The organism is Salmonella sp. NW38 (assembly GCF_051807745.1).
Classification (GTDB): domain Bacteria; phylum Pseudomonadota; class Gammaproteobacteria; order Enterobacterales; family Enterobacteriaceae; genus Salmonella; species Salmonella enterica.
On sequence record NZ_JAMMTO010000011.1, the window covers coordinates 56,815 to 172,157 of the forward strand.

The 115,343-nt window shown below is 54.3% G+C and carries 84 protein-coding genes and 3 pseudogenes (2 of these 87 only partly in view); 34 read left to right on the forward strand and 53 right to left on the reverse strand.

The window, feature by feature from the left end:
• A protein-coding gene (gene aegA / locus NA624_RS18480; protein ID WP_001078934.1) for a formate-dependent uric acid utilization protein AegA crosses the window boundary here: on the reverse strand, nt 1–964 show its start. The gene continues 998 nt to the left of window position 1, outside the view; the window shows 964 of its 1,962 coding nt (coding positions 1–964); the start codon lies at nt 962–964; its stop codon lies beyond the left edge, outside the window.
• A gap of 185 nt (nt 965–1,149) precedes the next feature.
• On the opposite strand from aegA, the gene narQ reads away from it, so the two are divergent.
• Together narQ and acrD are read left to right on the forward strand one after the other, a co-directional pair.
• On the forward strand, nt 1,150–2,850 hold the full coding sequence (gene narQ / locus NA624_RS18485) for a nitrate/nitrite two-component system sensor histidine kinase NarQ (protein WP_000216814.1): 1,701 nt from the start codon (nt 1,150–1,152) through the stop codon (nt 2,848–2,850).
• 184 nt (nt 2,851–3,034) lie between these two features.
• A complete protein-coding gene (gene acrD / locus NA624_RS18490; RefSeq protein ID WP_001263074.1) occupies nt 3,035–6,148 on the forward strand; it encodes a multidrug efflux RND transporter permease AcrD in 3,114 nt (1,037 codons plus the stop codon).
• Between the two features lie 101 nt (nt 6,149–6,249).
• Here the strand turns inward: acrD and ypfM are convergent, their stop codons facing one another.
• Nucleotides 6,250–6,309 (reverse strand): protein YpfM, encoded by a 60-nt coding sequence (gene ypfM, locus NA624_RS18495; protein ID WP_001386977.1) that lies wholly within the window; start codon nt 6,307–6,309, stop codon nt 6,250–6,252.
• Between the two features lie 412 nt (nt 6,310–6,721).
• Between ypfM and NA624_RS18500 the strand changes: the two genes are divergently transcribed.
• From NA624_RS18500 to NA624_RS18510, 3 genes are read left to right on the forward strand one after another with little or no spacing between them, the layout of a single operon-like run.
• Complete coding sequence (locus NA624_RS18500) at nt 6,722–7,078, forward strand: ArsC family reductase (protein WP_000631923.1); 357 nt, start codon at nt 6,722–6,724, stop codon at nt 7,076–7,078.
• 3 nt (nt 7,079–7,081) lie between these two features.
• Nucleotides 7,082–8,209, forward strand: coding sequence for a succinyl-diaminopimelate desuccinylase (dapE, locus tag NA624_RS18505; RefSeq protein ID WP_001277825.1), 1,128 nt, complete (start codon nt 7,082–7,084; stop codon nt 8,207–8,209).
• A gap of 27 nt (nt 8,210–8,236) precedes the next feature.
• Nucleotides 8,237–8,437, forward strand: coding sequence for a YpfN family protein (locus NA624_RS18510; protein ID WP_000383842.1), 201 nt, complete (start codon nt 8,237–8,239; stop codon nt 8,435–8,437).
• A gap of 26 nt (nt 8,438–8,463) precedes the next feature.
• Here the strand turns inward: NA624_RS18510 and tmcA are convergent, their stop codons facing one another.
• The 5 genes from tmcA to dapA all read right to left on the reverse strand — a co-directional run bounded on the left by tmcA (nt 8,464) and on the right by dapA (nt 14,309).
• Nucleotides 8,464–10,482 carry a tRNA cytosine(34) acetyltransferase TmcA gene (gene tmcA / locus NA624_RS18515; RefSeq protein WP_001279820.1) on the reverse strand — a complete coding sequence of 673 codons (2,019 nt, stop codon included), beginning with the start codon at nt 10,480–10,482 and terminating at the stop codon, nt 8,464–8,466.
• 15 nt (nt 10,483–10,497) lie between these two features.
• The gene (ypfJ, locus tag NA624_RS18520; RefSeq protein ID WP_001267519.1) at nt 10,498–11,361 is read right to left on the reverse strand and encodes a KPN_02809 family neutral zinc metallopeptidase; all 864 of its coding nucleotides are present in this window, start codon (nt 11,359–11,361) and stop codon (nt 10,498–10,500) included.
• 130 nt (nt 11,362–11,491) lie between these two features.
• The gene (purC, locus tag NA624_RS18525; protein ID WP_001171630.1) at nt 11,492–12,205 is read right to left on the reverse strand and encodes a phosphoribosylaminoimidazolesuccinocarboxamide synthase; all 714 of its coding nucleotides are present in this window, start codon (nt 12,203–12,205) and stop codon (nt 11,492–11,494) included.
• 174 nt (nt 12,206–12,379) lie between these two features.
• Complete coding sequence (gene bamC / locus NA624_RS18530; RefSeq protein ID WP_000331870.1) at nt 12,380–13,414, reverse strand: outer membrane protein assembly factor BamC; 1,035 nt, start codon at nt 13,412–13,414, stop codon at nt 12,380–12,382.
• 16 nt (nt 13,415–13,430) lie between these two features.
• Nucleotides 13,431–14,309, reverse strand: a complete 879-nt coding sequence (dapA, locus tag NA624_RS18535) for a 4-hydroxy-tetrahydrodipicolinate synthase (RefSeq protein WP_000494014.1) — start codon at nt 14,307–14,309, stop codon at nt 13,431–13,433.
• A 145-nt stretch (nt 14,310–14,454) separates the two neighbouring features.
• Between dapA and NA624_RS18540 the strand changes: the two genes are divergently transcribed.
• A complete protein-coding gene (locus NA624_RS18540) occupies nt 14,455–15,027 on the forward strand; it encodes a glycine cleavage system transcriptional repressor (protein WP_000189061.1) in 573 nt (190 codons plus the stop codon).
• Entirely contained in the window at nt 15,027–15,497 is a 471-nt protein-coding gene (gene bcp / locus NA624_RS18545; protein ID WP_001068686.1) for a thioredoxin-dependent thiol peroxidase, read from the forward strand. The genes NA624_RS18540 and bcp overlap by 1 nt, the downstream gene beginning before the upstream one ends.
• 49 nt (nt 15,498–15,546) lie before the next feature.
• On the opposite strand, the pseudogene NA624_RS18550 reads toward bcp, so the two are convergent.
• Nucleotides 15,547–15,873 (reverse strand): annotated as a pseudogene (locus NA624_RS18550) (glycerate kinase); the annotation flags it as partial.
• 227 nt (nt 15,874–16,100) lie between these two features.
• On the reverse strand, nt 16,101–17,168 hold the full coding sequence (locus NA624_RS18555) for an AI-2E family transporter (protein WP_000892056.1): 1,068 nt from the start codon (nt 17,166–17,168) through the stop codon (nt 16,101–16,103).
• A gap of 207 nt (nt 17,169–17,375) precedes the next feature.
• Between NA624_RS18555 and bepA the strand changes: the two genes are divergently transcribed.
• Together bepA and arsC are read left to right on the forward strand one after the other, a co-directional pair.
• Nucleotides 17,376–18,839: a beta-barrel assembly-enhancing protease gene (bepA, locus tag NA624_RS18560; protein ID WP_000489631.1), complete on the forward strand. Its 1,464-nt coding sequence runs from the start codon at nt 17,376–17,378 to the stop codon at nt 18,837–18,839.
• Between the two features lie 39 nt (nt 18,840–18,878).
• Nucleotides 18,879–19,238, forward strand: a complete 360-nt coding sequence (gene arsC, locus NA624_RS18565; protein ID WP_000132650.1) for an arsenate reductase (glutaredoxin) — start codon at nt 18,879–18,881, stop codon at nt 19,236–19,238.
• Between the two features lie 26 nt (nt 19,239–19,264).
• Here the strand turns inward: arsC and NA624_RS18570 are convergent, their stop codons facing one another.
• The 3 genes from NA624_RS18570 to upp form a co-directional block, all read right to left on the reverse strand.
• Complete coding sequence (locus tag NA624_RS18570; RefSeq protein WP_061835882.1) at nt 19,265–19,966, reverse strand: DnaA inactivator Hda; 702 nt, start codon at nt 19,964–19,966, stop codon at nt 19,265–19,267.
• 94 nt (nt 19,967–20,060) lie between these two features.
• Nucleotides 20,061–21,350 carry a uracil permease gene (uraA, locus tag NA624_RS18575; RefSeq protein ID WP_000198344.1) on the reverse strand — a complete coding sequence of 430 codons (1,290 nt, stop codon included), beginning with the start codon at nt 21,348–21,350 and terminating at the stop codon, nt 20,061–20,063.
• A gap of 87 nt (nt 21,351–21,437) precedes the next feature.
• Nucleotides 21,438–22,064 carry a uracil phosphoribosyltransferase gene (gene upp, locus NA624_RS18580; RefSeq protein WP_000706208.1) on the reverse strand — a complete coding sequence of 209 codons (627 nt, stop codon included), beginning with the start codon at nt 22,062–22,064 and terminating at the stop codon, nt 21,438–21,440.
• 413 nt (nt 22,065–22,477) lie between these two features.
• Between upp and purM the strand changes: the two genes are divergently transcribed.
• The 4 genes from purM (at nt 22,478) to ppx (ending at nt 27,954) form a co-directional block, all read left to right on the forward strand.
• On the forward strand, nt 22,478–23,515 hold the full coding sequence (purM, locus tag NA624_RS18585; protein WP_001549810.1) for a phosphoribosylformylglycinamidine cyclo-ligase: 1,038 nt from the start codon (nt 22,478–22,480) through the stop codon (nt 23,513–23,515).
• On the forward strand, nt 23,515–24,153 hold the full coding sequence (purN, locus tag NA624_RS18590; protein WP_001028588.1) for a phosphoribosylglycinamide formyltransferase: 639 nt from the start codon (nt 23,515–23,517) through the stop codon (nt 24,151–24,153). Before purM ends, purN begins: the two co-directional genes overlap by 1 nt.
• A gap of 188 nt (nt 24,154–24,341) precedes the next feature.
• The gene (gene ppk1, locus NA624_RS18595; RefSeq protein WP_000529555.1) at nt 24,342–26,408 is read left to right on the forward strand and encodes a polyphosphate kinase 1; all 2,067 of its coding nucleotides are present in this window, start codon (nt 24,342–24,344) and stop codon (nt 26,406–26,408) included.
• 4 nt (nt 26,409–26,412) lie between these two features.
• On the forward strand, nt 26,413–27,954 hold the full coding sequence (gene ppx, locus NA624_RS18600; protein ID WP_001123324.1) for an exopolyphosphatase: 1,542 nt from the start codon (nt 26,413–26,415) through the stop codon (nt 27,952–27,954).
• A gap of 35 nt (nt 27,955–27,989) precedes the next feature.
• On the opposite strand, the gene NA624_RS18605 is transcribed toward ppx, so the two are convergent.
• Both NA624_RS18605 and NA624_RS18610 read right to left on the reverse strand, forming a co-directional pair.
• On the reverse strand, nt 27,990–30,203 hold the full coding sequence (locus NA624_RS18605; protein WP_000773652.1) for a bifunctional diguanylate cyclase/phosphodiesterase: 2,214 nt from the start codon (nt 30,201–30,203) through the stop codon (nt 27,990–27,992).
• Between the two features lie 96 nt (nt 30,204–30,299).
• On the reverse strand, nt 30,300–30,437 hold the full coding sequence (locus tag NA624_RS18610) for a hypothetical protein (protein ID WP_001640907.1): 138 nt from the start codon (nt 30,435–30,437) through the stop codon (nt 30,300–30,302).
• Between the two features lie 178 nt (nt 30,438–30,615).
• Here NA624_RS18610 and NA624_RS18615 point away from each other — a divergent pair, with 178 nt between their 5' ends.
• From NA624_RS18615 to NA624_RS18625, 3 genes are all read left to right on the forward strand, one after another.
• Entirely contained in the window at nt 30,616–30,807 is a 192-nt protein-coding gene (locus NA624_RS18615; RefSeq protein WP_000075924.1) for a YfgG family protein, read from the forward strand.
• Between the two features lie 225 nt (nt 30,808–31,032).
• The gene (locus NA624_RS18620) at nt 31,033–31,551 is read left to right on the forward strand and encodes a glycine zipper 2TM domain-containing protein (protein ID WP_023136450.1); all 519 of its coding nucleotides are present in this window, start codon (nt 31,033–31,035) and stop codon (nt 31,549–31,551) included.
• Between the two features lie 15 nt (nt 31,552–31,566).
• Nucleotides 31,567–32,106: a DUF5384 family protein gene (locus NA624_RS18625; protein WP_000755795.1), complete on the forward strand. Its 540-nt coding sequence runs from the start codon at nt 31,567–31,569 to the stop codon at nt 32,104–32,106.
• A gap of 133 nt (nt 32,107–32,239) precedes the next feature.
• Here the strand turns inward: NA624_RS18625 and NA624_RS18630 are convergent, their stop codons facing one another.
• Nucleotides 32,240–32,509, reverse strand: a complete 270-nt coding sequence (locus NA624_RS18630) for a hypothetical protein (RefSeq protein ID WP_001545423.1) — start codon at nt 32,507–32,509, stop codon at nt 32,240–32,242.
• 367 nt (nt 32,510–32,876) lie between these two features.
• On the opposite strand from NA624_RS18630, the gene NA624_RS18635 reads away from it, so the two are divergent.
• The 4 genes and pseudogenes from NA624_RS18635 to NA624_RS18650 all read left to right on the forward strand — a co-directional run bounded on the left by NA624_RS18635 (nt 32,877) and on the right by NA624_RS18650 (nt 37,112).
• Nucleotides 32,877–34,355, forward strand: a complete 1,479-nt coding sequence (locus NA624_RS18635) for a DUF1254 domain-containing protein (RefSeq protein ID WP_000865512.1) — start codon at nt 32,877–32,879, stop codon at nt 34,353–34,355.
• A 14-nt stretch (nt 34,356–34,369) separates the two neighbouring features.
• Complete coding sequence (locus tag NA624_RS18640; RefSeq protein WP_000782337.1) at nt 34,370–35,833, forward strand: DUF1254 domain-containing protein; 1,464 nt, start codon at nt 34,370–34,372, stop codon at nt 35,831–35,833.
• A 150-nt stretch (nt 35,834–35,983) separates the two neighbouring features.
• A pseudogene (locus NA624_RS18645) lies at nt 35,984–36,532 on the forward strand (tyrosine-type recombinase/integrase).
• A 175-nt stretch (nt 36,533–36,707) separates the two neighbouring features.
• On the forward strand, nt 36,708–37,112 hold the full coding sequence (locus tag NA624_RS18650) for a DUF2251 domain-containing protein (protein WP_000154268.1): 405 nt from the start codon (nt 36,708–36,710) through the stop codon (nt 37,110–37,112).
• A gap of 323 nt (nt 37,113–37,435) precedes the next feature.
• Here NA624_RS18650 and guaA read toward each other — a convergent pair whose 3' ends face one another.
• Nucleotides 37,436–39,013 carry a glutamine-hydrolyzing GMP synthase gene (guaA, locus tag NA624_RS18655; RefSeq protein WP_000138293.1) on the reverse strand — a complete coding sequence of 526 codons (1,578 nt, stop codon included), beginning with the start codon at nt 39,011–39,013 and terminating at the stop codon, nt 37,436–37,438.
• Between the two features lie 69 nt (nt 39,014–39,082).
• Nucleotides 39,083–40,549: an IMP dehydrogenase gene (gene guaB / locus NA624_RS18660; protein WP_000944174.1), complete on the reverse strand. Its 1,467-nt coding sequence runs from the start codon at nt 40,547–40,549 to the stop codon at nt 39,083–39,085.
• 160 nt (nt 40,550–40,709) lie between these two features.
• Between guaB and xseA the strand changes: the two genes are divergently transcribed.
• On the forward strand, nt 40,710–42,059 hold the full coding sequence (gene xseA / locus NA624_RS18665; RefSeq protein ID WP_000953182.1) for an exodeoxyribonuclease VII large subunit: 1,350 nt from the start codon (nt 40,710–40,712) through the stop codon (nt 42,057–42,059).
• Nucleotides 42,060–42,220: 161 nt separating this feature from the next.
• Here xseA and shdA read toward each other — a convergent pair whose 3' ends face one another.
• From shdA to NA624_RS18770, 21 genes and pseudogenes are all read right to left on the reverse strand, one after another.
• A complete protein-coding gene (gene shdA / locus NA624_RS18670; RefSeq protein ID WP_071778382.1) occupies nt 42,221–47,590 on the reverse strand; it encodes a fibronectin-binding autotransporter adhesin ShdA in 5,370 nt (1,789 codons plus the stop codon).
• Between the two features lie 498 nt (nt 47,591–48,088).
• Nucleotides 48,089–48,189: pseudogene (locus NA624_RS18675) on the reverse strand (IS1 family transposase); the annotation flags it as partial.
• Nucleotides 48,190–55,506 (reverse strand): DUF823/DUF824 repeat adhesin RatB, encoded by a 7,317-nt coding sequence (ratB, locus tag NA624_RS18680; RefSeq protein ID WP_000837149.1) that lies wholly within the window; start codon nt 55,504–55,506, stop codon nt 48,190–48,192.
• A 125-nt stretch (nt 55,507–55,631) separates the two neighbouring features.
• Nucleotides 55,632–61,235, reverse strand: coding sequence for a DUF823/DUF824 repeat adhesin RatA (gene ratA / locus NA624_RS18685; protein ID WP_001081438.1), 5,604 nt, complete (start codon nt 61,233–61,235; stop codon nt 55,632–55,634).
• Nucleotides 61,236–61,354: 119 nt separating this feature from the next.
• Nucleotides 61,355–62,323, reverse strand: coding sequence for a SinI family autotransporter-associated protein (locus NA624_RS18690; protein ID WP_001149057.1), 969 nt, complete (start codon nt 62,321–62,323; stop codon nt 61,355–61,357).
• A gap of 57 nt (nt 62,324–62,380) precedes the next feature.
• Complete coding sequence (gene sinH, locus NA624_RS18695; protein ID WP_000252235.1) at nt 62,381–64,573, reverse strand: intimin-like inverse autotransporter SinH; 2,193 nt, start codon at nt 64,571–64,573, stop codon at nt 62,381–62,383.
• 346 nt (nt 64,574–64,919) lie between these two features.
• Nucleotides 64,920–65,141: a zinc ribbon domain-containing protein gene (locus NA624_RS18700; protein ID WP_000406472.1), complete on the reverse strand. Its 222-nt coding sequence runs from the start codon at nt 65,139–65,141 to the stop codon at nt 64,920–64,922.
• Nucleotides 65,142–65,229: 88 nt separating this feature from the next.
• The gene (gene der / locus NA624_RS18705; RefSeq protein WP_000249411.1) at nt 65,230–66,702 is read right to left on the reverse strand and encodes a ribosome biogenesis GTPase Der; all 1,473 of its coding nucleotides are present in this window, start codon (nt 66,700–66,702) and stop codon (nt 65,230–65,232) included.
• A gap of 116 nt (nt 66,703–66,818) precedes the next feature.
• On the reverse strand, nt 66,819–67,997 hold the full coding sequence (bamB, locus tag NA624_RS18710) for an outer membrane protein assembly factor BamB (RefSeq protein ID WP_001177071.1): 1,179 nt from the start codon (nt 67,995–67,997) through the stop codon (nt 66,819–66,821).
• A 10-nt stretch (nt 67,998–68,007) separates the two neighbouring features.
• A complete protein-coding gene (locus tag NA624_RS18715) occupies nt 68,008–68,628 on the reverse strand; it encodes a YfgM family protein (protein ID WP_000409190.1) in 621 nt (206 codons plus the stop codon).
• A gap of 13 nt (nt 68,629–68,641) precedes the next feature.
• Nucleotides 68,642–69,916: a histidine--tRNA ligase gene (hisS, locus tag NA624_RS18720; protein WP_001107141.1), complete on the reverse strand. Its 1,275-nt coding sequence runs from the start codon at nt 69,914–69,916 to the stop codon at nt 68,642–68,644.
• 110 nt (nt 69,917–70,026) lie between these two features.
• Entirely contained in the window at nt 70,027–71,145 is a 1,119-nt protein-coding gene (gene ispG / locus NA624_RS18725; RefSeq protein ID WP_000551832.1) for a flavodoxin-dependent (E)-4-hydroxy-3-methylbut-2-enyl-diphosphate synthase, read from the reverse strand.
• Between the two features lie 26 nt (nt 71,146–71,171).
• Complete coding sequence (gene rodZ, locus NA624_RS18730; protein WP_001090900.1) at nt 71,172–72,176, reverse strand: cytoskeleton protein RodZ; 1,005 nt, start codon at nt 72,174–72,176, stop codon at nt 71,172–71,174.
• A gap of 292 nt (nt 72,177–72,468) precedes the next feature.
• Nucleotides 72,469–73,635 carry a bifunctional tRNA (adenosine(37)-C2)-methyltransferase TrmG/ribosomal RNA large subunit methyltransferase RlmN gene (locus tag NA624_RS18735; protein WP_000003206.1) on the reverse strand — a complete coding sequence of 389 codons (1,167 nt, stop codon included), beginning with the start codon at nt 73,633–73,635 and terminating at the stop codon, nt 72,469–72,471.
• A 206-nt stretch (nt 73,636–73,841) separates the two neighbouring features.
• A complete protein-coding gene (gene ndk, locus NA624_RS18740; protein WP_000963846.1) occupies nt 73,842–74,273 on the reverse strand; it encodes a nucleoside-diphosphate kinase in 432 nt (143 codons plus the stop codon).
• 120 nt (nt 74,274–74,393) lie between these two features.
• Nucleotides 74,394–75,257 (reverse strand): 4Fe-4S binding protein, encoded by an 864-nt coding sequence (locus NA624_RS18745; protein ID WP_000247782.1) that lies wholly within the window; start codon nt 75,255–75,257, stop codon nt 74,394–74,396.
• Nucleotides 75,257–76,066: a dimethyl sulfoxide reductase anchor subunit family protein gene (locus NA624_RS18750; RefSeq protein WP_000544868.1), complete on the reverse strand. Its 810-nt coding sequence runs from the start codon at nt 76,064–76,066 to the stop codon at nt 75,257–75,259. The genes NA624_RS18745 and NA624_RS18750 overlap by 1 nt, the downstream gene beginning before the upstream one ends.
• A complete protein-coding gene (locus tag NA624_RS18755) occupies nt 76,059–76,688 on the reverse strand; it encodes a DMSO/selenate family reductase complex B subunit (RefSeq protein ID WP_000077429.1) in 630 nt (209 codons plus the stop codon). The genes NA624_RS18750 and NA624_RS18755 overlap by 8 nt, the downstream gene beginning before the upstream one ends.
• Complete coding sequence (locus NA624_RS18760) at nt 76,685–79,063, reverse strand: DMSO/selenate family reductase complex A subunit (RefSeq protein ID WP_001543397.1); 2,379 nt, start codon at nt 79,061–79,063, stop codon at nt 76,685–76,687. The genes NA624_RS18755 and NA624_RS18760 overlap by 4 nt, the downstream gene beginning before the upstream one ends.
• Before the next feature lie 154 nt (nt 79,064–79,217).
• Nucleotides 79,218–81,533 (reverse strand): peptidoglycan glycosyltransferase PbpC, encoded by a 2,316-nt coding sequence (gene pbpC, locus NA624_RS18765; protein WP_001014760.1) that lies wholly within the window; start codon nt 81,531–81,533, stop codon nt 79,218–79,220.
• Nucleotides 81,534–86,468 carry an alpha-2-macroglobulin family protein gene (locus tag NA624_RS18770; RefSeq protein WP_000681870.1) on the reverse strand — a complete coding sequence of 1,645 codons (4,935 nt, stop codon included), beginning with the start codon at nt 86,466–86,468 and terminating at the stop codon, nt 81,534–81,536.
• 208 nt (nt 86,469–86,676) lie between these two features.
• Here NA624_RS18770 and sseA point away from each other — a divergent pair, with 208 nt between their 5' ends.
• Together sseA and timP are read left to right on the forward strand one after the other, a co-directional pair.
• On the forward strand, nt 86,677–87,519 hold the full coding sequence (gene sseA / locus NA624_RS18775; protein WP_000205251.1) for a 3-mercaptopyruvate sulfurtransferase: 843 nt from the start codon (nt 86,677–86,679) through the stop codon (nt 87,517–87,519).
• 415 nt (nt 87,520–87,934) lie between these two features.
• Nucleotides 87,935–88,051, forward strand: coding sequence for a small toxic inner membrane protein TimP (gene timP / locus NA624_RS18780; RefSeq protein ID WP_242617172.1), 117 nt, complete (start codon nt 87,935–87,937; stop codon nt 88,049–88,051).
• A gap of 36 nt (nt 88,052–88,087) precedes the next feature.
• On the opposite strand, the gene sseB is transcribed toward timP, so the two are convergent.
• From sseB to trmJ, 11 genes are all read right to left on the reverse strand, one after another.
• On the reverse strand, nt 88,088–88,864 hold the full coding sequence (gene sseB, locus NA624_RS18785; protein ID WP_001543548.1) for an enhanced serine sensitivity protein SseB: 777 nt from the start codon (nt 88,862–88,864) through the stop codon (nt 88,088–88,090).
• Between the two features lie 109 nt (nt 88,865–88,973).
• Nucleotides 88,974–90,257 (reverse strand): aminopeptidase PepB, encoded by a 1,284-nt coding sequence (gene pepB / locus NA624_RS18790; RefSeq protein WP_000133546.1) that lies wholly within the window; start codon nt 90,255–90,257, stop codon nt 88,974–88,976.
• Between the two features lie 53 nt (nt 90,258–90,310).
• Entirely contained in the window at nt 90,311–90,511 is a 201-nt protein-coding gene (gene iscX / locus NA624_RS18795) for a Fe-S cluster assembly protein IscX (RefSeq protein WP_000523623.1), read from the reverse strand.
• Nucleotides 90,512–90,522: 11 nt separating this feature from the next.
• On the reverse strand, nt 90,523–90,858 hold the full coding sequence (gene fdx / locus NA624_RS18800) for an ISC system 2Fe-2S type ferredoxin (RefSeq protein ID WP_001124465.1): 336 nt from the start codon (nt 90,856–90,858) through the stop codon (nt 90,523–90,525).
• Between the two features lies 1 nt (nt 90,859).
• On the reverse strand, nt 90,860–92,710 hold the full coding sequence (gene hscA / locus NA624_RS18805) for a Fe-S protein assembly chaperone HscA (RefSeq protein WP_001196653.1): 1,851 nt from the start codon (nt 92,708–92,710) through the stop codon (nt 90,860–90,862).
• A 12-nt stretch (nt 92,711–92,722) separates the two neighbouring features.
• Complete coding sequence (gene hscB / locus NA624_RS18810) at nt 92,723–93,238, reverse strand: co-chaperone HscB (RefSeq protein ID WP_000384398.1); 516 nt, start codon at nt 93,236–93,238, stop codon at nt 92,723–92,725.
• Nucleotides 93,239–93,433: 195 nt separating this feature from the next.
• On the reverse strand, nt 93,434–93,757 hold the full coding sequence (gene iscA / locus NA624_RS18815) for an iron-sulfur cluster assembly protein IscA (RefSeq protein ID WP_000028952.1): 324 nt from the start codon (nt 93,755–93,757) through the stop codon (nt 93,434–93,436).
• Nucleotides 93,758–93,785: 28 nt separating this feature from the next.
• Entirely contained in the window at nt 93,786–94,172 is a 387-nt protein-coding gene (iscU, locus tag NA624_RS18820; protein WP_000331704.1) for a Fe-S cluster assembly scaffold IscU, read from the reverse strand.
• A gap of 27 nt (nt 94,173–94,199) precedes the next feature.
• Nucleotides 94,200–95,414, reverse strand: a complete 1,215-nt coding sequence (gene iscS, locus NA624_RS18825) for a cysteine desulfurase (RefSeq protein WP_000775263.1) — start codon at nt 95,412–95,414, stop codon at nt 94,200–94,202.
• A gap of 180 nt (nt 95,415–95,594) precedes the next feature.
• Nucleotides 95,595–96,089, reverse strand: coding sequence for a Fe-S cluster assembly transcriptional regulator IscR (gene iscR / locus NA624_RS18830; RefSeq protein WP_001241346.1), 495 nt, complete (start codon nt 96,087–96,089; stop codon nt 95,595–95,597).
• 171 nt (nt 96,090–96,260) lie between these two features.
• On the reverse strand, nt 96,261–96,992 hold the full coding sequence (gene trmJ / locus NA624_RS18835) for a tRNA (cytosine(32)/uridine(32)-2'-O)-methyltransferase TrmJ (protein WP_000940032.1): 732 nt from the start codon (nt 96,990–96,992) through the stop codon (nt 96,261–96,263).
• A gap of 118 nt (nt 96,993–97,110) precedes the next feature.
• Between trmJ and suhB the strand changes: the two genes are divergently transcribed.
• From suhB to asrC, 5 genes are all read left to right on the forward strand, one after another.
• A complete protein-coding gene (suhB, locus tag NA624_RS18840; RefSeq protein ID WP_000553473.1) occupies nt 97,111–97,914 on the forward strand; it encodes an inositol-1-monophosphatase in 804 nt (267 codons plus the stop codon).
• A 144-nt stretch (nt 97,915–98,058) separates the two neighbouring features.
• Nucleotides 98,059–98,937: an alpha/beta hydrolase gene (locus tag NA624_RS18845; RefSeq protein ID WP_000174950.1), complete on the forward strand. Its 879-nt coding sequence runs from the start codon at nt 98,059–98,061 to the stop codon at nt 98,935–98,937.
• Between the two features lie 181 nt (nt 98,938–99,118).
• Nucleotides 99,119–100,162, forward strand: coding sequence for an anaerobic sulfite reductase subunit AsrA (asrA, locus tag NA624_RS18850; RefSeq protein WP_000985209.1), 1,044 nt, complete (start codon nt 99,119–99,121; stop codon nt 100,160–100,162).
• 3 nt (nt 100,163–100,165) lie between these two features.
• Nucleotides 100,166–100,984: an anaerobic sulfite reductase subunit AsrB gene (gene asrB / locus NA624_RS18855; RefSeq protein WP_000017585.1), complete on the forward strand. Its 819-nt coding sequence runs from the start codon at nt 100,166–100,168 to the stop codon at nt 100,982–100,984.
• A 10-nt stretch (nt 100,985–100,994) separates the two neighbouring features.
• Nucleotides 100,995–102,008: a sulfite reductase subunit C gene (asrC, locus tag NA624_RS18860; protein WP_000020685.1), complete on the forward strand. Its 1,014-nt coding sequence runs from the start codon at nt 100,995–100,997 to the stop codon at nt 102,006–102,008.
• Here the strand turns inward: asrC and NA624_RS18865 are convergent, their stop codons facing one another.
• Both NA624_RS18865 and NA624_RS18870 read right to left on the reverse strand, forming a co-directional pair.
• Entirely contained in the window at nt 102,009–102,995 is a 987-nt protein-coding gene (locus tag NA624_RS18865; RefSeq protein ID WP_000111007.1) for a nickel/cobalt transporter, read from the reverse strand. It lies immediately after the preceding gene.
• Nucleotides 102,986–103,624, reverse strand: coding sequence for a DUF1007 family protein (locus tag NA624_RS18870; protein WP_000843761.1), 639 nt, complete (start codon nt 103,622–103,624; stop codon nt 102,986–102,988). The genes NA624_RS18865 and NA624_RS18870 overlap by 10 nt, the downstream gene beginning before the upstream one ends.
• 125 nt (nt 103,625–103,749) lie before the next feature.
• Here NA624_RS18870 and csiE point away from each other — a divergent pair, with 125 nt between their 5' ends.
• A complete protein-coding gene (csiE, locus tag NA624_RS18875; protein WP_000982961.1) occupies nt 103,750–105,027 on the forward strand; it encodes a stationary phase inducible protein CsiE in 1,278 nt (425 codons plus the stop codon).
• Here csiE and NA624_RS18880 read toward each other — a convergent pair.
• Entirely contained in the window at nt 105,022–106,161 is a 1,140-nt protein-coding gene (locus tag NA624_RS18880) for a 3-phenylpropionate MFS transporter (RefSeq protein ID WP_001173727.1), read from the reverse strand. The genes csiE and NA624_RS18880 overlap by 6 nt on opposite strands.
• Nucleotides 106,162–106,356: 195 nt before the next feature.
• The gene (glyA, locus tag NA624_RS18885; RefSeq protein ID WP_000919178.1) at nt 106,357–107,610 is read right to left on the reverse strand and encodes a serine hydroxymethyltransferase; all 1,254 of its coding nucleotides are present in this window, start codon (nt 107,608–107,610) and stop codon (nt 106,357–106,359) included.
• A gap of 324 nt (nt 107,611–107,934) precedes the next feature.
• On the opposite strand from glyA, the gene hmpA reads away from it, so the two are divergent.
• From hmpA to dtpD, 5 genes are all read left to right on the forward strand, one after another.
• Nucleotides 107,935–109,125 carry an NO-inducible flavohemoprotein gene (hmpA, locus tag NA624_RS18890; RefSeq protein ID WP_000883147.1) on the forward strand — a complete coding sequence of 397 codons (1,191 nt, stop codon included), beginning with the start codon at nt 107,935–107,937 and terminating at the stop codon, nt 109,123–109,125.
• Between the two features lie 181 nt (nt 109,126–109,306).
• Complete coding sequence (cadC, locus tag NA624_RS18895) at nt 109,307–110,854, forward strand: lysine decarboxylation/transport transcriptional activator CadC (RefSeq protein ID WP_001187155.1); 1,548 nt, start codon at nt 109,307–109,309, stop codon at nt 110,852–110,854.
• Nucleotides 110,855–111,214: 360 nt separating this feature from the next.
• Nucleotides 111,215–112,546, forward strand: coding sequence for a cadaverine/lysine antiporter (gene cadB / locus NA624_RS18900; protein WP_000100008.1), 1,332 nt, complete (start codon nt 111,215–111,217; stop codon nt 112,544–112,546).
• Between the two features lie 82 nt (nt 112,547–112,628).
• On the forward strand, nt 112,629–114,773 hold the full coding sequence (gene cadA / locus NA624_RS18905) for a lysine decarboxylase CadA (protein WP_001100652.1): 2,145 nt from the start codon (nt 112,629–112,631) through the stop codon (nt 114,771–114,773).
• A gap of 55 nt (nt 114,774–114,828) precedes the next feature.
• Nucleotides 114,829–115,343 carry the 5' portion of a dipeptide permease DtpD gene (dtpD, locus tag NA624_RS18910; protein WP_000856788.1) on the forward strand. It continues 946 nt past the right edge of the window, so 515 of the gene's 1,461 nt are visible here — the first part of the coding sequence; the start codon lies at nt 114,829–114,831; the stop codon falls past the right edge of the window.

Here is a 115,343-nt window from a genome sequence, read left to right on the forward strand (position 1 = left end):
CCGACAGGTCGGGACGCCAGCCTTTGCTCAGAGCGCGATCGGAGATATAGCGCTCAATGTTGCCGATGGTAACCGCGCCATACTCATCGCGGAGTGTACACGCGCCTTCACATAGCCGGTCCTGCGGACAGACGCGCCCGGTAATTTCCGGCAGGCAGTTGGTCTGGTGGGAAAGCTCTACCGCCGCATCAATATCGCCGGCTTTCACCAGTTCGATCCACTGGGGAATATGGTTATGCAGCGGACAGGTCCATTCGCAGATACTGTGTTCCCCGCATGTGAGGCAGCGGGACGCTTCACGCTCCGCCTGCGCGGCGCGAAACGGCAGATAAATTTCCTCAAAGGTGGTTTTACGCGCTTCAATCGCCAGTTTATCCGGTTCGCCGCGCGGCGGCGTCGCCTGCATACGCTCGACTTTGCTGCTTGCTGTCCCACTGTGTTGTGTATCCACGGTATGCCAGGGGCGAATCTCCTGCTGGGCGGTACGCAGCCGTCGCGTTTTAGCCAGACGGGTCAACGAGTCTTCGGTGACCAATTGCAGCGCATCCGCCGGGCAATTTTCCACACAGGCCGGACCCTGTTCACGTCCCTGGCACAGATCGCATTTATGCGCGCTGGCTTTGAACTGGTTTGGCGCGACGGGCGTCAATACCATCTGCATGGTGCCGAATGGGCAGGCGACGACGCAGGATTTACAGCCGATGCACTTCTGCGCATTGACCTGCACGCTGTCGTTAATATGCGCGATCGCGCCGTTCGGACAGCTACGGGCGCAGGGCGCATCTTCGCAATGGTGACATGTGACCGCGCTGCGCTGGTGCTGATGTTTGATGACAGTAATTCGGGGCTGATAGCGCTGTGACGTCAGGACATGGCGCTCATCATTGTGAGCCATTACGCAGGCGACCTCGCAGGCATGGCAGCCCAGACACTGCTGGCTATTGGCCATAATAAAACGATTCATGGCATCCTTCTGTTTTGGTTGTAAAAACCTTATTCTTTATATGAGCATTGTTATTAACTGACGAAGGCGGGGTCGGCAATGTTCATCTGCCCAGGAAGCACAACTATCTGTCCAGAACCTGTGGCAGATCAATTTATTTCAAAGCAAATGCAATTGCGATTCAGCTAAATGCGGGGAGTACCAGCGTGACGGTTAAACGCCCGGTCTCAGCCAGTCTGGCTAAGGCTTTTTTCTATATTGTGCTGTTGTCTATTCTGTCCACCGGCAGCGCATTACTGACGCTGACCAGCAGTTTACGGGATGCCGAAGCGATCAATATCGCCGGTTCGCTACGAATGCAGAGCTATCGGCTGGGTTACGATCTGCAAAGCCGTAGCCCGCAGATTAATGCGCATCGTCAACTTTTCCAGCACGCGCTCAACTCGCCGGTACTGCAAAATCTCAACGCCTGGTATGTGCCGCAGGCGGTGAAAACTCGCTACGCGCGCCTGCACGCCAACTGGCTGGAGATGAATAGCCGCCTACAGGACGGCGACATTGCCTGGTATCAGACCAATATCAACAATTATGTCGATCAAATTGATCTCTTCGTTCTGGCGTTACAGCATTACGCCGAGCGTAAAGTCATGCTGGTCGTCGCCATATCGCTGGCGGGCGGTATCGGCATCTTTACGCTGGTCTTTTTTACCCTACGGCGTATTCGCCAGCAGGTCGTTCGTCCGCTGAATCAACTGGTCACCGCCAGTCAGCGTATTGAACATGGTCAGTTCGCCCCGCTGCCGCTGGATACCAGCTTACCCAATGAGCTGGGATTGTTGGCGAAAACGTTTAGTCAGATGTCGAGCGAGCTGCATAAACTTTACCGTTCGCTGGAAGCCTCGGTGGAAGAAAAAACGCACGATCTGCACGAAGCGCATCGCCGCCTGGAGGTGTTATACCAGTGCTCCCAGGCGCTGAATACCAGCCAAATCGATGTCCACTGTTTTCGCCATATTTTGCAAATTGTCCGTGAACATGACGCCGCCTGGTATCTGGAGTTAACCGTGGGCGATAACTGGCGGATTAGCGAAGGCACGCAAAGCCCCGACCTGCCGATGCAAATGCTGCCAGTGACGATGCAGGACACGGTCTATGGCGAACTCCACTGGCAAAGCCCCAACGTTAATGCCTCTACGCCGCTGCTGAACAGCGTCTCCACGATGCTGGGGCGTGGTTTGTACTTTAATCAGGCGCAAAAACACTTCCAGCAACTTTTGTTAATGGAAGAGCGCGCGACGATTGCCCGTGAGCTACACGATTCGCTGGCGCAGGTACTTTCTTATTTACGTATTCAGTTAACGCTTTTGAAGCGCGCCATTCCAGAAGATAACGCCGGCGCGCAAAGCATCATGGCGGATTTTTCCAGAGCGCTGAACGACGCCTACCGTCAGCTTCGCGAGCTACTCACCACGTTCCGTCTGACGTTACAGCAGGCCGATTTACCCTCCGCATTGCATGAGATGCTGGAAGATTTACAGAGTCAGACCCCGGCCAAACTCACGTTGGATTGCCGTTTACCCACGCTGGCGCTGGATGCGCAAATGCAGGTGCATTTGTTGCAAATTGTGCGTGAAGCGGTCCTGAACGCCATTAAACACGCCAACGCGAGCGAAATCGCCGTGAGCTGCGTCACCGCGCCTGACGGCGATCATACCGTTTATATTCGCGATAATGGCATTGGTATCGGCGAACCGCATGAGCCTGCCGGACACTATGGTCTGAATATAATGCGTGAGCGCGCGGAGCGCCTTGGCGGCACGCTGAATTTTTCGCAACCCTCCGGCGGCGGCACACTGGTCAGTATCAGTTTTCGCTCCTCCAACAAGGAAGAGAGTCAGTTAACGTAAAGAACGGCAAATCGCCGGAAGGCCAGATGTCAGGCTTTCCGGCGTTGGCACAAAAAGTATGCTGTAAAAGCGCATGATAATTTACATTATCTCCTTTATTTCTCCACGTTTGGCTCGTAGCTTGCCGCTACAGTGAAGCAGTTCAAATCTATAACGATATGTAGAAACACGAGGTTCCCCTTTAATGGCGAATTTTTTTATCGATCGCCCCATTTTTGCCTGGGTGCTGGCTATCCTGTTGTGTCTGACAGGGGCGTTAGCCATTTTCTCTTTACCTGTTGAACAATATCCCGATCTGGCGCCGCCCAACGTACGTATTACCGCGAATTATCCGGGAGCGTCGGCGCAAACGCTGGAAAATACCGTAACCCAGGTTATTGAGCAGAATATGACGGGCCTCGATAATCTGATGTACATGTCATCACAAAGCAGCGGAACCGGACAGGCGACCATCACGCTGAGCTTTATTGCGGGAACCGATCCTGATGAGGCGGTTCAGCAGGTGCAAAACCAGTTACAGTCCGCGATGCGTAAACTGCCGCAGGCGGTACAGGATCAAGGCGTCACGGTACGCAAAACGGGCGATACCAATATTTTGACCATCGCTTTCGTCTCTACCGACGGCTCTATGGACAAGCAGGATATTGCCGACTACGTCGCCAGTAATATTCAGGACCCGCTCAGCCGCGTCAACGGCGTGGGCGATATTGACGCTTATGGTTCACAGTACTCTATGCGTATCTGGCTCGATCCGGCCAAATTGAATAGTTTTCAGATGACCACGAAAGACGTGACCGATGCGATTGAGTCGCAGAATGCGCAAATCGCCGTCGGGCAGCTTGGCGGTACGCCTTCGGTCGACAAGCAGGCGCTGAACGCCACCATTAATGCGCAGTCACTGCTGCAAACGCCGCAACAATTTCGCGATATCACCCTGCGCGTTAATCAGGACGGTTCCGAGGTCAAACTGGGCGATGTCGCCACCGTGGAGCTGGGGGCGGAAAAATATGACTACCTCAGCCGTTTTAACGGCAATCCGGCTTCCGGTCTTGGCGTTAAGCTGGCCTCCGGCGCGAACGAAATGGCGACCGCGAAGCTGGTACTGGATCGCCTCAACGAGCTGGCGCAGTACTTCCCTCACGGCCTGGAATACAAGATCGCGTATGAAACCACCTCCTTTGTCAAAGCCTCGATTATCGATGTGGTCAAAACGTTGCTGGAAGCTATCGCGCTGGTTTTCCTGGTGATGTACCTGTTCCTGCAAAACTTTCGCGCCACGCTAATTCCGACGATCGCCGTGCCGGTAGTATTAATGGGCACCTTCTCCGTGCTTTACGCGTTTGGCTACAGTATTAACACATTAACCATGTTCGCGATGGTGCTGGCGATCGGGCTCCTGGTCGACGATGCCATCGTGGTGGTGGAAAACGTCGAACGTATCATGAGCGAAGAAGGGCTCACACCGCGTGAAGCGACGCGCAAATCCATGGGACAAATCCAGGGGGCGCTGGTCGGTATCGCGATGGTGCTGTCTGCGGTATTCGTGCCGATGGCGTTCTTTGGCGGTACCACCGGGGCGATTTATCGTCAGTTTTCTATTACCATTGTCTCGGCAATGGTGCTGTCGGTGCTGGTCGCCATGATTCTGACGCCAGCGCTGTGCGCAACGTTATTAAAACCGCTGCACAAAGGCGAACAGCACGGGCAACGCGGATTTTTCGGCTGGTTTAACCGTACCTTCAATCGTAATGCCGAACGTTATGAGAAAGGCGTAGCGAAAATTTTGCATCGCAGCCTGCGCTGGATTCTGATTTATGTTCTGTTGCTTGGCGGCATGGTGTTCCTGTTTTTGCGTCTCCCCACCTCCTTTCTACCGCAAGAAGATCGGGGCATGTTCACTACGTCTATCCAGCTACCGAGCGGTTCTACGCAACAACAGACCCTGAAAGTCGTTGAAAAAGTTGAAAACTATTACTTCACCCATGAGAAAGACAACATTATGTCGGTCTTCTCGACGGTAGGTTCCGGCCCTGGCGGGAATGGGCAAAACGTCGCGCGCATGTTTGTTCGCTTGAAAGACTGGGACGCGCGCGATCCCACCACCGGCTCCTCGTTCGCCATTATTGAGCGGGCGACAAAAGCGTTTAACCAGATTAAAGAAGCTCGCATCTTCGCCAGCAGCCCGCCGGCAATTAGCGGTCTGGGCAGCTCCGCCGGTTTTGATATGGAATTACAGGATCACGCCGGAGCAGGCCATGACGCGCTGATGGCCGCACGAGATCAACTCATTGAGCTGGCCGGGAAAAACAGTTCCTTGACCCGCGTGCGTCACAACGGCCTGGACGACAGCCCGCAACTGCAAATTGATATTGACCAACGAAAAGCGCAGGCGCTGGGCGTATCAATTGACGATATCAACGACACCCTGCAAACAGCCTGGGGATCGAGCTACGTCAACGACTTTATGGACCGGGGCCGCGTGAAGAAGGTCTATGTTCAGGCCGCGGCGAAATATCGTATGTTGCCGGATGATATTAATCTTTGGTATGTCCGTAACAAAGACGGCGGCATGGTCCCCTTCTCCGCCTTCGCCACTTCGCGCTGGGAAACCGGATCGCCGCGTCTGGAACGCTATAACGGCTATTCGGCGGTAGAAATTGTCGGAGAGGCCGCGCCGGGGGTCAGTACCGGGACGGCGATGGATGTCATGGAGTCGTTGGTGCATCAGTTACCGGGCGGTTTTGGCCTGGAATGGACAGCCATGTCTTACCAGGAACGGCTCTCCGGCGCGCAGGCGCCTGCGCTGTACGCTATTTCGCTATTAGTCGTCTTCCTGTGTCTGGCGGCATTGTATGAAAGCTGGTCGGTGCCCTTTTCGGTGATGCTGGTTGTGCCGCTCGGCGTCATTGGCGCGCTACTCGCTACCTGGATGCGCGGGCTGGAAAACGATGTTTACTTCCAGGTGGGGCTGTTGACCGTTATCGGCCTCTCGGCGAAAAACGCGATCCTGATTGTGGAATTCGCCAACGAAATGAATCAGAAGGGACACGCGCTGTTAGACGCCACGCTATACGCCAGCCGCCAGCGCCTGCGACCGATACTGATGACTTCGCTGGCGTTTATCTTTGGCGTATTGCCGATGGCCACCAGCACCGGGGCAGGCTCGGGTAGCCAACATGCTGTCGGAACCGGCGTGATGGGGGGAATGATCTCAGCAACCATTCTGGCTATCTTCTTTGTACCCCTGTTTTTCGTGCTGATACGTCGCCGCTTCCCGCTGAAGCCGCGCCCGGAATAAGCTCCCGGCCAGCCTGATACAGGGTGTCGGGCACAAAAAAGGCGACTTTCGTTGAGTCGCCTTTTCTTATCCCCTATGGGAGCGCGGTGCCTTCCAGGCATTTATTTACGAAGCATGACTTCGATAAAATCTTTCCAGTTCCCCAGTTCACGTTCAATCATAATAGCCTCTCTTATTATTATGGGTATTCTACGTAGTTAGCGGTATAGAGAGAAGTTCATTTAACCGATTGTTGCGATATCCTCTGGTTACGCTGTCTATGATATTACTATGGCGCTGTAGCCGTAAATTTTATGTGACTTACTGCAATATTTAGCAACATTAATACCTTTTCTACTACTTTATCAAATCGGGTTAAAAAACAATCAATTGCATGTGCACAAAATAGGATTTGTCCCGCGAATTATAAACAAGCCACATTTGGAACGTTTTGGAATCATTATTCACATTCACTCAACAATGTTATATTGATTGCCGATCAGCGCTGGATAAATAACCATTAACAGCCACACTTATTATCCCGCAGACGATACTATTGATTATTTATTCGAATTTCGCGTTAAAGGATTCAATATGATTACCCTCTATGGCATTAAGAATTGCGACACGATCAAAAAAGCGCGCCGTTGGCTGGAGGAGCATGGCATTGATTATCGTTTTCACGATTACCGTGTGGATGGCATAGACCTCCCTCTTCTTAATACCTTTATTGCCGAACTCGGCTGGCAGCCTTTACTGAATACGCGCGGCACAACATGGCGCAAACTGGATGAAGGCGACCGCAGCGGGATTACCGATGCCGACTCCGCCGCTGCTCTCATGGTTGAACAGCCGGCAATCATCAAACGCCCATTGCTCTGCGCGCCCGGGAAGCCTATGCTGCTTGGTTTCAGTGAATCCCGTTATCAGCAGTTTTTTGATGAGGTGTAGTCTATGTCGTGCCCGGTTATTGAGCTGACACAGCAACTTATTCGTCGCCCCTCCCTGAGTCCGGATGACGCAGGCTGTCAGGCATTAATGATTGAACGCCTGCGTAAAATCGGTTTTACCATTGAGCATATGGATTTTGGCGACACGCAAAATTTTTGGGCATGGCGTGGGCGTGGCGAAACGCTGGCGTTCGCCGGGCATACTGACGTCGTACCGGCTGGCGATGTCGATCGCTGGATCAATCCGCCGTTTGAACCTACGATTCGCGACGGAATGTTGTTCGGTCGCGGCGCGGCGGATATGAAAGGTTCACTGGCGGCCATGGTGGTGGCTGCTGAACGTTTTGTTGCGCAGCATCCTCATCACCGGGGCCGTCTCGCATTTTTGATTACCTCTGATGAGGAAGCCAGCGCAAAAAATGGCACCGTAAAGGTGGTTGAAGCGCTGATGGCCCGTAACGAGCGGCTGGATTACTGTCTGGTCGGCGAACCTTCCAGTACTGAAATTGTGGGCGATGTCGTCAAAAACGGGCGTCGCGGTTCCCTCACCTGTAACCTCACTATTCATGGCGTTCAGGGGCACGTCGCCTATCCGCATCTGGCGGATAACCCTGTTCATCGCGCCGCGCCTTTTCTTAATGAACTGGTCGCTATCGAGTGGGATCGGGGCAATGACTTTTTCCCGGCCACCAGTATGCAGGTAGCCAATATCCAGGCAGGCACCGGCAGCAATAATGTCATTCCGGGCGAACTGTTCGTGCAGTTTAACTTCCGTTTCAGCACGGAACTGACCGATGAGATGATCAAAGAGCGGGTACATGCGCTGCTTGAGAAGCATCAGCTGCGTTATACCGTAGACTGGTGGCTTTCCGGCCAGCCGTTCCTGACCGCACGCGGCAAGCTGGTGGACGCGGTGGTAAACGCCATTGAGCACTATAATGAAATTAAACCGCAATTACTGACGACGGGCGGTACGTCCGACGGACGTTTTATCGCCCGTATGGGAGCGCAGGTGGTAGAACTGGGGCCGGTGAACGCCACCATTCATAAAATTAATGAATGTGTGAATGCCGCCGATCTCCAGCTACTGGCTCGTATGTATCAACGTATTATGGAACAGCTCGTCGCCTGATGAGCGTTCCTGTAAGAGGAAATAAGCATGGACTGGCTGGCAAAATATTGGTGGATTCTGGTATTGGTGTTTCTGGTAGGCGTACTGCTGAATGTGATCAAAGATCTCAAACGCATCGACCATAAGAAATTCCTTGCCAATAAACCTGAGCTGCCCCCGCATCGCGATTTTAACGATAAGTGGGACGATGAAGAAGACTGGCCGAAGAAAGATCAGCCGAAAAAGTAACCGGATAACATGCCGGACAGGTATCGCTATCCGGCATGGTCCCCACCGCCGGGCATTACGTCGCGTAAACGCTGCGTTCGTCCGGCATCCAGCACAATCAGCGCCTGCGCCGCCTGCGCACGCTGCAACGCCAGCAGAGCTTTACGGCCTGAAATGCGTAGCCGGGCGCACAGTTCGGCATCGCTGGCTTTTTCCTCCAGCCGTCCTCTCAGCGCCGGTAACGGCAATGCGCTGCATTGCAGTAAACGATGCAGGCAACCTAGCGATGTCAGTAGCGGGCGGTGCGCGAACGCAAAACCGACCAGCTCACGCCAGTCTTCACCATTAAGCGCCTGTTCGCGTAACGCCGCCAGCGGTATCGCCTCGCCGTTCCACTGCGTCAGGATATCCGCATCGCGGCGCAAACGTCGGTGTTCCTGCTGCGCCAGCCGTTTTCCCGCGTCGCTCAGCGGCAATAACGCCATCGCCGTATAGCAACCGCTGCTCGCCTCCCGATGGTTGCCCATCCGTACCAGTACAAAGCCGCAGCGTTGCCAGAAACGCCACAGCTCCGGCGTATAGCCGAAGCTGACGGAAAGATAATCACACTGCGCCGCCTGCATGCACGCGCAGGCAATCAACTGCTGACCGATGCCTTCACGCTGGCGAGCGGGGTGCACTGCGATACGGCTTACGCGACGCCCGACCAGCGTCGCGGCTAAAGGGTCGCTACCGTGCGCCGCCAGTGACTGCGCCACCAGATTTCCACGCGGACGCCGGAAACCGGCCCATACAGCCTGACTGAGTTCTGCGGATAACCCGCCCTCTTCGACCAGCCAGAGGGCACCCGCCACACGGTTATTCGCCGTAGCCTGCAAAAAATGCTGTCCTGGCGCATCCATCATTCGGCGCAGATCCAGCGGCGAAGTACGATAGTGCGCCCCCGACAGTAACTGATACACAGCCCTCGGCAACGCGGGCGTCTCCCCCCAGGCCTGTTGGTAAAACGCCGAGATTGCTATCGCGCCATGTGGCGCCTGCGCAAACGCTTCATCGTCGAATATCAGCGCCTCGCTGACGATATTTTCCAGCGGGCATTCTGGCGCCCAGCGGACAGGCTGACGAAGCGTGAAGCGGTGAAGCTGCGGAAAACGGGCGCAAAACTTAAGTAAAAAACCGCGTCCGGTGCCTTCGTAGCCCTGAACGGTGGTGGTGAGTAGTATGCGGGGAAAGCGCGAAACCAGTTGCAGCAGCAGCGGCGCGGGGATTGCCGCCGCCTCGTCAACCACCAGCCAGTCGGCTCTTGCCCCGCTCGCCAGCAGCGCATCCGGCGCCATAAAGCAGAACCGCTCACCGGCAAACGCTGCCAGGATATCCGTTGCCGTTTTCGCCGGTGCGGTCACGATAGCCGTGCCCGCCATCCGGGAGATGAATTGCCCGGCCAGCGCCGATTTGCCGCGCCCACGGGGGGCAATCACCGTCGCCACGCCGGGCGGCATTTCACGTAAACGCGATAAGATAGCCGCCTGCTCCGGCTGCGGCTCGCCGGTGGCGGGTCGCCAGCGTTCACGGGAAGGATAAGATGGCCAGCAAAACGGCTGGCGCTGTCGCCAAAGCAGCGTTTGCGGATCGCGGGAAAGAGTCCGTTTAAGATGCTGTGCAAACTGCGGTGTGGGGATAGGCTGCGCGCAGTCGCTCCAGCGCAGTGAATCAGTATCAGGCCTGCTTTCCCACGTCTCGTACGGCGGCATCAGCAGAAGCAGCCAGCTTCCGGCCTGCAAGGTCCCGCTCAGGGCGGCAAACGCTGCGGCATCAAAGCCCTGCCAGGCATCAAATATCGCATGACGAAATTCACGGCCCAGCAGCGTTTGTAACGCCTGTGGCGTACAGCGCGGCTGCGCGGGCGCGTCAGGCGCAACCCACAGCCAGTCACCGGGCAGCGCAGCGCGTATCGCCTCGGCCCGCTCCCGGCACCACGCCGCATCGCCGCTGATGACCAGTAAACGGCGAATGCCTTCCTGTGTCATTTGCGACGTTAACGCCTGTAGCGCATCGATATCAGACATCCCTGCCCCGGTTTATCAAAAGTTTTTGCCAAACGTATTACATTGCGCCGGGTCACCGCTGTCAAATCCACGCTTAAACCAGCTGTAGCGCTGTTCTGAGGTGCCGTGGGTAAAACTATCCGGCACGACGCGCCCCTGCCCCTGCTGCTGTAAGCGATCGTCGCCGATAGCCTGTGCGGCATTGAGCGCCTCTTCCAGATCGCCCGCCTCCAGTACGCCTTGCTGCTGCATACTGTGTCCCCACACGCCGGCAAAGCAATCCGCCTGTAGCTCCATGCGCACCGAAAGGCGATTCACCTCCGTTTGCGACGCGTTTTGCTGTAACTGGCGTACTTTCGGCTCAATACCTAACAGTTTTTGTACGTGGTGGCCGACTTCGTGGGCGATGACATAACCCTGGGCAAAATCACCGTCCGCGCCCAGCTTATTTTTCATATCATCGTAAAATGAGAGATCGATATAAACGGTGCCGTCCGCCGGGCAGTAAAACGGCCCCATCACGGACTGACCCGCACCACAGCCGGTGCGCGTCATACCACGGTACATCACCAGTTTTGGCTGCTGATAGCCGCGCCCCATTTTTTGAAAGAGTTGCCCCCAGGTATCTTCGGTCGTCGCCAGAATCACCGAGGTAAATTTTGCCGCTTCATCATCATTGGGGCTTATCGAACGCGTCGACTGCTGCTGCGAAATCGGCTGACCGGTCAACAGACCGGTTAAATCCACCCCATAGTACCCTGCGACCAACACCACCACCAACAGAATGATGCCGCCTTTTCCGCGCGGAAGACGAAAGCCAGGGCCACCCAGCGAGGGGCCGCCTGGCCGATTACGTCTGTCCTCTACATTGTTACTTTCACGACGCCCTTGCCAGCGCATAATCACCTCATTCTCTCTTTGTTATACAGATGATCGTAGGCGGTCAGGCGCAGGATTACCACAGGTAAACGCTATCAGAATGAGGAAAGGATGATACCGGAGAGCGGTTGCCCCCCGGTCAGAAGCGAAATTAATCTAATTTCACGCCCAGGCGATGCGCGACGGCTTCATAGGCTTCAATCAGACCGCCCAGACTCTGGCGGAAGCGGTCTTTGTCCATTTTGTCCAGCGTCTCTTTATCCCACAGGCGGCTACCGTCCGGTGAAAACTCATCGCCCAGTACCACTTCGCCTTTATACAGGCCAAACTCCAGTTTGAAATCCACCAGGATAAGACCCGCGTCATCAAACAGTTTTTTCAGTACGTCGTTGGCTTTGTAGGTTAACTCTTTCATACGCGCCAGATTTTCCTGACTTACCCAACCGAACGTTTCACAGTAGGAACTATTCACCATCGGGTCGTGCAGCGCGTCGTTTTTCAGGAACAGATCGAATATCGGCGGGTTAAGCTCCATGCCTTCTTCCACGCCCAGACGCTTGACCAGCGACCCAGCCGCACGGTTGCGCACCACACATTCAACCGGCACCATCTCCAGCTTCTTCACCAGACACTCGGTATCAGACAGCAAACGTTCCATCTGGGTCGGGATGCCCGCCTCGGCCAGTTTGGTCATAATGAAATGGTTGAATTTGTTATTTACCATGCCCTTGCGATCAAACTGTTCAATGCGCGCGCCATCCCCTGCTGACGTATCATTGCGGAATTCGAGCACCAACAGGTCCGGGTTTTCCGTGCTGTATACGGTTTTCGCTTTACCACGATACAACTCAGCTTGCTTTTGCATCTTTAACACTCCTGGGTGTGAATTAACGATAAGTATTCATTTCCTGCTACGCCTGCCGGAGACGTCGGCCTGTAATTGTGGTGCGAAATAGCGGTTAAATCGCGTTTTTGTACCGACGCACACGTTTGCGTATCTTATCAGAAAAAAGGGCCGGATTACTCCAGCCCTGTTAAATTACTTGTTGAACGCTGCCTGGAAGACGGCAACCAGCGCGTCGTTCTGGCTTTGCGTCAGAGTATGCCCCTTAGGATCGATAAACTGCAAGCTGCTGCGGTTATCTAAATCGCCGACCTGCAATTTATAGTCTCCGGATGCCAGGCCCGGGTCGCTAGCGCCCAGATCCCGCCAGTCGCTGTCAGACAACGGTTTGTACGTTACCGCCATGCTGCCCTGAGAGCGAGTGCTGTCGGTGACTTTCATGCCCACTTTTTCCAGCGCGGCCGGGAGGCGTTGCCACACGAGGTTGAACGGACCGCGAACGACCAGCATAGGTAAACCGGTATCATCAGCGGCGCTCTGCACATCCATCGTTGCGGCGGAACGGTTCTGCGCGGCATTTGCCGCATCCGTAGCGGTCTTATCCAGACCGGCGGAAATGACGTTCATCATTTCAGTGCTATAGCGCTGCAGCGACGCCGCGTCAGCGACCGGCTTGCCAGCCTGTTCCAGATTAACCAGTTTTACCGTTACCGCCTGCTGATAGCCCTGCGGCTTCACCGAGATTTGATAACGTCCGCGATACTGTTCGTCTTCATCCAGGCGGTTCCAGTTCACCCAATCGGTCGTCAGGGTCTGGCTGGCATCGTCACGTTTTTCAATCGGATAATTTTTCGCCTGAATCACGCTGACGACTTGCGGCCACAGCGTGCTGCCCCGGCCATTCTCCACCAATAGCGTAGCGGTATCGCCAGAGAACTGGGTACGCGCGCCGCTCACTAACGCTAACGGCTGCGCTGGCGGACGGATATCCAACGCCTTACCAACCGCGCCGCTCCCCTTCGTGACCGGAATAACGTAGTCGCCGGTCGTTATCGGCAGGATCATTCCTGCCGGGGCGTGAAGTTCAGCAAGCGGCGCGGCATCCAGATAGGATTCATCGCCGCTTACCTGGCGCTTGTAGCGCGAATCGGAACTACAGGCAGCGAGCAGCAAAACAAGCGAAACACCCGCAACCTTCGCCAAGCGCGACTTTTGTACTGAGTAAGCCATCAAATCTCCCTAAACTTTACAGCAGGCCAGCATGCTGAAGCGCTGCTTTGACGATGTCACGACCATGGTCCGTGATAGGCGTCATTGGCAGGCGCAGCGTGTCGGTCGCCACAAGACCCAATGCCTTACATGCCCATTTCACCGGGATAGGATTGGGTTCGACAAATAGTTTGTTGTGTAACGGCATCAGACGCTGGTTGATAGCGCGCGCCTCGGCAAATTGCCCTTCCGCCGCCAGTTTGCACATGTCAGCCATCTCGCGCGCCGCTACGTTAGCCGTAACGGAAATCACGCCATGACCACCCAGTTGCATAAAGTCCAGCGCAGACGCGTCATCGCCGCTAAGCAGAATAAAATCGTCTGAAACCAGCTCTTTGATCTGGTGAACGCGGGTTAAGTTCCCTGTCGCCTCTTTGATAGCGATAATATTTTTTATTTCCGCCAGACGACCCACGGTTTCCGGCAGCATATCGCAACCGGTACGGGACGGCACATTATACAGAATTTGCGGCAAGTCAGTGTGTTCCGCGATGGCTTTGAAATGCTGGAACAAACCTTCCTGCGTGGGGCGATTGTAGTACGGCGTTACCGTCAGGCAGCCAACAATGCCGCTATCGTTAAAACGCTGCGTCAGGCTAATCGCTTCCGCGGTCGCGTTTGCGCCCGTGCCGGCGATAACCGGAATACGTCCGTCAGCCAGTTCCAGCGTCATCATCACGACATCGCCATGTTCATCATGGCTTAGCGTGGCAGACTCGCCGGTGGTGCCAACCGAAACAATCGCCGAGGTACCGTTGGCGACATGATAATCAATGAGTTTTTTCAGGCAAGGCCTACTGACGTTACCTTTCTCATCCATCGGCGTAACAAGCGCGACAATACTTCCCGTGAACATGGGCCATCCTCTGTGCAAACAAGTCCCTCAATGGTACGTTTGGTATGGCAATAAAAGCAAGCGACCAAAGCCGTTCTGATTGTTGTATGCAGGTTTTTTTTATGGTTTCCTTAAGATTACCTCACCGCTCAAAGGAATAACTGGTTTGACACCGTCATCACAACACTATTTGGTTATCACTGCGCTGGGCGCCGACAGGCCCGGTATTGTGAATACCATTACTCGCCATGTCAGCAGTTGCGGCTGTAATATCGAAGACAGCCGACTGGCGATGCTGGGCGATGAATTCACGTTTATTATGTTGTTGTCCGGCACGTGGAACGCGATTACCTTGATTGAATCGACATTGCCGTTAAAAGGCGCGGAGCTGGATCTGCTGATTGTGATGAAACGGACGTCCGACCGCCCCCGCCCGGCAATGCCCGCGACGGTATGGGTTCAGGTTGAGGTCGCCGACTCCCCGCATTTAATTGAGCGATTCACCGCGCTGTTTAATAGTCATGAAATGAATATTGCGGAGCTGGTCTCCCGCACACAGCCGGCTGAAGGTGATAAAGCTGCGCAATTATTTATTCAAATCACCGCACATAGCCCGGCGTCGCAAAATTCCGCAAATATTGAGCAAGCCTTTAAAGCACTATGTACAGAACTCAATGCGCAAGGCAGTATAAACGTCGTCAATTACTCACAACATGATGAACAGGATGGAGTTAAGTAATGAATCCACTGAAAGCCGGTGATATCGCACCGAAATTTAGCTTGCCGGATCAAGACGGGGAACAAGTAAATTTGACCGACTTCCAGGGACAGCGCGTTCTGGTTTATTTCTACCCAAAAGCCATGACACCCGGCTGTACCGTGCAGGCCTGCGGCTTACGCGATAACATGGACGAGCTCAAAAAAGCAGGCGTGGACGTGCTGGGCATCAGCACCGATAAACCTGAAAAACTCTCCCGTTTCGCTGAAAAAGAGCTGCTGAACTTTACCCTTTTGTCCGATGAAAACCATCAGGTGTGTGAACAGTTCGGCGTCTGGGGCGAAAAGTCGTTTATGGGCAAAACGTATGACGGCATTCACCGCATCAGCTTTTTGATTGACGCTGATGGTAAGATTGAACACGTCTTTAATGATTTTAAAACCAGCAATCACCATGATGTGGTGCTGAACTGGCTGAAAGAAAACGCGTAAAAGCCTCAGGCCGCGCTGATGTGCGGCCTGGAAAGGGAATGCGCCGTCAGGCTTGCCGCGCCAGACGCCCTTCTCCGGTAATCACCAGATCGGCATCTTTAACCGCCTGCTCAAGCTGTAGCGTTTCCACGACAATCTCTACGTCGGCGCGTAACTCCGCATTGAGCAATCCTAAAAGCGCGCCGCCCATTTCGCCTGCCGCGCCCGCGCCGGGAGCGTTAATCACCTCACGTCCCGTAGCCTGATAAATATGCCGGCCCCAGTTTTCCAGCGCCTCGTCCAGGATGTTCACCATTTCCGCTGTCGCCCCTTTTTGTGGGCCAAAGATGGCCGATGCGCCCTGGGGACCACACAGCGGATTGTTGACATCGCACGCCTTTAAGCTGATTGGCGGTAGCGGTAGCGGTAGCGGAATCAATTTCTACAATACAGTTTTCCTTCAACAGCGAGAATTTTGTAGGTTCCGACAATAAAAATGCCGCAACACGGCGCGGCATTAAAAAAAGAGCGGCTTTCTAAGCGCTTGTCCCTCATCAGGCGTGCGCAAAATAGCGGCAGGGCACTATGATGTCGTTCACGCTTTACAACTTTTGTACAGACCGCTCAGGATGAGGCATCCGTCACCTGACCATCCGGCCAGGCATGGACAACGGCTTTAATCAGCGTCGCCAATGGAATGGCGAAAAACACTCCCCAGAAACCCCACAGACCGCCGAAAATCACCACTGACAGAATAATCACCAGCGGATGCAAATTCACCGCTTCGGAGAAAAGTACCGGTACCAGCAGATTGCCATCCAGCGCCTGAATAATCAGATAAACGGCAAAACAGCTCCAGAATTCCGTCCCCAGACCAAACTGAAACAGCGCGACGCCCACCACCGGAATTGTCACCACAAAAGCGCCGATATAGGGGATCAGGACCGAAAAGCCCACCAGTACCGCCAGCAGTAGCGAATAATTGAGGCCAAACAGCAAAAAGCCCAGCCAGGTCGCCACGCCCACCACCACCATCTCCAGCACTTTTCCGCGGATATAGTTGGTGATCTGCTGATTCATCTCATTCCACACCTGCCCCGCCAGCCCGCGATTACGCGGCAGCACGCGGCGCACGGCATTTAGCATCTGCTCTTTATCTTTTACCAGGAAAAAGACCATCAGCGGCACCAGCACCAGATATACCGCCAGCGTCAGTAGCCCGACTAACGAAGCCAGCGAATACTTCACCACCGAATCGCCCATGTTAAGCATCCGGGTACGCATGTTTTCCGCCATCGCATCAATAATGCCCGCATCCATCAGCGCCGGATAGCGTCGCGGCAAGGTCGCGGCAAAATCGGACAGTTTATTCAGCATACCGGGCATATCACGAATCAGGTAAATACCCTGCTGCCAGGCAATCGGCATCACCACAAACGCCATTAATAACAGAATGCCGACAAAGAGGATAAGGACAATGGAGGCTGCCCAGCGCCGGGAACAGCCAATCGCCTGCAGGCGCGCCGTCGGCCACTCCAACAGGTAGGCCAGTACGATAGCGACCAGCAGCGGCGCTAACAGGCCGCTAAAGAAAAAGAGGATGCTAAAACCAGCCACCAGAATGACCAGCAAGGCAATCGCCTCCGGGTCGCTGAAGCGACGGCGATACCATTGCATTAACATTTCGAGCATAAAACCCTTCCCAGAACTCAACTGCGGGATTGTGATGCCGAATTGTATCGAAATGTCACAAAAAAGACTTCGCTTTTTATCGTTGATTCAGGAAACTAAAATAGTGAGTCTGTGCTCATCACAGTTACACTTATGAAGTGTCGGAGCGTGGAACGATATTTCACGACGTTGGTCAAAGGGCTATCTCAAAACAACAGGATAGAGGTTATGTTCAGGCAGTTGAAAAAAAACCTGGTGGCAACCCTCATTGCAGCATTGGCTCTCGGTCAGGTCGCGCCCGCATTTGCCGACCCTGCCGACACGCTGCCCGATATGGGAACCTCGGCAGGAAGCACGCTTTCTATCGGACAAGAGATGCAAATGGGCGACTTTTATGTGCGCCAGCTACGCGGCAGCGCGCCGTTAATCAACGATCCGCTGCTGGTGCAATACATTAACGCGCTGGGTATGCGTCTGGTCTCGCACGCCGACTCCGTCAAAACGCCCTTCCATTTTTTCTTGATCAATAATGACGAAATCAACGCGTTCGCGTTCTTTGGCGGCAATGTGGTGCTGCACTCGGCACTTTTTCGCTACGCGGATAACGAAAGCCAGCTAGCTTCAGTCATGGCGCATGAAATCTCCCACGTGACGCAGCGCCATCTGGCGCGCGCGATGGAAGATCAAAAGCGCAGCGCGCCGCTTACCTGGGTGGGCGCGCTGGGTTCCATTTTGCTGGCCATGGCCAGCCCACAGGCCGGTATGGCGGCGCTAACCGGTACTCTGGCGGGAACGCGCCAGGGAATGATAAGTTTCACCCAGCAAAATGAGCAAGAAGCCGACCGTATTGGTATTCAGGTACTGCAACGCGCCGGATTTGACCCACAGGCGATGCCCTCTTTCCTCGAAAAACTGCTCGACCAGGCGCGTTACTCCACGCGTCCGCCTGAAATTTTGCTCACTCACCCCTTACCGGAAAGCCGCCTTGCGGATGCCCGCAACCGTGCCAACCAGATGCGCCCGGTCGTGGTGCAATCTTCCGCCGACTTTTATCTCGCCAAAGCGCGCGCCCTGGGAATGTACAATTCCGGACGTAACCAGCTTACCAGCGACCTGCTGGATCAGTGGTCTAAAGGCAACGTGCGTCAGCAACATGCGGCGCAATATGGCCGGGCGTTGCAGGCGATGGAAGCGAGCAAATACGATGAAGCGCGCAAAACGTTGCAGCCGCTGTTAAGCGCGGAACCGAACAATGCCTGGTATCTTGACCTCGCCACCGATATTGACCTGGGGCAGAAAAGAGCCAACGACGCGATTAATCGCCTGAAAAATGCCCGCGATCTGCGCGTTAATCCTGTGCTGCAGTTAAACCTCGCCAATGCGTACCTCCAGGGAGGCCAGCCCAAAGCGGCGGAAACCATTCTGAATCGCTACACCTTTAGCCATAAAGATGACGGTAACGGCTGGGATCTGCTTGCTCAGGCCGAAGCCGCGCTGAACAACCGCGATCAGGAGCTGGCGGCGCGCGCTGAAAGTTATGCGCTGGCGGGACGACTGGATCAGGCAATTTCACTGCTCAGTAGCGCCAGCGCCCAGGCAAAACTGGGTAGCCAGCAACAGGCGCGTTACGATGCGCGTATCGACCAGTTGCGCCAGTTACAGGAACGCTTCAAGCCATACACGAAAATGTAATCGCCGTTTATTAGCCGGATGGCGTCACAAGGAGAACTCATGACCGACACGATTAAAATCTACCATAACCCGCGCTGTTCGAAGAGCCGCGACACGCTGAACCTGCTGAAATCTAACGGCGTGGAACCGGAAGTGGTGCTTTATCTGGATACGCCCGCTGACGCCGCCACCGTGCGAGAACTGCTGCGTATGTTGGGCATGTCCAGCGCGCGCGAACTGATGCGCCAGAAAGAAGATCTCTATAAAACGCTTCATCTGGCGGATAGCCAGCTGAGTGAAGAGGCGTTAATCCAGGCGCTGGTTGAACACCCTAAACTGATGGAGCGCCCCATTGTGGTGGCAAATGGTCAGGCGCGCATTGGCCGACCGCCTGAGCAGGTGCTGGACATCCTCGGTTAACCGTTGAACGCCGCCGTCGCGGCGTATTACAGTTTCAGGATCTCTTTGACAAACGGGATCGTCAGTTTTCGCTGGGCAGTGATCGACGCATGATCGAGCTGATCCAGCGTCATAAACAGCGTGCGCATTTCGCGATCAAGACGTTTGAGTAAAAACCGCCCGACATCTTCCGGCAGTTCAAACCCCCGTAACCGGGCGCGCAACTGTAGCGCCTGAAGTTTGTCTTCATCGGAAAGAGGCTGGAGTTTATAGATTTGCCCCCAGTCCAGACGGGAAGCGAGATCGGGCAAGCCCAGATTTAACTGTCTTGGCGGACGATCGCCGGTGATCAATAACCGCGTCTTACCGGACTCCAGAATGCGGTTATAGAGATCAAAGATCGCCATCTCCCACAGTTCATCGCCAGCAACACACTCAATGTTATCAATACACACCAGCGAGAGGTGTTCCATACCGTCGAGCACTTCCGGCACGAACCAGGTGCGTTTATCGAGCGGGACGTAGCCTACCGCATCTCCACGCTGCGACAGTTCAGCGCAGGCGGCGTGCAGCAAATGGCTGCGGCCCGCGCCTTCACGCGCCCAAAGGTAGATATATCCACTATGTTCCTGGCGCAACACGTTTTGTAACGCGGCCAGTAGAGAGGCGTTATCCCCCGGCCAGAAACTTGCGAAAGTTTCGTCGTCAGGAAGATAAAGTGGCAAAGAGAGCTGTGCCGGTGTGTTCAGAGATACCTCAACCCAGAATGACATAAAATCGCGCTGAGTTTACCACATAATTCCCTTGAGATAGAACCGGGCAGCATCGCTGCCCGGCAACCCGTTACTGATGCGGAGACTCCGCATCATTTGCCTCCAGTACCACTTCTTCCGGACGCAACAGGCTAATCAGTTTAAAAATCAGGCTCAGGCAAATCCCGACGATGGTCGCCAGCGCCATCCCTTTCAATTCTGCCGCGCCGATATGCACTTTCGCGCCGCTCACGCCGATGATCAAAATCACCGAGGTGAGGATCAGGTTTTGCGCTTTGTTGTAATCGACTTTCGATTCGATCAAGACGCGAATCCCCGACGCGCCGATAACGCCGTACAACAGCAGTGAGACGCCGCCCATCACGGGTAACGGGATAATCTGAATCGCCGCCGCCAGTTTGCCGACGCAGGAAAGCAGAATGGCGAAAATCGCCGCGCCGCCGATAACCCAGGTACTGTAAACGCGGGTGATCGCCATGACGCCAATATTTTCCCCATAGGTGGTATTCGGCGTGGAGCCGAAGAAACCGGAGACGATCGTCGACAGTCCGTTAGCGAACATCGAGCGGTGCAAACCGGGATCGCGCACTAAATCTTTTTTGACGATATTCGCCGTCACCACCAGATGACCGACATGCTCGGCGATCACGACCAACGCCGCGGGCAGAATCGTCAGGATCGCGAACCATTCAAAACGCGGCGTATAGAAAGTCGGTAGCGCAAACCAGTGCGCCTGGGCAATCGGCGTGGTATCGACCACCCCCAACGCGAATGACAGCGCATAGCCCGCCAGCACGCCGATCAAAATCGGAATGATCGCCAGGAAACCGCGAAACAGTACGGAGCCGAACACCGTCACCGCCAGCGTGACCATGGAGATGATAATTGTTTTCGTGTCCGGCGACTGCCCTTGCGCAGGCAGCAATCCGGCCATCCCCGCCGCGACGCCAGCCAGCTCCAGACCGATAACGGCAACGATTGCGCCCATTGCCGCAGGCGGGAACATCACATCCAGCCAGCCGGTGCCCGCTTTTTTAACGATGAAAGAAACCAGACAGAACAACACGCCGCACATAATAAAACCGCCCAGCGCCACTTCATAACCCAGCGGCAACAGCAGTAGTACCGGGGAAATAAAGGCAAAGCTCGATCCGAGGTAGGCCGGAATTTTACCTTTGCAGATAAAGAGATACAGCAGCGTTCCGATACCGTTAAACAACAGCACCGTCGCGGGGTTGATATGAAACAGAACTGGCACCAGCACGGTCGCGCCAAACATGGCGAAAAGGTGCTGTAAACTAAGCGGGATTGTCTGTAAAAGCGGCGGTCTTTCACTCACCCCGATAGCACGGCGCGTCATAGTGTTTTCCTCTAAGTGTGTTTGTTATGAGTTGTTTTATTCAAAAAAAAGCCGACTCTTAAAGTCGGCTTTTAATTATTTATTCACTTACTTGGTACCAAAAATCTTATCGCCGGCATCGCCAAGCCCCGGAATAATGTATCCGTGCTCGTTAAGCCCCTGATCGATAGAGGCGGTGTACAGTTCAACGTCCGGGTGCGCTTTTTCCAGCGCCGCAATGCCTTCCGGCGCGGCGACCAGCACCAGCACCTTAATGCTGCTACAGCCTGCTTTTTTCAGCAGGTCGATGGTCGCGATGACAGAACCGCCGGTCGCCAGCATCGGGTCGACGATCAGCGCCATGCGCTCATCAATGTTCGATACCAGTTTCTGGAAATAAGGTACTGGCTCAAGCGTCTCTTCGTTACGGTACATCCCGACTACGCTGATACGCGCGCTCGGTACATTTTCCAGAACGCCTTCCATCATGCCCAGACCCGCGCGCAGAATCGGCACAACGGTAATTTTTTTACCTTTGATCTGGTCGATTTCCACCGGGCCATTCCAGCCTTCGATGGTGACTTTTTCCGTTTCCAGGTCGGCTGTCGCTTCATACGTCAGCAGGCTGCCTACTTCTGAGGCGAGTTCACGAAAGCGTTTAGTGCTAATGTCGTTTTCACGCATCAGACCCAGCTTGTGTTTGACGAGTGGGTGTTTGACTTCCACGATCTTCATACTCTTCTCCTATCCTCAGATGACTGGCAACCACAAAAAAAATCGCCGGATTATACCGCTTTTCCTCTCTGACGCAACACAATGTATGCTTGACCTGGATCAACCAAAAGCGCTGATAGCGGAAAAGTGAGTATAAATCACTCACGTTGAAACAGGCGATAAAGGCTAACAACCGTTTGAATCTTAGCAATTTTAAGGATGAATGGCCTGTCCAGACCACCTGTCGTAAACCAAGTGCTGGATATCCTTTTCTTTTTTACCAACAGAGAAATTTTCAAGCAGCGACCGAAACCATGCCAAAAAAATCGCCCGGATATCCAGGGCGCAGACCACGCTCGCAAACGTTTGCTTTCCCTGTTAGAATTGCGCCGAATTTAACTTTTACCGCAAGAAAAAACGTGGGGAACCAGGCAGTGACCGATAAGACCTCTCTTAGCTATAAAGATGCCGGCGTCGATATTGATGCGGGTAACGCTCTGGTTGATCGAATCAAAGGCGTAGTGAAGAAAACTCGCCGCCCGGAGGTTATGGGCGGTCTGGGCGGTTTCGGTGCGCTGTGCGCGTTGCCGCAAAAATATCGTGAACCGGTACTGGTTTCCGGCACTGACGGCGTAGGCACCAAACTTCGCCTGGCGATGGACTTAAAGCGTCACGACGCTATCGGTATTGATCTGGTGGCGATGTGCGTAAACGATCTGGTCGTTCAGGGCGCGGAACCGCTGTTTTTCCTCGATTACTATGCCACGGGTAAACTGGATGTCGATACCGCCGCCAGCGTGATCAACGGTATTGCCGAAGGCTGCCTGCAATCCGGCTGCGCGCTGGTTGGCGGCGAGACGGCGGAAATGCCGGGCATGTATCACGGCGAAGATTACGATGTGGCGGGTTTCTGCGTCGGCGTAGTCGAAAAATCAGAAATCATCGACGGCTCCCGGGTTGCCGAAGGCGACGTGCTGATTGCGCTCGGCTCCAGCGGCCCGCACTCGAATGGATATTCGCTGGTGCGGAAAATTATTGACGTTAGCGGCTGCGACCCACAAACCACTCTGCTGGAAGGGAAGCCGCTGGCCGATCATCTGCTTGAACCGACCCGTATCTACGTAAAATCGGTTCTGGAACTGATTGAAAACGTCGATGTGCACGCTATCGCCCACCTCACCGGCGGCGGCTTTTGGGAAAATATTCCGCGCGTTCTGCCGGAGAATACCCAGGCGGTAATTAATGAGTCGTCCTGGCAGTGGCCCGCCATCTTTACCTGGCTGCAAACCGCCGGTAATGTCAGCCGACATGAAATGTACCGTACCTTTAACTGCGGCGTCGGCATGGTGATTGCGCTCTCCACTCCGGAAGCGGACAAAGCGCTTGCTCTGCTAAACGAGAAAGGTGAAAACGCATGGAAAATCGGTATCATCAAAGCCTCTGATTCCGAACAGCGTGTGGTTATTGAATAATGAATATTGTGGTGCTGATTTCCGGCAATGGAAGCAATTTACAGGCGATTATCGATGCCTGCGAAGCGAAGAAAATTAAAGGCACCCTCAGGGCAGTATTCAGCAATAAGGCCGACGCGTTCGGCCTTGAACGCGCCAGAGAAGCCGGCATTCCGGCGCAAGCGCTGACTGCCGATCGGTTTGACAGCCGCGACGCCTTCGATCGCGAGTTGATTCGCAAGATAGACGCGTATGCGCCCGATGTGGTCGTGCTGGCCGGTTTTATGCGTATTCTGAGTCCGATGTTTGTCGCGCATTACTACGGGCGTCTGCTGAACATTCACCCTTCCCTGCTGCCAAAATATCCGGGGTTGCATACCCATCGCCAGGCGCTGGAAAACGGCGATGAGGAGCACGGTACCTCGGTGCATTTCGTGACAGACGAACTCGACGGCGGCCCGGTCATTCTCCAGGCGAAGGTGCCGGTTTTTGCCGACGACAGCGAAGATGATATCACCGCACGCGTACAGACTCAGGAACATGCGATTTATCCGCTGGTGATTGGCTGGTTTGCGCAGGGGCGTCTAAAGATGCGCGATAACGCCGCCTGGCTGGACGGGCGTCGTCTGCCGCCGCAAGGTTATGCGTCTGACGAATAATACGTCATCGGACAGGACTGCGTCTGCTTGCCGGATGGTGGCATAAATGCCTATCCGGCCTACTCTTTTCCCTTCCTTTATGCTATCAGTTTATTGTCATATTTTTCTGGCGCAGTTGGACATTAACGCGTAATGCTCGCCATAATCATCAGGCAGTGTCCCGTGAATAAAACGGAGTATAGGTAGTAATGGGTCAGGAAAAGCTATATATCGAGAAAGAACTGAGCTGGTTAGCATTTAACGAACGCGTGTTACAGGAAGCAGCGGATAAATCCAACCCGTTGATTGAGCGGATGCGGTTCCTGGGAATCTATTCTAATAACCTCGACGAGTTCTACAAAGTGCGTTTCGCTGAATTGAAACGACGCATTATTATCAGCGAAGAACAGGGTTCAAATTCTCATTCACGCCATTTGTTAGGCAAAATTCAGTCCCGCGTGTTGAAAGCAGACCAGGAGTTCGACGGCCTGTACAACGAATTACTGCTGGAAATGGCGCGTAATCAAATCTTTCTGATCAACGAGCGTCAGCTCTCGGTGAACCAACAAAGCTGGTTGCGCCACTATTTTAAGCACTATTTGCGCCAGCATATTACCCCGATTCTCATTAACCGGGAGACGGATCTTGTTCAGTTTTTAAAAGATGATTACACCTATCTGGCGGTGGAGATTATCCGCGGCGACACCATCAACTATGCGCTGCTGGAGATACCGTCCGACAAAGTCCCACGCTTCGTTAATCTGCCGCCGGAGACACCGCGCAGACGCAAGCCGATGATCCTTCTGGATAATATTCTGCGCTACTGCCTGGATGACATTTTTAAAGGGTTCTTCGACTATGACGCGCTTAATGCCTATTCGATGAAAATGACCCGCGATGCCGAATATGACCTGGTGCATGAGATGGAATCCAGTCTGATGGAGCTGATGTCTTCCAGCCTGAAGCAGCGCCTGACCGCTGAACCTGTGCGCTTTGTCTATCAACGCGATATGCCCGCCGCGCTGGTCGACGTGCTGCGGGAAAAACTGACGATCTCCCGGTATGACTCAATCGTACCCGGCGGGCGCTACCACAATTTTAAAGACTTCATTAATTTTCCGAATGTCGGTAAAGCCAACCTGGTCAATAAACCGTTACCGCGGTTACGCCATCTTTGGTTTGATAAAGAGAAGTTTCGTAACGGTTTCGACGCGATTCGCGAACGTGATGTGCTGCTCTATTATCCTTACCACACCTTTGAACATGTGCTGGAACTGCTGCGTCAGGCGTCGTTTGACCCAAGCGTGCTGGCGATCAAAATCAATATTTATCGCGTAGCGAAAGACTCGCGCATTATTGACTCGATGATCCATGCCGCCCATAACGGCAAAAAAGTCACCGTGGTGGTGGAGTTGCAGGCGCGCTTCGATGAAGAGGCGAATATTCACTGGGCCAAGCGGTTAACCGAAGCGGGCGTCCATGTTATTTTCTCTGCGCCTGGGCTGAAAATTCACGCCAAACTCTTCCTCATCTCACGAAAAGAGGGCGATGACGTGGTGCGTTATGCGCATATCGGCACCGGTAACTTCAACGAAAAAACAGCGCGGCTGTATACCGATTATTCGCTGCTGACCGCCGATGCGCGCATTACCAATGAAGTGCGTCGGGTCTTTAATTTTATTGAAAACCCCTATCGCCCGGTCACTTTCGATTATTTGATGGTTTCTCCACAAAACTCACGGCGTCTGCTGTATGAGATGATCGATCGTGAAATCGCCAATGCCCAGCAAGGCTTACCGTCAGGGATTACGTTAAAGCTTAACAACCTGGTCGATAAAGGGTTGGTCGACAGGCTATACGCCGCGTCGGGTTCGGGCGTCCAGGTCAATCTGCTGGTGCGCGGTATGTGTTCTCTTATTCCGCAGCTGGAAGGCATTAGCGATAATATTCGCGCGATTAGCATCGTGGATCGCTATCTGGAACACGATAGGGTTTATATTTTCGAAAACGGCGGTGATAAGCAAGTTTGGCTCTCTTCAGCTGACTGGATGACGCGTAATATTGACTACCGTATCGAAGTCGCTACGCCTATCCTCGACCCGCGGCTTAAACAACGCGTCCTGGATATCATTGACATTCTGTTTAGCGACACGGTAAAAGCGCGTTTTATCGATAAAGAACTCAGCAACCGCTACGTGCCGCGCGGCAATCGCCGTAAAGTCCAGGCGCAGCTGGCAATTTATGACTACATCAAATCACTCGAGCAACCAGACTAACGCTATGCCAATTTACGATAAATCCCCTCGCCCGCAGGAGTTCGCTGCGGTCGATCTCGGCTCAAACAGCTTTCATATGGTCATTGCCCGCGTGGTTGACGGCGCAATGCAGATTATCGGGCGCTTAAAACAGCGCGTCCATCTGGCGGACGGGCTGGGCGCGGATAACAAACTCAGCGAAGAAGCCATGGAACGGGGGCTTAGCTGTCTGTCGCTGTTTGCTGAACGCTTACAAGGTTTCTCCCCTTCCAGCGTCTGTATCGTAGGCACCCATACGTTACGTCAGGCGCAAAATGCCGCTGATTTTCTCAAACGCGCGGAAAAGGTTATTCCCTACCCGATAGAGATTATTTCCGGTAACGAAGAAGCGCGCCTGATTTTTATGGGCGTAGAACATACGCAGCCGGAAAAAGGCCGCAAGCTGGTGATCGATATCGGCGGCGGGTCAACAGAGCTGGTCATTGGCGAAAACTTCGAACCCAAGCTGGTTGAAAGCCGTCGTATGGGCTGCGTGAGCTTCGCGCAGCTCTACTTTCCCGGCGGCGTTATCAATAAAGAAAACTTCCAGCGCGCCCGAATGGCGGCGGCGCAAAAACTGGAAACCTTAACCTGGCAGTATCGTATTCAGGGTTGGAACGTGGCGATGGGCGCTTCCGGTACGATTAAGGCCGCTCATGAAGTTCTCCTGGCGCTGGGTGAGAAAGATGGCTTCATTACGCCGGAGCGCCTCGATAAACTGAAGTCAGAAGTGTTGAAGCACCGCTCCTTTAATGCGCTCAGCCTGCCGGGTCTGTCTGAAGAACGAAAAGCGGTCTTTGTGCCGGGCCTGGCGATTCTGTGCGGCGTTTTTGATGCTCTGGCTATCCGCGAGCTTCGCCTTTCCGACGGCGCGTTGCGCGAAGGCGTGCTGTATGAAATGGAAGGCCGCTTCCGCCATCAGGATGTTCGCAGCCGTACCGCAAAAAGTCTGGCCAATCAATACAACATTGACAGAGAACAGGCCAGACGCGTGCTGGAAACCACCATGCAAATGTACGAGCAGTGGCAAGCCCAGCAGCCAAAACTGGCGCATCCGCAGCTTGAAGCGTTGCTCCGCTGGGCGGCAATGCTGCATGAGGTTGGACTGAATATTAATCACAGCGGTTTACATCGCCATTCGGCTTATATTCTGCAACACAGCGATTTGCCCGGCTTTAATCAGGAGCAGCAAATGATGATGGCGACGCTGGTGCGTTATCATCGTAAAGCCATAAAACTGGATGATATGCCCCGCTTTACGCTGTTTAAGAAAAAACAGTATCTGCCGTTAATTCAGCTACTTCGGCTGGGCGTATTACTGAACAACCAGCGGCAGGCGACCACCACGCCGCCGACGCTGCGGCTAACGACCGATGACAGCCACTGGACGTTATGTTTTCCGCATGACTGGTTCAGCCAGAATGCGCTGGTACTGCTTGATCTGGAAAAAGAACAGCAGTACTGGGAAGCGGTAACTGGCTGGCGTCTCAATATTGAGGAAGAAAGCTCGCCGGAGATCGCCGCGTAAATTGTGGATCAGACGCCGCGCCGCGGCGTCTGCCTTTACTGAATCTCAGATAATAGCTGCGGCTCGCCAATTAAATATCCCTGAAGATAGTCGATCCCCAACGACAGCACGACGCTTCGTATTTCTTCGCTCTCGACATACTCCGCGACGACCTGCATTTTTTTCATTCGCGCTAAATGACAAATAGAAGCCACGATCTGATAATCGAGACTGTTTGACACTATATTGCGAATAAAACTGCCGTCAATTTTAAGAATATCGGCGTTAACGTTTTTCAGCCGCGCATAGCTGGCGTAGCCTGTACCGAAATCATCAATCGCTATCTGACAGCCAAACTGCTGTAGCTGTCCCAGCGTCAACTGCGCCTGCTCAGCATTGGTGAGAGAGTTGCTTTCCGTTACCTCAAAAACCAGTTGCCAGGGTTCAACCTGATATTGCGTAAGCAACTGCTTAACTTCTGCAGGAAAACGGGCGCGGCATACCGATGTTGGCGACAGATTAATGGCAAAACGATGCGCGGGCATATATTCCCGGCTGGCCGCCATAAACCGCAGCGTGTTTTCAATCACCCAGAGATCGATAGCGGAAGACAAACCAAACTCATGCGCCACGGGTAAAAAATTGTCCGGGTTGATAACGTCGCCGTTGTCATCCCTGAGTCGCAGTAAAATTTCATGGTAAACGTCCCCGCGAACACCGAAAATAGGCTGCGCCATCAGGAAAAAATGATCGTGCTCCAACGCCTGTTGCAGGCGATTCATCATCGCAATTCTGCCCTTCAAATCGCGCTGCAGGTGCATTGCGCCGCGCCGCTGTAAATCCTCCGGCGCGTTAGTCGTCAACGAAAGATCGGAACTGGTGCTTAATTCGCCCAACAGCAGATAAAGGTGGCTAACCGGAGAACGCACGCAGCAGTAGCTCACGCCGACAGGCGGCTGTAGCGGCAGTCCATCCCAGATAAACCGAAACTGCTTAATATGTTTATCCAGCGCTTCAATACGCTGCTGATGCGCCTCTGTATTAAGACGCAGCACCAGGTCGTGCCCTGACATCTGGTAGACACACTCATTTGAGGCCAGCATCGGCGTAATCCAGTGAGAGAGCTTTTGCTTATACTGGATGCGTAGCATGACGCCATAATTTTTACCCAATAGCTCCAGGCCCGGCACGTGTAAAAAACAGATCGTAGACCAGGGCGCATTTTGGAGCGCGCGGTTTAACGCACGTAAATTGGGAAGATGTACCACCGGGTCAAGATAGGCCAGCCGCCGTGCGCGACTACTCACTACGCGCTGGCGCGTGGCCAGCACAGACATATAATTAACAATAAAAGAAAAAACCAGATAGCTCGAAGAGGTAATCGCTAATTGCGTATCATAACCTGAATACCAGGGCATATAACGCTGATAATAATGAATTGACGTAATTAGCACGACGGCCCAGATAATTGAAATAAACTTATAGCCATAGCGCATCGCGCCCCACAGCATGACCGGCAATAATAACGAAAGCGTATAGTTGGTACTAAATATTGAACTATTATCAGTCAATGGCATACACAGTATAAACATTAGTGTAGTCAATACGGCCAGCCAAATAACGATCTCTTTTTTAGTGACCTTGCTATCAATCTGTAGCTTTAATTGCTGATAATACCCGCGCAGGTGCAGCGGATTGCGGAGAGTACGAATAATAAAATAGCACAATGGCACGCCGATAAGGTTACCGACCAGTAACGCCTGGTAATTAATCAGCGTGTTGATATTAAAGGGCATTACCCCCATCAGGCTGGCTTTACTTTCGTACATGCCAACAAAAGCGGCAAACTGGTAGATGACCAGAAATAATGTTGCTGAACAAAATACCTGCCAGAACATTCGTTGAAACAACAGGTGGGCGTCGCCGTGGGAAACATTATTTCGCCGGGGGGAAAAGACACGATAACCGCCCCAACTTAGCACGATAGTAATGATAAAGTGCATCGTCACAGAAAGGGTTTCATACAGCCCTGTCTGCGGGTATCTGCGCCAGAAGATAGCAAGCACAATACCCGGCAGTGCTGCCCAGCCGAAAAAGAGCATCAGACTAAGCATAAAAGCTAACGGCAGGTAAAAAAGAACCACATTTCCAGTGCTGGTAAGCGCATAAGTATTTGCGCTACTTAAAACAGGTAGTAAAATCGAAGGGAGAATGAGCGGTAGTCCCCACCATTTATCTCTGATATTTATATAAGTTTTATTTAGTTTCATAGATGCTCAGCAGAACCCCCCAATCCCAAAGGGGCGTTAACAGACAGGCATCCCACCTGACTTTAAATTGATGATGCGATATACATCACACGATAGTCATCGATTGTAATTATTAAACAAAAGTAACATTTGATTTAAGTCAATTATTACCCTTCTCCTGCAACCTTTATTCACCTTTTTATTCTTTGTTATCATTAATTTATTATTAATGTAAATACTAAAATTATCTTCCATAACAATATAAGATAAATCAACTGACGCAATTTTACATTAAGAGGAATTGACCATCGGTTCGCAGTATGCCTTAATGTAGAGTGAACGCAGGCTTGTTACGTTCTTCGCCTTGATAATACCCTTGAAGAACCCAGCCTGATCCCGCCCATATCGCTGGGCCAACGTTAAGGAACCCTTTGTGAGTCAGGCCAACAGTATGCGAAAACGACATCGATTTAACACTCGCATGACCCGTATCGTACTGCTTATCAGTTTTCTCTTCTTCTTTGGACGTTTCGTCTACTCTTCTATCGGCGCCTGGCAGCACCATCAGGATAAAAAAGAAGCGCAACAGTCATCGCTTTCTGTCACCACGCCGGGACAACGTTAAGCTGTTATCCGTTGGCGATATTATCGTCACAGGCTTACTGTGTTATCCAGAACTCTGTTTTCCCTTCCCTGGCTTAGCATGAACCGATAAAAACAAAGCATCGTACTATCTAATGCTTTGTTTTTTAGTCTAAAAAAACAATCAACTACAAGAAACGATAGTTTACTTTTTTTAAGATTAGTCTTAAATACATTCCTTTTTGCGTTATTACCTAAACAAGGAATTGTGATGAATTTTAAAAAAAATGCTTTGCCTCTGGTTTTGTTTGCCTCTTTTTCTCTTGCCGGATGCCAGTCCAATGCGGATGACTATGCCGCAGATGTTTACCAAACCGGGCAGTTAAACGCGAAGCAAGAAACAAAGACCGTCAATATTATCTCTGTTTTGCCAGCGAAAGTTGCCGTAGATAACACCGCCAATAAAAAAACCGCTCAGACCTTCGGCGCAATTCTTGGGGCTGTAGCGGGCGGCGTTACTGGTCATAACGTGGGTTCAGGTAGCGGTTTGGGTACTACTGCCGGCGCGGTTGGCGGCGGAGCCGTTGGCGCAGCGGCGGGTTCATTAGTTAAAGATAAAACGTTAGTTGAAGCTGTATCTTTGACTTACAAAGAAGGAACGAAGGTTTATACCTCCACCCAGGTTGGAAAAACGTGCCAATTTACCACCGGTCTGGCGATGGTGATATCGACCAAAGATAACGAAACGCGAATTCAACCCAATACGAAATGTCCTGAGAAAAGCTAACTATCAGGAGATTTTATGAAGAAAGTTATTTTAGCCACTGTTTTATTCACCCTAAGCGGCTCGGTTTTATCTTCTTCTTTGCAGGATCAGCTTGCGGCGGTAGCCCAGGCTGAACAGCAAGGAAAAAATGAAGAAAACAGACAACGTGATGCTCTGCAAGCCAAACGAGATCAAGAGGCTCAACAGGAAAGACAAAGGCAAGCCAATGCGGCCGCGGTTGCTAAGCAGCGAGCAAAAGCGGCAGAAGCTGAACGGAAAGCACGGCAAGCAAAATTGGCAGCGGAAGCCGCGCAAGATAAAGCGCGCGATCAAAGCTACGAAGATGAGCTTCGTCGTTTAGAAATTCAGAAACAAAAACTGGCGCTGGCCAGGGAAGAGGCCCGGGTAAAAAGAGAAAATGAATTCATCGATCAAGAGCTGAAAAGTAAAGCTGCCCAGACAGATGTTATTCAATCTCATGCTGATGCAAACAGAAATCTATCTGAAGGCGGTCGCGATCTGCTGCAAAGCGAAGGTAAAGCCCGTGAGAAAAAGGCAAGCGGCTGGTTTAACTGATTTCGCTAATCATTTGTGTATTAGCTCAGATTTGACCTGACACAACTATGGCACAGACCTAAACCTAATCTGACAGGCAGGTCTGTGCCAGCAGCAGGACCGGTTTGCCATTCATCACGATAAGCCGTCCCTGCTAGTTATAGCGGGTCACAGGAACGATTTTTAGCGGCTCATTCACATCCGCCTTTGTGAAGTTGCGTAAGGTATTTCGAATACGTAACACCCGTTCTTCCGGCGTAGTGAGGCCAAATTTCGCCTGCAGCATCACAATCGGTTGATGGAAGATATAAACCGTACGGGCTCGCTCTGCGTCGGTGGGTTCCTGACGGGGTTCTGCGGCAAGAGAATAAAACGAGATAATCGATAACATCGTCGAGATAATTGCGAGCACAAGCTTATTCATACCCACCACCGAGTAATGTGAAATTATCATTATTATTCAAGCAACCAGCCGAGCGGCAGATCTTGTATTTTCTGAGCATAGACCAGTAGTTCACATCTGCAATATCTTGCAATCTACGAAACCGTCATTGCTCAAAGCCCGTATTGACGCCATCCAACGCCGCGCCGAAAAAACGCATGATATAACCAAATGATGCATACGCAATAATTTCAGTAACTTATAAATAACCAATTATAAAGATTACATTTTTGCAGATTTGACTATTCTTAAATGGGTTCCCTTTTTGATGTCAGATCACCCCCACAATTACTACTCTGGAAGCCATTTTTACCTCTGATTATTCGTCCTACTCACTCAGGAAAGGTTTATGAAAGTTAAAGTCATCACCAGCGCGGTTTTGCTGGCACTTATGGTGTCTCAGCCCGCAACTGCAGTCGACGCCCCACAATCGCCGCTAATGAAACAACTCAATAATGGCAACTGGCTTCCTCAGGAAGAAGCACAGTCGCTCAGCGATGAACTTTACTATCAGGACGCGATCCAGGCCTATATTCAGACGTTGCCGCTGTTGAACACTATTGGCCTGCGCGATGGTTCAGAGGCGGCATTTGGCAAAGGCTATAATGTCCTGCCTATCTGGAAAGAGCGGATGGACAGCCGCGCCGTGGTGCCAACGCCGAACGGTGACGTTATCTATTCAATGAGCTACCTGGATCTGAAAGAAACCGGTCCGCTGGTCATCAAAGCGCCACCGAACGTGATTGGCATGTTTACCGACTTCTTCCAGAAAACCATTACCGATGTGGGCGCTATTGGTCCGGATCGTGCTCGTGGCGGGCTGTACCTGTTATTGCCCCCGGACTACGACGGGCCGGTGCCTCAGGGGTACTACGCGTTTAAATCCTCGACCTACAATGTGTTCCTGTTCTTCAGAACCATTATGGGCAAAGGTGACGGGAAGCCTGATCCGGTTCCGGCGGTGAAAAGCGCGGAAACAACGCGCGTCTATCCGCTGTGGGATGTTGAAAAAGAAGTCAAACCGATGCAGTTCCCGGACGCCAGCGGTAAGCGTGTCAATATGATGTACCCGACCGACGCCAGCTACTGGCAGAAACTGAAAACCTTCGTGGACTATGAGCCGTTGACGGCAATCCCGGAAGAAACACGCAGCGCGTTACTGAGCATTGGGATGGTGAAAGGCAAACCGTTCAACCCAACGGCGAAGCAGCAAGAGATGCTGAAAAAAGCCGTCGAGACCGCGCCACGCATGATCCTTGCGCGTCGCCAGGTGGGCCGGGACGATCAACGCCAATTGTATTACAAGGACCGCCAGTGGGAAAACTCATGGGCGGGAGCAACAGCGGAGTGGATGCAGTACGGCACGCTTGATGCCAATCAGCGCGCAGCATTTTTCCAGATTGCCTATTCCAGCGCCGCGGCAATGGTGATGCACACCACGGGGGCGGGGTCTAAGTATCCATATGCGGTCAAGGACAATACCGGCAAGTTCCTTGATGGAAGCAACACTTACAAGCTCCATTTGCCGCCAAACCCGCCAGCGGCGCTGTTCTGGGCGGTCACCGCTTATAACATCACCGACGGTACCATGCCGGAAACTGACCAGTTACTGCCGTCGACCAATGGCTATTACAACATACCCAAGAACAAAGATGGTTCTATCGACCTGTGGTTTGGGCCGAATAAACCAGAAGGCGTCGCCGACAGCGCGTTTATTAAAACCGTTTCTGGCCGTAATTTCCTCGTGGCATTACGACTTTATGGTACCGAAGACGGTTTCTATGACCAGACCTGGGTGCCGGACGATCTGGTTCAGACCAATAAATAACAGTGAGACATAAGATGAAAATGAAACACCTGGCGATGTTGACTGCTCTGACGCTCAGCGCCGGAGCCTTTGCCCAGAACGCACCGCTGACGATCCCGCATCCGACCAAGTTTGATGAGCTGAAGCAACCGTCACCGGACGTCACGATGCCGGAGAGCTATGTGAAGGCCATTGCACAGCAGGCCTACCTTTGGGGCTGGCCGATGGTGAACCAGTTCAACCGCCGTGAAACCATCACCAAAGCGCCATACCCGGCGCTTAACGGTGGGATGGTTCCGGTCGCGCCGATGGGCCAGCTCAGCATGCTCACCGACTACATCAAACCGGAAGAGACCTTCGTTACCTGCCCGAACCAGGACGTAGCCTACGGACTTGGCTTCTTTGAGCTGGATAAAGAGCCTGTCGTTATCCAGGTGCCGGATTTTGGCGACCGATTCTGGGTTTATGCCATCTATGATGCCCGTACCGATCAGATTGGTAATGTGGGTAAACCCTATGGAACGAAGCCAGGTTTCTATTTGCTCGTGGGTCCCAACTGGAAAGGTGAAACGCCAAAAGGCTTTAACGGCGTAATTCAGTCTTCGACAGAAATGGCGAACGTCATTCCCCGTATTCAGATGGATGATACGCCGGAAGATCGCAGGGCGATTCAAGCGCCCATCAAAGAAGTGATGACTTATCCGTTGAGTCAATTTGATGGCAAGATGAAATCCTATGAGTACTCCAAAATCCCGGCGATCGGTGATAAACCGGATGCCAGCGCCGGAGAAACGCCTTGGGTCGTTCCGGAAAAATTCTTTGACCAGTTCGCTAACGTGCTGGAAAAAGTACCGCCACTTCCGGGTGAAGAGGCCCTGTATGCGCAGTTCCGCCATCTAGTAGACGCTGGCAAGAAAAACCCGGAAATCCGTAAATGGATGGATGCCGCCGCTGTCGAGACGGACAAAACCGTCATCGCGGATTTCTTTAAATGGAAGAACAACGGTGTGCCTGCAGGCAACGGCTGGAACCGTTCCAAAAATAACGCCGAGTTTGGTGTGGATTACTACAACCGTACCGGTACGTCCAAATCCAATATGTTCGACAACAAGCCGGACGAAACGCAGTATTTCTACACCGACAATGATGCCACAGGGAAGCAGCTTTCAGGTGAGCATGACTACACGGTAACCTTCCCGAAAGGCGGGCTTCCGCCGGTGAAGGGCTTCTGGTCACTTACGCTCTACAACAGCAAGCATCTGTTCAGCCCAAATGAACTGAACCGTTATTCGCTGGGGACGAAAAATAAAAACCTGAAGTATAACGAAGACGGTTCACTGACCCTCTACGTGAGCAAAAAGCGCCCTTCTGAGGATAAAGTGAATAACTGGCTGCCGGCACCTGACGGCAACCTGTCACTCTATATCCGAGCATATTGGGGGGAACAACCAATTCTGGATGGTACCTGGCAGCCGCCAAAAATTGAAACGGTTAAATAAGCCGCCTGTAGCCCTCTGTTTATGACAGGGGGCTTTTTTCCTCCTTCCGTTTAGCGCACATAAGGAACAACCATACTTAAATCTCCCACATTAATCTCCCACATTGCAGGAGAGTTGAGTATGAACACGTCACCGTGAAACAAAGACCGTATCATCGGCCAAAAAAGGTCACTTCAGATATCTCATATCTGGGGGATCCGAATCCGGCTTGAACAGGAAGGTAAAACGCGTGATTTAGCTCTGTTCAATATGGCCCTGGACAGTAAACTACCAGGCTGTGATCTGGTCAAACTCAAAGTATCTGATGTTGCATATGGTGGCTCTGTTTCAAAAACCGGTAGCCCTGTGCAATTTGAAATAACCAAAGGGACAAGAGAAGCTGTTGCTGCTTTGATAAATGCCTGGCAATTTTCATAGCAAAGACTTCTTGTTTCGGTCTCGAGTCGGAACTAATCAGCACATATCAATCCGGCAATACAACCGAATTTTTCATGGATGGGTAGAAAAGCCTGGTCTCGAAGCTTCGCTTTACGGCACACATTCCATGAGAAGAACAAAACCTCACCTGATCTACAAGAAAACCAAGAGTCTCTGGGTGATCCAACTACTGTGGGCCATAAGAAACGGGAAAGCGCTGTCCGATATTTGGGCATTGAAGCCGATGATGCGTTCGAAATCCCTGAATCAATTGAAGTATAGGGTCGTCAGGGCTGCAACAGCAGCTCTGTGCAGAAGCCGACCTTTCTAAAGCAATTATGTGTCAACAAAGTGGTTGAAGATCAGCGAATTAGTTCATCACAGGGATATTATGATAGATTGTTTGTCAGTTAGAAAGCAGCCTAACCAAACAACCAGGGAAAGGAGAGTAATCGGTATGACGATTTTAGTGACGGTGCAGGCTCAGCTCATTACTGGAGAAGCGCAGATAATAAAAAGCCAGGCTCCTGAGGGGATGCTGGCCGCCGTATTTGAAGATGACGGCCAGACCGGGTATTTCTACGCGCTCGATGAATCCGTTGAAGGAAACTCGATTCAGGATGCAGTGCATATCTACAATGTCGAGGATATTTCAGACGGTCACATTCCTTCTGACGTTAAAATCGGCTGGTCAGAAGACAGTCAGAAGTGCGTGCTCCTTATCAACGGATATCCGCATGGAGCATTCGATTTCGTGGGGAAAAATGGGTACTGCAGAAGCGGATTTCCTCCTCCAATAAACAAGGTATGGTCTGTGTCCGGCCATGAGTGGAGCGATTCGGTGGATGACTTTTTCCGGTGAGTTATGGTGGGCTTAACGCCTGCCGTTATTTTCTACCCATATTGATAATGTCACTCTGAAAGGAGCGGACAGTTTCATGGGCTCTCAGGAGATAAACTATGTACTCCGAATGACTATATTTCGCTATTTCGCTCGAAGCCGACTGTCAGATTTGATTGTGTGCTGCCAGTGAAACCCGCTATTGTGTCGATGTAGTGCTTTACCGTCAGGAGCTGTGCGCTACACAGAAAACTCATCTATGCACATAAATAAAAACCCTCTGCAAAAACAGAGGGTTAAATTTCCTTTTACCTGTTCATGAAAACACAGGAAGGGTTATCGGCTTATTCCCACTCAATGGTAGCCGGTGGTTTACCGCTAATGTCATACACCACACGGGAAATCCCGTTGACTTCATTGATAATGCGGTTGGAAACACGACCCAGGAAGTCATACGGCAGATGTGCCCAGTGCGCGGTCATAAAGTCGATGGTTTCGACGGCACGCAGAGAGACCACCCAATCGTACTTACGACCATCGCCCATGACGCCTACGGAACGGACCGGCAGGAAGACGGTGAACGCCTGACTAACTTTGTCGTACAGATCCGCTTTGCGCAGTTCTTCAATGAAGATAGCGTCCGCACGGCGCAGCAGGTCGCAGTACTCTTTCTTCACTTCACCCAGTACGCGCACGCCGAGGCCCGGCCCCGGGAACGGATGGCGATACAGCATATCGTACGGCAGGCCCAGCTCCAGACCAATCTTACGCACTTCGTCTTTGAACAGCTCTTTCAGCGGTTCAACCAGCCCCATCTTCATCTCTTTCGGCAAGCCGCCGACATTGTGGTGAGATTTGATGACGTGCGCTTTACCGGTTGCAGACGCCGCAGATTCGATAACGTCAGGGTAGATAGTCCCCTGCGCCAGCCATTTCACGTCTTCCAGTTTGAGCGCTTCTTCATCGAATACTTCAACGAAAACGCGACCGATGATCTTACGCTTGGCTTCTGGATCGTTTTCGCCAGCCAACGCGGACAGGAAGCGATCTTCTGCCGGTACGTGAACAATGTTCAGACCAAAATGGTCGCCAAACATGTCCATCACCTGCTCGGCTTCGTTGAGGCGTAACAGGCCGTTGTCGACGAATACACAGGTCAGATTTTTACCGATCGCGCGGTGCAGCAGCATGGCGGTTACGGAGGAATCCACGCCGCCGGAGAGACCGAGGATTACTTTGTCGTCGCCCACCTGCTCGCGAATGCGCGCCACGGCGTCGTCGATGATCTTCGCCGGCGTCCACAGGGCTTCACACTGGCAGATATCGCGTACAAAACGCTCCAGCATACGCATACCCTGGCGGGTGTGGGTCACTTCCGGGTGGAACTGTACGCCGTAGAAGCGTTTTTCTTCGTTGGCCATGATGGCGAACGGGCAGCTTTCGGTGCTGGCGACGGTCACGAAGTCGGACGGAATCGCCGTCACTTTATCGCCGTGGCTCATCCACACGTCCAGCAGCGGTTTGCCGTCGGCGGTCAGGGAATCTTCAATACCGCGAACCAGCGCGCTGTCGGTCAATACTTCGACCTGCGCGTAACCAAATTCACGCTCATTAGAACCTTCTACATGACCACCAAGCTGCATCGCCATAGTCTGCATCCCGTAGCAGACGCCAAATACCGGCACGCCTGCTTCAAAGACATACTGCGGCGCGCGCGGGCTGTTTTCTTCGGTGGTGCTTTCCGGGCCGCCGGAAAGAATAATGCCGCTTGGGTTGAAGTCACGAATTTGCGCTTCTGTCACATCCCACGCCCACAGTTCGCAGTAAACGCCCAGCTCACGCACGCGGCGCGCAACCAGTTGAGTGTACTGAGAACCGAAGTCCAGAATGAGGATGCGATGCTTATGAATGTTTTCCGTCATTGACGCTTATTCCGAGGCAAGTGAAACAGATTAAATAAATCGCCCGACGCGAAGGTCGGGCGAAGAAAATCAGGAGCCCAGACGGTAGTTCGGGGACTCTTTGGTGATGGTCACGTCGTGAACGTGGCTTTCCTGAATGCCCGCACCGCTGATACGCACAAACTCCGCTTTAGTACGCAGTTCGTCGATGGTAGCACAACCGGTCAGCCCCATACAGGAGCGCAGGCCGCCCATCTGCTGGTGAATGATCTCTTTCAGGCGACCTTTATAGGCTACGCGGCCTTCGATACCTTCCGGCACCAGTTTGTCGGCGGCGTTGTCGCTCTGGAAGTAACGGTCGGAGGAACCTTTGGACATCGCGCCCAGCGAGCCCATCCCACGGTAAGATTTGTACGAACGGCCCTGGTAGAGTTCGATTTCGCCCGGGGATTCTTCGGTACCCGCCAGCATGGAACCCACCATTACCGCGCTCGCGCCTGCGGCGATGGCTTTGGCGATGTCGCCGGAGAAACGAATACCGCCGTCAGCGATAACCGGAATCCCGGTGCCTTCCAGCGCTTCCACCGCGTCGGAAACAGCGGTGATCTGCGGAACGCCCACACCAGTCACGATACGAGTCGTACAGATGGAACCCGGGCCGATGCCCACTTTCACCGCGCTGCAACCGGCTTCCGCCAGTGCGCGAGCGCCTGCGCCCGTCGCAACGTTGCCGCCGATGATTTGCAGGTCAGGATATTTTGCGCGCGTTTCACGGATACGTTGCAACACGCCTTCAGAGTGACCGTGAGAGGAGTCGATCAGCAGTACGTCAACGCCTGCCGCCACCAGCGCGTCAACGCGCTCTTCGTTGCCCGCGCCTGCGCCGACCGCCGCGCCGACACGTAAACGGCCCTGCTCATCTTTACAGGAGTTTGGTTTACGTTCCGCTTTCTGGAAATCTTTTACGGTAATCATGCCAAGCAGATGGAAGTTATCATCAACGACCAGCGCTTTTTCTACGCGTTTTTCGTGCATTTTTGCCAGCACGACTTCACGGGCTTCACCTTCACGAACGGTCACCAGACGCTCTTTCGGCGTCATGTAGACACTCACCGGCTGGTTCAGGTCAGTCACAAAACGCACGTCACGACCGGTGATGATACCCACCAGCTCGTTATCTTCAGTCACCACCGGATAGCCCGCAAAACCGTTACGCTCGGTCAGGGCTTTCACTTCATGCAACGTGGTGGTTGGCAGGACGGTCTGCGGGTCGGTCACTACGCCGGACTCGTGTTTCTTCACGCGGCGAACTTCTTCCGCCTGGCGCTCGATGGACATGTTTTTGTGGATAAAACCAATGCCGCCTTCCTGAGCCAGGGCAATTGCCAGGCGCGCTTCCGTCACGGTGTCCATCGCCGCAGAAAGCATAGGAATATTCAGACGAATAGTTTTCGTCAACTGCGTGCTGAGATCGGCAGTATTCGGCAAAACGGTGGAGTGAGCGGGAACAAGGAGGACGTCGTCAAACGTCAGGGCTTCTTTAGCGATACGTAGCATGGGCAATATCTCACCTGGGAGGTTAATAAATATTGCCGCGGCATTATACAGAACGTAATCGGTTGCATCTACATTTTTTTGCAAATAGTGCTTGCGATCCCCCGTGAGCAGGTTACTATCGATTGAATAACCTGCTGATTTAGAATTTGATCCCGCTCACATGTTATCCTCTCAAACTTCCTCAATTTTTACCGTAAGCCGCCTTAACCAGACGGTTCGTCTGCTGTTAGAACAGGAGATGGGACAGGTATGGATCAGCGGCGAGCTTTCTAATTTCACGCAGCCTGCGTCGGGCCACTGGTACTTTACGCTCAAAGACGATACCGCTCAGGTGCGCTGTGCGATGTTCCGTAACAGCAATCGCCGGGTGACGTTCCGCCCGCAGCACGGGCAGCAGGTGCTGGTACGCGCCAATATTACGCTGTACGAGCCGCGCGGCGATTATCAAATCATCGCCGAAAGTATGCAGCCGGCGGGCGAAGGCTTGTTGCAGCAGAAATATGAGCAGCTAAAAGCCAAACTCCAGGCCGAAGGGTTGTTCGATCAGCAGCATAAACAACCGTTGCCCTCCCCGGCCCACTGCGTGGGGGTGATCACCTCGAAAACCGGCGCGGCACTGCACGATATTCTCCACGTGCTAAAGCGTCGTGACCCATCCCTGCCCGTTATTATCTATCCAACCGCAGTCCAGGGCGACGATGCGCCGGGACAGATCGTTCGCGCCATTGAACTGGCGAACGCGCGCGGCGAGTGCGACGTGTTAATTGTCGGGCGCGGCGGCGGCTCACTGGAAGATTTGTGGAGTTTTAACGACGAGCGCGTGGCGCGGGCGATTTTTGCCAGCCGCATTCCGGTGGTCAGCGCCGTCGGTCACGAAACGGACGTCACGATAGCTGATTTTGTCGCCGACCTGCGCGCGCCGACGCCATCAGCAGCGGCAGAAATTGTCAGCCGTAACCAGCAGGAGTTGTTGCGCCAGATTCAATCCGCCCAGCAGCGTCTGGGCATGGCGATGGACTACTACCTCGCCAACCGCAGCCGTCGTTTCACGCAGATTTTTCACCGCCTGCAACAGCAACACCCGCAACTGCGTCTGGCCCGCCAGCAAACCGCGCTGGAACGTCTACGCCAACGGATGGGGTTTGCGCTTGAGGCCAGGATTAAGCAGGCCACTCAGCGCCAACAGCGCGTAAGTCAACGCCTGAGCCAGCAAAATCCGCAGCCGCGAATTCACCGCGCGCAGTCGCGCATCCAACAGCTGGAATATCGTCTGACGGAGAATATCCGCTCACGGTTAAGCGAACAGCGCGAACGCTTTGGCAACGCGGTCACGCATCTGGAGGCGGTCAGCCCGTTAGCCACGCTGGCGCGCGGCTATACGGTTTCGACGACAACGGACGGCAAGGTGCTGAAAAAGATCAAACAGGTCAAAGCAGGCGATATCATGACCACGAGACTGGAGGACGGCTGGCTTGAAAGTGAAGTCAAATCCGTCACGCCGGGCACGTAATCCAACATTCCCCCACCCTTTGCAGCGCGATGTTGGGGTTCGACTTCGCCTCAGCCAACCTACGCGCCACATTGGATAAGGTGTAGCCATAATCTGACGATCAATCGGTTTGTCATTCGCCTCAAAACCGGGCAGGGAACGCCCGCCCGGTTTTGTCTAACTTACCAGTTATAGCGCAGATTGAGGCTACCGTTCAGATCGCCAAAATCATTGCTGCCAGTCTGCCCGGCAACCTGAGCGCGAACGCTCCACTGCTTATCGATATCTGCCTGCAGACCTACTTTCAGCTCCGCACGGTTAGCCGGAAGATCCTGTTTCACCGTAGCATCATCAAACGATACCGACACATCATCGCTGGTGTGCAGCCAGTTAGCTTCAGCAAACGGCTGGATAACCGTACGACTGCCCTTGTACAGCTTGCCGTCAACTCGCAGACCCAGGCGCGTTGTCCAACTGTCACTATCCTGACCGTCGATCCGGGTGCCGTAGTTATCCTTCACGCTATCCGCTGAGTAATTCTGCCAGACAACCTGCGCCTGCGGCGTCAGACTGACAGTATTGCCGTTACTCAGCGCAATATCGTAGCGATAACCGGTTTCCAGCGAGACAGCGTTAGCGGTTGAATCGTAAGATTCAGAACCCGCATCACCGCTCTCTACGCTGTTGTTGTAGAAACCATATTGGTACCAGCTGTCGACATACGCGCCGCTATGCGTTTGGGCATCGGCAAACCAGGTGGCATAGACGCCAAGGTTGTAGCCGTCTACGTTGCCGCTACTGGTGAACTGGCTACCGTCTGCGCCACGGTTACCGGTACTGTCGGTATCGGCGTTGATGTAGCTCGCCATGACGCCAACGGTAACGCTCTGCTGGCCGTTGCCCCAGGCCAGAATGTCGCCGCCTAACTGGAACTGGGAGTAGTTGCTGTCCATATCGATATTGCCGCTGACAGCCTCGGATTCCGCTTTACCCGCTTTGAAGCGCGCCCATACGCTGCCATCGGCGTTACGATACTGGCTACCCTCGCGGTCATAGAGGGTCTGCATTTGCAGGTTGCGCGCCATCCACTGGTTGCCCATGTACGCGCCGATATCCGCACGGTACTGCGGTGCGACATCGCCGCCATCGTCCGGAGGCGTGACATTACCGCCATTGTCGCCGTCGTCCGAAGGCGTGACATCACGGTCATCATCTGGAGGCGTGACATCACCGCCGCTGTCGTCATCATCAGACTGTGCTTTTGACGCCAGATACCAGTCGTTGTCACTTTCATTCCAGTACAGACGGTAGGTATACAGACTGGCGTTAACTTCATTTTTTAACACAAACGCATCGCTTGTCGATGTGCCGCCAACATCCACCACTTCGATACCGTTAGTGGTCTGCGCCCCATTGCCGATGCCGTTGATGTACAGATCGGTGGTGCCGGAGGCATCGCCGGTAATGACTAACTTATCGGTCGCCGAATCATCGTCGCCCAGGACGGTATTCAGGTAAAGCGAGCCGCCGTTGCCGGTGTAATCGCCATCGACATAAAGCGTATTGCCAGGCGTGCTGGAGGAGCTGCCGCTGGCGAGCGTCCCCATGTTGATCAGATCGCCATTGAGGGTGAGGATGGCGCCAGTTTCCTCGCTGTCGCCGAAGACCAGCGTCCCTTCGTTGGTCACCTTACCGTTAACGGTCGTACCGTTGCTGCCGCCGAAGGTCGCGTCAGAGGCGACGTTCACCGCCTGCTGGCTGCCCATTTCGCCAATCGTACCGTCCCCGGACAGCCACAGTGTGCCTTCCTGTACGTTGGTATCGCCGCTATAGGTATTCGCGCCGCTCAGCGTCAGTTTACCCGCGCCCAGTTTGGTCAGCGATTTACCGTCCCAGTCGCCGTTGCCGGTTTTATCGCCCAGTACGCTGGTGACTTCAAAACTGTCGCCTGCGCCCAGGGTAAACGTGCCATGTGCTGGCGTCGCTGACGTGGCGGTCGCATTCCAGCTCAGCCCTTCGGTAAGCAGATATTCTGACGCATCTTCAGGATTGATTGTCCCGGTTACGGTCAGATAGTCCGGCTTGTCAGTAAGGTTCATCGTCAGGCTGGTAAAGTCGCCGCTGATATCGCTGTCCATATCCATCAGTTTAAAGGACTGGAACTCCGCGTCGGAGGCGCGCGCTTGCAGGCTGGCGTCGCTGACGACCAGATCGCCGCCAAGCGTGGCGCTGCCGCCGGTAATCAGCGGTTGCACTGAGTCACTATTCAGCTCAACGTTCAGCGTACTGCCATCTTGCTGAATTAACGCGCTGTCGCCGAGATCCAACGAGGTGCCGAGCGCCAGTTGGGTCGTCGCGCCGCTATGAGTGGTGATGCCGCCCACCGCACTGACTTCACCATCTGCGTCCAGCACCAGCGTGGCGTTATTGTCGACCAGGCCGGTGCCCAGCGCCGTCGTACTGGCGGCGACCAGCGTACCTTCATTGATGGTGGTGCCGCCGCTGTAGTCGTTGTCGCCGGAGAGGATCAGCGTGCCTGCGTCTTCTTTGGTCAGCGATTTACCGTCCCATGTGCTATTCGGATCAAGCGTGTCGTCAACGTCTGTCAGATTAGCCGCAACGTTAAAGCTGCCGTCAGGGTCGCTAAGGGTAAAGGTACCGTGAGCGTCGGTAGAAGCGTTGTCTCTGTCCGCATACCAGGAGAGGGAGGCCGTCAGATCATAGTGGGTGTTGTCTGCTTCGTCGACTTTTCCGTCGATAGTCAGGAAGTCAACATCTTCTCTATTCATTCCCGCGACGGTCAGATTGTCGAAATCGCTGGTAATGGCGCTGTCGCTGTCAATCAGCGTGTAGGTGTATGCCTCAGGCGTCCAGCTGTCTGTAACGCTGCCGATGCCGGTGACGTTCAGCGTGCCGCCCAGCGTGACGCTGTCGGCGGTAATGGCGCTTTCACCGTTGGCCTTACTGAGGTCAATATTCAGCGTACTATCGGCTTGCTGAGTCAGCGAGTCGACGTTGAGCGTCGTACCTTTGGCCAGCTCAGTCGTTGCTCCAGACTGGGTTGTGACATTCGCAAGGTTGAATTCGCCCTCCGCGTCCAGCTTCAGCGTACCCGCGTTATCGACATCACCGCCGCCCAGCGCGTTAACGTTGGCGGCAATCAGCACACCGTCGTCAATAGTGGTGCCGCCGGAGTAAGTGTTATCGCCGCTTAACGTCAGCTCGCCCGTACCGGTTTTCACCAGCGAGCCGCTGCCAGAAAGCGTATTTTCCAGCTCGCCTTCGCCGACCTGAAGCACGCCGCTGTTGGCAATAACGCCAGTGCCCAGCGAATCCGCATGGTCAGCCGTCAGCGTACCGCCGGTAATAGTGGTGCCGCCGGAGTAAGTGTTATCGCCGGTCACGATCAGCTCATCGCTACCGCTTTTGACAATTTGGCCCCCGCCGGTCACGTTGTTATCCAGCGTGCCCTGGCTCAGCGCAAGCGTTGCGCTTTCTGCAATCGTCACATCGCCAGTGCCGAGCGAGGCGGCGTCTTTGGCGGTCAGAATGCCGCCGTCAATTTCAGTGTCGCCGTAGTCGTTGCCAGTGTTGCTGAGGATCAGCGTGCCGTCGCCCTGTTTGGTTAGCTTGCTGCCATCCCAGTTGGAGGTCGCCGTGGTTTCATCCAGTTCGCTGGTGACGGTAAAGGTACTGCCTGCATCAACGGTAAAAGTGCCATGCGCAGCGCGCGCAGAATTTGCGCCCGCGTACCAACTCAAGCCCGTAGACAACTCGTAGTTGGTATTATCATTCGCATCAACGCCCGCGTTGATCGTAAGGTAATCCGGCATAGCGGAGGTGTCGGCATCCAGCGTTACGCTGTCAAAATCGGTAGTGATCGCAGTTTGCGAATCAATCAGCGTGAACGATCCTAAGTGTTCGTCGGTTTCGGGCGCGACAAAGGTGGCCGTTGAGCTAAGGCTCAGCGTCCCGTCCAACGTGACGTTGGCGGCTTTGATAATTGGCGAGCTGTTGGCGGTATCCAGCGTCGCGTTTATCTGGCTGCCGTTCTGCAAGGTCAGGGTATTGTCCACCGTCAGCAGCGTACCTGTCGAACCGCTCGCGTTGCCCAGCGTAATGCCGCCGTCGTTGGTCAGGTTGCCGACGGTTGACGGGTCGGTCATGTTCCACTGGCTGGTTTCGTCAAGCGTCAATGAACTGTTCAGGCCGTTGACGCTCCCTTGCAGTGAGGATTTTTCGGCCAGCGACAAGGACGATACTGTGCTCCCCGCGTCAATGTTGCCATTCAGCGTTGTGTTGTTGGCCTCTACGGTTGCCGCATTATCCAGTTTAATAGCCGTTGGGCCAGTCAATGTGCTGTCGGTTAATGTAATGGGCTTTTCTATCACCGTGTTTTTATCAACGTGCAGCGCGGCGGCGTCGTCTGAGGTCACGTCCGCATTGTTGACCGTCAGCCCGGAGTTATTGCTGTAAAAACTGCTGCCCCCCGTGGTCATCAAAATGCCATCGCCTTTGGCGATGATGGTGGCGCCGTCAATGTTGACGGAAGATTTAGCGCTTTTAATGCCGATATCTTCGGACGTAATGACCATCGAGTTTTTATTATCGCCGGAAATGGTTACCGTTGAGGCGTTCACGGCTTCAATAGCGGCGCCTGCGACATTATCGTGCGTGATGGTTGAGTTCTTGATATCAAGAATACCCTGGTTGGAGGCAATAACCGTACTTTTCGTGCCCGTAGAACTCACCGTACTATTGGCCACATACAGAAAGGCGTTGCTTGTCGTGTTACCAGCCACGCTCAATTGACCATTCGTCAGCGTAACTTCGCTTCCGTCCTTTATTTTCAGCGTGCTGCCCTCGCCAACCGATATGTTGCTAGTGGTTTCCGCTGTTGCTGTTACCTTGATATCGCTCAATGTCGCTTGTGACTCGCCGCTGAGCGTCATGATGCCGTAATTGCCTTTGACCTGGAGGGTCCCTCCCGTTAGCGTTATGCTGCTCTGTCCGGTGAGTTCGATACCAGTACTATAGTTTCCTGTCGTTGAGATTTCTGCGTTGGTGAGATTAAGCACCGCGCCGCTGGCGAGCTTAATCGCCGTGGCGATTGCGTAGCTACCGTCCGGGAGGAGATCTCCGCCGCCGTCCGTCTCAATCACAACGCCTGTGCCTGTGCCTGAGGTTGGCTGCCATCCCCCCTTAGCCGTTGCCAAACCTTCCAGATACAGTGCCGTACCCTGGCCGGTACCTGAATAAGAAATTGGCGACGTTTCTGCGTTCAGGTCGTGGTCGACTCCGTCAATGTAGGACACCGGATTATCGGCCATAGCCAGCGGACTGGCGAACCCAAGCGCGGCAACAATTGCGAAGGCCAGCGCATTGTGTTTTGCACTAATTATCCATCCTGACTCAGGCTTTTCAATAGAAAGGGCGACTTCATTATTAGCGTGCGCCTGTATTTTAACTTTGCTGTGGCCTCGCGCCAGTTCTGAAGCCACGACATACATATTTCGCACGGCGCTCCAGACGATACTGTAGGTCCTGTTCAATTTTTAAATTTCCTTTTAATAACGTTCACGAAGCAAACTTGATTTTGATTGGCTGTAAATAGCTTTTAAATGGTGTATATAAATGAGATAAATAATAAATAACAAAAATATAGTTCTATGAATGATTACAATCATCTGTAACAATATATTATCAAAGACAGATTATTAACTAATTTCAAGGTCTATTTCAATGCCAGGTTAACCTTTGATTAATTTATAATTAATATAAATATATCCAACCATTTTATAAATATTCATACTATGGATGATATTTAATGGTTTCATATATTGAGATAAATAGATGCGTGGGGAAAAAGGTGTGATTATCATGCGACTCCTGGTGTTATTGTAAATATACTCGTCATACTTCAAGTTGCATGTGCTGCGGCTGCGTTCCTGCAACTCGAATTATTTAGAGTATATGGGTAGCGCCAGATGCCGGGTTGCAGAAGCGAGACGGCGCTTTTACACACTCGCGGCAAACGGTGGTGACTCCAATTAGCAGAACATATACTTTTCAATGAATGTGTCGATTACTTTTTCATGAAGCTCAATGGAACATGAAAAGCAGATTTTTTTCGTGCCAGACGCTTAATACGTTAATCCACGCACGTCGCATAACCTGCTGAACTTGCCGGCTTAATGGCGCAGTTTTGATTCCTGGTATTCTCATCCACGCCGCAATACATGCCGCCGCTCGAGGTTGATTTAGATAAATAGGGATAGCCCTGCGTCGGCCAGCCTAACGAGCTAATGGAATGATACAGCGTCAACAGGTCGTTATTATCTGGTGCTTTGCTAAGGCTACCGCACTGCTTGGCAATATCCCATTTAGTGTTGTCCACCGTATGCGCCATCGCCCAGTACTCGTTATTTGTATGCACTCCGTTGGTAAATACTGGCGTCACGCCTGACAGCAGCTCAGCCTGAAGCCACGGACGATGCAGCGTTTTTCCGTTAACGGATGTCGTATCCGCCATATTTCCCCAGAACAACGCTTTATCCGTATCCGGACTGGTAAGTACCATAAAAATCACATCCAGTGATGCGTGAAGAGTCGTATTGTCCGTCAGTTTCACCGTGAGTGGCGTTTTCAGTCCCAGGCTTTTATCCTGATTAAGCGTAAACGTTGCCGTACCGTCGCTGCCGGTAGTGCCGGTAAAGACAATCCCGGTGGTGGTCATACTTTGGCTGGCGCTTGCGGGTGTCAGCGCTTTAAGCATGAGATCGTCTGCTCCGGCATCCGCTGCCACGTCGCCATCCGTTACCACCGTACCTGCCCGATTTTTCGAATCGCCACGTGACAACGTAAAACCGACGTTGGCGACCGGGTTACCGCTGCTATCTTTTACCGTCACCGTTAACGGCATCGCGCTTCCCTTCTCCACTACCGCCGCGTTTTTCGCGCCGTCCATCGCCGTTGAGGTCAGCGTAATACTGGCAGGAGTAGAAGTATGCGGCTCGACCAGACACACCTGCGCGCCGGTCACGCTCGTGGAACTGGAACGGCCTTTGGCGCCAGTATCCAGCCGCAGATACTGGTAATACCCGGTGCCTGTTTCCTGGTCTACCGCCAGCCAGGATTTACCCGCCCCAACCGGCCAGCCGAACGCCGTACCGATAGCGCTGTTGGGATTGTCGCCATACAGCGTTTGCAGGTCGTTTAATAACGGCTGGTACTGCGCATCACAGCCGGTCGCGCCCGCTTTTTGGGTGTTCGCGATGGTCACCAGCGGCCAGGTTTCATTATTGTCAAGGTAGGTGCCGCTGTTCGACGTCATCTCAGCCGCCAGTAGCGGGCGGCGGAATTCCACGCCCGCGCTGTTGGTCACGGTTTCCGGCATATGTCCCCAGTATTTGGCTTTCACGCTGTCCGGGCTGGTGATTACGGTGAAAATCGCGTCCATATCGCTGACCGTCGGCGGATTGTCGGGAAGCATCGCTTCCAGCCGTGTTTTCAGGCCGGGGGTGTTATCCTGCGTCAGTTCAAACTGCACTCTGCCGCTCTCATCCGTGGTGCCGTACCAGTACCAGAGTTGCTCGCCGGAATAATGATAGGCAAACGCTTTGGCATCCGCTGGCGGCGCAATCGGCGTTAACAGCATGTCGCTATTGCTGCCGTTTTCATTGCCGCCCGCCCGGTTTTGCGAATAGTTCCCTCGCCCCAGACGAATGGGGACGTTGGGCTGCGGCGTACCAGCGCCGTCAGTGACGGTCACCGTAAGCGGAATTTTTTCCCCCTTTTTCGCCAGCGCCGCGGATTTTTCGGCATTCATGGCGCTGGAAGTCAGCGCTATCGACAGCACCCTGCGCTTCGCCAGGCAGAGTTGCGCCGTTGCAGTATTGGTGCTTGTCGTTGTCGTCTCGCCGGTATTTAGCCTGATGTACTGGAAATTATTCGTCGAGTGCGTATCGTTGACTTTCGAATCCCCCGCCCCCCAGTATTTCCCCCCAGCCACCGGTAGCCCAAAGGCCGCCGTTAGCCCGCCCTGCGGATAGTCGGCATACAGCGTTTTTAACTCATCCATCGTCGGCAACCCCAGGCGATCACACGGGCTGGCGGAATCCTGATACAGGTTTGGATAACGGCTCCAGGTATACCAGTTTTCACCATTTGCCAAATAGCCAGAAGTATCCGTGGTTGAAGAAAGCTCGGCGCGCAGCAGCGGCCGGGCAAACTCTACCCCTTTACTGTTGGTAAAGGTTTCCGGCATATGGCCCCAGTATGTGGCCTTGTCGGTATCCGGGCTGGTGATAACGGTAAAGATAGCGTCTTTACTGTCCGTCAGGTTGCTGCCGTCCATCGTGGCGGCGCTGATAGTGGTCTTTAAACCTGTGGTACTGTCCTGAGCCAGGGTAAATGTCACCTGACCCAGTTCATCAGTTTCCACGTACAGATATTTCGCGGAGGTATCCAGCAGGGATGTCGCAAGGCCGGACGGCATCACATTACGTAGCGTAATATCGTCTGTGGCGCCTGAAGCCGATGTGGCGCTATTGGCGCGATTGTACGACGTTCCCCGGCTGATTTTCACCATCACGTTTTTCATCGGCTGGCCTGCGGCGTCTTTCACCGTGACGGTAGCGGCAATCTGCTCGCCCTTCTTCGCCTTTGCGATTCCGGTGGCTTCATCCTGGCCTGCCAGCGTCAGCGTCAGGCTGGCAGCGGCGCGGCGCGCCGAGACAAGACAGGTCTGCATGTAGTAAGCCGTGGTGCTGGTCGTCGTTTTGACATCATTGCCGTCGTTAAACAGGTTGACCGCCGCGTAGAGCGACTGCGCGCCGTCTGACGATATCACGTAATCCCCCGCCCACCAGTAGCGGCTGACGTTGTTGTTGCCCGAACTGGTCATCGGCCAGCCGTTACGGCTACGCATGGCATTATCAGGCCAGGTATTGTACAGCGTCTGGAGGTTGCTGACGCTGGGCAGATAATCGCGCCCGCAGCCGCCGCTGACGCCGTTCCAGGCTTTATCGACGGTTATCATGCCCCAGGTTTCGCCCTTGTCGTAGTAGCCGTTGGCGATGGTCAGCGTTTTGCCGGGCGTAGCGCTGAACTCGCTCGCCAGCAGCGGACGTTTGTACGCCACGCCGCTGCTGTCGGTTAACGTTTCCGCCATATGGCCCCAGTAGCTGGCCTTCGGGGTGTCCGGGCTGGTAACCACGGTGAAAATAACCGGCAATGGCGCGGTCGTTGCGGCGTTGCTGTGCTCTATCGACGCCATCAGCGGCGTTTTAAAGCCAGCGCCCCCGTCCTGGCTGATATCCAGCGTCAGCGTACCGTCCGCGCCGGTAGCGGTGTAATACTCAACGCCGCTGTTGCGCGCGTCGCTGTGGTTAATCTGTATGGCTGCCGCCTGCGAACCGTTAACCTCCTGATTCGCCCGCCCAATGCTGTCGCCGCGCGTAAAGATAACCGGCGTGTCCGCCACCGGGTTGCCCTGGGCATCCAGCGTGGTGATGGTGACCGGAATCGTCTCGCCGACCTTCGCTTTAGCGAAACCATCGCTGTCGTTATACTGCGGCGAAGTCAGCGTTATCTGCGTCGCCACCGGATGGGCGTTTTGCAGGCAGACAAAATAGAGTTTTTCATCCCACAGCAGCGAACCGATGCCGCCGTCGCGCAGATTAATCGACTTAACGTAGCGGTTTTCCGATGTCCTGCTTAAATCGGCGGTGCTGTCCTGGTAGTTTTTACCGTCCAGCGGCCAGCCCTGCTGGGTATTCATGGCGCCGCCTGGCCAGGTGTCGTACAGCGACTGGAGATCGGCAAGCGAGGGAACAAATCCCGCGCCGCAGGCATCTTTCGCCACCTCAAAATTCACGCTGCCCCAGGTTTCGTTATTTTCCGTATTGCTGCCGTGGGTAATACCGCTGGCGATTTCAGCCGATAACAGCGGGCGCTTAAATACCTCGCCGTTGGCCGCCGCTACCGTTTCCGGCATATGGCCCCACATTTTAGCCTTATCGCTGTCGGGGCTGGTGACCACGGTAAAAATGGTGTCGATACTGGCCGTCGCGCTGGCGTTATCGTACAGCGCCGCCGTAATCGCGACCTTCGTACCGTGGGTATCCGGGCGGGTGACGTTGATAATTTTGCTGCCGTCCTCGCCGGTCAGTTCGCCGATTTTGGTGGCGGTATCGTTGAGCGATTCACCGTCGATGACCACCGCAGAAACGATGCCGTCGCCGCTACCGGCGATATGTTTTTCCCCCTGGCGGGTATAGCCGTCGCCGCGACTGAGCACAAACGGCGCATCCGGGACCGGATTGCCGCTGGCGTCTTTCGCCGTCACCTTGAGCTGAAGGGTGTCGCCTTTTTTCACTTTCACCGCGTGCTCGCCGCCGACGTCATACCACAGCGACGTATCTACCGGTTCGATGGTAATTGAGGCGGCCGTGGGATTGACGCCAACCAGGCAACTCACAAAATCGGAAGCGTCGCCGGAAGCGGTTTTGTCGCCGGAGGCCAGCGATACCGTCTGCCACGAACTGGCGCTGGCGAAGGTGGAAGACCAGTAGTTATACGACGTCGGCCAGCCGGATACGGTGTGAATTTTATTGCCATCGTTCGCGGCATAGAGTGCGCTAAGCTGGTGATCTTGCGGCAGATGATTAACCTCGCAGCCTCCGGCGTTGGGGTTGTTCAGCGCATCGGCATGGGTAACGCGCGCCCAGGTTTCGTTATTCTGATCTTCGGTCCTGGTCGCGGCAGTCGCTTCCGCCGCCAGTTTTGGCCGCTGGAATTCCATATTGTCCACGGTGATAGTATCCGCCATATGTCCCCACATATGCGCTTTTGGCGTGTCGGGGCTGGTGGGTACGGTGAATTTCACGCTGCGGTTGACGGGGGCGGTGATCAGCGAGTGGAGCGGCAGTACGGTCAGCGGCGTCAGCAAGCCGACGCCCTGCGGCTGTTCAATCACCAGCGTGGCGTTCCCCTCGGCATCGGTGATGCCCTGATACGTCATCGACGCCTGGGAGGAGCCAAACGAGGTTCCCCCCATGACCAACGTTCCGTCGCTGGAGTCGGTAAAACCGGTCGTCGCGTTGTCGCGATTTTTGCCATGCGACATGGTCACGGTAAACGCGGCGTTAGGCACAGTCAGTCCGTTCAGCGCGTTGACGGAGTGCACGTTCATCGTTACCTGTTCGCCCACTTTGGCGACCGCATTGCGTAACGACTCGTTGCCATCGAAGTAAACGTTCAGGATGGTCACCAGTTCGTTGCCGGAACAGGAAAGATAGTTCGGTTCAGCGCCGCTGAACATGCTGTCCGCGCCGGTCGCCATGTTGACGTGCGCGGTGGTGGAGCCATCGGTATCCGCCGCGATATAGCTGTGTTTCTGCGTCGGCCAGCCGTAGGTCGTTTCCATCGCGTTGCCGGAATGGGCCGCATACAGCGTATCCAGCAGCAGTTGCCCCGGCACCTGGCCCGCGCCGCACTGGTTTGTCGCCGCCGTTACCGAGTTAAACGTGGCCCAGTATTCGTTATTCTCAAATTCAGAGCCGGTGTCCTGCGCGGCTTCGTCCGCCAGCAGCGGACGTTTGTAGATATTGCCCGCCTCCACCACGCCCTGCATATGGCCCCACATGCGCGCCTGCGCCACGTCCGGGCTGGTGACTACGGTAAAAATGACGTTCTGCGTCGCTTCCGTCCCGTCGAACAGCACCACGCGCACCGGGGTTAACACGCCCGCGCCCCGATCCTGGGTCAGCGCCAGCGAGAACTGGCCGTTGGCGTCGGTGACGCCGTGATAGTGACCGTCGCTGCCTTCCAGATTGGTGATGACGACCGGTTCATCCGACCACTGATGCGCCGCGTCAATATCGGCGTTCTTTTGATTCTGGCGATTCTGCTCGTCGCCCAGATAGACATTAAAGTAGCGATAAGGCAGCGGTTTGTTGGTGGCGCTGTCGGTCACGCTGATCTTCATATTGATCTCATCGCCAACCTCGACTTTCGCGGCATTGACCGTTGAATCAAAACTATCGGCGCTAATCACTAACTTCGGCGTAACCGCAGGCGAGGCTTTATCCACGCAGCTTACCAGCGATTGCGTGGCGTCCGGCATTTGCGTAAGGCTGCGGCTACGCATATCAATGCTGATATGGTCGGCGGCGATCGATCCCTGGGAGGAGGACCAGTACTCTTCATCTCCGGATGTCAGCCCCACCGGCCAGCCGAGGGTGGTGGATAAATCGCCGCGCTCAATTTTTAACCCTTCCAGTTGGCGCGCATCCGGCAGAATATCGCAGTGTTTATCCGCATTAGCCCAGTTGAACTGCGCCCAGCTTTCATTGTTGATACTGACGGCGCGGTCTTCGCCGTCGGTTTCCGCCGCCAGTTTGGGGCGGCTAAAGGTGTAGCTTTCGCCGTCCACCGTGGCGGTGGAATTGTCCGCCATATGGCCGTACATATTGGCGCTGCCGCTGTCCGGGCTGGTGAGGGTGGTAAAAATCACGTCCACGTCGGCTTTCAGCGCAGGCGCGCCTGACGGGTGCGCCACCAGCGGGGTTTTTACCCCCGGACCGTTAGCCTGGGTGACGGTCACCGTCGCCACGCCTTCCGCATTGGTGGTGCCGTGATATTCGGTGGCGGTGGTGGTTAGTTCGGTATTGCCGACGCGTACCGGCGCGGTATTGTTCACCACGCCCTGGCGATTCAGCGCATCGCCGCGGGTAATCACGAACGCGATATTGCCCGCAGGCTCGCCGTTACAGCCTTTGGTATTCACCGTCAGCGTGATGCTTTCACCGGCTTTGACCTTCGCGGCGTTTAGCGACTCGTCCAGATGATCGGCGGCGAGCGTTACCGGGTCGCCCACGGCGGGGGCAATATCCACCGCAATCTTTTGATTGAGTATCTCTACCGCGCTGTCATAAGGCACGCCGGTGCGGGTAAGCAGCCACAGCGGCGGTACGGCGGTTGAGGTATCCAGTTGCGGCCAGACCACCAGGTGGCGGCCCGCCATATTTTGCTCACAGAACGTCAGGTTTGCCGATGGCTGCGGAGACAGCGGCGTATCCGGCGTGGCGGCGTCGGCCCACACCAGCGTGACGGTGGGCGCGCGTTCAGCCTGCCAGGCCAGCGGCGGATCGGCGAAAATATCGCCTTCAGTATCGTGCGGGTTGGTTAAGGTCATCGCGCTGCCTGCATCACTGGTGCTGAACTGGCTGGGTTTCGCGGAGTAATCAACAGGATTCGCCGCATCAGAGCGCAATTGCACGCTGCCCTGATAGACCGGGATCGTCACACTATCGGCCTGAGGGGGAGTACCGTTAATAGCCGCAGTTTGCTCAGTGAGTTCCTGCCATGCGCCGCTGCTTCGCACGGCCTGCGCGAAGAAAGGCTTTAAAATAAAGGCGCATAACAGCAACCAGGATAAAAAACCGACACACTTTTTCGATTTCACTGACGTACCTGAGAAAAGTCCATTTCGTTGCAGCTCATTCCATTAATACAAGGAATTAAAAATGCATCGCGACCGGCACAACGCCAGCCACAAGGGATACACAGGTTGGGCGCGCCTCACCCAACCTACTGCACCCGGCACGAGGCATAAGCAAAACCTTGACTTGAAAGCGTACAGTTTTCCGTATTGGTCGTTTCGTTAAATGAGCAATACTTACCGCCAACCATCGTTTGCGATGCATAGTCATATGTATACGACGACGCCGGCGCAGCCGTAGGCCAGTGCAGGTCGCCAATGATGTTCTTCAGCGCCTTCAGATCGTCCAGCGTCGCGGCGTTTTCCAGCGAGCCGCAAAGATAAGGCAGCGATGTCGTAGCATGAATGGATGTTTCACCATAATCAATATAGTTCGCCGCCCAGGTTTCATTATTAAGCGGCCAGGTGCCTGGCGGCATTTTGGACATCTCTGTTTTCAGGAATGGGCGGCGCAGCGTAACGCCGTTAACCTCAACGGTATCCGGCATATGGCCCCAGTATGACGCATACGGCGTATCCGGGCTGGTTGGTACCGTAAAGATCGCATCGACGCTCGCCGTCTCGCCAGCCAGCTCCGAAAGCGTCGCCGTGATGGATGTTCTCAAACCCAGCGATTTATCCTGGTTTAACGTGAACCGCAACTTACCGTCATCGCCGGTGACGCCATACCATTTCGTGCTGGTTCCCCTCTGGTTATTAAACACCACTGCCGCACCCGCAGGCGATACCGGCGTCAGGGTCATGTCTGATAACGCGCCTTTGGACGCAACCGGCTCGCCAATCACACCGGCCTGAATGTATTTGCTATCCACCGTGCCACGCGAATAAGAGTAATCACGCGTCAGCATAAGCGTCGCCCCCGCCTGCGGCTGCCCGGCGCCGTTAGTCACCGTTACCGTCATCGGTATCGCCTCGCCTGTTTTCGCCACCGCCGCCGATTTATCCGCGTTCCACACGTCCGTAGATAACGCAATCTTCATCTGTCGCGGTTCCGTCAGACAGAGCTGGTAATAGAAATTCCCCGGAGTTTCCAACGTGGTGCCGCCATTACCCGTATTGAGATCGGTAAATTGCCAGTAAATGGATTGATTTTTTACCAGGCTGTCGCCTGCCCACCATTTTTTCTTGATGGGTAATCCAATGTCGGTCGTGATCTTACCTTTGGGGTGATCGCGGTACAGCGACTGGAGATCATCCTGCGTGGCCATCTGATTTATCGGGCACGCGCCATAATTCCCGGTATTAAAATTATTCACCGTAAACCAGGTTTCATTGGTTTCGAAGTAACTCGACGTATGATTCTGCGATGAGAGTTCGCCATACAGCAGCGGGCGCATAAACTCCGCGCCGTTGCTGGCGGTGAAGGTTTCCGGCATATGGCCGTACATATTGGCCTTGTCGCTGTTCGGGCTGGTGATGACGGTAAACACTGCCGGCAGCGACGAGGTTACTGTCGGCGTATCATACAGGCTGGCAGTCACCACGCTTTTCACCCCGACTCCGCCAGGTTCGTCAAGCGAAAGGGCCAACGTACCGTTCGCCCCGGTCGCCCCATAAAGAACCGATGAACTGTAGGCAAACTCTTGCGTCGCGCCACCAGACTGCGTCATCGTCATGGTGTAGCTGTTGGTAAACGGGTAGTCAGCTTTACGCGGCGTCCCGGCGTCGCGCTTAAGCGAAAACGTCGTATAAGGCACCGGATTACCCGCCGCATCGGTGGTGGTGACGAGCAGTGGGATCGACTCACTGTTTTTAGCCTTCACCGCCTGAATAGTGTCATCCGTCGCCAGCGTGGAGGTGAGCGTAATTTGCGTAGCCTGCGTCTTCGGCGTCGTTGCGCAAATTTGGTATTGCCTGTCGTTCACACCGTCATTAACGACGCCCCGGCGCGAATCATCATCCAGATCGACAATGTAATAGGATCGGGGCTTTCCGCCGGTTAACGACCCGGAACTGGAACCGCTCCAGTAAGAACGGTTGATCGGCCAGCCCTGGGCGGTTTTTATCGTGCGGTTTGGGTATTTGCTGTAGAGCGAATCCAGCGCCTCGACGGAAGGGAAATAGCCCGCAGCGCAGTTAACAGCGGGGTCGGTTTTTGAACTGTCTGGCCCATAAAGCCCCGCCCAGATTTCGTTGTCTTCGGTATATTGCGCGGCACTTGCCTGATTGGCTAATTCAGCGTAGAGCTGTGGACGCTGATACTCCGCGCCATCCGCCGCCGTGAGCGACGGCAACATATGCCCCCACATGCGGGCAACGTCGACATCCGGGCTGGTGATGACGGTAAAGATGGTGTCAATGCTGGCGCTCACGGCGGCATTTTCATACAGCGCGGCGATAATGGCCGTTCGGGTGCCGTGTGTGTCCGGGCGGGTAACGCTGATGATGCGGGTGCCGTCAGCGCCGGTCAGCATCCCCATTTTGGTGGTGGTCCAGGCCAGGGATTCGCCATCGATCACCACGGGCGTGACGATGCCTTGCTGATCGTTGCCCTCACTGGCGGTGTACTTCTCGCCCCTGCGATCGTAACCGTCGCCGCGGGTGAGCACAAACGGCGCTTCCGGGATCGGGTTGCCGCTGGCGTCCTTCACCGTCACCTTCAGTTGCATCGTGTCGCCTTTTTTCGCTTTGACCGCGTGAACGCCGCTGCCATCGTACCACTGCGACGCATCCACCGGTTCAATGGTAATCGAGGCCGCCGCCGGGTTATCGCTGGCCAGACAGCTGGCGTAAATGGAGACGTTGGCGTTGGCGAATTCACTGCCGCTAAACAGCGAGATCAGTTTCCACGTGGTAGCGCTCTGGAAGGTCGAAGACCAGTAGTTAAGCAGCGTCGGCCAACCCTGGGTGCTTTTCATCACGCCGTCGCTGTTGGCGTTGTACAACGCCTCAAGCTGATCGATGCGCGGCAGGCGGTTCGCCGCGCAGCCGCCCTTATCCGGGTTGCCCGCCGCGTCAGGGTGCAGAACGCGCGCCCAGGTTTCGTTAGCCTCAGCCTGAGTACGTTCCGGCGTCACTTCATCCGCCAGCTTAGGCCGCTCAAAGGTCAGATCGCCGACGGTGATGGTATCAGCCATATGGCCCCACATTTTGGCTTTTGGCGTATCCGGGCTGGTGGCGACGGTAAACTTCACGCTGCGGGAAACGGGCGTGCTGATTAATGAATCGACGGGCGCAATGCTTAACGGCGTCAGCAGCCCTACTCCCTTCGGCTGGGTGAGGATAATGGTCGCATCGCCGTTGGCGTCGGTGATCCCATGATAAGCCTGCCCGGCAAGGTAGCCCACGTCATCAAACAGCATCTGGCCATTGCTGGTGTCGGTAAAACCGGTCGTCAGCCCGTCGCGCCGTTTGCCGTTCGCCATGGTGACGGTGAAGTCGGTATAGGCGATCGGCATGCCGTTGAGGGCGTTGCGCGAATGAATGTTCAGCTTAATCTGTTCACCCACTTTGGCAACCATATCGCTGTTTTTGGTCGCCGGGTCATCGTTGAAGTAGACGTCCAGCACCGCCACCATTTCGTTGGCCGAGCAGGTCAGGTAGTTCGGTTGATTGGTAAATTTACCGCTATCGCCGTTTTCAAGGTTGACGTGCGCCGTTCCCGAGGCGTCGCTGTCCGCGGCGATGTAATAGTCTTCGGTTGGCCAGCCATGTTCGCTTTCCATCTTGCCGCCAGCATGTTCGCTGTATAAATGTGCCAGCGATGACTGATCCGGCACCTGGCCGATGCCGCACTGCGCGGTGGCTTTTTCCACTGAATTAAACGTCGCCCACTCTTCGTTGTTTTCGCTGAACTGGCCGTCTTTGTGGCTGGTTTCCACCGCCAGCAGCGGGCGTCTATACAGGTTGCCCGCGTCCACCACGCCCTGCATATGGCCCCACATGTTGGCGCCGTCCACATCCGGGCTGGTTATCACGGTGAAAATTACGCTAAAGGGCAACTCGATGCTGCCGCCTTCATCATCCGGCATCACGATGCGGATGGGCGTTTCTACGCCCAGGCCGCTGTCGTGTTTTAACGTCAGGTGTACCTGGCCGTTGGCGTCGGTCACACCGGTATAGTGTTCCGGCGACGAGGCGCGCATATCTTCGGTGTTGATTGTAACCCGTTGGTTATCCCACGCGTCCTGATGCTCTCCTTTGCGGTTTTTCGCAGGGTCAATGAACAGCTCCATATAGCGATAAGGCAGCGGCTTTTGCGTGTCGCGATCCACAACGGTCATCACTAAATCAATCGATTCCCCCACCTGTGCTTTATACGGCCCCTCTGGAGAGAGCGTTATCTGCGGATGCGCCGCAGGCTGGGCCTTATCCACACAACTGACCAGTAGCGTGTCGCTGTTGGCGGCCCTGACGACCGACGCGCTGTTCATATGCACGGCAGCGTGGTAGTCGTTTATCTGATCTTTGGTTGACGACCAGTATTCCGCATCGCCCGTCACCGGCCAGCCGGTGTACGTTGCCAACGCACTATGCTCATGCCTTAGCGCCACCAGTTGTTCGGCATCCGGCAGAATGTCGCAATGGTTATCCGCGCCACTCCAGGTAAACTGCGCCCAGGTTTCGTTGGTGTCCACAACGGTGCCGCCATTTCCGCTGGTTTCCGCCGCCAGTTTCGGGCGGGTGAAAGTGTAGGTCGTACCGTTCAGCGTCGCCGTGGCGTTCTCAAGCATATGACCGTACATGTTGGCCTTATCACTGTCAGGACTGGTGATGGTAGTGAAAATGACGTCGACATTGTCGGTCAGCGTGGGATAGCTTTGCGAAGAGACGATGAGTCGTGTTTTTACCCCCGGACCTTGCTCTTGCGTCACCACCACCGTGGCGTTGCCCTGCCCGTCCGTTACACCGTGATATTCTGTTTGCGTAGTCGTTAACTCGGTATCGCCAACGCGCACCGGGTTAGCGTTATTGACCATGCCCTGGCGATTTATTGCATCCTCGCGACGGATCACGAAGGCAGCATTCGGCGCCACGTCGCCATTACAGGCTTTGGTGGAGACAGTGAGGGTAATGCTCTCCCCCGCTTTGACTTTCGAGGCTGCAAAGTTGGCGTCAATATGATCGCCGCTCACAGAAACAGGATCGCTCACCGCCGGTTTGATATTCAGCGTCACTTTCGGGCTAAGTAGCGGAATGACCGCATTGTTCGGCACCCCGGTACGGGTATAGAGCCACAGCGCGGGAACGTTCGTTTCATCTTCCACCTGCGCCCAGGCCACCAGTTGCCGCCCGGCGAGGTTTTGGGCGCAAAAGGTCTGGTTAAGAATCGGCTGCGGCGAGAGCGGCGTATCCGGCGTGGCGGCATCGGCCCATACCAGACTCATGGTCGGCGGTTCTTGATTTTCCCAGGCGATGGAGGGCGGATCGGTAAAGAGATCGCCTTCCGTATCGGTGGAGTTGACCGCACGCATCGAGGTTGAGGAGGCATCAGCGCTAAAATCGCGCGGCATGGCGGTAAACTCGATATCGTAGGTCTTGGTAGGGTCAAGCAGCATACTTCCCTGATACAGGGGAATAGTGGCACCGTCGGCCAGCGGCGCGGTGCCGTTAACCGCGCCGGTCGTCGAGTTCAGCTCTTGCCAGGTCCCGCCCTTCAATAACGCCTGCGCAGGCGCGATCGACACTGCAAACATGATCAGTAATGTCAGTAAGAAATGTACCACTTTATTCACTTGCCGATTCCTGTTCATGAGCGATAGCCACCCGTATTCATTCTCTGTCGTGATTCAACCCACTTTGCTTAGCGTGCAGCTAAGCAAAGTGCGCGGAAAATACCACTCCCCGCGGGGAGTGGTATGTTGAGGACAACTTATTTGCGTCTGTAGTTGATGGACAAACCAAAGCCCTGGACACCGTCGGAGCCCACGGTAACGCCGCCTTCCGCGCCCTCGAACGCCGTTTTCGCTTCGGCGTTGGTGACAGGGATGACAAGGTCTTTATCGTTCCAGCTTTCGTTGACGATACCGCCAGTACCGGTACCTGCAATTTTACTGGTGCCGACGAATTTCCAGCGGTAGTCGTACTGGCTGGTAACCTCTTCACCGGTATCGTATTTACCTGCCGTACCACCCTCTTTATCTTTCCACAACAGAACCTTATAAGTTGTGTTGGTTTTGAGCGGAGTAGAAGTACCCAGCAGGTTGGTGGTTGAGCCAGACTCGTAGATAACCACATGGACGTTTTCATCCACCACCGGACCTTCCGGAATATCGTCACCATCCGCACCACCGCCCGCATCGGTCGACAGGTCTTTCAACAGCAGTTCAGCTGCCACGGCAGGATCACCGGTGGTGGTGGTTGGCGTGATTTTGATACCGATATAGTGGTCGGCGTCACCCGCCTGAATTTCATAGGTATCGCTACCTTTGGTGCCAATCTCTTCGGGATTGCTACCATTCTGGTCGCTGTATCTCATCCACTGTACCGTCAATTTCGTGGCGGCGTTGTCGGTATCCAGGTCGCCTTCCGTATCGCCAATCGCCCAGTTCACCGTGACCTTATCGCCAACGTGGAACTGCTTATCGCCTTCGGTCACAATTTTACGATCGCCGCGATCGATAGTTACCGTTACGTGATCTTTATCGGTATCCGCAGTTTTATCCGCCGCACGGGTAATCCACGGCACCGTACCCTGAATGGTGCCCGTCTGTTCAGAGACAATCTGCCACTGCCCCGATTTCAGATTACCGTTTGCCGCCACCGCTGGCGCGGCGCAATACCCGGCAACTACTAATGCTAAAGCGACCTTCGTCAGCCGCCGTTTTACTGTTGCTTGCATTCAGACTCTCCTTTTTCTCAAAATTCAGCGGCTGGCTGGTCAGCCACAACGCTGACGCTATTTCTGGCTATACGTAACGCGTATGCCGTAACCCTGAACGCCATCTTCCTCATTGGCGGCAAACTTCTGCGCCGCCTCTTTGTTGGTTACTGGCAGGACAAGATCTTCATTCATGGTGTTGGCCAGCGCGCCGGTATGTCCGTTTGTACTCTGCCCGGTAAACTCCCACTGGTAGTCGTACAGCGCCATCTCTTCTTCCGTGAGCTGCTCGGACATCTGAAAAACATTGTCTTTATTCTTGTCGCGCCACAGCAGGAAACGGTAAGCATTATTGACCGTAGGGTGCTTATCTTCTTTGCCGATAAGGTTGACAGGGTTGGCGGCTTTGACCTGATAAATCACCGCATTCAGCGCGCTCAGGTTGTCGCCGATAAAAGTGACATCAACGTAGTTACTGTCGCCATAGGCGTCTGCTTTCGCCTTCCAGCGGAAAGTGCCCGGCAGGGTGCTGGAAAGCGTCACCGTCCCCGCTTCTTTGTCACGGCTGGCAATAAACACGCAGGGGGTTTCCGTAGTGCAGGGCGTCTGGGCCAGGGTGACTTTTTTATCATTGCTGTCGTACAACACGGGCGTCATGGCATCGTCCACCAGTTCGTTACCATTGCGATCCGTGGCGTCGCCAAAGGAATCGGTGATCAGGAGATCCATCACCACGCCGTCTTCGCCATCGGCCAGCGCGCTGGCTTCATGGCTGTGATCGCTGCGATCGGTATCGGCAATGTTGTCGACGATCAGTTCAATTTTGCGATCCTGCTGGACGGTGATTTCAACCACGCCGGAGTTCTGCTTATTGCCCTTTTCGTCTTCCAGCGTCATGCGTACTTTCCAGGTGTTCAGGGCGGTGCGCTGCTCTTCGGTATCGGCGTTAACCCAGGCAGGAAGCACCAGATTCCAGCGGTTGTTGTTACCTTCGGTTAACGCATTAGCTTTTACTACCGGCATCACCAGCGTACGGGCGGCGTTGTTTTTCGCCTGCCAGGAAGCAGAAATAATTTTGTAATGGTGGTTAATCAGCGCGTTGACAGTCCATTTGCATTTTTCCAGACCCACCGCGGCCTCAGGCGTATCTTCAATCACGCATTCCGGGTGTTCGTTGGTGGCGTCGGCCTTCAGCCACAACGTAACGTCCAGCGGATCTTTCTCGCGATATTCGAGAACGATGAAATTGTTACGATCGACAAAATCGGTGCGGCTGCCCATTAAGGAGTGCTGAATTTTAACGTTTTCTGGATCGAGCTGCGCCGCCAGCGGCGTGCCTATCTGGTAGTTCACAGTCGCGTTAACGCTAAAATCGTTACTATCGCCAGTACCGGCTTTGTAATCCGTACCAACCGTGACCAGCGGTACCGGCGTGTAATTTAGTCCGACGGTAACGGCATGAGGATCTTTTTGCAGGTTATCGGTGCCAAACAGCGCCACTTCATCGCCGTAGTACTGTTCATAAACTAATTTAGCGCCAAGCTGCGGATAAAACGGCAGCCAGCTTTCCATGCGGATATCCCAGCCGCGCGCGGGTCGTTCTTCATAAAAGTCGAAATCTTTGGAATCTTTCCAGTCAGAAAGAGGATGGTAATAGTTGCCGGAGAATTTCAGGTAATCCGTCCAGGCTTCGGTTCCCAGGCCTAATCGACGGTGACCGCGCGTAAAATCGTAGTCATAGAATGCGTTGCCGCCAAGCAGCCAGTTGCCGACGTTCTGGCGAACGCCAAGCCCAACGTTACCAATGGTGCGGTCTTCCTTACGCTGAGCCGAAATCTGGCTAAAGAAAAGCGTGCTCTGGTTATCATACCAGGGAATAAAATAATCCAGCGAACTGCCGTCCAGATCGCCGCCTTCGCCAATAGATAAACTGGTGCGCACTTTACCATAAGGCGAAAGCATACCTTCGAGATAGGATTGCGCAGAAGACGTGACTTGCCCTTGAATATAACCGCGCGCCTGGGATTCCAGCGCTTCCGGAGTGAGATTATCAAAGCCCTGGGTGGCGGAATTAATAAAGTAGTCAGCGCCCTGTTCTTTAAAGGTCTTTCCTTTATTTTCCTGTTCTTCTTTTTTCGCGGATTCGCTGGCTAAATCAGGCAGGGAGGAGTGGCTTTCATCATTTGCAGATACAGAGTTATCTGCGCCGGAAGCCGCAACTGATACTCCAGACACTAATAGCAAAACCAGAATGCGAATCCTTCGCACCATATGATATCCCTGTCGTTAAATAAACACGCCGCTATGAAAAGATATTATATGGATGATTCAGATGGAATCATAACTAACAGACCTAAATATATTCCTAAAAAGAAAAGTTTAATATGAAACAGATTTATAATATTGATATAATAAATAAAAAAGAAAGCTATTATTTATTTCTAATATTAATTTTCGGAAATAATATCCCCTATAAATAGTTGAATAAATAAAAAGAATAAAATAGCTACCGGGCAGGATACGATGCTGATATTACGGGAGTATCGAATAACGCTTTTGTCCTTAGCCGGATAAGACGTCGGCGCCTCTGCTCTGCGGCGCAACGTCGACAGCGGTTTTATTGATCGGAAATGACGAAGTTAACCCGTTTTTTTGAAATTAAACCATGACCATTCTGGCAAAAATAGTCCACTGCGCCGCAGGCTTTCAAAACCTGTAACGGCTGGCGGCAGTCAGGACAAATTGCCTGTAACGAGAAATCGTTAGCGCATGTCTCGCAATGCGCTGTATCGCCATTGCGCTCCAGCGCGTGATGGCAAACGGGACAGGTTATTTCCATAACATTCTCCTCAGGCGCGTGACTCACTTTTACTTGAAAGGCCTGATAGCGCAGCGCTTGTCAGGCCTGGAATATTACTGAAAAAGCATTACTTGCTTTTCTTGATATGTTTCATCAGACGCTTACGTTTGCGCATTTGCGTTGGCGTCAGTGTGTTACGCTTGTTCGCATACGGGTTCTCCCCTTCTTTAAACTGAATGCGAATCGGCGTCCCCATCACTTCCAACGACTTGCGGAAGTAGTTCATCAGATAGCGCTTATAGGAGTCTGGCAGATCTTTTACCTGGTTGCCGTGAATAACCACAATCGGCGGGTTATAGCCGCCAGCGTGGGCATATTTCAGTTTCACACGGCGACCGCGCACCAGCGGCGGCTGATGATCTTCCACCGCCATCGTCATGATACGGGTCAGCATCGCAGTGCTCACCCGGCGAGTGGAACTGTCGTAAGCCTCGCGTACGGACTCAAACAGGTTGCCAACGCCGCTGCCGTGTAGCGCAGAGATAAAATGAACGCGGGCAAAATCAATAAAGCCCAAACGGAAATCCAACGTCTCTTTCACCTGCTCTTTGACTTCCTGGCTCAGGCCATCCCATTTGTTGACTACGATAACGAGTGAGCGCCCACTATTGAGGATAAAGCCCAGCAGAGACAAATCCTGGTCGGAGATCCCCTCGCGCGCATCGATAACCAACAGTACGACGTTAGCGTCTTCAATCGCCTGCAACGTTTTAATCACCGAGAACTTTTCTACCGCATCGGTGATTTTTCCGCGCTTACGCACCCCCGCCGTGTCAATCAGCACGTATTCCCGTTCGTCGCGTTCCATCGGGATATAAATGCTGTCGCGAGTGGTGCCCGGCATATCGTATACCACCACGCGCTCTTCGCCGAGAATACGGTTAGTGAGTGTGGACTTACCTACGTTCGGGCGACCGACAATCGCCAGCTTTATCGGCAGGCTTTGCGGGTCAAAATCATCTTCCGGCGCTTCTTCGCCATTTTGTTCCGCCTCGAACTGCGCCCAGTATTCCGCGTCTTCATCCACCTCTTCCTGCGGCGCGACATCATCCATCCACGGCAGAAGCACATGTTCCAGCAGGCTCAATACGCCGCGACCATGTGAGGCGGCGATAGGGTAAATTTCGCCTAACCCCAGCGAGTAAAAATCGACAACCGCCTGATCGGGATCGAGACCATCCGTTTTATTCGCCACCAGGAAGGTCGGTTTTTCACGGGAACGCAGATGTTTGGCAATCGCTTCATCCGCCGGCATCAGGCCAGCGCGCGCATCTACCATGAATAACACCACATCCGCTTCTTCAATCGCCAGCAGCGACTGTTCCGCCATCCGCGTTTCGACGCCATCTTCGGTGCCGTCAATACCGCCGGTGTCGATACAGATAAACTCGCGGCCTTCAACCTCCGCACGACCGTACTTACGGTCACGAGTCAGACCCGGGAAATCCGCAACCAGCGCATCTCGGGTGCGGGTCAGACGGTTAAATAGCGTGGATTTTCCGACGTTAGGGCGCCCGACAAGCGCGACCACAGGTACCATGTTTAAAGCCTCATTAAAAAAATCATCAGACAACGCGCGCATTTTGCGCCATTGTTAAAAACAGGAAAACGGCCCCTACACCAGGAGCCGTTTTTTAAAACGCACAACCGTGACGATTAACGCGTAATCGCGTAGACCGTACCGTCTTTGGCCTGGATGAGCAGTTTACCATCCGCCACCGTCGGTTCGGTCAGAAAACCGGAACTGTCTACTTTTTGTTGGGCCACAAAACGCCCGTCATCAACATCAATCCAGTGCAGATAACCTTCGCTATCGCCGACGACTAAATCACCATTATACAGTACCGGGGAGGTCAGCAAACGGTGCAGCAGATCACTTTGCGTCCACAGCGTTACGCCGCCGTCAGTGGTCAGCGCCAGCACGCGATCGTTCTGATCGACCAGGTAGATACGGTCGCCGTCGACGATAAAGTCATTGACCGAACCCAGCTCGCGTTTCCACATAATCTGACCACTGCGCAGATCCAGCGCCGTTAAGTTACCATTATACGCCAACGCGTAAACGACGCCGTTTACCACAACCGGCGTGGTATCAACGTCGCTCAGACGGTCAATTTCCGTTGGGCCAGTGGCCTGGGAGATACGCTGTTGCCAAATCATCTGCCCTTGTTGCATCAACACGGCGCTGACGCGGCCATTATCACCACCAACGATAGCCGCGCCGAACGCGGTTGCCGGCGCAGATTCGCCGCGCAGTGATAGCGAAGGCATATCCAGGTTCACCGTCCATTTAATGGCGCCATCCGCCTGATTTAGCGCCTGCAACTGACCGTTGCTGGTATGGATAAGGACGATTCCATCACTGACAACCGGGCGAGACAACGCTTCGCCTGCGACCTTCGTCTGCCATGCTGTGGTACCGTCGCTGGTATTCAGCGCATAAACCTCGGCCTTTTCACTGCCGATGTAGACGTGACCGCCCGCGACCGTGACGCCGCCGGACAACAGCGCGGACGAACGAGAGAACCAGCCGTCTTTCTCGCCCAGATTCACAGACCAGATCTCTTTGCCATCATCCGCATTGAGCGCTTTTACCACGCCCGCGCGATCGGCTGCATAGACCACGTTATCTGCCATTACCGGATGAAGGTTAGAATAAAATTCGCCAATTCCGTTACCGACAGAGGTACTCCAGACAGTGGTCGGGGTAAACTGGTTTTCAACTTGCGGTAATGGAGACATCTTGACGACATCTTCTTCGCCGCTAAACAGTGAACAGCCGCTGAGCAGGGTAACGGAAAGCAACCCTGGCAGAAGTAATTTACGCAATTGCATCGGGTCCCTCTCAGATGGACAAATTATTGATTTTCATCTGCATCATTTCGCTCAACGCCGGAGAAGCATCGCTATTGACGCCCGCTTCCCATGCGCTGCGCGCGCCTTTTTTATCACCCTTACTCAGCAACGCTTCGCCGCGCAAATCCGCGACAATGGCCGTCCATCCTTCGCCTTTAACGGCATCCAGAGTTTTCAGCGCGGCATCAGCTTGCTTAAGCTGCAACTGAACGCGAGCGAGACGCAGATTAATCACCGCTTTGAGATTTTCATCGCTGGTGGCCGCCAACCCCTGCTGCAACTGGGCTTCGGCTTTTTTAAGTTCATTCTTATCCACAAACTGCTGCGCCAGTTCCATAGACGCCAGCGCACCATAGGTATTTTTATTCTCAGCCGCGAATTTTTCAGCGGCCGGAATGCTATCCGGCTTATCGGCGCTTACCGCCGTCACCGCATTTTGATACGCCAGAGAAGCAGCACGCGCGGACTCCGTCTGATGGCTGCTCCAGTAACGCCAGCCAACCAGCGCGCCAACCCCTAAAATCACTCCGACAGCCAGCGCTTTGCCGTTTTCGGCAAAGAAGCGTTTAATCGCATCCACCTGGTCGTGTTCGTTCTCGTAAATTTCCACGCTGTCCTTCTCCTTAGCCCAATAAAGTGCGCAAATGCGCGGCGACGCTGTCCTGCGCCACTGCCGTTTGCTCACCGGAGCGCAAATCCTTCACTACAACAGTTCCATCGGCGACTTCAGATTCGCCAAGAACCAGTGCAATACGGGCGCCCCACTTATCGGCGCGGGCAAACTGTTTCTTAAAGTTGCCGCCGCCGTGGTTTGTCATTAGCTTCACGCCTGGCATTTCATCGCGCAGCCGCTCCGCCAGCGTCATTGCCGCAGACTGCGTTTGTGCGCCGGCAGCTACCAGGTATATATCGACAACAGGAGAGGCAATAAATTCCGGATTAACTGCCTGAACTAACAAAACAAGTCGTTCCAGGCCCATCGCAAAGCCCACTGCCGGGGTAGCGCGACCGCCCAGTTGTTCCACCAGACCGTCATAACGACCACCCGCACAGACGGTGCCTTGTGACCCCAGACTGTTTGTTACCCATTCAAATACGGTGCGGTTGTAGTAATCCAGACCGCGTACCAGACGCTGGTTGACGGTGTAGGCAATCCCCGCCGCGTCCAGCAATTTACACAGGCCGGCAAAGTGCTCGCGTGAATCGTCATCAAGATAGTCGCCGAGAGCGGGCGCGTCGTTGAGCAGCGCCTGCACGTCCGGATTTTTTGAATCCAGCACGCGCAGCGGATTGGTATACATGCGGCGTTTGCAGTCTTCGTCCAGCGTCTCTTGATGCTGTTCGAGGAACGCGACCAGCGCATCGCGATAGTTCGCACGCGCCTCTAACGAACCAATAGAGTTCAGCTCCAGGCTAACGTGTTCAGCGATGCCCAGCGCGCGCCACCAGCGTGCGGTCAGCATAATCAGCTCCGCGTCAATATCCGGGCCTTGTAAGCCGAAGACTTCGGCGCCTAGCTGGTGGAACTGACGGTAGCGGCCTTTTTGCGGACGCTCATGACGGAACATCGGGCCGATATACCACAAACGCTGTTCCTGATTGTACAGGAGACCATGTTCGATGCCGGCGCGTACACAGCCCGCCGTACCTTCAGGGCGCAATGTCAGGCTATCGCCGTTGCGATCCTCAAAGGTGTACATCTCTTTTTCAACCACGTCAGTAACTTCACCGATCGCGCGTTTGAATAACGGGGTCTGCTCTACAATCGGCAAGCGGATTTCACTGTAACCGTAGCTGCCGAGCACGTTTTTGAGTGTGCCTTCAATGCGCTGCCAGATGGCGGTTTCGCCAGGCAGATAATCGTTCATGCCGCGAATGGCTTGAATGTTTTTTGCCACGTTTATTCTCTTTCTGAATATAAAAATGAACCCTCAGCGCTTCCCCGAACGAACCGGGAGCCATGCGGGTTCAATCATACACGGGAAGCGCGCCGCTTCCCATCACGTTCTTATTTTTCAACCTGCAGCACGTCAATCCGACGCGCTTCATCAAGTTGACTTGCTTTCGCGCGAATACGGGATTCAAGCTGCGCGATCATATCGTCGTTATCGAGTCTGTCCTTACGCACGCCGTCTTCATACAGGCCGCTTTTCTTATTGCCGCCCGTCACGCCCAGCGTTGATACCAGCGCTTCGCCCGGCCCGTTCACCACGCAACCGATGATCGAGACGTCCATCGGGGTGATGATATCTTCCAGACGCTGCTCCAGCGCGTTCACCGTGCCGATAACGTCGAACTCCTGGCGAGAACAGGTCGGGCAGGCGATGAAATTGATGCCGCGCGCGCGAATGCGCAGCGACTTCAGGATATCGAAACCGACTTTGATCTCTTCCACCGGGTCGGCCGCCAACGATACGCGCAGCGTGTCGCCGATGCCTTCCGATAACAGCAGACCTAAACCGATCGCCGACTTGACTGCCCCGCTACGCGCGCCGCCCGCTTCGGTGATCCCCAGATGCAGCGGCTGATCGATCTGTTTAGCCAACAAACGATAAGACTCAACGGCAAGGAATACATCGGACGCTTTTACGCTCACTTTGAACTGATCAAAGTTGAGACGATCGAGATGATCGACATGGCGCATGGCTGATTCCAGCAGCGCCTGCGGCGTCGGCTCACCGTATTTTTCCTGCAGATCTTTTTCCAGCGATCCGGCATTTACGCCGATACGAATAGGGATGTTTTTGTCGCGCGCGCAGTCCACCACCATGCGAATGCGTTCTTCGTTACCGATATTGCCGGGGTTGATACGCAAGCAGTCAACACCGTATTCCGCTACTTTCAGCGCAATGCGGTAGTCGAAGTGAATATCGGCAACCAGCGGGACGTTAACCTGCTGTTTGATAAGCTTGAATGCTTCGGCGGCGTCCATGGTCGGTACAGAAACACGAACAATATCTGCGCCAACGCGTTCCAGCGCTTTGATCTGATTAACCGTCGCTTCCACGTCAGTGGTACGCGTGTTAGTCATCGACTGGACGGTGATGGGGGCGCCATCGCCAATCGGCACATTCCCAACGTAAATACGTGTCGATTTTCTACGTTGAATCGGAGCCTGGTTATGCATGAAAAATCTCCCGCGTTACCCGTCTGTTACTGCGCCGGTGTCGGTTCGGCATTAAGGGTCAGACGCGCAACCTGATTAGTTCTGATAAAGCGGCTCAGATCGACAGGTTTTCCTTGATACTGGATCTGCACCGCGGCCGGCGCGCCAATTTTAAGTTTATAAGGCGCCTGACCGGTTAGGTTTAAATTACCATCTTTACGCTGCATACCGCTAAACAGCTTCTTACCCGTGGCGTCAGTGACTTCTAGCCAGCAGTCAGCGGTAAAATTCATCACCAGCGCGTTCGGATCGGCAGCAGGCGCCGCTACGCCAGCCTGACTGGTCGGCAGCGCGGACGGCGTTTCCGTTGCCGCTGGCGCGGCAGATGTCGCAGCCGTATCGACATTCGCCTGCGAAGGCGCGACTACCGTATTTTGCGTTGCCGTTGCCGTTGGCGCTGGCGTTTGCGTCGCCGCCGTCGAATCAACCGGCGTCGCAGGAGCCGGAGCCGTTTGCGCTGGCGTCGTATCCTGGCTTGTCGCGTCACGGGTGTCCAGCGGTACGCTTTGGCCGCTGTCTTTATCTGCGTTCAGTTCAGCCGTGCTTTGATCGGCCATTGTCGTGATCTCTTCCTGCTGCGCCTTATGGTTCTGCCACCACCAGGCGCCGGTCAGCCCTACGACCACAAACAGTACCAGCCAGGTAAAAGACATTAACCAGCCATCGCGTTTTTTGCGACGCTTTCCTAACGAGAAACTCTGCATCGGAGCGACTTTGGCGGCGCGCAGCGGGGCCTGTTTTTCCAGCCCCGGCAGCAGTTCCTCTTCTGGAACATGCACCAGACGCGCATATGAGCGGATATATCCGCGCAGGAAGGTTGAAGCAAGATCGGACGGCGCCTTATCTTCTTCAATATCGCGTACCGTAGAAACCTTCAGGCAAAGTCGCTCAGCGACAGCCTGCTGGCTGAGTCCGAGTTGTTCACGGGCATTGCGCAGACGAACGCCGGTGGTTTGTGCTTCATTTTGGTCGTGCGTGGCTTCAGTATTCATTCGCTACAGCTACAGGTACGTGTAAATTAGGATTCAGGCGCCGACGAGCCGTAATGCCCGCCCACACCGCGAAACATCAGGTTAGTTAACCTTAGTCAGACAGTATAAGCCTGTCAGGCCGCAGATGACAAAACCGCGTAAGACACAAGGCTAAACTCTTGTTGCACCGTTACATACTGCCTTAAAGTCGACAAAAACGCACCGTTATTATTGACCAGACAAGTACAACGCCAGACATTATTCAACTGACATTGCGCCACGGTATAATGAATGCACCGTGGCGCAACTGCTATCAAATAGCCTTGATGTCAATCACCTCTCCCTGCATACGCTTACGCAGGGTACGTTTAGTACGGTCAATCACATCGCCTGCCAACTGTCCGCATGCCGCATCAATGTCATCGCCACGCGTCTTGCGTACGATGGTCGTGAAACCATAACTCATCAAAACTTTAGAAAAGCGATCGATACGGCTGTTAGAGCTGCGGCCATACGGCGCGCCAGGGAACGGGTTCCACGGAATCAGATTAATCTTACAAGGCGTCTCTTTTAGTAGCTCCGCCAGTTGATGCGCGTGTTCAGTGCCGTCGTTGACGTGGTCAAGCATCACGTATTCAATCGTCACGCGCCCCTGATTGGCGTTGGATTTCTCCAGATAGCGGCGAACCGCGCCCAGGAACGTTTCGATATTGTATTTTTTGTTGATCGGGACGATTTCGTCGCGAATAGTGTCATTCGGCGCATGTAAGGAGATAGCCAGCGCGACATCTATCATATCGCCCAGCTTATCCAGCGCAGGCACCACGCCGGACGTTGAGAGCGTGACACGACGTTTGGACAGGCCGAAACCAAAGTCATCGAGCATAATTTCCATCGCCGGTACGACATTGGTCAGGTTAAGCAATGGCTCGCCCATTCCCATCATGACTACGTTGGTGATCGGACGCTGGCCGGTGACTTTGGCCGCGCCGACGATTTTCGCCGCACGCCAGACCTGACCGATAATTTCCGATACGCGCAGGTTGCGGTTAAAGCCCTGCTGCGCAGTTGAACAAAACTTGCACTCCAGCGCGCACCCTACCTGAGAAGAGACACACAGCGTAGCGCGGTCGTCTTCCGGGATATATACCGTTTCAACGCGCTGATCGCCGACAGCAATCGCCCACTTGATGGTGCCGTCTGAGGAACGCTGCTCTTCAACGACCTCCGGCGCGCGGATTTCCGCGACCTCTTTTAATTTGCCGCGCAACACTTTGTTGATGTCGGTCATCTCATCAAAATTATCGCAGCAATAGTGATACATCCATTTCATCACCTGATCGGCGCGGAAAGGCTTTTCACCTAAGTTTTTAAAAAACTCGCGCATCTGCTGACGGTTGAGATCCAGCAGGTTGATTTTTGTTTCGTTGTTAAGAACTACCGGGGTACTGCTTTCAGGTGTGACAATTTGTTCAGACATATGCTATTCCGGCCTCGTTATTACACGTTATGGCCCCTGGAGGGTTGAAAAAAGAAACGCCCCGGTAAGCTTACTGCTCGTCCGGGGGCGTTGCATTGTACAAATTCTGGCGTAAGGATGCCACGTCTGCACGCGGCATTAGCAAAAATAATATTTGAACCGATAATTTATCGCCAACGCATTTACAGCGTGAAAGACGAAGGAGATTAACGGGTGCGCGGGCACACTTCGCCTTCACCGAAGAAAAAGGCGATTTCGCGCTGCGCGGATTCCAGCGAATCCGAACCGTGGGTGCCGTTTTCAGTTAAGCTATCAGCGTAGTCGGCGCGCAGCGTACCCGCCAACGCGTTCGCCGGATTGGTGGCGCCAAGCAGATCGCGGTGACGCTGTACCGCATTTTCACTTTCCAGCACGGATACCACGATAGGGCCAGAGGTCATGAACTCCACCAGACCGTCAAAGAACGGCTTGCCGTCGTGCTCAGCATAGAAGCCGCGCGCCTGCTCAACGGTCAGGTGCAGCATTTTAGTGCCAACAATTTTGAACCCTGCAGCTTCAAAGCGCGCAAAGATGCTGCCAATAACGTTTTTTGCCACCGCGTTGGGTTTAATGATGGAAAAAGTCCGTTCAATAGCCATGTTTACCTCTGAAATATGTTCTGTTGTTATGTCAGGCGCGGATTATAAAGAGCATCCCATCAATTGCCTATGGATGCAGGTAACATTTTTTTAAAATAAAATGAGCATTAGCAACAAAAGTTAAAGGCGCACAGCAAACTCAGGGGACTGACACAGCACGCAGTGCGTGTGTTCAGACGTGAGAGCATGGAAAGTACGTTTGCAGCTTTCGCAGGTGAGCGTATACGCCGCACTATGCCGCGTTGAGGCGGGTTCCACGTCAAACCGTAGCCGCAGCGCCTGATGCGGACATACCGCCGCACAGCCGCCGCATCCCGTACAACGCGCCGCCGCTATCGTCAGGGTATTGTCGTCAAACTGGATAACGTTTTCCGGGCAGCTTCGCCAGCAGGCGCCGCACATCCTGCACTCTTGCGGACTGATTTCGGGTACGCATTCGCTGAACGCGGAAAACGCCTGTCTGAGACGCCGTTTCCCCGGCTCGACGGCGCACGGGGTAATGGCGTCGCGCGGAACATGAAACAGAGTGCGCCGCGAGGCGTTAATCTCCGCGCCGACAACGTGTTTGAAAGACCAGCCCGGCTCGCCATAGCGGCGCAGCGCTAAATTTAGCCCCGCCAGCGCCATCAACCACTGCGCCGATCGTTCCACCGCAATATCAATAAAGCGAATACCGTACTGGCTGTGCCAGAGAAGCAGTTCATCGACCGTTGGTGCCTGTAGCGAAAACGGCCCCACCAACGTATCCCCCTGCACAAAGCGTTTAACCGGTTTGATACCGGTAATGGCGTCAACAGGACAGACAAACAGACAGTCGCCACAGGCTATGCAGCGCGTCGTATCTATGCTGACCTGCCCCTGCGCCAGCGAAAACGCCTGCGCCGGACAAACATCAGCGCAAGCGCGGCAGGAAGAAAAACGAAAGCGACGACGGACGCAGGCCTGCGTCACGTCTACCGCCGGATCGATCGTCAGGTTAACCATCAGCCAATACTAAAGAAGACGTAGCGCAGCATAATCTCGCCGATAAGCAGCAATACGCTGCCCGCCACCAGCGTCCCTCTGGCGTTTCGCAGACCGCCTGCGGCAAAGCAGAGCATTCCCACCGCTGAGACACACCAGCCGAGAAGATAGATGTCGCGCAACTGCGCCAGCGCCTGTAGCGGATGATGCGGGAAAGTGACGACCATCGTATCCACCGCATTAATATCCGCCAGCCATAGCGGCTGCATGATCAGGCGAATCAGCACCATCAGTGCGACCACCACCACAGCGCAGCGCATTGCGGTGCCAGCGTTGCGCAGATAAGCCAGCGCAATGACTACCGAACCGATAATGCCTGACGTGCCAAAAAACAGCGCCAGCGTGTTGCTATGCTGCCAGGTCGCCACCGAGGCATGGATATAAACCTGCGCCATGCAGAATACATCCACCAGCCCGAACGCTGCCGCCAGCGCCAGCAGCGGCTGCCAGCCTGGCTTTCGGAAAAACAGCAGCACAACCCCCAGTCCCAGCACCGCCAGATAAAGGCTGGCAAAGACGATTTCGCGACTCAGCCACGAACTGGCGACATGACGTAACGCATTTAGCGCATTCAGGGGATAGCCCATGTGCAGCGCTGAAGCAAGCAGCCCCACGCAGGCCAGCACAAACGCCCCCGCCATCGCGGGAAGCGCGACGCGTGCAGGCACGCGTCCCTCTACGGCGTACTGGCAGCCCAACGCCAGCCACAGAGTCACCCCCACAGACCCTTGCAAACAGAGCGTAAAAATCAGCAGCGGTAACTCATGCATGGCGTTTACCCTCTTTTTCTGCGCCCTGATGCGCTTTTACAACCAGATTAGGCTTGGTTATGGATGAATCTGGCAGCCCGTTAACGTCGCATACGCTACCGTACTTCGCGCGCAGTTCATCAATCGGGCCAAACTTGATGGCCTCCAGCGGACAGGTCGCGACACAGACGGGCAGTTCACCTTTCGCCAGTAAATCAACGCACATGTCGCACTTGGACATTTGGCCGGTCTGCTCGTTAAGCTGCGGCGCGCCGTAAGGGCAGGACCAGGCGCAATAGCCACAGCCGACGCATTTGTCGGTATCAACGCGCACGATGCCGTCGCCCGGGCGTTTATGCATAGCGGTAGTCGGGCAATTTTTGGTGCAGACAGGGTCCGCACAGTGGTTGCAGGAAATGGAAAGCGTATAAGCAAATACGTTATTGCTGACCCCGCCCTGCCCGATCGGGATGAAACTTCCGCCCTTGACTTCATAGACGCGGCGGAAACGACGGCCTACTTCCAGATTGTTTTTGTCTTTGCAGGCCACCTGGCAGGCTTTACAACCGGAGCAGCGTGAGGAGTCGATAAAAAATCCCAGTTGTTTATCGCTCACCGGCGGGTAATGTGTAAACTGACTCATGCTTTAGCCACCTCCACCAGCATGGTTTGATGTGAATTTCCCTTCGCCAGCGCGGTAATACGGGCCGAGCTGAGGACGTTCGCACAGCCGCCTTTATCAATACCGTTCTCATCCGGCTGCCACCAGGCGCCGGCCTGCATCGCGACAACGCCGGGAATAATACGCGGCGTCACTTCCGCCGGGATTTCGCAAATCCCGCGTGAGTTATGAATGCGCACCATGTCGCCATGCGCAATGCCGCGCTTTTGCGCATCCTGCGGGTTGATCCACAATGTCTGCTGCTGCACTTCAATCAGCCACGGGTTAGCGTATTGCGTTGAGTTGGCGCGGTTTTTTCCTTTCCACGTAATTAACTGGAGCGGAAAATCTTTCGCCAGCGTATCTTCCGGGCCTTCATGCGCGGGAACGTAGTGCGACAACGCCGGGATTTCCGGATGCTGCATGTCGTACAGGCGCTTCGAGAAGATCTCTATTTTCCCTGACGGCGTCGGGAACGGATGATTGTCCGGATCGCGAATATTGTCTTCAAAGGCGACAAATGGCGCGCTTTTGAACAGATGCTGACGGGTCTTTTGCAGCGTGGCGAAATCCGGCAGATTTTCGTCCGGCATCGCCAGGCGCGTCTGTTCCCAGATGTGTTCAATCCACGCTTTCTCATCGCGCCCCTGGCTAAATTCATTCTCAATGCCTAATTTCGCCGCCACCTCACGTAGCCAGTCGTAGTCGGAGCGCCGCTCAAATTCAGGCTCGATCAATTTTTCAGAGAGTATCAGGTAGCTTGCCGTGCCCCAGGTTTCACCGATGTTCCAGCGTTCCATAAAGCTGGTTTCCGGCAGCAGTAGATCAGCGTATTTCGCGCTCGGCGTCATAAACAGATCGCTGGCGACAATAAACTGGATCTTTGATTCATCCTCCAGTACGCGTACCGCCTGGTGCAGATCGGGGTTCTGATTCGCCAGATAGTTCCCGGCCAGCGAGAACAGAATACGGATGTTACTGTCCAGCTTATCGGCATCTTTCAGTCCAATATCCGGCGTCACTTTGCTGGCGTCGTCTGCGGCCTGCACCCAGTTCATCACCGAAATTTTGGCTTTTACCGGGTTATCCGGCATCTCCGGACCCACGGCGAATTTACGGTTAGCGCAGCCGCCATAACCCGCAGCCCAACCGCCTTTGATGCCGACATTACCGGTAATGGTCGCCAGTAGAGTCGAGCCGCGCGCGGTGCGCTCGCCGCAGTTGTGGCGCTGTGGTCCCCACCCCTGAATCAACGCGGCGGGTTTGGTATTCGCGTAATCACGCGCTAACTGGCGAATGGTTTGCGCCGGCACATGGGTGATCTTTTCCGCCCACTCGGGGGACTTAACGACACCGTCTTTGGCGCCGGTCAGATACGCCACCAGCGATTCGTTAGCCGGTACGCCTTCCGGCATTGAGTCTTCGTCAAAACCGATAGCGTAGCGCGCAATAAATGCGCGATCGTGCAGATTCTCGCTGATGATGACGTACATCATCGCGTCCATCAGCGCATTGTCGGTGGTGGGCAGCAGCGGGATCCACTGATCCGCCAGCGACGAAACGGTGTCGGAATAGCGCGGATCGACCACGATAAACCGCGTACCGTTCTGCTTCATCTTCTGCAAGAAATAGTTGGTATGACCAAAAATGGTCTCCGTCGGGTTATGGCCCCACAGAATCACCAGTTTGGTCTCCAAAAGCGTATCCAGCGAACTGCCGCTGGCGGCAATGCCGTAAGTATAAGGCGTCGCGGCCGCCGTGTTGCCCATACTCACAGAATGGTAGCTTTCGAGATAGCCGCCGGTCAGATTCAGCAGGCGACGCGCCATTTTATCGCCAGAAAAGGTGCCGCCGGAAACGGCGGTGCCAACATGAACATAGCGCGAAGCCGGGCCATATTTTTCAGTAATCGATTTTAAATTATCGGCGATTAAGGTTGTCGCTTCATCCCAGGAAATTCGCTCGAATTTTCCTTCACCGCGTTTTCCTACGCGCTTCATGGGATATTTAAGTCTGTCAGGATGATAAACAAATTTACGGTATGCGCGTCCACGAACACAGGCACGCATCACCGGCATTTGCGCATCCAGCGCATTATCCGGTCGCGTTGAAATTCGCGTCACGATACCGTCACTAACATGCGCCCGAATATCGCATTTGCCCCCGCAGTCAAAAGTGCTGCATGTCTGAACGACTTTTTCCGCAGGCCTGTTTTCAGTTGCCGTCACAGCGCGCGCCTGAGCGGTAGCTGGCGAGGAGACAAACGGTAACGCAATAAGCGCGGAGCTGGCCTGGATAAAATGGCGGCGAGAAATAGCGGGCTGTTCGCCATTTCCCTGGCTTTTTATATTTTTCATGATCCGACTCGTCAAATAAAAACCCATTCTCACGTTTTTAAGTGTTAGATCTCTTGATATTTATCAAGCTCCCTCATTAAGGGTAATTCCGGAAAATTAATAATTCTCATTAACTTTAAATTAAATGAAATTCATAATTTATTCTGAAGAGTTGTTAACGTATTAATTCAAAATTAACCGCTGCAACCTGACCGGACTCATCCATTACGACAAGTTGATAACGTCCAACGATATTGAGTAATAAAGAAAGACGATTATTTTCGCCATTAACAGGCTCGCCATTTAAAAACCACCAGCGACGCCCTTTACCGCCGGTAGTCGAGACGGGCAGCGTGACGTTTTCCTGGCCTGGCAATTGCCTGATCACCGCGCCATCCCTCACTCCTGACAGCATTAACGGCGCGGCATCATTGCCCTGCAGCGGCGGACAGTGGTCGGACGCCGCTGGCAAGCGGGCGCTACGTCTTTCCGCAGGCGGCAGCCACGGCTCCAGCGGCCGCGGCCAGACGATAAACGTATGCGCACGCGCCTGCGGACAGTCGGCAGCGACACGCCGCCCCGTATCATCCAGCCAGACCGGGAAACGAATACCGTTGATGTCTTCCTGCTCAGGTAACAGCAGCGTGGGCGGCTGGCTGTCATCGAGCAGCCATGTCGCCAGTCGGCGGCGACAGTTGCTGTCTCCGGCAGGCAGAGTCTGTCCGCCCGGCCAGCAAATGACGCCGCGGCTTACCGTCTGCGGACGCGGATCTTCCGGCAGGCGTCCCGTATGCGCCAGTAACAGATTATTGACCTGGTTAAGCAATGGCACCGCGCTGGCAAAACCAAATTGCCCCACCACAGGCGTGCCGTCGGGTCTGCCTGTCCAGATGCCGATGATATAGCGCGCGTTAACGCCAATAGCCCACGCATCGCGATAGCCGTAACTGGTGCCGGTTTTCCACGCCAACGGCACAATGCGCGGCAGCGCGTTATCCGGCAAGGGTTGCGCTTCATCCGCCATAATCCGTCGAATGATCCACGCCGCTCCCGGCGACATTAATGGTCTTTCCGACAGCGGATCGTCCGGCTGTAACCGTAATTTCGCCGCTTTCCCATGACGAGCGAACGCGCTGTATGCCGCCGCCATCTCGTCAAGCCGCGCGCCCGCGCCGCCCAGAATCAGCGAAAGATTGGGCGCCGCGCCAGCAGGCAAATATAGCGGCAGGCCGACGTTACGCAGTTTTGCCGCAAATCGTTTCGGCCCATAGGCTTCAAGCACCTGAACGGCAGGCAGATTCAGCGAGCGTACCAGCGCGTCGCTCATGCTGACCGGGCCGTGAAATCCGCTGTCGAAGTTTCCCGGGCGGTAATCTCCGGTGCGGCGCGGAACGTCCTGTAATAATGATGCGGGATGGATCAAGCCGTCATCCAGCGCCAGACCGTACACAAAGGGTTTGAGTACCGATCCCGGCGATCGGATCGCCGTTACCATGTCGACATGACCAAAACGGCTGTCGTCATTAAGGTCTACCGATCCTACCCAGCCGCGCACGCTCATATCGGTATGATCGACGACGATCATCGCCAACGAACTGCGTGCCGGCAGCCGCCCTTTCCATGCCCGCGCCAGATCTTCCAGTTGCCGCTGCAATCCGGCGTCCAGCGTGGTCACAATTTTGTCGTTCTGGCTTTTACTCAACATCATTCGGGCAAAAAGCGGCGCCAGTTGCGGCATTTGACGCGGCGCCAGCCAGACCGGTTCTTCACGCGACTCGCGTACCGTTTCGGCAGGCCAGACGCCCTGAGCCGCCATCCGATCCAGCACTTTATTTCGTGCCGCTTCGGCTCTCGCAGGCCAGCGGTCGGGGCGTAACCGGCTCGGCGCCTGCGGCAATACGGCCAGCAGCGCCGCGTCAGCGTAACTCAGGCGCGCGGGCGGCTTGCCGAAGTAGGCCCAGCTTGCAGCGCCAATACCCTGTAGCGTGCCGCCGAACGGCGCGCGGTTCAGGTACAGCGTCAGGATATCGCGCTTGGACAAATGCCATTCAAGCTGGAGGGCGCGCCAAAGCTGGCGGATTTTACCGCCGAACGTGCGCGAATGCGGGTCCAGCAGTCTCGCCACCTGCATAGTCAGCGTACTGCCGCCGGAAATAACGCGCCCGGCGGTAAGATCCTGCCACGCCGCGCGCGCGACGGAGAAAGGGTTAACGCCAGGGTGCCGCCAGAACCAGCGATCTTCGTAATTGATTAAGGCCTCCAGGTAACGGGGAGAGACCTCTTCAATCGTCACCGGATAACGCCAGATCCCCCCGGCGTCGGCAAAGCGCCACAGCGGCGTACCGTCATGGGCTACCACGACCCGCGCAGGATGGACCTCATTGAGCGGCAGCGGCCAGAGTTTATCCGCCGCCCATAACGCCAGGAAAATAAAAAGCGGCGCGCCCGCCAGCCACAGCCAGCGGCCACGTTTACCACGCCAACCGTTCATTTAAGGCGTCACAATCAGCAGCCCCTCGCTCGCGCCGGTTGCCCGCCACTGAGGCACGTACATCGATTCCACCTGCGGTTGCGCAAGCTGGTACGTCCCCGGCGTTACCGCGCGCGCCAGGTAGACCAGCGTCACGGGCTGGCCCTCATTGACAACGACGGCAGCCACAAACCGATCGTCGCGGAATTCCATATACTGAATATCCGCCTGCTGCATCTGATTAAGCAGATTTTGCACTTCGCTACCGCTCTCCGGCAGGCTGGCGCTGCTGTCAGCCAGATTCTGGTTTTCCAGCTCCAGTCCGGCCGGGAGCAGGTCCACCACCAGCGCATCCGGCACATTGCGATCGGCCACTACCGTTAACCAGACCAGCACCAGTTCGCCGCTACGCAACGAGGACAGCGATTTGCGCTGACCATCGGTCCCCAGTATTTGTCGTTCAATCTGCAAAACGTTGCTGGCAGGCTCAGGCGCAGATGAGGGATAACCGCTGCTATCCAGACGCAACCATAGCGGCTGGCTACCGGTGTTCGTCACCTCAAGGGCGGCCAGCTGGTCAGCATCCAGATTACGGGTCAGCGCCTTGTCGCCCGACAGCGGCTGCGCCTCTAACGAGGTCTGCGCCTGCCAGGCGCCCGCGCTGGCCTGTCGCGAATGCGCGGCGAGGAACAAGGCATTGTTCTCCTGGGTAGAGAGCCAGCGCTGACCGAAGGCCTGCTCAGAAAGCGAGCTTAATAGCGCGTTTTGCGCGTCCGGTCTGAGGTTGTTCTCTTCCAGTAGCGACAACATCAGAGCGTTATCGCGCAGAGAACTGCCGTAATCCGCTATCCATTGCCGTTCGTCCTGACGCGGCGTATTCAGCGCCAGCGTAATGGCCTCTTCGCCGCGTCTGGCATCACCCATCGTGTTTAACGCGATGCCCATTTGCATCAGCGGCAGTCCTGAAGCCGCCTGACTACGGCGCTCCCAGATTTCGCGCAGCGCGCCGAGCGGCGCTTTCTGCTGACGCGCCAGTACCAGCGCGGCGTAAGCCTGAGCGGCAAAAGTACTGGCTTGGGTATTATCGCTATAACGAATCAGCATCGTGCCGGGATCCTGCAGATAACGCAGCAGTCGCTCATTGCCCCGGTTAATGGCTTCCGGCGGGACGCTATATCCCTGCTCGCCCGCGCGAATGAGGAAATCCATCGCGTAGGCCGTTAGCCAGGGCTCTTCCGCCCCATCTTCATCCCATAGCGCAAAACCGCCGTTATCACGCTGCATCTGTAGTACCCGTGAGATGCCGATATCCACTGCGGCGCGCCGTTTTTCATCGCTATCGCCGGTAATACCGAGCGACTGCAATTGAGCGGCATTGGTATACAGCGCCGGGAATAACCCGCTGGTGGTTTGTTCCAGGCACCCGTACGGATATGCTTTCAGCTCGCGAATGTAGCGCGCCAGATTGAGCGGCGGTTTTCCGCTTAACAGCAGTTGTCCCTGTAACGTGGCTGGCGAGACGTTTGCCAGATGCTGCTCTGGTACATGCCAGCTCTCTCCCGGCGCCAGCGCAATGCCGCTATTTACCGTTTGGGCAGGCCAGGCCGGACGCACGCCGATTTGCCACTGCTTATGCTGCGCGCCGAGGGTTTCTCCCGGCAGATTCAGACCGCTAATGGTCGCCTGGATTTCGCCTTCGCCAAAACCTTCCAGCGCGCGTACCGGAACGAATAAGGTGGTGCGCACGCCCGGCGCCAGGTTGACCGGTTGCGGCTGCTGGCTAAGCAGTTCCAGTAACCCACTGGCGGCGAGAGCAATATTCAGCGTCTGCGGGCGGTCGGTCAGATTGGTGACGTCCAGCACCAGTCGCGAAACATCCCCTCCCGCCAGAAAACGCGGCATATTCAGCTCGGCAATCACTGGCGCGGCGACAACAACTTTGCTTTCGCCGCGACCAAAATCGTCCGCTGTCCATGCCTGCGCCATAACCCGCAGTTCGCCGTTAAAGTCGCCAATCGGCAGCGTTACGACCCCTTCGCCCTGCTCATTGAGCGTGATCGGCTGCGCCTGCTGCGCGATGATATTGACATGGTTTACCGGCGGTTTTCCGCCGCGCTTAAGGTCGTCGCCATCGCCGCCAAAACGCAACGCCGCCAGCCGCCCCTGCCCTTCAATGACCTGGCCGTAAATATCGTAGATATCCGCACCGTAGCGTTTTTGACCGAAGAACGCCTGCCACGGGTCCGGCGTCGCGTAATCGGTGATATTCAATACGCCGCTATCGACCGCGGAGACCAGCACGTTGATCTGTTTTGGCATTTCGCCGTGTTTAACGCTGGCTTTCACCCTGACGGTGAGCGGCTGATTCGGGCGCATTTTAGCCGGGCTTTCCAGCGCCAGATCGAGGCGGCGGTTTTCATCCCCCAGCGGTAGGTGTAGTAACCCTACGGCGCGTTTTGGCGTCGCGGAACGAGATTTATCGCCGGGACGCACCACCAGCGTACTGAGATAGAGATCGTGGCGATTCCAGGTTTTATCCACCGGAATCGTGAGCTCCAGACCTTGTGCCGGCACATCGATCGCCTGCCACCACAGCGGACCATCGCTGGACTCCACCATCGCATAACCTTTACCGGCGACCGGCGCGGCGATATGCAATTTCATGGTGTCGCCTGGACGATAATTCGCTTTATCCAGTTTGAGGGTGACGCGATCCGGACGCGCCGCGCCGCTACCGTCGCTGTTATCCTGCCAGCTATAGCCGGCCCAGAAACGAACGCTGCTGACCGTCTCATTCGGCGCTTTGACCTCCAGACGGTACGCGCCCCATTCCACCGGGAAGCTGACTTTTCCGGTTTCATCCGCGTTCAGATCCAGCGTCTGCTCGCCCTCCACCAGATCTTTTTGATCAAACTGCGACTGCCAGCCTTCGCTTTCCGACCAGTTCCAGTAATAGTCGCGACGCTCGCGGATGAGCCGCACCTGTAAACCGGACACCGCTTTTTTCTCGCCCTGCGCGTTGGCGTAAACAATATCGAATGCGGCGTTGCTGTCTTCGTCGACAATCGGTTGATTAACGGTGGTATCCGTACGGTAGTCGTATACCGCTTTGGCGGCGAACTGTGGACGAATTCCCGGTAACGTATCGGCAGGCCAAATCGCCTGCTCTACGCGACGAGTGACCGGACGACCGCCAGACTCCAGCAGGCTGGCCTGTAGAATTACCTGCAGCGGCGAATGCGCTTCTTGCCACTGGCTGGCAGCACTCACTTCACCACGTCCGCCTTTATCCAACGTCAGTTGAACTTCGTCCAGGCTGCGCGAAAGATTCTCTTCGGCAATATTGCCGAACTGGAAGCCAGGCAACGCCGCGACAGCGTCGCGCAGCGGACGCAGGAAAAGTTGCCCTTGCAGGGTATTGCCGATAGCAGGCGCGCCATACAAGTAATAGCCGACAACGGAGAATTTCACCTCATCCGCAGGCGCCAGCGGTGTTTTTTGCGCCGTCAGGTTGAGCGCCATCCGCTCCGGCATAAAGTCTTCCACATGGAAATCCCAACTCCGCAGCAAATTATCGCCGGTGTTGGCGCGGACATGCCACAAGCCGGTCGGCGCGTTGATATCCAGCGGATAATTCAAACGGTATAGCCCGTTTTCCGGCTGGCTGACGATGGTACTCATCACCTGTCCGTCTGGTTTTACCACTTCCAGCTTAACGGGTTGATCGGGCAGCGTTTTACCGTCGCTATCGCGCAGTAATCCGTTGAGGATAACCGTTTCGCCCGGGCGGTAGAGATCGCGCGGGCCGAACATAAAAAACTGCTTGCTGTAGCCGGGCGCGCCAGCGACATTAAATTCCGACAGATCCAGAGCCGGAAGCGTGAGATCGAGCAGCGTGGTCTGCTCCTCTTTACGCGCCAGTAATAGCGCCGCCGCTTTATCAGCTTCCAGTTGCACATGTCCCTGCGCGTCGCTCGTCGCCTGCGCCAGCGTCTGCCCTTTATCATTCAGAAGAACAATCTCAATTCCCGACTGCGCCGCGCCGTTTTCCAGGCTTTGCGTAAAGATATCCAGCCGATTATGGTAACGGTGCGCGGACACGCCGATATCGCTAAGGGTAAACAACGTAGCGGCATTACTATAGTTGTAGTGTCCAGCCTGATTCATTACCGCCACATATACGCCCGCCTGTTGCAGCGGCTTAATATCGCTTAATGGCAGCAGCAGTTTCTCACGCGTATTGCGCGCCGGATTAAGATCAAAACGACCGGTATAAACCAAATCCGCCATTTTCAGCAGATTGTCGGACTCCCAGTTAGAGAGAGAACTACGGTACTCCCACTGGCTGACAAATGACGCCAGCGATCCGGGCTTAACGCGGAAAAAGTTCACATCAACGTGGTTGACGTTAAGCGCCATGACCGGCAGTCCTTCCGCGATTTTCCCCGGTAGCAGCGATCCCCGGCTGGCAAAGCCGACGCTGGGCTGGACATCACGCGTGGTAATCGTTTTTTCATAAGACTTGCCGAAGGTGGCGTTATTCAGCGCTTTAACGGCGGGATCAACCGTGACCACCAGCACGCGTTCAGGTTCCAGATGACGTAACCTTAGCTCTTTTAAATTTGGCGCCAGCTCCCATGCGCCGTCAACGCTGCCGCTTTTCTTATCAACCACGTGAACCACACGGGAGAAATCCTGTTCAGGATCTAAAGGAATTGAAAACGTCAGCACCAGCGTCGCCGCGCCGTCGAGCTGCGCTTCGGAGGCGTCTAATAGCGTGAGCGCTTTGCCCTGGCTTTGCTGCGCCAACTTCTGTAGCTGTGCCGGGTCTTGCGCGGGCGAGGGCTGCGCTACGGCTGGCGCTTCGCTTTTAGTCGTCGGGGCGGTTTTATCGTTGTTATCGCACCCCGCCAGCGCCAGCATGATCATGCAGGCCACCACGCGTAAATGTTTCATCTTTCATCCCTGGCCTTAACGGCCTGTCAGCAACGGTTGATGAGATATTATGCGCGAGAAATTTTATTGTGTAAGTCCGTATTACTGTGATGATGCGAAAATTTTACGCAGAAATGTGGTTTCGCCAGCCAAAACAGCCTCTTCTACTTGTCCCTTTTCGGGAAACGTCCGACAATTTGATCATAATCAGGTAACAATGGAGATGCCCATGACCACCGCCTTTTTTGTCGCCGCCGACTGGCTTGCCGAACATATTGATGATCCGGAAATACAGATTCTTGACGCCCGTATGGCGCCGCCAGGACAGGAACATCGTGATATGGCGGGCGAATATCGCGCCGGACATATTCCTGGCGCGCTGTTTTTTGATATTGAAGCGCTTTCCGATCGCGCATCGCCGCTGCCGCATATGATGCCGCGCCCGGAAGCGTTTGCGGTGGCCATGCGTGAACTGGGTGTTCGCCAGGATAAACACCTGGTCATATACGATGAAGGCAATCTGTTCTCCGCTCCGCGGGCATGGTGGATGCTGCGCACGTTCGGTGCCGAGAAAGTGTCCATTCTGGCGGGCGGACTGGCGGGCTGGCAGCGCGACGAATGGCTATTGCGCGAAGGCGAGGAAGCGCATGAAGGAGGCGAGTTTGAGGCCAAATTCACGCCGCAAGCCGTGGTGCGTCTCACCGACGTATTGCTGGCAAGTCATGAAAAAACCGCGCAAATCGTTGATGCGCGTCCGGCGGCGCGTTTTAACGCTCAGGCTGATGAACCGCGTCCCGGACTGAGGCGCGGACACATTCCTGGCGCGCTAAACGTCCCGTGGACGGAACTGGTGTATGAGGGCGAATTAAAGACCACTGACGAACTGAATGAGGTTTTTTTCAGCCACGGCGTGAGTTTCGACAGACCGATTATCGCCAGTTGCGGTTCCGGCGTGACGGCCGCGGTCGTGGTGCTGGCGCTCGCCACGCTGGATGTGCCTGATGTCACGCTTTACGACGGCGCGTGGAGCGAATGGGGCGCGCGTACCGATTTACCGGTTGAACCCGCTTAATATCTGCCATGCCGGATGGCGCTCACGCTTATCCGGCCTACCGTTCTGGCTGATTTAAAACGAATCTACATAAATTCTGTTTAAGCAGGCCACAAAAAAACCGCTCAATTGAGCGGTTTTTTTGTGCTGGTCCGGTTCGCGGCCTTTCCAGCAGGCTTTGTTGCCATAGCAACGCAGGCACACCGTAGGGGATTAATACTCCCTTTTAAGGGAGCAAATGTCAATATAATTTACCGGGAAACTATTCAACATTTAAGGTATTATCTTTCCCGGCCCTTTCCGCCGTCTCGCAAACGGGCGCTGGCTTCAGGAGAGGATAACCCATGGCCGTAAGCGCAGGCACACCGTAGTGCCTGCTATCACGGCATTATCGCCAGCGGTGCTGCCGTGATGCGGTCTTCGCAAGGACCGCAACATGAAGGTACGATGCTTTTGTGTCGTGCTTCTTGTTTCTGGCACGTTGTGTCTTCACGCAGACAGAAGCTACCCAGGTAATTCTGTTCCCGTAACGCTCAACGTCCAGAGCAGGTAAGCCAGGAGGCCGCCCTGTTGGGCGGCTTTCTTTTCTTCAGATGATGCGGTTCTGTTTAAAATCGCGCAGGAACCCGCCCCAGCGGCGCTCGTAGAACGGCGCGATATGCTCGGTGATAAAGTGGCTGATACCCTGCTCGCCCTTCCTCACCTGACAAATATCGATCGGTTCGTCACCCGGTAACGTGTCGGTCGCCACATTGCCCGCCGCATGAATGATCTCTTCAATGTCGCCGTCAGCCTCAATGCCAATCAGCAGATTGGGTTGGGCGCCCTCATGTTCTTTAATCGCGCAGAGAAACGCGCGTTTCACCGGTTTGATGGTTTTAAACAGCGTAGTGAGGGAATCAATCATCTGCGACGGCGGCTCGGCCACTTCGGATAAAATAAGCGACTCGCCGCCTTCCAGCACTTCCTGCGTACTTAATGGACTGCCTTCCTCAGCGAGAAGCAGGCTGATTTCACGCGGCATAAACTCTTTGCCGGTCGGCAATTTAGCGTTGAGGAATAACGTTTCGCCAAGCGTCATTTCAAACAGCGTGCGCGCCGGCATCACCACAAATGCCTGTTCGTCTTCCACGGCCTGCTGCAGCGCCTCCAGAGAAGTAAAGAAGGGAATGACGGTCGTGCCGTCTTCTTTTTCCCAGTGCTGCAAATCCAGAGCGCTGTCTTCCACAATCGCCTCGCCTTCGGCAGCGCTGCCCGGCACCCAGACGGTGGACTCCAGTAAGGTACGGAAAAATGCCGGACGATGCGCGGGCTCAGTCGCCGCTTTCTCCAGCAAGATTTCTAATTCATTTTTAGTTTCGGACATAGGAATCACAAATTATGTATATGGGTTGTAGGCCTGATAAGACGCACGGCGTCGCCATCAGGCAAAATGCCGGGTGGCGCTTCGCTTACCCGGCCTACAAAAACACCGTTCAGGCGGTCAGCAGATTCGCGATGGTGCGCACACCCAGACCGGTTGCCCCGGCAGCCCACTGCTCAACCGGCGCTTTGCGATAAGTGGCGGAACAGTCAATGTGCAGCCAGCCTTCGCGGTAATTTTCAACAAAGTGCGACAGAAAACCCGCAGCGGTGCTTGCCCCAGCGGGATACGCCGCGCTGCCGGTGTTGTTCAGTTCCGCAAAGTTAGACGGCAGCTGGTTACGGTGGAACTCCGCCAGCGGCAGACGCCAGAACGGTTCATTCTCTTGCGCCGCGCTGGTCAGCAAGCGCCCCGCCAGCGTATCGTCAAAACTGAATAGCGCATGGTAGTCGTTACCCAGCGCCGTTTTCGCCGCGCCGGTTAACGTCGCCATATCAATGATTAGCTGCGGGTGTTGTGCGCTGGCGTCAATCAGGCCATCCGCCAGCACCAGTCGCCCTTCCGCATCGGTATTCATGACTTCGACATTCTTACCATTACGGTAGCGAATAATGTCGCCCAGTTTAAACGCATTGCCGCTGATCAGATTATCGGCGCAGCACAGGAACAGTTTTACGCGTTTATTCAGCCCACGGGTAATGGCGAACGCCAGCGCGCCTGTTACTGTCGCCGCGCCGCCCATATCGGATTTCATTGAGTCCATAAAAGCGCTTTGTTTGATACTGTAGCCGCCGGAGTCAAAGGTAATACCTTTACCGACCAGGCAGGCATAAACCGGCGCATCTTTGTCTCCCGTCGGGTTGTAATCCAGCGCCAGCAGCACCGGCGGACGCTCAGAACCACGGCCTACGGTATGCAACCCCATATAGTTCTGCTCGCGCAGATCTTCGCCTTTGGTGATACGGTAAGTGACGCTATCGCACGCGACGCTACACAGCAGATCCACCGAGCGCTGCGCCAGTTGCTCCGGCCCAAGCTCTTCCGCCGGAGCATTAATGGTGTCGCGCACCCAGTCAATAATAGTCAGGCGGTTATCCAGCTCCTGACGTTGGGCATCGTCTAAATCCGGCCACATTACGGTACGGACGCCTTTTGGTCCTTTGTAACCCGCCCAGAATGCCCAACAACGCTCGGTATCCCATCCTTCGCCTGTCAGCGCGACCTGTTTTATTCCCAGGCCGTCGATTTTACGCGCCGCACGCTGGATCAACCCCAGATCGTCTTTACCGTTAAGATGCAAGGTAATACCGTCGTTATTAATACTGTAAGTGGCTTTATCGCCCCAGCGCGCATCGGCAGGCTGCGTGGAAAGCGTAATTTTCATGGCTTCTGTCATTGTTATTTTCCTTATTAGCAAACGGGCCGCCGTAGGGCAGCCCGTTATTTGACTTACTCTGCTTCATCCAACCAGACTAGCAGAATCGCCTCCAGAATTTTTTCATTGGATGCGTTAGGGTCGTCGTCAAAATCGTCCATTTCGCAGATCCACTGATGCAGATCGGTGAAACGAACGGTTTTAGGATCGACATCAGGATATGCGTCGTATAACGCTTCGCCGATCTCGCGGCTATCGGTCCACTTGAGTCCCATACTACCCTCTGTTAATGCTCACGCGCATGGTTGATTGTGTAACGTGGAATTTCGATAACCAGATCGTCGTCGGTAACGTGGGCCTGGCAGCTCAGTCGACTTTCCGGCTCCAGCCCCCACGCTTTATCCAGCATATCGTCTTCTTCTTCCGAACTTTCCGGCAAGGAGTCGAAGCCTTCACGTACAATACAGTGACAGGTGGTGCAGGCGCACGATTTCTCACAGGCGTGTTCAATCTCGATGCCGTTGCGCAGCGCAACGTCAAGAATGGTTTCACCGGTCTCAGCTTCCAGAACTGCGCCATCCGGACAAAGATCCTGATGAGGCAGAATAACAATCTTCGGCATGTTAAACCTCGTCTACGGAATGGCCTTTCAACGCGCGACGAACCGACTGGTCCATGCGGCGAGCGGCAAATTCCTGGGTTTGTTTATCTACGTTTTTAATGGCTTGTTCTATGGCGTCAACATCATCGCCTTGTGCGACCGCGCTTAAATGTGCGGCGGCATCATCAATGCATTGACGTTCTGCGGCGCTTAACAGCGCGGCGTCGGCAGTTAGCGCGCCGGTCAAACTTTCCAGCACGCGCGCGGCTTCGACTTTTTGCTCCGCCAGCATACGCGCTTTCACGTCCTGCTCGGCAAAACTCATGGAATCCTTGATCATCGAGGCGATTTCGCCATCGGTCAGGCCATAGGAAGGTTTGACCTGAATGGAGGCCTCGACGCCGGTGGATTTTTCCATTGCGGTGACGCTCAACAGGCCATCGGCGTCTACCTGGAAGGTCACGCGAATATGCGCCCCGCCCGCCGGCAGCGGCGGAATCCCGCGCAGCGCAAAGCGCGCCAGCGAACGGCAGTCCTGCACCAGTTCGCGTTCGCCCTGCATCACATGGATAGACATCGCAGTCTGACCGTCTTTGAAGGTGGTGAAATCCTGCGCGCGCGCCACCGGGATAGTGGTGTTGCGCGGAATGACTTTTTCCACCAGGCCGCCCATCGTCTCCAACCCAAGAGAGAGTGGAATCACGTCCAGCAGCAGCATTTCGCTGTCCGGCTTGTTGCCGACCAGAATATCGGCCTGAATCGCTGCGCCGATAGCGACCACTTTATCCGGGTCGATAGCGGTTAACGGCGTGCGGCCAAAAAATTCGCCCACCCGCTCACGCACCAGCGGTACACGGGTCGAACCGCCGACCATGACCACTTCCAGAACGTCCTGGGGCTCAACGCCGGCATCTTTCAATGCGCGACGGCAGGCCAATAGCGTGCGCTTAACCAGCGCGGAAATGAGATCGTTAAACTGCTCGCGAGTGATCTCCCCCTGCCAGCCCGCAACGTTAACGCGAACGGTATCGGCATCGCTTAAGGCGATTTTCGCCGCAATCGCGGCATCCAGCAGTTCGCGCTGAACGCGATTGTCGCTACGATCGGCAATTCCCGCCTGCTCGCGAATATAGTCCGCCAGCAGATGGTCAAAGTCGTCGCCGCCGAGCGCAGAATCACCGCCCGTCGCCAGCACTTCAAACACCCCGCGGCTCAGGCGTAAAATAGAGATATCGAAGGTACCGCCGCCGAGATCGTAAACAGCAATAACGCCTTCTTTGCCTGAGTCCAGACCGTAGGCAATCGCCGCCGCCGTCGGTTCGTTGAGCAGGCGCAGTACATGCAGGCCCGCCAGCCGCGCGGCGTCTTTCGTCCCCTGACGTTGGGCATCATCGAAATAGGCGGGAACGGTAATCACCACGCCATCCAGCTCGCCGGAGAGCGATTCGCTAGCCCGCGCGGCCAGCGCTTTGAGAATATCAGCCGATACGCGTACCGGATTGAGCAATCCAGCTGCCGTGTCAATCATCGGCAGCCCATTAACGCTTGCCTTAAACCGGTAAGGCAGATGCGGATAGCGCGCCTGGATATCCGCCAGCGAGCGTCCCATCATGCGTTTCACAGAGCTGATAGTGTTGGCCGTATCCTGCGCGGCATTGTCACGCGCAGCGTAACCGACCGTATGGCCCTGCTGCTGATAGTGAACCACTGAAGGCAACAGGTGGCGCCCTTCGTGGTCAGGCAGAGTTTCCGCCTGGCCGCTGCGAACCGTCGCAACCAGAGAGTTGGTAGTGCCTAAGTCGATGCCCGCCGCCAGACGACGCTGATGCGGCGCGGCGCTCAAACCAGGCTCACTAATTTGTAATAAGGCCATGTTAGATTCCAGTTAAAAATCGAGCAGCTTTTCTTCGAGTTGTTCTGCGCTGCTTCGCAGTTTATCGAGAAACCGCAGTTTGCGCACCGTATCCGCCGCCGCGTCCCACGCGGCGTTGTCCAACTGCTCCACCATTTGCTGAAGACGAGCATCAAACATCTTTTGTACGCGTTTGATGAAGCTTTCCAGCCGCACGTCGTCTTTTGATTGTTCGATATCGTCCAGCTCTTCGCGAAGCGTAAGTTGTTCCATCAGAAACGCGGTGTCGCGTACCGTATGTTGCTCGCTGGCCAGATCGAACCCGTGTAAGGAAAGCAGATACTCCGCGCGCGTCAAAGGGTGACGCAGCGTTTGCCAGGCCTGGTTGATCGTGGCGGATTGCTGGACGGCAGCAAGCTGCTGCGCCTGAGTGCCGTTGGCAAATTTGTCAGGGTGATACTGGCGTTGCAGATCCTGAAAACGAAGGCTCAGCGCCTGGGTGTCAATCTGATAACGGGCTGGTAAGCCAAAGAGGGTGAAGTAATCCATAACATTCTCAGGGATAGCCTGTCAGAACAAACCCCACACGCAGGCGACCACGGTGGGGTTATACCTTCTTACTTCGCGCCGCAGATGCGTTGTCTGCGCGGGTTCCCCCAGACACTGACTCAAATAAGCGCCTGGGGATTCACTCGCTTGCCGCTTTTCTGCAGCACGAATGCTCGGTATAACAGCGGAACACGGTTACACGTGGAAGCTTTCGCCGCAACCACACTCATCTTTCACATTCGGGTTGGAGAATTTAAACCCTTCGTTCAGACCTTCTTTTACGAAGTCCAGCTGTGTACCGTCCAGAAATTGCAGGCTCTTGCCGTCAACCACTACCTTAACGCCTTTGTCTTCAAACACGGTGTCTTCCGCCGTTGGCTCGTCAACAAATTCCAGTACATAAGCCATACCTGAGCAGCCGGAGGTTCTCACGCCCAGACGCAGACCAAACCCTTTACCACGGTTGGCCAGGAAGGTATTAACTCGCGCTGCTGCACTGTCGCTAAGTGTAATCGACATAACAAAACCTCAATGTTAACGTTCTATTTTATTTCGCTTCGCGTTTGCTTTTGTAATCCGCAATAGCGGCTTTAATCGCGTCTTCCGCCAGAATAGAGCAGTGAATTTTCACCGGCGGCAGCTCCAGTTCGTCTGCAATGTCGGTGTTTTTAATCGCCTGCGCTTCGTCCAGGGATTTCCCTTTCACCCACTCCGTTACCAGAGAACTGGAGGCGATAGCGGAACCGCAGCCGTAAGTCTTGAAGCGCGCGTCTTCAATGATACCTTCATCGTTAACTTTAATCTGCAACTTCATGACGTCGCCGCAGGCCGGCGCGCCAACCATGCCGCTTCCCACGTTATCGTCGTTGTTGTCAAACGACCCTACGTTACGCGGGTTCTCATAGTGATCGATTACTTTTTCGCTGTAAGCCATTATAAATTCTCCTGATTCCGATACCGATTAATGATGTGCCCATTCGATGCTGTTCAGATCCACACCCTGCTTGTACATTTCCCACAGTGGAGAAAGGTCACGCAGACGGCCAATGGATTTACGAACCAGATCAATGGTGTAGTCGATCTCTTCTTCAGTGGTAAAACGACCTAAAGAGAAACGGATAGAGCTATGCGCCAGTTCGTCATTCATGCCCAACGCGCGCAGCACGTAGGACGGTTCCAGACTGGCGGATGTACAGGCGGAACCGGAAGAGACCGCCAGGTCTTTCAGCGCCATGATCAGCGACTCGCCTTCAACGTAGTTAAAGCTCACGTTGAGAATGTTTGGCGCGCCCTGCTCAAGGTCGCCGTTCAGGTAAACTTCTTCAATATCTTTGATGCCGTTCCACAGACGGTTACGCAGACCGCGCAGACGGGCCATTTCGGTCTCCATCTCTTCTTTCGCGATACGGTAAGCTTCGCCCATGCCGACGATCTGGTGAACAGGCAGCGTACCAGAGCGCATACCGCGTTCGTGCCCGCCGCCATGCATCTGCGCTTCAATGCGAATACGCGGCTTACGACGCACATACAGCGCGCCAATGCCTTTCGGACCATAAATTTTATGACCGGAGAAGGACATCAGATCCACTTTCAGTTGGCTCAGGTCGATAGGCAGTTTGCCCACGCTCTGGGTGGCGTCAACGTGGTAGATGATACCGCGCGCGCGGCACATTTCGCCGATGGTCGCGATATCCTGCACCACGCCGATTTCGTTGTTCACGTGCATGATGGAAACCAGAATGGTGTCGTCACGCATCGCTGCTTCGAGCTCGTTGAGATCGATGATGCCATTGCGCTGCGGCGCCAGGTAGGTCACTTCAAACCCTTCGCGCTCAAGCTGACGGCAGGTGTCCAGCACCGCTTTGTGCTCGGTCTTGCTGGTGATGATGTGCTTGCCTTTTTTCTGATAAAAGTTGGCAGCGCCTTTAATCGCCAGGTTATCGGACTCCGTCGCCCCTGAGGTAAAGACGATTTCACGCGGGTCGGCGCCGACCAGTTCAGCAATCTGGTTACGGGCGATATCTACCGCCTCTTCAGCCTGCCAGCCAAAACGGTGTGAACGAGACGCCGGGTTCCCAAAGGTTCCGTCCAGGGTCAGAAACTGCATCATTTTCTCGGCAACACGCGGGTCCACCGGCGTGGTTGCGGAGTAGTCGAGATAAATCGGTAATTTCATTGCTCTTAAACTCCGTACATCACTCAATGCAAGGAATCAGGCAACCGGCTGGATGTACGACCGTGTTGACGGGACGTCCGCGTCCCGGCCTGATTCTGAATTCTTTTTTACGCTTCATCCTTCAGACGACCGCGGCATTCACCGCATGAGGCCGCCAGAAGAGATGGCGTAATATTTTAATTAAGCGCGTAATTTAACGTCGATAGCGTCCTGCGCACGACCGCTGGCGCGCGGCGCGTCATGCGTGTGCTGGCGACCAGACACATCCAGAACTTCCTGGTTATTCACCAGCTCGCCTAAGGTAATATTGTTGAGAAAACCGGTCAGGCGATCGCTTAAATCACGCCACAGCGCATGGGTCAGGCATTTATCGCCGCCCTGGCAGCCGCCTTTGCCCTGGCAACGGGTCGCGTCAACGGATTCATCAACCGCGCTGATCACTTCGCCGACCGCGATACTGCCAGCATCTTTACCCAGCAGATAGCCGCCGCCTGGCCCGCGTACGCTGGAAACCAGACCGTTTTTACGTAAACGGGAAAATAGCTGTTCCAGATAAGAAAGGGAAATCCCCTGACGTTCAGAAATATCAGCCAACGGTACCGGGCCCGCTTCGGAGTTGAGCGCAACGTCTAACATTGCGGTCACGGCATAACGCCCTTTAGATGTCAGTCTCATGTCTTACTTAACCTCAAACTCGCCCCTGCCCGGGGTTTTTTATTGTAAAATGGGGGTATTGCATAGCAGGGACAAGTCTGACATTCCCGAGTAATTTGGTCAACTATTTACTTGAGTAAATTAGTCAGGTATTTAGCGTTCCGTGCGGTATTGATGTGCCGGATGGCGCGGTTACTTGCCTTTATTCTGCTGCTCAATAGACGCCAGAATCCCACGCAGAATATTCAACTCCTGGCTTTCCGGGCGGGCGCGGGTAAACAGACGGCGCAATTTATTCATCACCTGCCCCGGATGGTTTTCGCGAATAAAGCCAGTGGAGAGCAACGTTTGCTCCAGATGGCCGTAGAAACGTTCAAGATCGTCCACCAGCGGATACGGCGTCTCTTCATGATCTGCCGCGTCGCCGTTTTCCTGCGTCGCCAGCCAGGCCATACGGACTTCATACGCGATGACCTGTACCGCCATCGCCAGATTCAACGAGCTGTACTCCGGGTTAGCGGCAATCGCGACGTGATAATGGCATTTTTGCAACTCATCGTTAGTCAGCCCGACACGCTCACGACCAAAAACCAGCGCAACCGGCGTATTTGCCGCTTCCGCCACGCTTTTTAAGCCGCACTCGCGCGGATCAAGCATCGGCCACGGCAAAGTGCGGGAACGGGCGCTGGTGCCGACCACCAGGCTACAGCCAGCCAACGCTTCATCCAGCGTATCGACGATCTGCGCATTACCGATCACATCGCTGGCGCCTGCCGCCAGGGCGATGGCCTGGGAGTCCGGTTTCACCAGCGGGTTTACCAGCCACAGGTTAGTTAAGCCCATGGTTTTCATAGCGCGAGCCACAGAGCCCATATTGCCGGTGTGGGAGGTTTCCACCAGCACAATTCGAATGTTTTGCAGCATTGTCTTTCTTCAGCTAAAGATTATTCGGACATCTTACCATAAAACCAAGACAGATTCCGATCTCGCTGCTATACTCTGCGCCGTTTTCCCGTTCTTTAACATCCAGTGAGAGAGACCGATGCATCCGATGCTGACCATCGCCGTGCGCGCAGCGCGCAAGGCGGGTAATGTAATTGCCAAAAACTATGAAACTCCGGACGCTGTAGAAGCGAGCCAAAAAGGCAGTAACGATTTTGTGACCAACGTAGATAAGGCCGCTGAAGCGGTAATTATCGACACCATTCGCAAATCTTACCCGCAACACACTATTATCACCGAAGAAAGCGGTGAGCACGTTGGCACAGATCAGGATGTTCAATGGGTTATCGATCCGCTGGATGGCACCACCAACTTCATCAAACGTCTGCCACACTTCTCTGTTTCCATTGCTGTACGCATTAAAGGCCGTACTGAAGTGGCTGTCGTTTACGATCCGATGCGTAACGAACTGTTCACCGCCACCCGCGGTCAGGGCGCGCAACTGAACGGCTACCGTCTGCGCGGCAGTACCGCTCGCGATCTGGACGGCACTATCCTCGCTACCGGCTTCCCGTTCAAAGCCAAACAATACGCGACCACCTACATTAATATTATCGGCAAGCTGTTCACCGAATGCGCCGATTTCCGCCGCACCGGTTCCGCCGCGCTGGATCTGGCCTATGTGGCTGCAGGTCGTGTCGATGGTTTCTTTGAAATTGGCCTTCGTCCGTGGGATTTCGCTGCGGGCGAACTGCTGGTTCGTGAAGCGGGCGGTATCGTCAGCGATTTCACCGGCGGTCATAACTACATGATGACCGGTAATATCGTGGCGGGGAATCCGCGCGTCGTTAAAGCCATGCTGGCGAATATGCGCGACGAACTGAGCGATGCGCTGAAGCGCTAAGTCTCTTCGGCGGATGGGGCCACTCATCCGCCGTGCCTTTTCAGGCGTTTTTCCTAAACACAGCCTCATCGCTTTACTTGCCTGCATGTTTTTGTACGATCGCTCCCTGCTCCGCTATTGGCATAAAGCGGCAAGGAAGCGAACATGACCCTTCAACATACCCGACGCATCGTCAAATCCCTTTTTATTCTGTTTATCATTGTGGTCTGTATTTACCTGCTACCCCGCGTAGCGATCAATGCCTTTTATTACCCGGACAATAAAGTCTATGGGCCAACCCCTGCCGAAGCTGAATCCATTACCTTTACCGCCAAAGATGGCACGCATCTGCACGGCTGGTTTATTCCCACTGCTTTCGGCAGGCCGGAAAACGCCGTCGCGACGGTGATTCATGTCCATGGCAACGCCGGAAATATGTCGGCGCACTGGCCGTTAGTCAGTTGGCTGCCAGAACGCAACGTAAACCTGTTTATGTTTGATTACCGTGGTTTTGGCGAATCTGAGGGCACCCCATCACAAGAGGGGCTACAGGACGATACGAAAAGCGCGATAGATTATGTGCGGCATCGCGACGACGTTAATCCCGAGCGCCTGGTACTGCTGGGGCAGAGCCTGGGCGGCAATAATGTACTGGCCGCCGTAGGCCACTGCGTAGGCTGCGCAAATATGCGCTACGCCGACCAGGCGGGCATACGTGCGATTATCCTCGACTCAACGTTTTTATCCTATTCCTCCATCGCCAACCAGATGATCCCGGGCAGCGGCTATTTGCTTGATGACCGCTATAGCGCGGATCGCAATATCGCCAGCGTCAGCCCCATTCCGGTATTGATTCTTCATGGCACGGCAGACCATGTTATTCCCTGGCAGGACAGTGAGAAATTGTATGCCCTCGCCCAAGAGCCCAAACAAAAAATCTTCATTCCTGGCGGCGATCACATTGATGCTCTTTCCGGGCGTTATGAAAACCTTTACCGCGATGCAATGATTAATTTTATTCAGACCGCGCTATCCGCTAAATAGCGCGACGCTATATATATGCATATTTTATGACTAAGAATATATTTATTATACCGATAGTAAAAACCATTTTTTCCCGTTAGCGAAGGCGGTGGATTAGCGCTAGCGTAACAGTAATATTCAACTGATTTTTATAACAATTTATTTTCATTTGTTTTTCCTGAATATTACTGTGGAGTATGTGATGGCTATCAAAATTACGCCTGACGAGTTTAGTTTGCTTATCCAGCGATTAAACAAAAAATGGCGCGTGTTTGCCCCGTCCGCAGAGTTTCGCGGCGGACGTTTTTCCGACACTGACAACATTATTTATCAACGGATTAGCGGCTGGCGCGATCTCATCTGGCACGAGAAATCGCACATGTCGCCGAATACCATTATCGCCCCTATCACCGAAACGCTCTTTTATTTCGATAAAGACACCATTCAAATTGCCGAGACAGACACTTCCCCGATAATCATCTTTGCCCGCGCCTGCGACATTAACGCCATGTCGCGGCTGGATTATATGTATTTATCAAATGGGAATAATTCCGATTACAGTTATCAACTGCTACGGGAGCATATTCGTTTCGTCCTTATTGAGTGTGAAGAAAGCTTCGAAAATTGTTTCTGCGTCTCAATGGGTACTAATAAAACTGACTGTTATAGCGCCGCTATGCGTTTTAGCGATGAGGGCGCGCTTGTCAGCATCCGCGATCCCTTTATCGAGGCGGCGATACAAGGGCTGGGGCAGGAGGCTGACTATACCCCCTCTTTCGTCAGCGAAAACCGGGAAACCGTCGTCACGCCGGACAGCGTTTGCCGCGATCCGCAAAAAATTCGCGACATTCTCACCCGCCACCCGCTATGGGACGCCTACGACAGCCGCTGCATCAGTTGTGGCCGCTGCACTACCGGGTGCCCAACCTGTACCTGCTATAGCGTCTTTGACGTCGCCTATGATGAAAATCCGCAGCGCGGCGAACGCCGTCGCCAGTGGGCAAGCTGCATGGTGCCGGGCTTTAGCGACATGGCCGGCGGTCATGGTTTTCGCGAAAAACCCGGCGAGCGTCTGCGCTACCGCGCCCTGCATAAGGTCAATGACTACAAAGCGCGCAACGGCATTGAACATATGTGCGTCGGCTGCGGCCGCTGCGACGATCGCTGCCCGCAATACATCAAATTTTCTTTGATTATCAATAAAATGACCGCTGCCGTTCGGCAGGCGCTGGCAGAGGAGGCATAACGCATGTCACATTGTTCCTGTCATGATAAACCGCAGCACAGTTTGCTGCCTGCGGCGTACCGCATCCTCAGTATTACTCGCCACACGCCGCTGGAGTGGAATTTCCGCGTGGCCGTCGATTTTCCCGCGCACTGGGGGCAATTTGTTGAGGTGTCGCTGCCGCGCGTCGGCGAAGCACCCATCTCCGTTTCCGACTACGGCGACGGCTGGATAGATCTGCTGATCCGTAATGTCGGAAAAGTGACCAGCGCCCTCTTTACGCTGAAAGAAGGCGACAACGTGTGGCTACGCGGCTGCTATGGCAATGGCTATCCGGTCGATACGCTGCGCCATAAACCCTTACTGGTTGTCGCAGGCGGCACGGGCGTCGCGCCGGTGAAAGGCTTAATGCGCTATTTCGTTGAGAATCCCCAGGAAATTGGTCAACTGGATATGATTCTCGGCTATAAAAATCGCGATTGCGTGCTGTACAAAGAAGAAATGGCGACGTGGCACGGCAAACATAATCTGGTGCTCACGCTGGATGAAGGCGAGGCTGATGACCGTTACCAGATTGGCCGGGTGACAGATCGGCTTGCCGACATGACGCTTAGCGATATCGACACTATGCAGGCCATCGTCGTTGGGCCGCCAATAATGATTACCTTTACCGTAAAAATGCTGCTGCAAAAAGGGCTCAAGCCGGAGCAAATCTGGGTGGACTACGAACGCCGGATGGCCTGCTCCGTCGGGAAGTGCGGCCACTGCCGTATGGGCGAAGTGTATGTCTGCACCGACGGTCCGATATTTAACTACGCCGTCGCGCAACGTTTTGCCGATTAAGGAGAACATCATGAGCATTGATATTGATATCATTAAAGCCCGTGCGAAAAACGAATATCGCCTGTCAAAAGTGCGCGGCGAAGCCATGATCAGCGTCCGCATTCCCGGCGGTATTTTGCCCGCGCATTTGCTAACGGTGGCGCGTGACATCGCCGAAACCTGGGGCAACGGACAAATTCACCTCACTACCCGCCAGAAGCTGGCGATGCCGGGTATCCGTTACGAAGATATCGACAACGTGAACGCCGCGCTGGAGCCGTTTCTTCGCGAGATTGAAATAGAACTGTGCGACGTCCAGGTTGAGGATACCAAAGCGGGCTATCTCGCTATTGGCGGGCGAAATATTGTCGCCTGTCAGGGGAACCGCATTTGCCAGAAAGCCAACACTGACACGACCGGTCTGTCCCGTCGTCTTGAAAAACTGGTCTATCCCAGCCCTTATCATCTCAAAACGGTCATCGTCGGCTGCCCGAATGATTGCGCGAAGGCGTCAATGGCCGATCTGGGAATTATTGGCGTGGCGAAAATGCGCTTCACTGCCGATCGCTGTATCGGTTGCGGCGCCTGCGTGAAGGCCTGTAGTCACCACGCGGTAGGCTGCCTGGCGCTGAAGAACGGCAAAGCGGTCAAAGAAGAGTCCGCCTGTATCGGCTGCGGCGAGTGCGTGCTGGCCTGTCCGACGCTGGCCTGGCAACGTAAGCCGGATCAGCTCTGGCAAGTCCGTCTGGGCGGACGCACCAGTAAAAAGACGCCGCGCGTCGGCAAGCTCTTCCTCAACTGGGTGACTGAAGATGTGATAAAGCAGGTGATCGTTAACCTGTATGAATTTGAAAAAGAGATGCTCGGCGGAAAACCGATCTATCTCCATATGGGCCATCTGATCGACAAAGGCGGCTACCTGCGTTTTAAAGAACGGGTACTGCGCGGCGTTCAGCTCAATCCGGAAGCGATGGTCGCCGAACGCATTTACTGGGCCGAAGACGAATCCGTCGCGCGGATGCATCTCAAACCCGCCGGGCACTAATCAACCACGCCATGGCCGCAGCCCGCCCACAGGCTGCGGCACGCTAAACCACATGACCAGCGCCGCAACAAGCAGTATGACCCCTCCGGCCAGCGCCAGCGTTGACCAGCCTACCTGCCGCCATAACGCCGGCGCTTTGTTTCCACTGAGTTTCACCGCCAGAGCACGAAAAGTGTGTACCAGCAGCGCCAGCGAGGTAATCGTTAGCGAGGTTCCCGCCGCCATTGCCAGTACCGACGCCATTCCCCAGCTAAAAACGCCAATCACTTTACTGAATAACAGCACCATTATCGCGCCGGAACAGGGCCGCATCCCCATAGACAGTACGATCATGAGTCGCGCGCGCCAGTCATCGCCGCTATGCAATTGTTCCTGCGTCGGTAAATGCTGATGTCCGCAGCCGCATTTTTCATGGTGAACATGGCGCGGCGTAAAAGCGATAAAGGCAGGTTTACGTAGCAGCGCGCGTAACCTTTTTATGGCCCGCCAGCACAGCAAGATGCCCAGCCCGCCAACTAACGCATAGCTCCCCTTTTCCAGCCAGAAACCGCTCAGATGGAGCTGCCTGGCCGGAAGTTGCAATACGGTCAGCACGCCCACCACCAACCCGATAGCCACGAGCCCCTGTAATAACGCGGCGGCGAGGGTTAGCACGATACTTGATTTCAGCTTCGAAGGATGCGTCGCCAGCCATGTCGCGATCACCACTTTGCCGTGTCCCGGCCCCAGCGCATGAAGCACGCCATACATAAAACTCAGCAGAAGCAACGATCCGCCCGCCCGCTCGGGATGCGTCGCCACCGCGTTAAGCAGCGCGCTCAACTGCTGATTTACGTCCCGCCGCCAAAGAGCGCTTTTCAACATCACCTGCGGCCAGGCCTGCCACATCCACAGACCGCCAACCAGCATCAGTAGCAGGAATAACGCCAATGGCCACAGCGAGAGCCAGCGCCGCCCCGGAGCGCGTTGAGAAAAAATTACTGACATTGCAAGGTCACCGTTTGGGCAAACTGTTTACCTAAATCCATATCCTCCGGCGGCGCGTCCTCTTTATCCAGCGACTGGGCGAAACGTAGCGTCTCTTCGCCGGGCGCAGGAGTATAAACCTGAATCCGACACTTTTCGCGCAGCGGTTCCGGCATCGTGATATCGCTGTCCTGGTCATAATGCATATCGACATAATAAGAGGGATCAAACGTTGAAAAGGTATAAGTCTGACCGCTTAACGGCTGCGGTTCAGCCAGCGGCAGCGTAAAGGTCAATACCGCCTGATGCGCGTCACGCGTCATATCGTATTCTGTCGGCCTGTTTTTAAACTTCACTTTCGCGCCATTGCGCCACACTTCTGTAAAGTAGTGCTGCCCAAGTACGTTAGCCATCACTTCCGCCGCCAACTTTTTCCATATTTCTGACCCCGGCGCCGCGTTTCCGGCGTCATACAGCAGATCTGCGGACGTCAGCGCGTCCATTGTCCAGCGCATTTTTAACGCCACAAATTGCTCATTTTCACTGACCACCTGCGTTTGCAGACGGATGAAGCTGTGCGGATGCGCCGCCGCCACGAAAGATAAAACGGCAAGAAATAGTGTTAAGGCGCTGCGTTTCACTGACTTCATCTGTTCCTCGCGATAAAAATTCTGTGACGCTCCTCAGCATTCCTGGCCTAAAAGCACGCTTATCACATTTTTCACACGCAAACTTTAGCTATCCTTACCAGACAAACTAACGGGAGACCTGACAGATGATGCCGACAATTGCCCCACCATCTGTACTTTCCGCTCCCCAGCGCCGCTGTCAGGTATTGCTGACGCTTTTCCAGCCGGAGCCAATTGCCACGGTGGAAATCTTCAGCGCGCTTAATGGCGTTGATGATGATACTGCCCGTGAAGATATCACTGAGACAAGCCTGGAGATCCAGCGCTATCATCGCCTTGCCATCACAACATGCCAGAACGGTTGCTATCGGATCGAAGGTACAGCACTCGATCAGCGCCTTTGCCTTTTACACTGGCTCAGGCGCGGCCTGCGTTTATGCCCGACCTTCGTCACGCAACAGTTTACCCCGGCCTTAAAAAACGCGCTAAAGCAGCGCGGTATCGCGCGTCCGCTGTATGACGATATTAATCTGCACGCGCTCATCAATCTGTGCGCCCGTCGGTTGCAAAAACCATTTGAACATCGCGACGTGCAGTTCCTGCGTCTCTTTTTACAGTATTGTCTGCTACAACACCATGCCGGCATCACCCCGGAATTCAACCCTGTGCAGCAGATTTGGGCGCAGTCGTGCGCGGAATATCCACTCGCCCAGGAAATTGGTCGTCACTGGCAGCGCCACGTGATGCAGGCCGCACCGCTCAATGAAGCGCTGTTTATGGCGTTACTGTTTTCAATGATTCGCCTCCCCGACCCGATTCGCGACACGCATCAACGGGCACAACAACTGCGACTGGAGGTGGCGCGACTGGTGCTGCGCTTTCGAGAAAAAGGGAACGTACGCTTCAGCGACGAACAAGGGCTTAACGATCAGCTGTATGTCCATCTCGCCCAGGCGCTGAACCGAAGTTTATTCACGATTGGCATCGATAATACGCTTCCGGAAGAGTTCAACCGTCTTTATCCGCGTCTGGTTCGCACCACACGTGAGGCGCTCGCCGGGTTTGAAGCCGAATATGGTATCCACTTTTCCGAGGAAGAGACGGGGCTGGTGGCAGTGATTTTCGGCGCCTGGCTGATGCAGGATAACGATTTGCATGAGAGACAGATCGTATTGTTAGCGGATAAAAATGATGCGCTGGAGACGCATATTGAGCAGCAACTGCGTGAACTGACCCTGTTGCCGCTGAATATCAGACGGATATCGCTCCAGGCGTTTCAAAAAGAGGGATGCCCGCGCGGCGTAGCGCTGATTGTTACCCCTTACGCCACGCCGCTACCGCTCTTCTCACCGCCGTTAATTCATGCGGATCGCGCCCTCACAGAGCACCAACAGCAGCAGATCCGCAAGATCCTGGAATCATGACGCGGCAACCACTTTGGGCCGAAGAAAGATAGCGGGCAATGCCACCAGCGCCATAATCCAGAATACGCCGCCGCCCAGATGTTGATACAGAAAACCGGCAAATACTGTCATAATCGCGATGCTGCCGCCCATCGCCACAGCGGAATAGACGGCCTGCAAACGAATCACCTCGCTTCCCTGACGCGCAGCGATATAACGCATGGCGGCCAGATGGCAAACGGTAAACGTGCCACAGTGCAGGATTTGTATCACAATCAGCCACGGCAACGCCGTACTCCAGCCCATCAGTCCCCAGCGTACCATCCCACACACAGCGGAAAGCAATAGCAAGTCGCGGGCGCTAAACCGACGGAATAGCTTTTTACTCAGGGCGAAAATGATCACTTCCGCCACCACGCCCAACGACCATAAATAGCCGACCGCCGATGCTGAATAGCCAGCCCCCTGCCAGTAGATGGCGCTAAAACCATAGTAGGCGGCGTGCGCCCCTTGCAGCAAACAGACGCAGGCGAGAAAACGCCAACTTTGTGCCACCAGCGTACGCCAGGCGGGCCAGCCTGCGCTCTCCTGCTGACGGCTTTCCCCTTGCGGCGGCACGCTGGGACGTAACAACATACCCAGCAACATCGAGGCGACGCCGAGCGTCAGTAGCGCCAGAATCGCCTGGTAATCGTATAAACTCACCAGCTTACCGGTCAGCGCCGACCCTATCACGAAGGCGATAGACCCCCACAGCCGCACCCGACCATAGTCCAGGGTAATTTGCTTTTGCCAGGTATTGGCCAGCGCATCGGTCAGCGGCACCAGTGGTGAAAAGAAGAGGTTAAACCCAACCATCACCACCATTAGCCACGCGACATGCGTTCCTGCCCAAAATGCCAGCGCAAATACCAGCGTCAGCAATGCCAGTACGCGCAGCGCGGAGATCAACCGCGAAGGATCGCTTACGCGAGGCGCAATGAGCAGACTACCGAGAAAACGCGCGACCAGACCCACGCCCAGCAGAAGACCGATGGTTTCCGGCGTTAGCCCAAGACCTTTGAGCCAGACGCTCCAGAAGGGCAGAAAAATACCGTAACTAAAGAAGTAGGTGAAATAACTGAGCGCCAGCCAGCGCGTGGAATGCAATGCCATGATTCCCTCCCTTTTGGAGGCGATAGTCTGGCGGTAAACGGTTGCGCTGGCAAGGGTAACATAAGATTAACAAGCGGAGGGAGAAGTTCAAACGGCAACGCCGCCGGATAATGACTTCCGGCGGCGTCACGTTATGGCGCATAAGTAATGCCCGACAGACGCAGCGCCATCGGGCCATTTTCACAACATAAGCGCTTACGCGTAAACCGGGAAGCGGGCGCAGATATCCAGTACTTTCGCTTTCACGCGTTCAATGGTGGCTTCATCATTGATGTTGTCCAGCACGTCACACATCCAGCCAGCCAGCTCTTTCACTTCCGCTTCTTTGAAGCCGCGACGAGTAACCGCCGGGGAACCGATACGGATACCGGAGGTCACGAACGGGCTCTTCGGATCGTTCGGCACGCTGTTTTTGTTCACGGTGATGTTAGCACGGCCCAGCGCGGCGTCAGCTTCTTTACCGGTCAGGTTTTTATCCACCAGGTCCAGCAGGAACAGGTGGTTCTCAGTGCCGCCAGACACCACTTTGTAGCCGCGGTTCAGGAACACTTCTACCATCGCTTTGGCGTTTTTCGCCACCTGCTGCTGGTAAACTTTGAACTCCGGCTCCATCGCTTCTTTCAGTGCTACCGCTTTACCCGCGATCACGTGCATCAGCGGGCCGCCCTGCGCGCTTGGGAAGACGGCGGAGTTCAGTTTTTTATACAGCTCTTCATCGCCGCCCTTCGCCAGGATCAGGCCGCCGCGCGGACCCGCCAGGGTTTTGTGGGTGGTGGTGGTGACCACATGCGCATGGGGAACCGGGTTCGGGTAAACGCCTGCGGCAATCAGGCCCGCCACGTGCGCCATGTCGACAAACAGGTATGCGCCGATGCTGTCAGCGATTTCACGCATTTTTGCCCAGTCAACCACGCCGGAGTAGGCAGAGAAGCCACCGATAATCATCTTCGGCTTGTGCTCTTTGGCCAGCTTCGCCATCTCGTCATAGTCAATTTTACCGGACTCATCGATACCGTAAGGTACGATGTTGTACAGTTTACCGGAGAAGTTAACCGGGGAGCCGTGAGTCAGGTGACCACCCTGCGCCAGGTTCATACCCAGAACGGTATCGCCCGGCTGCAGCAGCGCGGTGTAAACAGCGAAGTTAGCCTGAGAACCGGAGTGCGGCTGCACGTTAGCGTAGTCAGCGCCGAACAGTTCTTTCGCGCGGTCGATAGCCAGCTGCTCTACGACATCAACGTATTCGCAACCGCCGTAGTAGCGCTTGCCCGGATAACCTTCAGCGTATTTGTTGGTCAGCTGAGACCCCTGCGCCTGCATCACGCGCGGGCTGGTGTAGTTTTCGGAGGCGATCAGTTCGATGTGCTCTTCCTGACGTACTTTTTCCTGCTCCATAGCCTGCCACAATTCGGCATCATAATCGGCAATGTTCATTTCACGCTTTAACATCCGCATCTCCTGACTCAGCTAACAATAAAATTTGTGCCTGAAAAGGCAGTCCGTGGGACTTCGGCCAACAGTATAACCGAATCATTCTTCGATAACAGGTCTTGACAAAGGTTTTTACGCAAACGATTACCTATGCGTCAGATAAGGGTTTCCTGAACGAGAGCCTGACGAATTTCAACGGATTTCTTTTCAGCTTTGTGATGCAGATTTTTCACGTTGTTACCTCCATAACGTAAAGCAGAGAAGATCCATTTACAATGCAAGGGTATTTTTATAAGATGCATTTGATATACATCATTAGATTTTCACATAAAGGAAGCACGTATGCTTGACGCACAAACCATCGCTACAGTAAAGGCCACCATTCCCCTGCTGGTTGAAACAGGACCGAAACTGACCGCCCACTTCTACGACCGTATGTTTACGCATAATCCGGAGCTCAAAGAAATCTTCAATATGAGCAACCAGCGTAACGGCGATCAGCGCGAAGCCCTGTTTAATGCTATCGCGGCCTACGCCAGCAATATCGAAAATTTACCGGCGTTGCTGCCGGCGGTAGAAAAAATCGCGCAGAAGCACACCAGCTTCCAGATTAAGCCGGAGCAGTACAACATCGTCGGGACGCATCTGCTGGCGACGCTGGACGAAATGTTCAACCCGGGCCAGGAGGTGCTGGACGCGTGGGGAAAAGCCTATGGCGTACTGGCTAACGTCTTTATTCATCGGGAAGCCGAGATTTATCACGAGAACGCCAGCAAAGACGGCGGCTGGGAAGGCACGCGCCCCTTCCGCATCGTTGCAAAAACCCCGCGTAGCGCACTGATCACCAGCTTTGAGTTTGAACCAGTCGACGGCGGTACGGTGGCGGAATACCGCCCCGGGCAGTATCTGGGGGTCTGGCTGAAGCCGGAAGGTTTTGCGCATCAGGAGATCCGCCAATATTCACTGACCCGTAAACCCGATGGCAAAGGGTACCGTATTGCCGTGAAGCGTGAAGACGGCGGCCAGGTATCAAACTGGTTACACCACCACGCCAGCGTGGGCGATGTGGTACATCTGGCTGCGCCGGCAGGTGACTTCTTTATGAATGTCGCCGCTGATACCCCCGTTTCGCTGATTTCCGCTGGCGTCGGCCAGACGCCGATGTTGGCGATGCTCGATACGCTGGCGAAAGAACAGCATACCGCGCAGGTGAACTGGTTCCATGCGGCGGAGAACGGCGACGTTCATGCGTTTGCCGACGAAGTAAGCGAGCTGGGCCGTACACTGCCGCGTTTCACTGCCCATACCTGGTACCGCGAACCGACCGAGGCCGATCGCGCCCAACGCGTCTTTGACAGCGAAGGGCTGATGGATTTAAGCAAACTGGAAGCCGCAATCAGCGATCCGGCAATGCAGTTCTATCTTTGCGGCCCGGTAGGCTTTATGCAGTTTGCCGCAAAACAACTGGTTTCCCTTGGCGTGAATAACGAAAACATTCATTACGAATGCTTCGGCCCGCATAAAGTGCTGTAATTGCAAGAAATCCGCTGAAAAAACGGGCGTTATCGTTAAGGCGAACGCCCGTTTCCCTCCCCGTTCTCCTGCTTATTGCGCTGCTTTTTATGCCTTTCTTTTACAAAAAAGGGGAATAAAAAAAGTCTGTGCAAATCGTGTTATTATTAACGTTTGACTTAGCTCGTTAGGGCATCTTTTTATGCAGCAACCTGTTGTACGCATTGGAGAGTGGCTGGTTACACCTTCTGTTAATCAGATCAGTCGTCAGGGACGCCAGATTACTCTTGAACCACGGCTGATCGATCTTCTGATGTATTTTGCGCATCATCCGGATGAAGTGTTAAGCCGGGATAACATTATTGATCATGTCTGGATGCGCACCATCGTGACCAACCATGTTGTCACCCAAAGCATTTCTGAACTACGCAAATCATTAAGAGATGGCGGAGACAGCAATGCTGAATACATCGTTACCGTACCTAAACGCGGCTATAAGCTGACGGCGCCGGTTATCTGGTGCGAAGAAAATAGCGATGAGATCGATAATTCATCAACGTCGCCGCCGCCGCCGCCGATCGCAGCAACGAATGCAGAACCGGCAGAGGGGGCTACTGCCGCTACGCCTGTGCCGCCCGCCTCTTTGCAAACGCCGACTAAAAAGGCGAAAAAGCCGCGTATCGCCGCTTTCTGGACGTGGGTAATGTTCCTACTCTCGCTGGCGACGCTGGTGGTGTTTATCGTGATGTCGGTGGTAGATCATAATGCCGCGGTAACAAAAACGCGGTTATTACTTAACCCACGAGATATAGATGTTCGTTTTGAAGGCGGCAATTCCTGTAATAACTGGGTCTCGCAGGAGTCCTACGCCATCGGTCTGGGCGGCTTAATCACCGACCTGCTGAACACCTACTCGACCTTTATGGTGCACGATAAAACTAATTACCGGGTCAATGAGCCAAGCAGCTCCGGTAAGACGTTAACCATTCAGTTTGTCAATCAGCGCCACTATCGGGCGCAGCAGTGCTTTATGTCTGTGGTGCTCATTGATAACGCCGATGGTTCAACCATGCTGGATAAGCGTTATTTCGTCACCAATACTAACCAGTTGTCCATCCAGGATGATCTGTTTAATAGCCTGTCTTTCGTTTTAACACAGCCCTGGCCTAATCGTATGCGAGAACAACTGGCCCTGTTCAGAACGCCGCAAAATACCGCGCTGATGCGTTTTTATGAGGCGCGCCAGCTTATTCTGAGCGGCGATGCGCAGGCGCTAGGTAAAGCCAGCGATATTCTGAATGGCATTATTAAGGAAACGCCTGATTTCAACTATGCCTATGAATATAAAGTGCTGGTAGATGTATTACGGCAATCACAGCAGCCGTTTGATAAAGAACAAGTGGCCGCACTGAACGAAGAGTTTAAAAAAATAGATCAAATTCCGGGCGTTGAGAAAACGTCTGTTTATTATAAAATCAAGACCGTCGATCTGTTAGGCAAAGGTGATATCGATGCAGCGTATGAGGAAATCAATAAAAGCATCGAGCTTGAAATGTCGTGGTTTAACTATGTCCTGTTGGGGAAAGTTTACGAAATGAAAGGTGAGAATCGTCTGGCCGCTGATGCCTATCTGACCGCCTTTAATTTACGTCCAGGTGAAAACACGCTGTACTGGATTGAAAATGGCGTATTTCAGACATCCGTTCAGAAAATTGTCCCTTATCTGAATAGTTTTCTGGCAGAAGATTAAATTTAACGCTGAACCATGACAAATAAAAGCGAAAAGATATTAAATTTTTCGCTTTTATTTTGTGAAAAACATGTTACCAAAAATAACTTATGTTAATTTTGGCAACATATTTACTGCAAAGAAATGTAAATATAACTCCTTGTAATTAAACGATGTTTATCCTTTCATGATATTTTTCATGATATTTATATGTTAATTCAAAAAAATCAATCTATCAGTTTTTTCATGTTTGTGTTTATTTCACTTTTTCTTTAGGACTTATCTCAACCCATTCGTTAATCTTGTCGACAGTTGAACGGGCACGCAGCATATATGAAGCATAAGCCCGGTTCTTAAAAATACAGCTCAGGAGAAATGAACATGAGTTCTGTCAAAAAGATCGGGCTATTTGCCTGTACTGGCGTCGTTGCCGGTAATATGATGGGGAGCGGGATTGCATTATTACCCGCCAACCTTGCCAGTATTGGTGGCATTGCCATCTGGGGCTGGGTAATTTCTATTATTGGGGCAATGTCGCTGGCTTATGTTTATGCGAGGCTGGCAACCAAAAACCCTCAACAGGGTGGCCCTATCGCTTATGCTGGGGAAATATCTCCGGCGTTTGGTTTCCAGACCGGCGTTCTTTATTATCACGCAAACTGGATTGGTAACTTAGCCATCGGCATTACCGCTGTTTCTTATCTTTCTACGTTCTTCCCGGCATTAAATAATCCAATACCGGCAGGTATTGCCTGTATTGCTATCGTCTGGCTGTTCACCTTTATTAATATGCTGGGCGGGGCCTGGGTCAGCCGCTTGACAACGATTGGCCTATTTCTGGTGCTGATCCCGGTAGTCTTGACCGCAGTCGCCGGCTGGCATTGGTTCGATATCGCGACCTATCACGCGAACTGGAACACGTCCACGACGACCGACTCTCACGCCATTGTTAAAAGTATTCTGCTCTGCCTGTGGGCGTTCGTTGGCGTTGAGTCTGCCGCCGTCAGCACCGGCATGGTGAAAAATCCGAAACGCACCGTACCGCTGGCAACCATGCTGGGTACCGCGCTGGCAGGCATCATCTATATCGCCGCGACTCAGGTTATCGCCGGGATGTTCCCAGCTTCCGTTATGGCCTCTTCCGGCGCGCCGTTCGCTATCAGTACCTCCACGATTCTGGGTGGCTGGGCTGCGCCGCTGGTTTCCGCCTTTACCGCTTTCGCCTGCCTGACGTCTCTGGGCTCCTGGATGATGCTGGTCGGCCAGGCTGGGGTTCGCGCCGCCAACGACGGCAACTTCCCGAAAATTTACGGTGAAATGGATAAAAACGGTATTCCGAAAAAAGGTCTGCTGTTGGCTGCGGTGAAAATGACGGCGCTGATGATTCTGATCACCATCATGAACTCCAGCGGCGGTAAAGCGTCCGACCTGTTCGGCGAACTGACCGGGATTGCCGTACTGCTTACCATGCTGCCGTACTTCTACTCCTGTGTTGACCTGATTCGCTTCGAAGGGTTCAACATCCGTAACTCGGTAAGCCTGATTTGTTCTGTACTGGGCTGCGCATTTTGCTTCATCGCACTGATGGGCGCCAGCTCGTTCGAACTCTCCGGCACCTTTATCGTCAGTCTGATCATCCTGATGTTCTACGGTCGCAAAATGCACCAGCGCCAGAACAACGACAGCGACAACAATACGGCTGAAGCGCTTTAACCGCTAACTCCTTTTTCTCAAAGCCCCTTTCGTCACCTGCTATAGCGTAGCGGGAGGGGCCCACTTTACCAGGAACAAGACTATGAACGTTATTGCTATCATGAACCACATGGGCGTCTACTTTAAAGAAGAGCCTATTCGTGAACTGCATCGTGCACTGGAAGGTTTAAATTTCCGTATCGTCTATCCAAACGACCGAGAAGACCTGCTGAAGCTGATTGAAAATAACTCCCGCCTTTGCGGCGTCATTTTCGACTGGGATAAATATAACCTCGAGCTTTGCGAAGAGATTAGCAAGCTGAACGAGTATATGCCGCTGTACGCCTTCGCCAACAGCTACTCTACGCTGGACGTCAGCCTCAACGATCTGAGAATGCAGGTTCGCTTCTTTGAATATGCTTTAGGCGCCGCAGCCGATATCGCGGCGAAAATTCGCCAGAATACCGATGAATACATCGACAATATTCTGCCGCCGCTGACAAAAGCACTGTTCAAATATGTGCGCGAAGGGAAATATACTTTCTGTACGCCTGGCCACATGGGCGGGACCGCTTTCCAGAAAAGCCCCGTCGGCAGCATCTTTTATGATTTCTTCGGCCCGAACACGATGAAATCCGATATTTCGATTTCCGTTTCTGAACTGGGTTCGCTGCTGGACCACTCCGGCCCGCATAAAGAAGCGGAAGAGTATATCGCCCGCGTCTTTAACGCCGAACGTAGCTACATGGTGACGAACGGCACCTCTACGGCGAACAAAATCGTCGGTATGTACTCCGCGCCGGCAGGCAGCACGGTACTGATTGACCGTAACTGCCATAAATCGCTGACCCATCTGATGATGATGAGCGACATTACGCCGATTTATTTCCGCCCAACCCGTAACGCCTACGGTATTCTTGGCGGTATTCCGCAAAGCGAGTTCCAGCACGCCACTATCGCTAAACGGGTAAAAGAGACGCCTAACGCAACCTGGCCGGTCCATGCTGTTATTACTAACTCAACCTATGACGGTCTGTTGTATAACACTGACTACATCAAGAAAACTCTGGATGTGAAGTCCATTCATTTTGACTCCGCCTGGGTGCCTTACACCAATTTCTCCCCTATTTATCAGGGTAAATGCGGTATGAGCGGCGACCGTGTAGAAGGCAAAATCATTTATGAAACCCAGTCCACGCATAAACTGCTGGCGGCGTTTTCACAGGCATCCATGATTCATGTTAAAGGCGACATTAACGAAGAAACCTTTAACGAAGCCTACATGATGCATACCACCACTTCTCCGCACTACGGTATCGTAGCGTCTACTGAAACCGCAGCGGCGATGATGAAAGGTAATGCGGGTAAACGCCTGATTAACGGCTCTATTGAACGTGCGATTAAATTCCGTAAAGAAATTAAACGCCTGAAAAGCGAATCCGACGGCTGGTTCTTTGACGTATGGCAGCCGGAACATATCGATGGAGCTGAGTGCTGGCCGCTGCGTTCAGATAGCGCATGGCATGGCTTCAAAAATATCGATAACGAACACATGTACCTCGACCCGATCAAAGTCACTATCCTGACGCCGGGGATGAAGAAAGACGGTACGATGGATGAATTCGGTATTCCGGCAAGTCTGGTCGCCAAATATCTCGATGAACGCGGCATCATCGTAGAAAAAACCGGCCCATACAACCTGCTGTTCCTGTTCAGCATTGGTATCGACAAAACCAAAGCTCTGAGCCTGCTGCGCGCGCTCACTGAATTTAAACGCGCCTTTGACCTGAACCTGCGCGTCAAAAACATTCTGCCGGCACTGTACCGCGAAGCGCCTGAGTTTTATGAAAATATGCGCATCCAGGAACTGGCGCAGAATATTCATAAACTGGTCGAACATCATAATCTGCCGGACTTAATGTACCGTGCGTTTGAAGTGCTGCCGAAAATGGTGATGACGCCGTATACTGCGTTCCAGAAAGAGCTGCATGGCGAAACGGAAGAGGTGTATCTTGAAGAGATGGTTGGTCGCGTCAACGCCAACATGATCCTTCCTTACCCTCCGGGAGTGCCGCTGGTGATGCCTGGTGAAATGATCACCGAGGAAAGCCGTCCGGTACTGGAATTCCTGCAAATGCTGTGCGAAATCGGCGCCCACTATCCGGGCTTCGAAACCGATATCCACGGCGCCTATCGTCAGGCAGACGGACGTTACACCGTTAAAGTGCTGAAAGAAAATACGAAATAAGTACCAAAGGGAAGTGGCTTGCCACTTCCCTTTTTTCACGCAGCAAGGAGACTTTATGAAAACACCCTCACAACCGCGCGCGATTTTTTACATCGTGGCGATTCAAATTTGGGAATACTTCAGCTTTTACGGCATGCGTGCCTTACTCATCCTTTATCTTACCCACCAGCTTGGTTTTAATGACAGCCACGCGATCAACCTCTTCAGCGCCTACGCCTCTTTAGTTTACGTTACCCCTATTCTTGGCGGCTGGCTTGCCGACCGCCTGCTTGGCAACCGCGTGGCGGTTATCACCGGCGCCTTATTGATGACGCTGGGTCATGTGGTATTGGGCTTAGAATCTGATTCAACGCTGAGTTTATATGCGGCGCTGGCCATTATTATCTGCGGCTACGGCTTGTTTAAATCCAATATTAGCTGTCTGCTGGGAGAACTTTACGCCCCTGATGACAACCGCCGCGACGGGGGCTTCTCGCTGCTCTACGCCGCCGGGAATATTGGATCGATAGCCGCGCCGATCGCCTGTGGTCTGGCGGCGCAGTGGTATGGCTGGCATGTCGGCTTTGCGCT

Coding starts and splice junctions, on each gene's coding strand:
- acrD (WP_001263074.1), top strand. CDS start 3,035: ATGGCGAATTTTTTTATCGATCGCCCCATTTTTGCCTGGGTGCTGGCT.
- NA624_RS18500 (WP_000631923.1), top strand. CDS start 6,722: ATGATTACCCTCTATGGCATTAAGAATTGCGACACGATCAAAAAAGCG.
- dapE (WP_001277825.1), top strand. CDS start 7,082: ATGTCGTGCCCGGTTATTGAGCTGACACAGCAACTTATTCGTCGCCCC.
- NA624_RS18510 (WP_000383842.1), top strand. CDS start 8,237: ATGGACTGGCTGGCAAAATATTGGTGGATTCTGGTATTGGTGTTTCTG.
- tmcA (WP_001279820.1), bottom strand. CDS start 10,482: ATGTCTGATATCGATGCGCTACAGGCGTTAACGTCGCAAATGACACAG.
- ypfJ (WP_001267519.1), bottom strand. CDS start 11,361: ATGCGCTGGCAAGGGCGTCGTGAAAGTAACAATGTAGAGGACAGACGT.
- purC (WP_001171630.1), bottom strand. CDS start 12,205: ATGCAAAAGCAAGCTGAGTTGTATCGTGGTAAAGCGAAAACCGTATAC.
- bamC (WP_000331870.1), bottom strand. CDS start 13,414: ATGGCTTACTCAGTACAAAAGTCGCGCTTGGCGAAGGTTGCGGGTGTT.
- dapA (WP_000494014.1), bottom strand. CDS start 14,309: ATGTTCACGGGAAGTATTGTCGCGCTTGTTACGCCGATGGATGAGAAA.
- bcp (WP_001068686.1), top strand. CDS start 15,027: ATGAATCCACTGAAAGCCGGTGATATCGCACCGAAATTTAGCTTGCCG.
- NA624_RS18555 (WP_000892056.1), bottom strand. CDS start 17,168: ATGCTCGAAATGTTAATGCAATGGTATCGCCGTCGCTTCAGCGACCCG.
- bepA (WP_000489631.1), top strand. CDS start 17,376: ATGTTCAGGCAGTTGAAAAAAAACCTGGTGGCAACCCTCATTGCAGCA.
- arsC (WP_000132650.1), top strand. CDS start 18,879: ATGACCGACACGATTAAAATCTACCATAACCCGCGCTGTTCGAAGAGC.
- uraA (WP_000198344.1), bottom strand. CDS start 21,350: ATGACGCGCCGTGCTATCGGGGTGAGTGAAAGACCGCCGCTTTTACAG.
- upp (WP_000706208.1), bottom strand. CDS start 22,064: ATGAAGATCGTGGAAGTCAAACACCCACTCGTCAAACACAAGCTGGGT.
- purN (WP_001028588.1), top strand. CDS start 23,515: ATGAATATTGTGGTGCTGATTTCCGGCAATGGAAGCAATTTACAGGCG.
- ppk1 (WP_000529555.1), top strand. CDS start 24,342: ATGGGTCAGGAAAAGCTATATATCGAGAAAGAACTGAGCTGGTTAGCA.
- ppx (WP_001123324.1), top strand. CDS start 26,413: ATGCCAATTTACGATAAATCCCCTCGCCCGCAGGAGTTCGCTGCGGTC.
- NA624_RS18605 (WP_000773652.1), bottom strand. CDS start 30,203: ATGAAACTAAATAAAACTTATATAAATATCAGAGATAAATGGTGGGGA.
- NA624_RS18610 (WP_001640907.1), bottom strand. CDS start 30,437: ATGGAAGATAATTTTAGTATTTACATTAATAATAAATTAATGATAACA.
- NA624_RS18625 (WP_000755795.1), top strand. CDS start 31,567: ATGAAGAAAGTTATTTTAGCCACTGTTTTATTCACCCTAAGCGGCTCG.
- NA624_RS18630 (WP_001545423.1), bottom strand. CDS start 32,509: ATGAATAAGCTTGTGCTCGCAATTATCTCGACGATGTTATCGATTATC.
- NA624_RS18635 (WP_000865512.1), top strand. CDS start 32,877: ATGAAAGTTAAAGTCATCACCAGCGCGGTTTTGCTGGCACTTATGGTG.
- NA624_RS18640 (WP_000782337.1), top strand. CDS start 34,370: ATGAAAATGAAACACCTGGCGATGTTGACTGCTCTGACGCTCAGCGCC.
- NA624_RS18650 (WP_000154268.1), top strand. CDS start 36,708: ATGACGATTTTAGTGACGGTGCAGGCTCAGCTCATTACTGGAGAAGCG.
- guaA (WP_000138293.1), bottom strand. CDS start 39,013: ATGACGGAAAACATTCATAAGCATCGCATCCTCATTCTGGACTTCGGT.
- guaB (WP_000944174.1), bottom strand. CDS start 40,549: ATGCTACGTATCGCTAAAGAAGCCCTGACGTTTGACGACGTCCTCCTT.
- xseA (WP_000953182.1), top strand. CDS start 40,710: ATGTTATCCTCTCAAACTTCCTCAATTTTTACCGTAAGCCGCCTTAAC.
- ratA (WP_001081438.1), bottom strand. CDS start 61,235: ATGAACAGGAATCGGCAAGTGAATAAAGTGGTACATTTCTTACTGACA.
- NA624_RS18690 (WP_001149057.1), bottom strand. CDS start 62,323: ATGCAAGCAACAGTAAAACGGCGGCTGACGAAGGTCGCTTTAGCATTA.
- sinH (WP_000252235.1), bottom strand. CDS start 64,573: ATGGTGCGAAGGATTCGCATTCTGGTTTTGCTATTAGTGTCTGGAGTA.
- NA624_RS18700 (WP_000406472.1), bottom strand. CDS start 65,141: ATGGAAATAACCTGTCCCGTTTGCCATCACGCGCTGGAGCGCAATGGC.
- der (WP_000249411.1), bottom strand. CDS start 66,702: ATGGTACCTGTGGTCGCGCTTGTCGGGCGCCCTAACGTCGGAAAATCC.
- bamB (WP_001177071.1), bottom strand. CDS start 67,997: ATGCAATTGCGTAAATTACTTCTGCCAGGGTTGCTTTCCGTTACCCTG.
- ispG (WP_000551832.1), bottom strand. CDS start 71,145: ATGCATAACCAGGCTCCGATTCAACGTAGAAAATCGACACGTATTTAC.
- rodZ (WP_001090900.1), bottom strand. CDS start 72,176: ATGAATACTGAAGCCACGCACGACCAAAATGAAGCACAAACCACCGGC.
- NA624_RS18735 (WP_000003206.1), bottom strand. CDS start 73,635: ATGTCTGAACAAATTGTCACACCTGAAAGCAGTACCCCGGTAGTTCTT.
- ndk (WP_000963846.1), bottom strand. CDS start 74,273: ATGGCTATTGAACGGACTTTTTCCATCATTAAACCCAACGCGGTGGCA.
- NA624_RS18745 (WP_000247782.1), bottom strand. CDS start 75,257: ATGGTTAACCTGACGATCGATCCGGCGGTAGACGTGACGCAGGCCTGC.
- NA624_RS18750 (WP_000544868.1), bottom strand. CDS start 76,066: ATGCATGAGTTACCGCTGCTGATTTTTACGCTCTGTTTGCAAGGGTCT.
- NA624_RS18755 (WP_000077429.1), bottom strand. CDS start 76,688: ATGAGTCAGTTTACACATTACCCGCCGGTGAGCGATAAACAACTGGGA.
- NA624_RS18760 (WP_001543397.1), bottom strand. CDS start 79,063: ATGAAAAATATAAAAAGCCAGGGAAATGGCGAACAGCCCGCTATTTCT.
- pbpC (WP_001014760.1), bottom strand. CDS start 81,533: ATGAACGGTTGGCGTGGTAAACGTGGCCGCTGGCTGTGGCTGGCGGGC.
- NA624_RS18770 (WP_000681870.1), bottom strand. CDS start 86,468: ATGAAACATTTACGCGTGGTGGCCTGCATGATCATGCTGGCGCTGGCG.
- sseA (WP_000205251.1), top strand. CDS start 86,677: ATGACCACCGCCTTTTTTGTCGCCGCCGACTGGCTTGCCGAACATATT.
- timP (WP_242617172.1), top strand. CDS start 87,935: ATGAAGGTACGATGCTTTTGTGTCGTGCTTCTTGTTTCTGGCACGTTG.
- sseB (WP_001543548.1), bottom strand. CDS start 88,864: ATGTCCGAAACTAAAAATGAATTAGAAATCTTGCTGGAGAAAGCGGCG.
- pepB (WP_000133546.1), bottom strand. CDS start 90,257: ATGACAGAAGCCATGAAAATTACGCTTTCCACGCAGCCTGCCGATGCG.
- iscX (WP_000523623.1), bottom strand. CDS start 90,511: ATGGGACTCAAGTGGACCGATAGCCGCGAGATCGGCGAAGCGTTATAC.
- fdx (WP_001124465.1), bottom strand. CDS start 90,858: ATGCCGAAGATTGTTATTCTGCCTCATCAGGATCTTTGTCCGGATGGC.
- hscA (WP_001196653.1), bottom strand. CDS start 92,710: ATGGCCTTATTACAAATTAGTGAGCCTGGTTTGAGCGCCGCGCCGCAT.
- hscB (WP_000384398.1), bottom strand. CDS start 93,238: ATGGATTACTTCACCCTCTTTGGCTTACCAGCCCGTTATCAGATTGAC.
- iscA (WP_000028952.1), bottom strand. CDS start 93,757: ATGTCGATTACACTTAGCGACAGTGCAGCAGCGCGAGTTAATACCTTC.
- iscU (WP_000331704.1), bottom strand. CDS start 94,172: ATGGCTTACAGCGAAAAAGTAATCGATCACTATGAGAACCCGCGTAAC.
- iscS (WP_000775263.1), bottom strand. CDS start 95,414: ATGAAATTACCGATTTATCTCGACTACTCCGCAACCACGCCGGTGGAC.
- iscR (WP_001241346.1), bottom strand. CDS start 96,089: ATGAGACTGACATCTAAAGGGCGTTATGCCGTGACCGCAATGTTAGAC.
- trmJ (WP_000940032.1), bottom strand. CDS start 96,992: ATGCTGCAAAACATTCGAATTGTGCTGGTGGAAACCTCCCACACCGGC.
- suhB (WP_000553473.1), top strand. CDS start 97,111: ATGCATCCGATGCTGACCATCGCCGTGCGCGCAGCGCGCAAGGCGGGT.
- NA624_RS18845 (WP_000174950.1), top strand. CDS start 98,059: ATGACCCTTCAACATACCCGACGCATCGTCAAATCCCTTTTTATTCTG.
- asrA (WP_000985209.1), top strand. CDS start 99,119: ATGGCTATCAAAATTACGCCTGACGAGTTTAGTTTGCTTATCCAGCGA.
- asrB (WP_000017585.1), top strand. CDS start 100,166: ATGTCACATTGTTCCTGTCATGATAAACCGCAGCACAGTTTGCTGCCT.
- asrC (WP_000020685.1), top strand. CDS start 100,995: ATGAGCATTGATATTGATATCATTAAAGCCCGTGCGAAAAACGAATAT.
- NA624_RS18865 (WP_000111007.1), bottom strand. CDS start 102,995: ATGTCAGTAATTTTTTCTCAACGCGCTCCGGGGCGGCGCTGGCTCTCG.
- NA624_RS18870 (WP_000843761.1), bottom strand. CDS start 103,624: ATGAAGTCAGTGAAACGCAGCGCCTTAACACTATTTCTTGCCGTTTTA.
- csiE (WP_000982961.1), top strand. CDS start 103,750: ATGATGCCGACAATTGCCCCACCATCTGTACTTTCCGCTCCCCAGCGC.
- NA624_RS18880 (WP_001173727.1), bottom strand. CDS start 106,161: ATGGCATTGCATTCCACGCGCTGGCTGGCGCTCAGTTATTTCACCTAC.
- glyA (WP_000919178.1), bottom strand. CDS start 107,610: ATGTTAAAGCGTGAAATGAACATTGCCGATTATGATGCCGAATTGTGG.
- hmpA (WP_000883147.1), top strand. CDS start 107,935: ATGCTTGACGCACAAACCATCGCTACAGTAAAGGCCACCATTCCCCTG.
- cadC (WP_001187155.1), top strand. CDS start 109,307: ATGCAGCAACCTGTTGTACGCATTGGAGAGTGGCTGGTTACACCTTCT.
- cadB (WP_000100008.1), top strand. CDS start 111,215: ATGAGTTCTGTCAAAAAGATCGGGCTATTTGCCTGTACTGGCGTCGTT.
- cadA (WP_001100652.1), top strand. CDS start 112,629: ATGAACGTTATTGCTATCATGAACCACATGGGCGTCTACTTTAAAGAA.